The organism is Rhizobium favelukesii (assembly GCF_000577275.2).
GTDB classification, from domain to species: Bacteria; Pseudomonadota; Alphaproteobacteria; order Rhizobiales; family Rhizobiaceae; genus Rhizobium; species Rhizobium favelukesii.
The window spans coordinates 1,352,885-1,465,169 of the sequence record NZ_HG916852.1; the positions used below are offsets into that span (position 1 = coordinate 1,352,885).

General features: G+C 60.2%; 107 protein-coding genes and 3 pseudogenes (2 of these 110 cut by a window edge). 50 read left to right on the forward strand and 60 right to left on the reverse strand.

Translation table 11 applies throughout. The annotated features are described in order from the left end of the window. Window positions 1-1,164 carry the 5' portion of a LysM peptidoglycan-binding domain-containing protein gene (locus tag LPU83_RS45055; RefSeq protein WP_024316442.1) on the reverse strand. 837 nt of this gene lie to the left of the window's left edge, so the window shows 1,164 of its 2,001 coding nt (coding positions 1-1,164); it begins with the start codon at window positions 1,162-1,164; its stop codon lies beyond the left edge, outside the window. A gap of 155 nt (window positions 1,165-1,319) precedes the next feature. Here LPU83_RS45055 and LPU83_RS45060 point away from each other — a divergent pair, with 155 nt between their 5' ends. Beyond that, window positions 1,320-1,946, forward strand: coding sequence for an LOG family protein (locus LPU83_RS45060; RefSeq protein ID WP_024316443.1), 627 nt, complete (start codon window positions 1,320-1,322; stop codon window positions 1,944-1,946). 69 nt (window positions 1,947-2,015) lie between these two features. Here LPU83_RS45060 and rarD read toward each other — a convergent pair whose 3' ends face one another. Further along, complete coding sequence (gene rarD / locus LPU83_RS45065; RefSeq protein ID WP_024316444.1) at window positions 2,016-2,930, reverse strand: EamA family transporter RarD; 915 nt, start codon at window positions 2,928-2,930, stop codon at window positions 2,016-2,018. Window positions 2,931-3,010: 80 nt separating this feature from the next. Here rarD and LPU83_RS45070 point away from each other — a divergent pair, with 80 nt between their 5' ends. Further along, entirely contained in the window at window positions 3,011-3,904 is an 894-nt protein-coding gene (locus tag LPU83_RS45070) for a protein-L-isoaspartate O-methyltransferase family protein (RefSeq protein WP_037070216.1), read from the forward strand. 3 nt (window positions 3,905-3,907) lie between these two features. On the opposite strand, the gene cimA is transcribed toward LPU83_RS45070, so the two are convergent. The 6 genes and pseudogenes from cimA to cysS form a co-directional block, all read right to left on the reverse strand. Then, window positions 3,908-5,524 (reverse strand): citramalate synthase, encoded by a 1,617-nt coding sequence (cimA, locus tag LPU83_RS45075; RefSeq protein WP_024316446.1) that lies wholly within the window; start codon window positions 5,522-5,524, stop codon window positions 3,908-3,910. Between the two features lie 29 nt (window positions 5,525-5,553). Further along, window positions 5,554-6,514 (reverse strand): annotated as a pseudogene (gene pip / locus LPU83_RS45080) (prolyl aminopeptidase). Continuing rightward, a complete protein-coding gene (locus tag LPU83_RS45085; RefSeq protein ID WP_024316447.1) occupies window positions 6,511-6,987 on the reverse strand; it encodes a GFA family protein in 477 nt (158 codons plus the stop codon). The pseudogene pip and the gene LPU83_RS45085 overlap by 4 nt, the downstream one beginning before the upstream one ends. Continuing rightward, window positions 6,984-7,472, reverse strand: coding sequence for a GFA family protein (locus LPU83_RS45090; RefSeq protein WP_024316448.1), 489 nt, complete (start codon window positions 7,470-7,472; stop codon window positions 6,984-6,986). Before LPU83_RS45090 ends, LPU83_RS45085 begins: the two co-directional genes overlap by 4 nt. Next, on the reverse strand, window positions 7,469-7,945 hold the full coding sequence (locus LPU83_RS45095) for a GFA family protein (RefSeq protein ID WP_024316449.1): 477 nt from the start codon (window positions 7,943-7,945) through the stop codon (window positions 7,469-7,471). Before LPU83_RS45095 ends, LPU83_RS45090 begins: the two co-directional genes overlap by 4 nt. Continuing rightward, window positions 7,942-9,333 (reverse strand): cysteine--tRNA ligase, encoded by a 1,392-nt coding sequence (gene cysS, locus LPU83_RS45100; RefSeq protein WP_024316450.1) that lies wholly within the window; start codon window positions 9,331-9,333, stop codon window positions 7,942-7,944. The genes LPU83_RS45095 and cysS overlap by 4 nt, the downstream gene beginning before the upstream one ends. A 309-nt stretch (window positions 9,334-9,642) precedes the next feature. Here cysS and LPU83_RS45105 point away from each other — a divergent pair, with 309 nt between their 5' ends. After that, the gene (locus LPU83_RS45105; protein WP_024316451.1) at window positions 9,643-10,389 is read left to right on the forward strand and encodes a glycoside hydrolase family 25 protein; all 747 of its coding nucleotides are present in this window, start codon (window positions 9,643-9,645) and stop codon (window positions 10,387-10,389) included. Window positions 10,390-10,397: 8 nt separating this feature from the next. Here LPU83_RS45105 and LPU83_RS45110 read toward each other — a convergent pair whose 3' ends face one another. The 4 genes from LPU83_RS45110 to radA form a co-directional block, all read right to left on the reverse strand. Further along, window positions 10,398-11,138, reverse strand: a complete 741-nt coding sequence (locus tag LPU83_RS45110) for an SDR family NAD(P)-dependent oxidoreductase (protein WP_024316452.1) — start codon at window positions 11,136-11,138, stop codon at window positions 10,398-10,400. A gap of 78 nt (window positions 11,139-11,216) precedes the next feature. Continuing rightward, window positions 11,217-12,707 carry an amidophosphoribosyltransferase gene (gene purF / locus LPU83_RS45115; protein ID WP_024316453.1) on the reverse strand — a complete coding sequence of 497 codons (1,491 nt, stop codon included), beginning with the start codon at window positions 12,705-12,707 and terminating at the stop codon, window positions 11,217-11,219. A 172-nt stretch (window positions 12,708-12,879) separates the two neighbouring features. After that, window positions 12,880-13,506 (reverse strand): CvpA family protein, encoded by a 627-nt coding sequence (locus LPU83_RS45120; protein ID WP_024316454.1) that lies wholly within the window; start codon window positions 13,504-13,506, stop codon window positions 12,880-12,882. A 93-nt stretch (window positions 13,507-13,599) separates the two neighbouring features. Then, window positions 13,600-15,003 carry a DNA repair protein RadA gene (gene radA, locus LPU83_RS45125; protein WP_024316455.1) on the reverse strand — a complete coding sequence of 468 codons (1,404 nt, stop codon included), beginning with the start codon at window positions 15,001-15,003 and terminating at the stop codon, window positions 13,600-13,602. Window positions 15,004-15,154: 151 nt separating this feature from the next. Between radA and LPU83_RS45130 the strand changes: the two genes are divergently transcribed. Beyond that, entirely contained in the window at window positions 15,155-15,790 is a 636-nt protein-coding gene (locus tag LPU83_RS45130) for a LysE family translocator (RefSeq protein WP_024316456.1), read from the forward strand. Between the two features lie 5 nt (window positions 15,791-15,795). Here LPU83_RS45130 and alr read toward each other — a convergent pair whose 3' ends face one another. Continuing rightward, window positions 15,796-16,962 (reverse strand): alanine racemase, encoded by a 1,167-nt coding sequence (gene alr, locus LPU83_RS45135; protein ID WP_024316457.1) that lies wholly within the window; start codon window positions 16,960-16,962, stop codon window positions 15,796-15,798. Window positions 16,963-17,140: 178 nt separating this feature from the next. Here alr and LPU83_RS45140 point away from each other — a divergent pair, with 178 nt between their 5' ends. The 3 genes from LPU83_RS45140 (at window position 17,141) to LPU83_RS45150 (ending at window position 19,038) form a co-directional block, all read left to right on the forward strand. Then, window positions 17,141-17,962: an AraC family transcriptional regulator gene (locus LPU83_RS45140; RefSeq protein ID WP_024316458.1), complete on the forward strand. Its 822-nt coding sequence runs from the start codon at window positions 17,141-17,143 to the stop codon at window positions 17,960-17,962. Window positions 17,963-18,034: 72 nt separating this feature from the next. Continuing rightward, a complete protein-coding gene (locus tag LPU83_RS45145; RefSeq protein ID WP_024316459.1) occupies window positions 18,035-18,739 on the forward strand; it encodes an AzlC family ABC transporter permease in 705 nt (234 codons plus the stop codon). Further along, window positions 18,736-19,038 (forward strand): AzlD family protein, encoded by a 303-nt coding sequence (locus LPU83_RS45150; protein ID WP_024316460.1) that lies wholly within the window; start codon window positions 18,736-18,738, stop codon window positions 19,036-19,038. Before LPU83_RS45145 ends, LPU83_RS45150 begins: the two co-directional genes overlap by 4 nt. 31 nt (window positions 19,039-19,069) lie before the next feature. Here LPU83_RS45150 and LPU83_RS45155 read toward each other — a convergent pair whose 3' ends face one another. Beyond that, a complete protein-coding gene (locus tag LPU83_RS45155) occupies window positions 19,070-20,566 on the reverse strand; it encodes a replicative DNA helicase (RefSeq protein WP_024316461.1) in 1,497 nt (498 codons plus the stop codon). Between the two features lie 341 nt (window positions 20,567-20,907). Between LPU83_RS45155 and LPU83_RS45160 the strand changes: the two genes are divergently transcribed. The 3 genes from LPU83_RS45160 to LPU83_RS45170 are packed head-to-tail and all read left to right on the forward strand — an operon-like array spanning window position 20,908 to window position 24,124. After that, window positions 20,908-21,351, forward strand: coding sequence for a MarR family winged helix-turn-helix transcriptional regulator (locus tag LPU83_RS45160; RefSeq protein ID WP_024316462.1), 444 nt, complete (start codon window positions 20,908-20,910; stop codon window positions 21,349-21,351). Window positions 21,352-21,361: 10 nt separating this feature from the next. Next, window positions 21,362-23,044 (forward strand): MFS transporter, encoded by a 1,683-nt coding sequence (locus LPU83_RS45165; RefSeq protein WP_024316463.1) that lies wholly within the window; start codon window positions 21,362-21,364, stop codon window positions 23,042-23,044. A 15-nt stretch (window positions 23,045-23,059) separates the two neighbouring features. Beyond that, window positions 23,060-24,124, forward strand: coding sequence for an HlyD family secretion protein (locus LPU83_RS45170; RefSeq protein WP_024316464.1), 1,065 nt, complete (start codon window positions 23,060-23,062; stop codon window positions 24,122-24,124). A 59-nt stretch (window positions 24,125-24,183) separates the two neighbouring features. On the opposite strand, the gene rplI is transcribed toward LPU83_RS45170, so the two are convergent. The 6 genes from rplI to LPU83_RS45200 all read right to left on the reverse strand — a co-directional run bounded on the left by rplI (window position 24,184) and on the right by LPU83_RS45200 (window position 29,916). After that, complete coding sequence (gene rplI, locus LPU83_RS45175) at window positions 24,184-24,759, reverse strand: 50S ribosomal protein L9 (RefSeq protein WP_024316465.1); 576 nt, start codon at window positions 24,757-24,759, stop codon at window positions 24,184-24,186. 21 nt (window positions 24,760-24,780) lie between these two features. Beyond that, entirely contained in the window at window positions 24,781-25,764 is a 984-nt protein-coding gene (locus LPU83_RS45180; protein WP_024316466.1) for a YybS family protein, read from the reverse strand. A gap of 156 nt (window positions 25,765-25,920) precedes the next feature. Next, window positions 25,921-26,169 (reverse strand): 30S ribosomal protein S18, encoded by a 249-nt coding sequence (gene rpsR, locus LPU83_RS45185; protein WP_004680498.1) that lies wholly within the window; start codon window positions 26,167-26,169, stop codon window positions 25,921-25,923. A gap of 12 nt (window positions 26,170-26,181) precedes the next feature. Then, entirely contained in the window at window positions 26,182-26,646 is a 465-nt protein-coding gene (gene rpsF / locus LPU83_RS45190; protein ID WP_024316467.1) for a 30S ribosomal protein S6, read from the reverse strand. Window positions 26,647-26,901: 255 nt separating this feature from the next. After that, the gene (locus LPU83_RS45195) at window positions 26,902-28,677 is read right to left on the reverse strand and encodes an adenylate/guanylate cyclase domain-containing protein (protein WP_024316468.1); all 1,776 of its coding nucleotides are present in this window, start codon (window positions 28,675-28,677) and stop codon (window positions 26,902-26,904) included. Between the two features lie 195 nt (window positions 28,678-28,872). Then, window positions 28,873-29,916: an aldo/keto reductase gene (locus LPU83_RS45200; protein WP_024316469.1), complete on the reverse strand. Its 1,044-nt coding sequence runs from the start codon at window positions 29,914-29,916 to the stop codon at window positions 28,873-28,875. A 206-nt stretch (window positions 29,917-30,122) separates the two neighbouring features. Between LPU83_RS45200 and fabD the strand changes: the two genes are divergently transcribed. The 7 genes from fabD to gmk all read left to right on the forward strand — a co-directional run bounded on the left by fabD (window position 30,123) and on the right by gmk (window position 36,641). After that, window positions 30,123-31,067: an ACP S-malonyltransferase gene (gene fabD, locus LPU83_RS45205; RefSeq protein ID WP_024316470.1), complete on the forward strand. Its 945-nt coding sequence runs from the start codon at window positions 30,123-30,125 to the stop codon at window positions 31,065-31,067. Window positions 31,068-31,096: 29 nt separating this feature from the next. Continuing rightward, entirely contained in the window at window positions 31,097-31,834 is a 738-nt protein-coding gene (fabG, locus tag LPU83_RS45210; RefSeq protein WP_024316471.1) for a 3-oxoacyl-[acyl-carrier-protein] reductase, read from the forward strand. A 290-nt stretch (window positions 31,835-32,124) separates the two neighbouring features. Then, window positions 32,125-32,361 carry an acyl carrier protein gene (locus tag LPU83_RS45215; protein ID WP_003547058.1) on the forward strand — a complete coding sequence of 79 codons (237 nt, stop codon included), beginning with the start codon at window positions 32,125-32,127 and terminating at the stop codon, window positions 32,359-32,361. Between the two features lie 94 nt (window positions 32,362-32,455). Then, complete coding sequence (gene fabF / locus LPU83_RS45220) at window positions 32,456-33,718, forward strand: beta-ketoacyl-ACP synthase II (RefSeq protein ID WP_037070218.1); 1,263 nt, start codon at window positions 32,456-32,458, stop codon at window positions 33,716-33,718. Window positions 33,719-33,835: 117 nt separating this feature from the next. Next, a complete protein-coding gene (mltG, locus tag LPU83_RS45225; protein ID WP_024316473.1) occupies window positions 33,836-35,071 on the forward strand; it encodes an endolytic transglycosylase MltG in 1,236 nt (411 codons plus the stop codon). Window positions 35,072-35,086: 15 nt separating this feature from the next. Next, a complete protein-coding gene (locus tag LPU83_RS45230; RefSeq protein ID WP_024316474.1) occupies window positions 35,087-35,974 on the forward strand; it encodes a YicC/YloC family endoribonuclease in 888 nt (295 codons plus the stop codon). Between the two features lie 4 nt (window positions 35,975-35,978). Then, on the forward strand, window positions 35,979-36,641 hold the full coding sequence (gmk, locus tag LPU83_RS45235) for a guanylate kinase (RefSeq protein WP_024316475.1): 663 nt from the start codon (window positions 35,979-35,981) through the stop codon (window positions 36,639-36,641). On the opposite strand, the gene rsmA is transcribed toward gmk, so the two are convergent. The 7 genes and pseudogenes from rsmA to LPU83_RS45270 form a co-directional block, all read right to left on the reverse strand. After that, window positions 36,638-37,465 carry a 16S rRNA (adenine(1518)-N(6)/adenine(1519)-N(6))-dimethyltransferase RsmA gene (gene rsmA / locus LPU83_RS45240; RefSeq protein WP_024316476.1) on the reverse strand — a complete coding sequence of 276 codons (828 nt, stop codon included), beginning with the start codon at window positions 37,463-37,465 and terminating at the stop codon, window positions 36,638-36,640. The genes gmk and rsmA overlap by 4 nt on opposite strands. Next, window positions 37,465-38,490 (reverse strand): 4-hydroxythreonine-4-phosphate dehydrogenase PdxA, encoded by a 1,026-nt coding sequence (gene pdxA, locus LPU83_RS45245; protein WP_037069214.1) that lies wholly within the window; start codon window positions 38,488-38,490, stop codon window positions 37,465-37,467. Before pdxA ends, rsmA begins: the two co-directional genes overlap by 1 nt. Window positions 38,491-38,495: 5 nt before the next feature. Beyond that, a complete protein-coding gene (locus LPU83_RS45250; protein ID WP_024316478.1) occupies window positions 38,496-39,446 on the reverse strand; it encodes a SurA N-terminal domain-containing protein in 951 nt (316 codons plus the stop codon). 187 nt (window positions 39,447-39,633) lie between these two features. After that, entirely contained in the window at window positions 39,634-41,991 is a 2,358-nt protein-coding gene (locus LPU83_RS45255) for an LPS-assembly protein LptD (protein WP_024316479.1), read from the reverse strand. Further along, window positions 41,991-43,079 (reverse strand): LPS export ABC transporter permease LptG, encoded by a 1,089-nt coding sequence (gene lptG / locus LPU83_RS45260; protein WP_024316480.1) that lies wholly within the window; start codon window positions 43,077-43,079, stop codon window positions 41,991-41,993. The genes LPU83_RS45255 and lptG overlap by 1 nt, the downstream gene beginning before the upstream one ends. Then, window positions 43,076-44,254: an LPS export ABC transporter permease LptF gene (gene lptF / locus LPU83_RS45265; protein WP_024316481.1), complete on the reverse strand. Its 1,179-nt coding sequence runs from the start codon at window positions 44,252-44,254 to the stop codon at window positions 43,076-43,078. The genes lptG and lptF overlap by 4 nt, the downstream gene beginning before the upstream one ends. Window positions 44,255-44,355: 101 nt before the next feature. Next, window positions 44,356-45,139, reverse strand: a pseudogene (locus LPU83_RS45270) (phosphatase PAP2 family protein). 175 nt (window positions 45,140-45,314) lie between these two features. On the opposite strand from LPU83_RS45270, the gene LPU83_RS45275 reads away from it, so the two are divergent. Both LPU83_RS45275 and LPU83_RS45280 read left to right on the forward strand, forming a co-directional pair. After that, complete coding sequence (locus LPU83_RS45275; protein ID WP_024316483.1) at window positions 45,315-46,808, forward strand: leucyl aminopeptidase; 1,494 nt, start codon at window positions 45,315-45,317, stop codon at window positions 46,806-46,808. Then, window positions 46,805-47,254 (forward strand): DNA polymerase III subunit chi, encoded by a 450-nt coding sequence (locus LPU83_RS45280; protein ID WP_024316484.1) that lies wholly within the window; start codon window positions 46,805-46,807, stop codon window positions 47,252-47,254. Before LPU83_RS45275 ends, LPU83_RS45280 begins: the two co-directional genes overlap by 4 nt. A 3-nt stretch (window positions 47,255-47,257) precedes the next feature. Here the strand turns inward: LPU83_RS45280 and LPU83_RS45285 are convergent, their stop codons facing one another. The 5 genes from LPU83_RS45285 to LPU83_RS45305 form a co-directional block, all read right to left on the reverse strand. Beyond that, window positions 47,258-47,806, reverse strand: coding sequence for a GrpB family protein (locus LPU83_RS45285; RefSeq protein ID WP_024316485.1), 549 nt, complete (start codon window positions 47,804-47,806; stop codon window positions 47,258-47,260). Window positions 47,807-47,867: 61 nt separating this feature from the next. Beyond that, on the reverse strand, window positions 47,868-48,794 hold the full coding sequence (locus LPU83_RS45290) for a Gfo/Idh/MocA family protein (protein WP_024316486.1): 927 nt from the start codon (window positions 48,792-48,794) through the stop codon (window positions 47,868-47,870). Window positions 48,795-48,891: 97 nt separating this feature from the next. Next, window positions 48,892-49,728: a polysaccharide deacetylase family protein gene (locus LPU83_RS45295; protein ID WP_024316487.1), complete on the reverse strand. Its 837-nt coding sequence runs from the start codon at window positions 49,726-49,728 to the stop codon at window positions 48,892-48,894. A 128-nt stretch (window positions 49,729-49,856) separates the two neighbouring features. Beyond that, window positions 49,857-51,740 (reverse strand): ABC-F family ATP-binding cassette domain-containing protein, encoded by a 1,884-nt coding sequence (locus LPU83_RS45300; RefSeq protein WP_024316488.1) that lies wholly within the window; start codon window positions 51,738-51,740, stop codon window positions 49,857-49,859. Between the two features lie 272 nt (window positions 51,741-52,012). After that, window positions 52,013-53,062, reverse strand: coding sequence for a GGDEF domain-containing protein (locus tag LPU83_RS45305; RefSeq protein ID WP_024316490.1), 1,050 nt, complete (start codon window positions 53,060-53,062; stop codon window positions 52,013-52,015). Between the two features lie 362 nt (window positions 53,063-53,424). Here LPU83_RS45305 and ndk point away from each other — a divergent pair, with 362 nt between their 5' ends. After that, a complete protein-coding gene (gene ndk / locus LPU83_RS45310) occupies window positions 53,425-53,847 on the forward strand; it encodes a nucleoside-diphosphate kinase (RefSeq protein ID WP_024316491.1) in 423 nt (140 codons plus the stop codon). A 69-nt stretch (window positions 53,848-53,916) separates the two neighbouring features. Here the strand turns inward: ndk and LPU83_RS45315 are convergent, their stop codons facing one another. Both LPU83_RS45315 and LPU83_RS45320 read right to left on the reverse strand, forming a co-directional pair. Next, window positions 53,917-54,420 carry a lipoprotein gene (locus LPU83_RS45315; protein ID WP_024316492.1) on the reverse strand — a complete coding sequence of 168 codons (504 nt, stop codon included), beginning with the start codon at window positions 54,418-54,420 and terminating at the stop codon, window positions 53,917-53,919. Continuing rightward, window positions 54,417-54,968, reverse strand: a complete 552-nt coding sequence (locus tag LPU83_RS45320) for a CGNR zinc finger domain-containing protein (protein ID WP_024316493.1) — start codon at window positions 54,966-54,968, stop codon at window positions 54,417-54,419. The genes LPU83_RS45315 and LPU83_RS45320 overlap by 4 nt, the downstream gene beginning before the upstream one ends. Window positions 54,969-55,031: 63 nt before the next feature. Between LPU83_RS45320 and LPU83_RS45325 the strand changes: the two genes are divergently transcribed. Next, window positions 55,032-55,928 carry a branched-chain amino acid ABC transporter permease gene (locus tag LPU83_RS45325; protein WP_024316494.1) on the forward strand — a complete coding sequence of 299 codons (897 nt, stop codon included), beginning with the start codon at window positions 55,032-55,034 and terminating at the stop codon, window positions 55,926-55,928. On the opposite strand, the gene LPU83_RS45330 is transcribed toward LPU83_RS45325, so the two are convergent. The 5 genes from LPU83_RS45330 to LPU83_RS45350 all read right to left on the reverse strand — a co-directional run bounded on the left by LPU83_RS45330 (window position 55,929) and on the right by LPU83_RS45350 (window position 60,153). Further along, a complete protein-coding gene (locus LPU83_RS45330) occupies window positions 55,929-56,396 on the reverse strand; it encodes a molybdenum cofactor biosynthesis protein MoaE (RefSeq protein WP_024316495.1) in 468 nt (155 codons plus the stop codon). 1 nt (window position 56,397) lies between these two features. Continuing rightward, the gene (moaD, locus tag LPU83_RS45335) at window positions 56,398-56,652 is read right to left on the reverse strand and encodes a molybdopterin converting factor subunit 1 (RefSeq protein ID WP_024316496.1); all 255 of its coding nucleotides are present in this window, start codon (window positions 56,650-56,652) and stop codon (window positions 56,398-56,400) included. Then, window positions 56,649-57,239: a CDP-diacylglycerol--glycerol-3-phosphate 3-phosphatidyltransferase gene (pgsA, locus tag LPU83_RS45340; RefSeq protein ID WP_024316497.1), complete on the reverse strand. Its 591-nt coding sequence runs from the start codon at window positions 57,237-57,239 to the stop codon at window positions 56,649-56,651. Before pgsA ends, moaD begins: the two co-directional genes overlap by 4 nt. 110 nt (window positions 57,240-57,349) lie before the next feature. Then, entirely contained in the window at window positions 57,350-59,389 is a 2,040-nt protein-coding gene (gene uvrC / locus LPU83_RS45345) for an excinuclease ABC subunit UvrC (protein WP_024316498.1), read from the reverse strand. Beyond that, window positions 59,386-60,153: an SDR family oxidoreductase gene (locus LPU83_RS45350; protein WP_024316499.1), complete on the reverse strand. Its 768-nt coding sequence runs from the start codon at window positions 60,151-60,153 to the stop codon at window positions 59,386-59,388. Before LPU83_RS45350 ends, uvrC begins: the two co-directional genes overlap by 4 nt. 362 nt (window positions 60,154-60,515) lie before the next feature. Between LPU83_RS45350 and LPU83_RS45355 the strand changes: the two genes are divergently transcribed. Together LPU83_RS45355 and LPU83_RS45360 are read left to right on the forward strand one after the other, a co-directional pair. Further along, entirely contained in the window at window positions 60,516-61,151 is a 636-nt protein-coding gene (locus LPU83_RS45355; RefSeq protein ID WP_024316500.1) for an outer membrane protein, read from the forward strand. An 82-nt stretch (window positions 61,152-61,233) separates the two neighbouring features. After that, window positions 61,234-62,571 carry an IS4 family transposase gene (locus LPU83_RS45360; RefSeq protein ID WP_197901934.1) on the forward strand — a complete coding sequence of 446 codons (1,338 nt, stop codon included), beginning with the start codon at window positions 61,234-61,236 and terminating at the stop codon, window positions 62,569-62,571. Between the two features lie 47 nt (window positions 62,572-62,618). On the opposite strand, the gene LPU83_RS45365 is transcribed toward LPU83_RS45360, so the two are convergent. Beyond that, window positions 62,619-63,461, reverse strand: a complete 843-nt coding sequence (locus LPU83_RS45365) for an oxidoreductase (protein WP_024318607.1) — start codon at window positions 63,459-63,461, stop codon at window positions 62,619-62,621. A gap of 113 nt (window positions 63,462-63,574) precedes the next feature. On the opposite strand from LPU83_RS45365, the gene LPU83_RS45370 reads away from it, so the two are divergent. Then, a complete protein-coding gene (locus LPU83_RS45370) occupies window positions 63,575-64,480 on the forward strand; it encodes a LysR family transcriptional regulator (protein ID WP_024318606.1) in 906 nt (301 codons plus the stop codon). Here the strand turns inward: LPU83_RS45370 and LPU83_RS45375 are convergent. Together LPU83_RS45375 and LPU83_RS45380 are read right to left on the reverse strand one after the other, a co-directional pair. Beyond that, window positions 64,471-65,067, reverse strand: coding sequence for a glutathione S-transferase (locus LPU83_RS45375; RefSeq protein WP_024318605.1), 597 nt, complete (start codon window positions 65,065-65,067; stop codon window positions 64,471-64,473). The genes LPU83_RS45370 and LPU83_RS45375 overlap by 10 nt on opposite strands. A 58-nt stretch (window positions 65,068-65,125) precedes the next feature. Continuing rightward, window positions 65,126-65,995 (reverse strand): 23S rRNA (adenine(2030)-N(6))-methyltransferase RlmJ, encoded by an 870-nt coding sequence (locus tag LPU83_RS45380; RefSeq protein ID WP_024318604.1) that lies wholly within the window; start codon window positions 65,993-65,995, stop codon window positions 65,126-65,128. A gap of 83 nt (window positions 65,996-66,078) precedes the next feature. On the opposite strand from LPU83_RS45380, the gene LPU83_RS45385 reads away from it, so the two are divergent. Further along, on the forward strand, window positions 66,079-68,217 hold the full coding sequence (locus LPU83_RS45385; protein ID WP_037069218.1) for a molybdopterin-containing oxidoreductase family protein: 2,139 nt from the start codon (window positions 66,079-66,081) through the stop codon (window positions 68,215-68,217). Continuing rightward, complete coding sequence (locus LPU83_RS45390) at window positions 68,214-68,807, forward strand: NUDIX domain-containing protein (protein WP_024318602.1); 594 nt, start codon at window positions 68,214-68,216, stop codon at window positions 68,805-68,807. The genes LPU83_RS45385 and LPU83_RS45390 overlap by 4 nt, the downstream gene beginning before the upstream one ends. Here LPU83_RS45390 and LPU83_RS45395 read toward each other — a convergent pair. Further along, window positions 68,804-69,205, reverse strand: coding sequence for a type II toxin-antitoxin system VapC family toxin (locus LPU83_RS45395; RefSeq protein ID WP_024318601.1), 402 nt, complete (start codon window positions 69,203-69,205; stop codon window positions 68,804-68,806). The genes LPU83_RS45390 and LPU83_RS45395 overlap by 4 nt on opposite strands. A gap of 380 nt (window positions 69,206-69,585) precedes the next feature. Between LPU83_RS45395 and LPU83_RS45400 the strand changes: the two genes are divergently transcribed. Further along, window positions 69,586-70,749: an alpha-D-ribose 1-methylphosphonate 5-triphosphate diphosphatase gene (locus LPU83_RS45400; RefSeq protein ID WP_024318600.1), complete on the forward strand. Its 1,164-nt coding sequence runs from the start codon at window positions 69,586-69,588 to the stop codon at window positions 70,747-70,749. A gap of 3 nt (window positions 70,750-70,752) precedes the next feature. On the opposite strand, the gene purN is transcribed toward LPU83_RS45400, so the two are convergent. Both purN and purM read right to left on the reverse strand, forming a co-directional pair. Then, window positions 70,753-71,427 carry a phosphoribosylglycinamide formyltransferase gene (gene purN, locus LPU83_RS45405; protein WP_024318599.1) on the reverse strand — a complete coding sequence of 225 codons (675 nt, stop codon included), beginning with the start codon at window positions 71,425-71,427 and terminating at the stop codon, window positions 70,753-70,755. Beyond that, window positions 71,424-72,497 carry a phosphoribosylformylglycinamidine cyclo-ligase gene (gene purM, locus LPU83_RS45410; protein ID WP_024318598.1) on the reverse strand — a complete coding sequence of 358 codons (1,074 nt, stop codon included), beginning with the start codon at window positions 72,495-72,497 and terminating at the stop codon, window positions 71,424-71,426. Before purM ends, purN begins: the two co-directional genes overlap by 4 nt. A 245-nt stretch (window positions 72,498-72,742) precedes the next feature. Between purM and LPU83_RS45415 the strand changes: the two genes are divergently transcribed. The 5 genes from LPU83_RS45415 (at window position 72,743) to LPU83_RS45435 (ending at window position 79,437) form a co-directional block, all read left to right on the forward strand. Beyond that, window positions 72,743-73,864, forward strand: a complete 1,122-nt coding sequence (locus LPU83_RS45415; protein ID WP_024318597.1) for an AI-2E family transporter — start codon at window positions 72,743-72,745, stop codon at window positions 73,862-73,864. Next, window positions 73,861-74,574: a DnaA regulatory inactivator HdaA gene (gene hdaA / locus LPU83_RS45420; protein ID WP_024318596.1), complete on the forward strand. Its 714-nt coding sequence runs from the start codon at window positions 73,861-73,863 to the stop codon at window positions 74,572-74,574. Before LPU83_RS45415 ends, hdaA begins: the two co-directional genes overlap by 4 nt. Window positions 74,575-74,638: 64 nt before the next feature. Next, entirely contained in the window at window positions 74,639-76,843 is a 2,205-nt protein-coding gene (locus LPU83_RS45425) for an RNA degradosome polyphosphate kinase (protein WP_024318595.1), read from the forward strand. Window positions 76,844-76,855: 12 nt separating this feature from the next. Then, the gene (ppx, locus tag LPU83_RS45430; RefSeq protein ID WP_024318594.1) at window positions 76,856-78,379 is read left to right on the forward strand and encodes an exopolyphosphatase; all 1,524 of its coding nucleotides are present in this window, start codon (window positions 76,856-76,858) and stop codon (window positions 78,377-78,379) included. Between the two features lie 74 nt (window positions 78,380-78,453). Continuing rightward, a complete protein-coding gene (locus tag LPU83_RS45435; RefSeq protein WP_024316628.1) occupies window positions 78,454-79,437 on the forward strand; it encodes a DMT family transporter in 984 nt (327 codons plus the stop codon). 5 nt (window positions 79,438-79,442) lie between these two features. Here the strand turns inward: LPU83_RS45435 and LPU83_RS74035 are convergent. Together LPU83_RS74035 and LPU83_RS45445 are read right to left on the reverse strand one after the other, a co-directional pair. Then, window positions 79,443-79,668, reverse strand: a pseudogene (locus LPU83_RS74035) (IS5/IS1182 family transposase); the annotation flags it as partial. A 391-nt stretch (window positions 79,669-80,059) separates the two neighbouring features. Continuing rightward, complete coding sequence (locus tag LPU83_RS45445; RefSeq protein WP_024316627.1) at window positions 80,060-80,497, reverse strand: VOC family protein; 438 nt, start codon at window positions 80,495-80,497, stop codon at window positions 80,060-80,062. A gap of 378 nt (window positions 80,498-80,875) precedes the next feature. Here LPU83_RS45445 and LPU83_RS45450 point away from each other — a divergent pair. Then, window positions 80,876-81,936 (forward strand): IS630 family transposase gene (locus LPU83_RS45450; protein WP_112334070.1). Its coding sequence is split into 2 segments (ribosomal slippage): window positions 80,876-81,368 and window positions 81,368-81,936, totalling 1,062 coding nucleotides; the frame shifts between segments, so codons are not numbered across the junction. 16 nt (window positions 81,937-81,952) lie between these two features. Here LPU83_RS45450 and LPU83_RS45455 read toward each other — a convergent pair. The 4 genes from LPU83_RS45455 to LPU83_RS45470 form a co-directional block, all read right to left on the reverse strand. Next, complete coding sequence (locus LPU83_RS45455) at window positions 81,953-83,311, reverse strand: esterase-like activity of phytase family protein (protein ID WP_024316626.1); 1,359 nt, start codon at window positions 83,309-83,311, stop codon at window positions 81,953-81,955. A 45-nt stretch (window positions 83,312-83,356) separates the two neighbouring features. Beyond that, the gene (locus tag LPU83_RS45460; RefSeq protein ID WP_024316625.1) at window positions 83,357-84,424 is read right to left on the reverse strand and encodes an adenylate/guanylate cyclase domain-containing protein; all 1,068 of its coding nucleotides are present in this window, start codon (window positions 84,422-84,424) and stop codon (window positions 83,357-83,359) included. Between the two features lie 147 nt (window positions 84,425-84,571). Continuing rightward, on the reverse strand, window positions 84,572-85,717 hold the full coding sequence (gene rnd / locus LPU83_RS45465; RefSeq protein WP_024316624.1) for a ribonuclease D: 1,146 nt from the start codon (window positions 85,715-85,717) through the stop codon (window positions 84,572-84,574). 83 nt (window positions 85,718-85,800) lie between these two features. Beyond that, window positions 85,801-87,192: a multicopper oxidase family protein gene (locus LPU83_RS45470; protein ID WP_024316623.1), complete on the reverse strand. Its 1,392-nt coding sequence runs from the start codon at window positions 87,190-87,192 to the stop codon at window positions 85,801-85,803. A gap of 271 nt (window positions 87,193-87,463) precedes the next feature. On the opposite strand from LPU83_RS45470, the gene aspS reads away from it, so the two are divergent. Next, window positions 87,464-89,254 carry an aspartate--tRNA ligase gene (aspS, locus tag LPU83_RS45475; protein WP_024316622.1) on the forward strand — a complete coding sequence of 597 codons (1,791 nt, stop codon included), beginning with the start codon at window positions 87,464-87,466 and terminating at the stop codon, window positions 89,252-89,254. 178 nt (window positions 89,255-89,432) lie between these two features. Here the strand turns inward: aspS and LPU83_RS45480 are convergent, their stop codons facing one another. Next, on the reverse strand, window positions 89,433-90,620 hold the full coding sequence (locus LPU83_RS45480) for a hypothetical protein (RefSeq protein WP_024316621.1): 1,188 nt from the start codon (window positions 90,618-90,620) through the stop codon (window positions 89,433-89,435). Between the two features lie 236 nt (window positions 90,621-90,856). On the opposite strand from LPU83_RS45480, the gene parC reads away from it, so the two are divergent. Both parC and LPU83_RS45490 read left to right on the forward strand, forming a co-directional pair. After that, window positions 90,857-93,112, forward strand: a complete 2,256-nt coding sequence (gene parC, locus LPU83_RS45485) for a DNA topoisomerase IV subunit A (protein WP_024316620.1) — start codon at window positions 90,857-90,859, stop codon at window positions 93,110-93,112. Window positions 93,113-93,267: 155 nt separating this feature from the next. Then, on the forward strand, window positions 93,268-93,777 hold the full coding sequence (locus LPU83_RS45490; protein WP_024316619.1) for an SRPBCC family protein: 510 nt from the start codon (window positions 93,268-93,270) through the stop codon (window positions 93,775-93,777). Here LPU83_RS45490 and LPU83_RS45495 read toward each other — a convergent pair. The 4 genes from LPU83_RS45495 to hemB all read right to left on the reverse strand — a co-directional run bounded on the left by LPU83_RS45495 (window position 93,716) and on the right by hemB (window position 97,098). Continuing rightward, the gene (locus LPU83_RS45495; protein WP_024316618.1) at window positions 93,716-94,603 is read right to left on the reverse strand and encodes a DMT family transporter; all 888 of its coding nucleotides are present in this window, start codon (window positions 94,601-94,603) and stop codon (window positions 93,716-93,718) included. The genes LPU83_RS45490 and LPU83_RS45495 overlap by 62 nt on opposite strands. Continuing rightward, window positions 94,604-95,380 carry an arginyltransferase gene (locus tag LPU83_RS45500; RefSeq protein WP_024316617.1) on the reverse strand — a complete coding sequence of 259 codons (777 nt, stop codon included), beginning with the start codon at window positions 95,378-95,380 and terminating at the stop codon, window positions 94,604-94,606. 171 nt (window positions 95,381-95,551) lie between these two features. Next, window positions 95,552-96,010 carry an RDD family protein gene (locus tag LPU83_RS45505; RefSeq protein WP_024316616.1) on the reverse strand — a complete coding sequence of 153 codons (459 nt, stop codon included), beginning with the start codon at window positions 96,008-96,010 and terminating at the stop codon, window positions 95,552-95,554. A gap of 74 nt (window positions 96,011-96,084) precedes the next feature. Continuing rightward, complete coding sequence (gene hemB / locus LPU83_RS45510) at window positions 96,085-97,098, reverse strand: porphobilinogen synthase (protein ID WP_024316615.1); 1,014 nt, start codon at window positions 97,096-97,098, stop codon at window positions 96,085-96,087. 133 nt (window positions 97,099-97,231) lie between these two features. On the opposite strand from hemB, the gene LPU83_RS45515 reads away from it, so the two are divergent. The 8 genes from LPU83_RS45515 to LPU83_RS45550 all read left to right on the forward strand — a co-directional run bounded on the left by LPU83_RS45515 (window position 97,232) and on the right by LPU83_RS45550 (window position 104,766). Further along, window positions 97,232-97,669 (forward strand): DUF6163 family protein, encoded by a 438-nt coding sequence (locus tag LPU83_RS45515; protein ID WP_024316614.1) that lies wholly within the window; start codon window positions 97,232-97,234, stop codon window positions 97,667-97,669. A 129-nt stretch (window positions 97,670-97,798) separates the two neighbouring features. After that, window positions 97,799-98,314: a transcriptional regulator LdtR gene (ldtR, locus tag LPU83_RS45520; RefSeq protein ID WP_007801049.1), complete on the forward strand. Its 516-nt coding sequence runs from the start codon at window positions 97,799-97,801 to the stop codon at window positions 98,312-98,314. A gap of 186 nt (window positions 98,315-98,500) precedes the next feature. After that, window positions 98,501-99,346 (forward strand): hypothetical protein, encoded by an 846-nt coding sequence (locus LPU83_RS45525; RefSeq protein ID WP_024316613.1) that lies wholly within the window; start codon window positions 98,501-98,503, stop codon window positions 99,344-99,346. 383 nt (window positions 99,347-99,729) lie between these two features. Next, on the forward strand, window positions 99,730-101,034 hold the full coding sequence (locus LPU83_RS45530; protein WP_024316612.1) for a L,D-transpeptidase family protein: 1,305 nt from the start codon (window positions 99,730-99,732) through the stop codon (window positions 101,032-101,034). A gap of 214 nt (window positions 101,035-101,248) precedes the next feature. Continuing rightward, complete coding sequence (gene glyA, locus LPU83_RS45535) at window positions 101,249-102,547, forward strand: serine hydroxymethyltransferase (RefSeq protein WP_024316611.1); 1,299 nt, start codon at window positions 101,249-101,251, stop codon at window positions 102,545-102,547. A gap of 9 nt (window positions 102,548-102,556) precedes the next feature. Next, on the forward strand, window positions 102,557-103,033 hold the full coding sequence (nrdR, locus tag LPU83_RS45540) for a transcriptional regulator NrdR (RefSeq protein ID WP_007531462.1): 477 nt from the start codon (window positions 102,557-102,559) through the stop codon (window positions 103,031-103,033). 3 nt (window positions 103,034-103,036) lie between these two features. Beyond that, entirely contained in the window at window positions 103,037-104,146 is a 1,110-nt protein-coding gene (gene ribD, locus LPU83_RS45545; RefSeq protein WP_024316610.1) for a bifunctional diaminohydroxyphosphoribosylaminopyrimidine deaminase/5-amino-6-(5-phosphoribosylamino)uracil reductase RibD, read from the forward strand. Then, a complete protein-coding gene (locus LPU83_RS45550) occupies window positions 104,146-104,766 on the forward strand; it encodes a riboflavin synthase (RefSeq protein WP_024316609.1) in 621 nt (206 codons plus the stop codon). The genes ribD and LPU83_RS45550 overlap by 1 nt, the downstream gene beginning before the upstream one ends. Here the strand turns inward: LPU83_RS45550 and LPU83_RS45555 are convergent. The 3 genes from LPU83_RS45555 to LPU83_RS45565 form a co-directional block, all read right to left on the reverse strand. Further along, on the reverse strand, window positions 104,729-105,265 hold the full coding sequence (locus LPU83_RS45555) for a GNAT family N-acetyltransferase (protein WP_024316608.1): 537 nt from the start codon (window positions 105,263-105,265) through the stop codon (window positions 104,729-104,731). The two genes, LPU83_RS45550 and LPU83_RS45555, sit on opposite strands and share 38 nt — an antisense overlap. Window positions 105,266-105,290: 25 nt before the next feature. Further along, window positions 105,291-105,794 carry a cupin domain-containing protein gene (locus LPU83_RS45560; protein WP_024316607.1) on the reverse strand — a complete coding sequence of 168 codons (504 nt, stop codon included), beginning with the start codon at window positions 105,792-105,794 and terminating at the stop codon, window positions 105,291-105,293. 98 nt (window positions 105,795-105,892) lie between these two features. Beyond that, on the reverse strand, window positions 105,893-106,243 hold the full coding sequence (locus tag LPU83_RS45565) for a hypothetical protein (RefSeq protein ID WP_024316606.1): 351 nt from the start codon (window positions 106,241-106,243) through the stop codon (window positions 105,893-105,895). A gap of 335 nt (window positions 106,244-106,578) precedes the next feature. Here LPU83_RS45565 and LPU83_RS45570 point away from each other — a divergent pair, with 335 nt between their 5' ends. From LPU83_RS45570 to LPU83_RS45580, 3 genes are all read left to right on the forward strand, one after another. Then, window positions 106,579-107,034 carry a 6,7-dimethyl-8-ribityllumazine synthase gene (locus LPU83_RS45570; RefSeq protein ID WP_024316605.1) on the forward strand — a complete coding sequence of 152 codons (456 nt, stop codon included), beginning with the start codon at window positions 106,579-106,581 and terminating at the stop codon, window positions 107,032-107,034. Window positions 107,035-107,037: 3 nt separating this feature from the next. Then, window positions 107,038-107,520, forward strand: a complete 483-nt coding sequence (gene nusB, locus LPU83_RS45575) for a transcription antitermination factor NusB (protein ID WP_024316604.1) — start codon at window positions 107,038-107,040, stop codon at window positions 107,518-107,520. A 207-nt stretch (window positions 107,521-107,727) separates the two neighbouring features. Next, a complete protein-coding gene (locus LPU83_RS45580) occupies window positions 107,728-109,863 on the forward strand; it encodes a sodium-translocating pyrophosphatase (RefSeq protein ID WP_024316603.1) in 2,136 nt (711 codons plus the stop codon). Between the two features lie 73 nt (window positions 109,864-109,936). Here LPU83_RS45580 and LPU83_RS45585 read toward each other — a convergent pair whose 3' ends face one another. After that, entirely contained in the window at window positions 109,937-110,473 is a 537-nt protein-coding gene (locus LPU83_RS45585; protein ID WP_024316602.1) for an outer membrane protein assembly factor BamE, read from the reverse strand. 179 nt (window positions 110,474-110,652) lie between these two features. Between LPU83_RS45585 and LPU83_RS45590 the strand changes: the two genes are divergently transcribed. The 3 genes from LPU83_RS45590 to plsX all read left to right on the forward strand — a co-directional run. Then, the gene (locus LPU83_RS45590; protein ID WP_176703600.1) at window positions 110,653-111,243 is read left to right on the forward strand and encodes a ubiquinol-cytochrome C chaperone family protein; all 591 of its coding nucleotides are present in this window, start codon (window positions 110,653-110,655) and stop codon (window positions 111,241-111,243) included. Between the two features lie 10 nt (window positions 111,244-111,253). Continuing rightward, window positions 111,254-111,808: a YceD family protein gene (locus LPU83_RS45595; RefSeq protein WP_024316600.1), complete on the forward strand. Its 555-nt coding sequence runs from the start codon at window positions 111,254-111,256 to the stop codon at window positions 111,806-111,808. A 103-nt stretch (window positions 111,809-111,911) separates the two neighbouring features. Further along, window positions 111,912-112,285, forward strand: partial view of a phosphate acyltransferase PlsX gene (plsX, locus tag LPU83_RS45600; protein WP_024316599.1) — the start only. The gene runs 673 nt beyond the window's last position; the window shows 374 of its 1,047 coding nt (coding positions 1-374); it begins with the start codon at window positions 111,912-111,914; its stop codon lies beyond the right edge, outside the window.

The window sequence follows — 112,285 nt, forward strand, 5'->3', positions numbered from 1 at the left end:
ACCGGCTTTCGCCTTGCCGATCAGCTTGTCATCCGCATAGGCGACGACGTTTGCCGAAGGCTTCGCCGCGCCTGCGACAAAGATCTTGTCGCCTTCGATCTCGACGGCGCTGACCATAACGTCGGCAGCCGTAGCTGTGCCTGGCTGCGTGCCAGAGGCTGCGGGCACGTTCGCCACATCCGTCGAGCCCGGCGTGACTTGGGCTGCAGGCTGATCAGACGGAGCGATGCCGCCATTGGAGGCAACCTGGGCGTCCGGCTTGGGCGCCGTGATGATGCGACTTGCGGTGCCGGACTTGGAAACCATAGCCAGCAGTTCGGAGCTCTTGCCATCTTTGGGAACGGATACGGTCGCGACTTCTTCCGATGTCGAGGTCTTGCCATCCTTGCCGGTGGCGCGCAGGACGAGCTGGTGATTACCGGCGGCAAGCGGGTTTTCGAGCACGGCAGCAAAGTCGCCGGTCGGACCGACGTCGGTCGTGGTCACGACCTTATCGCCGTCCATGATTTCAAGCTTGCTGTTCGGCTCGGCCGAGCCGGCAATGACCGTGGACCCGTCCGGTTCGACGCGTAGCACATCGAATGTCGGGAGCTTGCTGGCGCTGTCTGCCGGGGCAACCGCGGACGGCTCGCTTGCGGGCGCGCCGGCTTCCCTGGAGCCTGTCAGCGCCGCTTCAGCCATCGCAATCGCCGCTGTCGCATCGGCAGTGGTTTCCGGCAGAGCCTTGATGATGGTCAGTGCCTTCGCTGCGCCATCCTTGGCTTTGGAGGCGGCGGCGGCCGTGACCGGGTTCGTGCCATCAGGGATCGCAAGGTCTGCAAGTGCCTGCAGCGAGGTCGTCGCCTTCGACTTGGCCGCTTCGAAAACTTCCTGGGTCGGGCCCTTGCCGTCGGCAAAGAGCGCCTTAAGTTGCGAAATGGATTGGCCTGCCTCCGAAGCAAGGCGCCCGACTGTCTGGGTCGTCGCGGCATCGTCCGGCGCTGCGGGGCGCGATGTCTTCGCGGATTCGGTGACCGTCTTCTTCACTTCGGAGCCGGCCTGGTTGATTGCGTCACCAACTTTCGCGGCGTCTCCGCCGATGCGGGGCATGACGAAAAAGACCATCAACAGAATTGCGACTACAAGCACTGCAAGGGCCAGCAAGCCGGCACGGTTTCTCATCATCACGTCTCCCCAGGCGGCAATCTTGCCGGACTTCCTAAAATTGCTAGCGATTCCCGCTGCTTTGCACAAGCAGTCAAAGTAGCCAGGCAAATGTAGGACGCAGGTTTTCCGTCATTTTTCTTGACTGGAGCCATAGAGAATAGTTGTTTGCCCTTATGACAGATCAATCTCATTCCATTCGCTCCATCTGTGTTTACTGTGGCTCGCGACCGGGCAGCGATCCTCGCCACATGGCGGCCGGTCGTGCGCTGGGTAAGGAAATCGCCGAATATGGCCTGCGCCTCATCTATGGTGGAGGCACCAAGGGCATCATGGGGGCTGTGGCGAGCGGCGTGCTTTCGAACGGTGGTCAGGTAACCGGCATCATCCCCGAGTTCCTGATCGACATGGAGGCTACGCGCCATTCCCTCGGCCAGCTCAATGAACTGATTGTAACGCCTGATATGCATACGCGCAAACATGCGATGTTCGAGCGCTCCGACGCCTTCGTAGCGCTGCCGGGCGGCATCGGTACGCTGGAGGAAATCGTCGAGATCATGACCTGGGCGCAGCTCGGCCGTCACGAGAAGCCGATGGTGTTTGCCAACGTCGGCGGCTTTTGGGATCCGATGATGGAGCTCATGCGCCACATGACAGACGAGGGTTTCGTCCATACGGCCCATCGCGTTCAGCCGCTCGTCATAGACGACATATCCGAAATCATCCCCGGCATCATGGCACAGGCGGCCGAGATCGCATCCCTGGACCGCGAGGGTGAGGATGAGGTGATCTCGAAGATGTAACGCGTTCCAAGATCAGGATGACTTTAGGCCCGATGGGCCTGAAATCTAAATGCTGCCCCGGCTCCTGCTCTAGCGCTCGCGGCTCCCCTTGAGCGTCGCCCAGCTGTAGAGGAACAAGCCCGCCCAGATCAGCGGGAAGGCGATCATGCGCGCCGTGCCGAGCGGCTCGTGGAACACGAAGATCGCGATGAGGAAGATCATCGTCGGCGCGATGTACTGCATGATGCCGATGGTCGAAAGCCTGAGCAGCTTGGCGCCATTGGCATAGATCATCAGCGGTACGGCGGTGACGATGCCGCAGCCGAGCAACAGGGCGGTATCGGCCCAGCCGGTGCGATAGAAGTGTCCTTCGCCGCTGCCGAGCTCCAGATAGAGAACGTAGAACAGGGCCGGGACGCTGAGGATCAGCACCTCCAGGAAGAAACCCTGGTTCGGACCGAGCGGCAGCGTCTTGCGAAACAGCGCATAAAGACCCCAGGAAATCGTCAGCGTCAGCGACACCCACGGCAAGCCGCCGCTATCAAGCGCCAGCACGACGACCGCGAGGCCAGCCAACGCAATCGCTGCGATTTGCACAGGTTGCAGTCGCTCTTTCAATACCACGGCGCCGAGGAAGATGCTGAACAGCGGATTGATGAAATAGCCGAGCGCCGCGTCGATCGCGTGGCCGCTGCCGATCGCCCAGACATAGGTGCCCCAATTGACAGTGATCAGGGCAGCGGTGAGTGCGGCCATGGCCAGCATCCGCGGTGATCTCAAGGCTGTGTGGATATCTTGCGTGCGGCCGAGGACGACGAGCACCAGCCCTGCCAAGGGCAAGGACCAGAGGATGCGATGAGCGATGACCTCCGCCGGCGAAATATGAGCGACGGCCTTCATGTAGATCGGCAAGAAGCCCCACAGAAGATACGCCGTCAGCGCAAAGGCGAAGCCACGTGGACTGTCTTCGTTCTTGACGATCGGAGCGCTTGCATTGGCGGACATCGAGTGTTTCCATATTTGTTCTTGTTATGGATCCGCTTAACGCAACGGACGTGAATAGGCCAATTCATTTCGGTGAATGGATGCCGGCCATCGCGAGGGTGAAGACCATGGACGAAGAGGCTCTTGCGAACTGCCGAAGGGCGTTTGCCGCGCAGGTGCTTTCGAAGGAGGGCGTGCAAAGCGACGACGCGCTGTTGCGCGCCTTCGCGACGGTGCCGCGCGAGCGGTTCCTGGGGCCGCCGCCGTGGAAGACGGCGAGTTGGTGCGGCTATGTCGATGTTCCCTCGGGGGATCCCTCTGTCGTCTACCAGGATGCCCTGTTTGCGCTTCAGCATGAGCGGCATGTCAACAACGGTAGCCCGAGCTTGCATGCCAGGGGCATCCATAAGCTGGCGCTGCGCCGTGGGGAAACGGTCTGCCATGTCGGCGCCGGCAGTGGCTACTACACGGCGATCATGTCTCTGCTGGTTGGCGGCGATGGCCACGTCACTGCCGTCGAATTCAATGAGGAGCTGGCGAGGCGCGCAGAGGATAATTTGCGGGCCTATCCGAACGTTCGTGTCGTCCGTGGCAACGGGGTCGAATGGCCGCGCGAGCTGACCGATGCCGTCTATGTGAATTTTGCCGTCCATTTTCCGGCCGAACCCTGGGTGGAGCGGTTGAGTGTCGGCGGTCGACTGATCATGCCGCTGGGCGTCCCTGACGTCGATGCGGCAGGCCCGACCGGGCTTGCTTCCTACGCTGGCTTCTTCCTGTTTTGCCGCGAAGAACATGGCTACGCAGCCGAGTATCTTGCCCCGGTCTCGTTTGTCTGGGCGGAGGCCGTGGCGGGTGGGTTCGACAGCTACAGGCGGCTCGAAGCCGCCTTCAGCAGAGGCGGTATGCAGCATGTCCGCGCCCTGCGCTGGAAGACCGCACGGCAGGGCAAGGAGTGGTATTCGGAGGCGGATTGGGGCCTCGTATTCGGTATGTGAAGCCTATTCGGCGGCGATCTTGCCGGCCAGTTGCCGGTTCTTCATCAGCTTGTAGATCACCGAGTCCATCAGTGCCTGGAACGATGCGTCGATGATGTTCTCGGACACGCCGACCGTCCACCAGCGAACCCCGTCGCTATCGGTGGATTCGATGAGAACGCGAGTAATGGCCTCGGTGCCGCCATTGAGGATACGGACCTTGAAGTCGGCCAGAACCAGATCATCGATCTCGTGCTGATATTTGCCGAAGTCCTTGCGCAGCGCAAGGTCGAGCGCGTTGACCGGACCGTCGCCTTCCGCGACGGACATGATCGTCTGCCCGTCGATGACGATCTTCACGACGGCTTCCGAGACGATTTTCACGCGGCCATGGGAATCGAAGCGGCGCTCGACCATGATGCGGAAGCCCTCGACAGAGAAGAATTCCGGGATCGTGCCGAGGGTCCGCCGAGCAAGCAGCTCGAAGCTGGCATCGGCGCCCTCATAGGCATAGCCCGACGCTTCACGCTCCTTGACCAGCGCGATCAAGCGGTCGAGCTTCGGGTCGTCCTTGCCGACCTCGATGCCGCGGCGCTTTAGCGCGTTGATGAAGTTCGCCTTGCCACCCTGGTCTGAGACCATGACCTTGCGGAAATTACCGACGCTTTCAGGCGTCACATGCTCGTAAGTGCGCGGATCCTTGAGCAAAGCCGAAGCATGAATGCCAGCCTTTGTCGCAAAGGCAGACGCGCCGACATAAGGCATCTGATGATCGGGCGAGCGGTTCAACAGCTCGTCGAAAGCGTGCGAGAGTCGTGTGAGATTCAACAATCGCTCGGTGTCGATCGAGGTTTCGAACCGGGATGAATATGTTTCCTTCAGCGCCAGCGTCGGGATGAGGGTCACGAGGTTGGCATTGCCGCAGCGCTCGCCGATGCCGTTCAGCGTGCCCTGGATCTGTCGCACACCCGCTTCCACGGCGGCAAGCGAATTGGCGACCGCCTGACCGGTGTCGTTGTGCGCGTGGATGCCAAGCCAGTGACCGGGAACGCCCGCCGCAATAACCGCGTAGACGATATTGCGGATTTCTGGCGGTTGCGTGCCGCCATTGGTGTCGCAGAGCACGACCCAGCGTGCGCCGGATTCATAGGCGGTCTTGGCGCAGGCGATAGCATAGGCGGGGTTTGCCTTATAACCGTCGAAGAAATGTTCGCAGTCGACCAATGCCTCCTTGCCCGCGGCGACGGCGGCCTTGACGCTCTCAGCGATGCTTTCGAGGTTTTCCTCGTTGGTGCAGCCAAGCGCCACCTTCACGTGATAGTCCCAGCTCTTGGCGACAAAACAGATCGCGTCGCTCTCGGCCTGCAGGAGGCTAGCCAGGCCCGGGTCGTTGGAGGCTGAAATGCCGGCTCGCTTCGTCATTCCGAAGGCGACGAAGCGAGCTTGCGTCGTGCGCTTCTCGCTGAAGAAGGCAGTATCCGTCGGATTGGCGCCAGGATAGCCGCCTTCCACGTAGTCAAGGCCGAACTCATCAAGCATGCTTGCGATCGCAATCTTGTCCTCGACGGAGAAGTCGATGCCGGGCGTCTGCTGCCCGTCGCGGAGCGTCGTGTCGAAGAGGTAGATCTTTTTGCGTGTCATGATGGTGGTCCTGTCGGCCTTGTGGCTCGCTATTGCTTTCCGGCGAACTTGTCCGTAGCGCGGATCAGCTTGTCGAGGATGCCTGGTTCCGAATAGGCGTGTCCGGCGCCTTCGATCAGATGGAACTCTGCCCTTGGCCATGCCTTATGCAATAGCCAGGCATACTTTGCCGGGCAGGGCATGTCGTAGCGGCCGTGCACGGATGACGCCGGGAACGTCCTTCAGCTTATAAGCATCGCGCAGCAACTGTCCTTCGTCCATCCAGCCCGCATTGACGAAGAAGTGGTTCTCGATGCGCGCGAAAGCATAGGCGAAGTCGGCCTCCTCGAACTTGCCGCTGGTCGACTTTTCCGGCAGCAGCGTGATCGTCTCGCCTTCCCAGATGCTCCAGGCTTTGGCAGCCTCTAGGGCAACGGCCCGGTCCGCGCCGGTAAGGCGGCGATTGTAAGCATGCATCATTTCATGGCGCTCTTCCGACGGGATCGGTGCAATGAAGCGCTCCCATTTGTCGGGGAACATTTCCGACACGCCGAACTGATAATACCAGTCGAGCTCGGCCTTGGTGAGCGTATAGATGCCGCGCACGATCAGCTCGGAAACACGCTCCGGATGCTTCTCGGCATAAGCGAGCGCCAGCGTCGAGCCCCACGAGCCACCGAAGACTTGCCACTTCTCGACGCCTGCCATCTCACGCAGCCGCTCGATGTCGGCGACAAGGTGCCAGGTCGTGTTGGCATTGAGATCGGCGTGCGGCGTGGACTTGCCGCAACCACGCTGGTCGAACAGCAATACGTCGTACAGCGCAGGGTCGAAGAGGCGGCGGTGGCTCGGCGAAAAGCCGCCGCCGGGCCCGCCGTGCAGGAAGATCGCCGGCTTTGCACCCGGCGTGCCCGAACGCTCCCAATAGATCTTATGGCCGTCGCCGACGCCGAGGTGGCCGGAGGCATAGGGTTCGATCTCGGGGTAGAGGGTACGGAGCACTTCAGTCATATTTTGACGCCTTCGGCTGGCCAGATTGCAGTATCGTGATCGGGATGCTGGAAGGAAATGATTGCCTCCTGCTGCGCGTAGTAATCCGGGTCCTTGTGAATGGGCTGGTCGAAGATCGTCTCGACCCAGGGGATGCGGGCGTCGTAGTTGACCTGAATTTGCGGCGACAGATCGCTGCGGTCGTCGAATGTTCCGATCGCCAGCTCGAGGCCGCCCGGGTGGCGGTAGGTCATCGGCGTGCCGCAATTTTTGCAGAAGCCGCGCTCGATATTGACGGAGGACTGGAAATAGCTGGGCGCGCCGCGCGTCCACGCCATGCCTTCGTCAGGCGCCGTGACCAGGGCGGAGAAGAACCCGCCGAACTGCTTCTGGCACATACGGCAATGGCAGATCGAGGGACGGCCAAGCTTGCCGCTGATGCGGAATCTAACTGCGCCGCATTGACAGCCGCCGGTTCGAATGGGTTCGCTCATTGTGACGCTCCGGTTGGCCAATGGGCCGTGTCGTGATCGGGATGCTGGTGATTGCTCGCGGCAATGGCGTTGTCGCGATCGGGCGTTTCGGGTTCCGGCTCGACGGGCAGGGCATCGAGCTCGTGAAACCAGCTCATCCTGCGTCCGGTGTTCGATTGCATCACCGGCTTGACGCTATCGGGATCGTCCAACGAGCCGAGCGCGATGTTGATGAAGTCGGCATCCGGAACATCGTAGAAAAGCGGCGTCCCGCAGTCCGCGCAAAAGCCGCGCCGTACGATACCGGAAGAGTGGAACCATTTGGGCTCGCCGCGCGTCAGTGCGAAATCTGTTCGCTTCGCCGCAGCCAGCGGCATGAAGTAGTTTCCGGCCGCCTTCTGGCACATGCGGCAGTGGCAAAGGTGCGGATAGCCGAGTTCGCCGACGGCCCGGTAGCGAACCGCGCCGCACTGGCAACCTCCGCTCAGAGCCGCTGCGGGTGTCATGGATGTCTCTCCTCAGGCCACGTCGTCGTGTCATGGTCCGGATGCTGGTAGGATACGATGTCGAGCACGAAGGGAGCAGCCTCGGCATCGTCTTCCGTCTCTCGGGCGGGCAACTCATGCAGATGGTCGACGAAGCCGATCTTGCCTTCCGTGCCGAACTGGATGACTGGCGCAAGGGCGGACGGATCATCGAAGGCGCCTGCCGCGACCGCCATGCCATCCGGCGCCTCGTAAGTCAGCGGCGTGCCGCAATCGGCGCAGAAGCCGCGCTCGACCATGTTGGACGAACGAAAGCGCTTGCGCTCGCCGCGCGTCCATTCGAACTCGGCGCCACGCACGGAGACCAGCGGTGCGTAATAGGCACCGAACGCCTTCTGACACATGCGGCAATGACAGATGGACGTCTCCTTCAAGGTGCCGCGAACGCGAAAACGGATCGCCCCGCACTGGCACCCACCGGTATAGGTGGTCATCTCTTCACCTCCCACTTAGTCACCCGTTCGCCGGTGGCCGGATCCTTGCCGTCCTTCAGCTGGATGCCTTCGGCAAGCAGGGTGTCGCGTATTGTGTCGGCCTCGGGGAAGTTCTTCGCCTTGAGCAATTCGAGCCGCGCCTTCACGCGTCGGTCGATTTCGATGGCGACCGCTTCGTCGATTTCTGCCTTCTCAGGCAGGACACCGAGCAGGATCGCGCTGGCGGCAAATGTTGCGTGATCGCCGGACTGGGCAAGCGCATGCAACGCTTGAACGGCCGCCACCGTGTTGAGGTCGTCGGCCAAAGCGCTGAGGACAGCGGCGTCGGGCTGCGCGCCCGCTGCGTCCGCTGCCGGCCACTTGGCGAGCACCCGTTCGGCCTCCTCCAGCCGCTTGACCGAAAAGTCGATCGGCTCGCGGTAGTGGGTCATCAGCATGGCAAGACGCAGGACTTCGCCGGGCCACTGCCGGCCGCCGAACTTCTCGGTGTGTAGCAACTCGTAGATAGTGACGAAATTGCCTTCCGACTTCGACATCTTGCGGCCCTCGACCTGCAGGAAGCCGTTGTGCATCCAGACGTTTGCCATGACCTTGGTGCCATGGGCGCAACGCGACTGGGCGATCTCGTTCTCATGGTGGGGGAAGATCAGGTCGAGACCGCCGCCGTGAATGTCGAAGACCTCGCCCAGATAGCGTTCGCTCATGGCCGAGCATTCGATATGCCAGCCCGGGCGACCGCGCCCCCAAGGGCTTTCCCAGCCGGGTTCGTTGTCGCTCGAAAGCTTCCAGAGGACGAAGTCGCCCGGGTTTTTCTTGTGCGCTTCGACCGCGACGCGCGCGCCTGCCTGCTGTTCCTCGAGGTTGCGCCTGGAAAGCGCGCCGTAATCTGTCATGGATTTCGTATTGAACAGCACTTCGCCCTCCGCCTGATAGGCGTGGCTCTTGGCAATCAGCTTCTCAATGATCGCGATCATCTGGGCAATGTTGTCGGTCGCCCGCGGCTGGATCGTCGGATCAAGGCAGCCGAGGGCCTTGGCGTCTTCGAGATATTGCGTCTCGGTTCTTTCGGTGACCAAGCGGATCGCCTCGTTCAGCGGCAAGCCGGGGTGGTCGCGCAGAGCCCGCGCATTGATCTTGTCATCGACGTCGGTGATGTTGCGCGCATAGGTGACATGTTCGGCGCCATAGACATGGTTCAGCAGCCGAAACAGCACGTCGAAGATGATGGCGGGACGCGCGTTGCCGATATGGGCGTAGTCATAAACAGTCGGGCCGCAAACATACATGCGCACGTTCTGCGAATCGATCGGCGCGAAGGCTGCCTTGTCGCGCGTCAGCGTGTTGTAAAGCTTCAGTTCCGGCTTCTTAGTGTCTGGCGCGCCGGCCATATCTACTCTCCCAAATGCAATGATCCGAAAAATTCTACCACCGGCGGGCCGGGGCGTTTCTCATCTTGGACTTTTCAGGAGACGAAAACGGCCAGGCCAGCGAGCGCGCTAGCGAATAATCTTCCGGCAGATAATGCAGACAACCGTTTTCATGGCGGGTTTTATGGCGCGGGAACCGGGTTTGGTCAAGGGGGTGAGAAGCGGCCCGGCCGACGCCCGAAGCGTAAGCCCGGGGCCTGGCGTGCCTCCCGCATCGCAGGGCAACAAAATTCTGTTACAACCGGCCAAAGAAAGCGAAAGAGCCCTGGTGTGAAAAGCCTCTGTCGAACAATCCTCGGACTGGTGATTCTGGCTGTCGCGGTCGCATCGTATCTGGCATACGATCGTGCGATGGCACCGTTCACTCCTCCGACGCTTGCGGACTATCCCATACAGGGCATCGACATCAGCCACCATCAGGGCGCCGTAGATTGGCGAGCCTTGGCACGGCAGCCGAACGTTCGCTTCGCGATCATGAAGGCGACCGAGGGCGGGGATCACCGCGACACGCGCTTTGCCGAAAACTGGAAGGCTGCGAAAGATGCCGGCATCGTGCCCGGCGCCTATCACTTCTTCACATTCTGCCGCCCCGGCCGTGAACAGGCCCGTAATCTAATGGCGACTGTGCCTGTCGAAGCGGACGCGTTGCCGATCGCGATCGACCTCGAATTCACCGGCAACTGTGGCAAGGTGCCGACGCTCGATGAACTGGTTGCGGAAATCAACGCATTCCTGGACGAACTGAACGGCGCTTATCCCGGCCGGCCGATCTTCTATCTGAACCAGCAATTCTTCGATCAATACCTGAAGGGAAACGAGGCACGGTTCCCCGATCACTATCTATGGCTGCGCAGCATCGGGCAGGAGCCACGGCAGAACGACTGCCGCGACTGGTCAATCTGGCAGTTCGCCGATAACGGCACGCTGAACGGCATTCAGGGACCAGTGGACCTCAACGCGCTATGTCCCTCGGAAACAGGCTTCGCTCACCTGTTGGCGGCCGCTCCGTCAAGTTGATTGTTGCCTTACTCCGGCAGGCGGTAGTCGACGAGCTTGTTTTCGCGAACGATGAAGAGCTTGCCGGTCTCGGTCACGTCGGGGCCGACCAGCGGCAGGATCGCCTTGGCGACCTCGGAGGGATGCGGCAACGTGTCTGGATTTTCGCCCGGAACGGCCTGCGCGCGCATGGCGGTGCGGGTGGCGCCAGGATCGACACTGGTGATGCGAAGCGGCGTGCGCTGCGTTTCTCCGGCCCAGGTACGGGCAAGCGCTTCGACGGCAGCCTTGGACGCGGAGTAGGGACCCCAGAAAGGACGGCACTTGTGCGCAGCGCCGGATGAGAGAATGGCGGCGCGGCCGGCCTCCGAGCGCGAAAGCAGCGGATCGACCGAACGGATCAGTCGCCACGTCGCCGTGACGTTGATGTTCATCACCTTCTCGAAGGTCTTTGCCTCGATATGCCCGATCGGCGAAATCACGCCGAGTACGCCCGCATTGGCGACCAGGATGTCGAGTTTGCCCCAGCGCTCGAAGATCGAGGCGCCGAGCGCATCGATCGCGTTCATGTCGGCCAGGTCGAAGGGGACAAGGGTGGCCGAGCCGCCAACGGACTTGATCGCATCGTCGAGATCCTCGAGGCCGCCGACCGTGCGAGCACAGGCAATCACATGGGCGCCGGCTTTTGCCAGTTCAAGTGCCGTGAAATAACCGATGCCGCGGGATGCGCCGGTGACGAGCGCGATCTTGCCTTCAAGGTTGATAGTCATTGTGCCCCGGTCCTGCGTCGCTGAAAAATCAAGGGGCGCAATAAGCGCCCCCTCATGAAATGTCAAAGCCAATGCCTGTCAGCCATTGGTCGCGAGCAGGGAAACCTTGCGGCCCATCGTTTCGCCGTCCTTGTCGAGAAGGCGAGTCGGATAGTCGCCGGTGAAGTAGTGGTCGGTGAACTGCGGGCGGGCGTTGTTACGGTCCTCGCCGCCGACGGCGCGATAAAGGCCGTTGATCGACAAGAACTGCAGGGAGTCGGCGCCGATATATTTGCACATGGCCTCGAGACTGTCGTACTGGTTGGCCAGCAGCTTCTCGCGGTCCGGCGTGTCGATGCCGTAGAAGTCAGGATAATAGATCATCGGGCTGGCGACGCGCAAATGCACTTCCTTGGCGCCGGCATCGCGGATCATCTGCACGATCTTCAGCGAGGTGGTGCCGCGCACGACCGAATCGTCGACGAGCACGACGCGCTTGCCCTCGATCATCGCCCGGTTGGCGGAGTGCTTCAGTTTGACGCCGAAGGCGCGGATCTGCTGCGTCGGTTCGATGAAGGTGCGACCGACATAATGGTTGCGGATGATGCCGTATTCGAAGGGAATGCCGCTTTCCTGAGCGTAGCCGAGCGCTGCCGGTGTGCCGCCGTCCGGTACGGGAACGACGACATCAGCCGCAACAGGCGCTTCCTTGGCAAGGTTGACGCCCATGTTCTTGCGCGCGACATAGACGCTGCGACCGCCGACGACAGAGTCCGGACGAGCGAAATAGACATATTCGAACAGGCAGAGGCGCTCCGGCTGGCCGTTGCCGGCCTTGCGGGCGTCGATCGAGATCGAGCCGTCCGGCTGGATTTCGCAGATGATGACTTCGCCGTTCTCGACGTCGCGGACGAACTTGGCGCCGATGATGTCAAGCGCGCAGGTCTCCGAGCAGAAGATCGGCTTGCCGTCGAGCTCACCCATGACGAGCGGACGGATGCCGGTGGGATCGCGCGCTGCAATCAGCTTCGTGCGCGTCATGGCGAGCATCGAATAGCCGCCTTCCATCTGGCGGATCGCGTCGATGAAGCGGTCAGCCGTGGAGCTGTAGCGTGAGCGGGCGATGAGGTGGAGAACGACTTCCGTATCGGAGGTCGACTGACAGATGGCGCCACCGGCGATCAGCTGGCGGCGAAGGGTGAGCCCGTTCGTGAAGTTGCCGTTGTGGGCGATGGCGATGCCGCCGACTTCGAGTTCCGCAAAGAGCGGCTGCACGTTGCGGAGCGCCACTTCGCCGGTCGTTGAATAGCGATTGTGGCCGATCGAGATGTTGCCGGGCAGGCGGGCGAGGGTGGTCGGGTTCGTGTAATGATCGCCGACGAGGCCCATATGCCGTTCGGAGTGGAAGCGCAAACCATCGAAGGAGACGATACCGGCCGCTTCCTGCCCGCGATGCTGAAGGGCGTGAAGGCCGAGCGCCGTCAACGTTGACGCATCGTCATGGCCAAGAATGCCGAAGACGCCGCATTCTTCGTGGAGCGTATCTCCATCGAATTCATCATTGAGCGTCAAGGAATGAGACTGGTTCATCGATGCGGGCCTTTGCTCTCACAAGAATGGATCGGCTTTTCCATAGCATGACGCCGTTATCATGCGTTTTAAACGGCTGAGGCCCGGCGGAGCGGATGCCCGGCCGGACCTTTATTCACGTTTCGCTCAAATGGCAATTGCCAGGTGGCGGGTCAAGCTGTTGAACACTGCGTCAATTCGACGGCTGTTGTGCACCATTCGCAGGGGCGGGCGCTGCATCTTCGGCTGGCGCCTGATCGGATGCCGGCGCATTGCCACTCTCAGTATTGCCGCCCTGCGGCTGAATTTTGTCCATCACGCTCGCCCGCACCATCTGCGCGAACTCGGCCGGCAGTACGGACTGCAACTTGACGACCATCGAGTCCAGGAACGGTTTCGACTTGGCGTTGTTCACCCAGGCCGGGCGGTGATCCGCGTCCACGAGCCAGTTCCAGAAAGCGACGGCGACGACGAGAAGAAGTATGCCCCTAGCCGCGCCGAAGAGAAAGCCCAAAGTGCGGTCCAGCGCGCCGATCCGGCTGTCGATGATGAAGTCAGCGATCTTCATGGTAATGAAGGAAATCACGATCAGCGCGATCAGGAACACGACCGCGGCCGAACCGACGATCGCGATGCGGTCGTCATCCGTGTACTTCCTCGCGTAGGGAACGAGGTAGGGATAGAAATAGTATGCGGCGGCTGCAGAGCCGCCCCAGCTTGCGATCGAAAGAACTTCGCGGGAGAAGCCGCGCACCATTGCAAGTACGGCGGAGAAAAGAACGACGCCGATGACAATACCGTCGAAAATCGTAATGGGCATATAAATTCAACTCCAGGACCGCCGTTTATCTACGGCTTGGTCGCGCCTCATTGCGTGCTTCCTATAACATCACCGATGCTGGCGATGAAAGGATCAAACCTCTTCTTCCACACGTCGCAGTGCGCCTTTCGACCCGGCAATACGTGCAACCAGGTCCGGCAGGCTTTCAATCTCACTCCAGCGACCGCCGGAACCCTTCGGCAGGTCAGCTGACGCCGAGGGAAGCAGCGCGGCAGAAAAGCCCAGCTTCTCGGCTTCTTTGAGGCGCTGGGACGTATGTGAAACCGGCCGGACGGCGCCCGACAGGCTGACTTCGCCGAAATAGACACAATTGGCCGGGAGGGCAATACCGGCAAGCGAGGAAACCAGGGCCGAGGCGACGGCGAGATCGGCGGCCGGCTCGGAGATGCGGTAGCCGCCTGCGATGTTGAGATAGACGTCGTGCTGGCCTAGTCGCACGCCGCAATGGGCCTCGAGTACGGCAAGGATCATCGACAGACGCGCCGAATCCCAGCCGACGACGGCGCGGCGGGGGGTGCCGAGCGACGTCGGGGCAACGAGCGCCTGCACTTCCACAAGGATTGGACGCGTGCCCTCCATGCCGGCAAAGACGGCTGCTCCCGGCGATTTCTCGTTGCGCTCGCCAAGGAAGAGTTCAGAGGGATTGGCGACCTCGCGCAGTCCCTTGTCTGACATTTCGAAGACGCCGATCTCGTCCGTCGGTCCAAAGCGGTTCTTGACCGTGCGCAGGATACGGTAGTGATGGCCGCGATCGCCTTCGAAGTAGAGAACGGCATCAACCATGTGCTCGACGACACGGGGGCCTGCGATCTGCCCGTCCTTGGTGACGTGGCCGACGAGAACCATCGCCGCGCCGGTCTGCTTGGCGAAGCGGATCATCGACTGAACGCCGGTGCGCACCTGCGTCACCGTTCCAGGCGCGGATTCAGCCAGTTCGCTCCAAAGCGTCTGGATGGAGTCGATGATCACAAGATCGGGCCGCTTGCCTTCCGCAACCGTCGCCAGAATGTCCTCGACATTGGTTTCGGCAGCCAGCAGGACATCGGTGTCGGCCGCCTGCAGGCGCTGCGCCCGCAACCGTACCTGGGCTACCGCCTCTTCACCCGAAACATAGATGATCCGATGGCCGCGACGGGAAAGCGCTGCCGCCCCCTGCATCAGCAGCGTCGACTTGCCGATACCAGGATCGCCACCGATCAGCACGGCCGAACCGCGCACGAAGCCGCCGCCGAGCGCCCGGTCGAGTTCCGAGATGCCGGTGTTGATGCGCGGCGCTTCTTCAATCTCGCCAGAGAGTGCCGTCAATGCCACCGGGCGGCCTTTCTTCGGCGTCTTGGTCGGCCCACCGCCGATGCCGCCCATCGGGTCTTCTTCGACGATTGTATTCCACTCGCCGCAGTTATCACACTTGCCCGCCCAGCGGTTATGGACCGCACCGCAGCTCTGGCAGATGAATTGTGTCCTGGCCTTCGCCATCAATCATGCTTTCGGTTGGATGGCCGCCAGCGCGTCGCATCGAATCACTTTGATTGCTCAAATAATCATTCGCGGCACCGATCAAAACTAATGATTTCCCTATCAGGGGCTCTGGTGGCACTTGTTCTCCACTGTCTTGGAGGCCACGACGATGCTGGACTATTCCCTCGCGCACTGGATCGCGTTTTTGACCGCGGCAGTCCTGCTCAACCTGTCACCGGGTCCCGACATGGCCTTCATTCTCGGCCACACCCTCAAAAGCGGGACAAGGACCGGCTTTGCCGCACTCTTCGGCATCTGGACCGGCGCCAGCCTGCATGTGGCCATGGCGGCATTCGGTCTCTCCGCGATCCTCGCCGCCTCTGCGCTGGCCTTTTCGATCGTGAAATGGGTCGGTGCAATCTACCTCATCTGGCTCGGCATTCAGGCCCTGCGCTCGAAAGGCGATGGCGGTCTGGTCAATGCGGCGAAGGACGTCCTGCCCTGGAGCCGCGTCTACAGACAGGGCATCCTGGTTTCGCTTCTGAACCCGAAAGTCGCGATCTTCTTCCTCGCCTTCCTGCCGCAATTCGTGGTCGACGCCGCCGGACCGACCTGGCTGCAGCTGGCGGTCCATGGCGTGCTCATCATCGCCGTTGCCGCCTTCATCGAGCCGCCGCTTATTCTGGCGGGAGGCCGCCTTGCCGATCTCATCAAGCGCAAGAGAAGCATCGGCCTCTGGCTCGACCGCGGTCTTGGCGCGCTGCTGCTGGCGCTCGGCGTGCGACTGGCCCTGACGACGCGCTGAGGTCCTTAGTCTTCCTCATGCAGGTAGCGCCGCTCGTGGCGTAGGCCGATGCTGGTCAGGATCTCATAGCCGATCGTGCCGGCCGAGCGCGCGACGTCGTCGACGAGCACGTTCTTCCCGAACAGTTCCACGTAATCGCCTGCACGCACTGCGTTTTCGGGAAGATCCGTAACGTCGAAAATGGTCAGGTCCATGCTGATGCGCCCCGCAACCGGGACCTTCCGCCCGGCCACGAAGCCCTGTCCTCCCCGCGGCACGGTCTGACGCAGCGGCACGCCAGCGCTCGACTGGCTGCGCAGGTACCCGTCGGCATAGCCGGCCGACACGATGGCGAGCCTGCTGTCGCGGGTCAGTCGCGTGGCGCGGCCATAGCCGACGGATTCGCCCTCTTTCACCGTGCGAACCTGAATGATCCGCGCCTCGGCGCTCACCACCGGCCGCATCGGGTTCACCATGTCGTTGACGGATTCGCCGCCGTAGAGCGCAATACCGGGACGCGTGAGATCAAAGTGATAGTCGCTGCCGAGGAAGATGCCAGCCGACGCTGCAAGGCTTGAATCGATACCTTCATAGGCGGCGCTAACCTGTCGAAATGATTCAAGCTGTTGCCGGTTCATCTCCGACGAATGGTCGTCGCTGCAGGCCAGATGACTCATGACGAGCACCGGCGCAAAACTTGCCGGGCGCGAAACGTCGTCGGCAAGCGCGATCGCCTCGTCCATGGAAAGGCCCAGCCTGTTGAAGCCCGTATCGACATTGAGCGCGCAGGGGTAATCGCCGTATTCGGCAAGAACCGCCATCCAGAAGGCGAGTTGCTCTTCCGACGAGATCACCGGCACGAGGTCGTTTTCGAAGAGCCGCCGCTCAGTGCCGGGCCAGATGCCGGAGAGGACGAAAATGCGTGCGTCCGGCGCGTAGGGCCGCAGCGTCACGCCTTCATCGACGGTGGCCACGAAGAAATCACGTGCGCCGGCCATGTAGAGCGCTTCGCCGGAGTCTTCGATGCCGGTGCCATAGGCGTCCGCCTTCACGACCGCGGCGGCCCGCGCCTTTGCCGAGCGTCGCGCCATGTCCTTCCAGTTTTCCGTCAACGCCGTCAGATCGACGGTCAGGCGCAGGCCGGCGGAATCGAATGGATCTTCGTCTTCGAAACTATCAATAAAATCAGTCATGGTACTTCACAAAAGTGGGAGGGTGCTTGTCGCATGGCAGTCTAGAGATCAATACGGCAAAGTGAAAGCAAGCCAAGGAGATATCGATCTTGCGATCACTTTTGTTCAAGACGCAGGCGCGCGCCTGAAGTAGTTTGGTTCGATGGAGAATGTATCGCAAAAAGAGGCGGCCGACGCGATGCCGCTCGCAGGCATCGAACGGGCGCGCTTCTGGCGTGACCGGCGATTCCGCAACATGGAATGCCTGAGCGCAAGCTTCCTGACGCATGAGTATGCGCCTCATGCCCACGACACCTTCTCGATTGGCGCGATCGAAAGCGGCACGCAGATCGCAACGATGAAGGGCGTCCGGGAGGAGACCGGCGCAGGCGATCTCTATCTCATCGACCCAGGCGTCGTGCATGACGGCGTTCCGGGCGGCGAGGGGTATCGCTATCGAATGATCTATCCCGATGCCAAACTCTTCGTCGACATCCTCGAAGACGTGACCGGCAGGGCTTTCAACGGCACGCCGTCCTTCCCGAAGGAGCTTCTCAACGATCCCGAGATGGCGGCTGCCTTCCATTCCGCTCATCGCGTGCTGGAGAGCGGTGCGGGAGCACTGGAATCGGAGGAGGGGATGTTTCGCGTGCTCGCGGCGATCTTCCAGCGTTACGGCAGCACGATCGTCGTGCCGGTGGATACGAAGGAGCGTAGCGCGGTTGGCCGCGCTCGCGATTATCTGACCGATAATTTCGACAGCGACATCGGGCTTGATGAATTGGCTGAAGTCGCGGCTTTGAGCCGCGCGCATCTCATCCGGGCGTTCCGGCGCGAGTATCACATCACCCCGCATGCCTTTCTGACCGACGAGCGGGTGCGCGAGGCGCGCAAGCTATTGCGGGCAGGGCAGGCGCCTGCCGACGTGGCGATCCAGTGTGGCTTCGCCGACCAGGCGCATTTCACCCGCCACTTCAAAGCGCGTACCGGCGTCACGCCGGGACAGTATCGCGCGGGGTGATCACTTTCGTTCAAGACGGTCGCCGTGCAGCGGCTTAACACCCTCCGAGCTTTAGCAGTTCTGGAGGATTCAATGCCTACGCAAAGGCGACCGATCGGCGATTTTCTTGCCGGAGCGAGAGCAATCCTGCCTCTCGTCGTCGCCGTCATTCCGATCGGTCTCGTCTTCGGCGCAGTGTCGGCCACGAAAGGCCTGTCTCCTCTTGAGGCGACCCTGATGAGTGCACTGGTCTTTGCCGGTGGCTCGCAATTCGTTGCCATGGATCTCTGGACGCACCCGGCAAGCTGGGCGGGCATCGGCTTTGCCGCGCTGCTCGTCAATATCCGCCACGTCCTGATGAGCGCGTCCCTCGGCACGAAGATGCAATCGTTCTCGGGCGTGCGGAAATATGCGGCCATGCTGTTCCTGGCCGATGAGATATGGGCGATCGCCGAATTCCGAGCAGGCGTGGCGCGGCTGACGCCTTCGTGGTTTGCCGGCATCGCCATGCCGTTCTATGTGGCTTGGGTCGGCGCCACGCTGATGGGCGCCTCGCTCGGCGCCTTCTTCGGCGATCCGGCTGCCCTCGGGCTCGACTTCGCCTTTCCGGCGGTTTTCGTGGTGCTGGTGATGGGATTCTGGAAGGGGCGCGAGACGGGATCGGTGCTGGCTGCGAGCGCTCTGGCGGCCGTTCTCGTTCACCAGTTCGTGCCTGGCGTCTGGTACATCGCCGCCGGCGCGCTCGCCGGACTTGCCGCGGCGCTGTGGACGGGCAAGGCGAAGGCGGTCACGGCATGACCCTGGAGATAAACACGCTTCTTGCGATCCTCGCCATGGCTGCTGCAACGGTGCTGACACGGATGAGCGGCCTGCTTCTCATTCGCCATGTCGAGATGACCGAGCAGACCCGAACGGCCATCGAGGCTATCCCGCCGGCGGTCCTAATGGCGGTGATCGCACCCACTGCCTTTGCGACAGGCTGGGCCGAAACGGCTGCCTGCCTCGTGACGGCGCTCGCAGCGCGCCGCCTGCCGATGCTTGCAAGTGTTGCCGTCGGCGTGGCAACCGTTGCCGTCCTGCGAGCTGCCGGCCTGTAGATCGAATGGCGCACTGACGAGAAAGAACTCGTCAGTGCTCTTCGTATTGGATGAAGGAGGGATCGGCGAGATCCGCAAAGCGCGTGAACTCAGACTGGAAGGCAAGCTTCACCGTGCCGGTCGGTCCGTGGCGCTGCTTGGCAATGATGACGTCGGCGGTGCCCTTTACCTTGTCGAACAGGGCTTCCCATTCCGGGTACTTCGGATCGGCGATATCGCGCGGTTCACTGTTCTTGACGTAATATTCCTCGCGGAACACGAACAGCACCACGTCGGCGTCCTGCTCGATCGAGCCCGATTCACGAAGGTCGGAAAGCTGTGGGCGCTTGTCGTCGCGGCTTTCCACCTGACGCGACAGCTGGGAAAGCGCGATGATCGGAACGTTCAGTTCCTTGCCGAGCGCCTTCAGGCCGGTGGTGATCTGGGTGATTTCCTGCACGCGGTTTTCGCCAGACTTGCCCGAGCCTGTCATCAGCTGAATATAGTCCACCACCAGGCAATCGAGGCCGCGCTGGCGCTTCAATCGGCGGGCGCGAGCAGAAAGCTGGGCGATCGAGATACCACCTGTCTGGTCGATATAGAGCGGCACCTTCTGCATCATCATCGAGCAGGCGACGAGCTTTTCGAAGTCGGCATCGTTGATGTCGCCGCGGCGGATCTTCGAGGACGAGACTTCCGTCTGTTCGGAGATGATACGCGTGGCGAGCTGTTCGGACGACATTTCGAGCGAGTAGAAGCCGACGACGCCGCCGTTCTTCGCCTTCATGCTGCCGTCCGCCTGCACTTCGCCCTCATAGGCGGCGGCGATGTTGTAGGCGATGTTGGTTGCAAGCGAGGTCTTGCCCATGCCGGGACGTCCGGCAAGTACGATCAAGTCGGAGCGCTGCAGGCCGCCCATCTTCGAGTCGAGCGAGTGGATGCCGGTGGAAATGCCGGAAAGGCCACCGTCGCGTTCCTTGGCCACGGCCGCCATGTCGATCGCCAGCGCGACCGCGTCGTTGAACGCCTGGAAACCGCCGTCGTAGCGACCGTTTTCGGCGAGTTCGAACAGACGGCGCTCAGTGTCCTCGATCTGTGTCTGCGGCGGCATGTCCAGCGGTGCATCATAAGCGATGTTGACGACGTCTTCACCGATTGTGATGAGTGCGCGGCGGAGCGCCAGATCATAGATCGCCCGACCGTAGTCTTCGGCGTTGATGATGGTCACGGCTTCGCGGGCGAGCCGAGCGAGGTATTCGGAGACCGTCATGTCGCCGACCTTTTCCTCAGCCTTGAGGAAGGTCTTGATCGTCACCGGATTGGCGATCTTGCCCATACGGATGATGTCGCCCGCGACTTCGAAGATCTTGCGGTGCAGCGGTTCGTAGAGATGGATCGGCTTCAGGAAGTCCGACACCCGGTAGTAGGCGTCGTTGTTCATCAGGATCGCGCCGAGAAGCGCCTGTTCGGCTTCGATATTGTTGGGGGCTTCCCGATAGTGCTGCTCCGCTGGAGCAACGGCGGCAATCTTTCGAGCGACGTCGTTCATCTTGATCCGTTCTGTCTTCTTCAGCTTCGGGTGTGGCGCGCGCAAGCGACAAAATCAAGCGCGGAAGCGAGAAGGCTTGTGTGCCGCCGTCGATACAGAAGGCCTTTGCCCGTTGTTCGACTTCTCCACAGCCGTACTTGCGGTCAGTGCAAAAATACCGAAAGTGTCACCTGCAGAACACGGCCAGAAACGACTCACTTCCATTGTGTCTTGCGTGGTAGTCTAAGCCCGTCGGGGGAGACTTGCATCCAAACAGAGGCTGACGGCTCTTGAAAAAGACCGGAAAACAATATAGGTAGTAAAGATATAATTAGCATGCTAACGAAATAGGACTGAAATATATGGGAAATCCCGTTCTCGGGCGCGAGCTTATCGAAGACCTTGCCGCTTTCAATCGCAAGCTCAGAGCCGTCTTCGACAAGATAGTGCGGGAGCGCAACATGACGTTGCCGCGCGCCCGTGTCTTCTTCACGCTCAACAAAAAGGACGGAATCAACCAGCGTGAACTTGCCGAACGGCTGGAGCTGGAGACGCCAACGCTCGTCAGAATTCTAGATGCGATGGAAGGGCAAGGTTTCGTCCAGCGGCGTGTGGCCGGCTCCGATCGTCGCGCCAAGGAAATCTATATCACCGACACCGGCAAGGTCGTGGCCGGCGAGATTGATGACATCGCCGTGAAAGTGCGCGCACAGGTCATCGCCGGTATTCCCGAAAATGATCTGAAGACTACTTTGGAAGTGATCCGGGCCATGCAAGCCAACCTGCAGGGCATTCGCGGAATTTGAGGTCCTGCCGATGAGCCTCGCCGAGACCGCCAACGACAATGTGGCGCCACGGCCCGCCGAAGAGGCGAAGCCGGACACGCAACAGACGCCGTCGCCGCCACCGGCGGCGGGCGTGCCGATGCCGGTCTGGAAAATGCCGCTCTACATGGCGGCGTCGGTCCTGCTTTTTCTGACCCAGGGCCTCGGCATGAACCTGCTGACCGCCAACATCTATCAGCTGCAGGGCTCGTTTTCCGCGACCACCACTGAAGTCTCCTGGCTCTCGGCGGCCTATATGGCACCTTATGCCAGCATGTCGATTGCCCTCTTCAAGATCCGTACACAATACGGTCTTCGCCGTTTCGCTGAACTCGGCATTATCTGTTTCGTCGTTGCGGCGGTGCTCAATCTCCTTGTCACGGACCTGCATTCCGCGATCGTCGTGCGCACCCTGAGCGGCATGGCCGCCGCGCCGCTCTCGACGCTCGGCTTTCTATACATGCTGGAGCCTTTCCCTCAGGAAAAAAAGCTCTCGCTCGGGATTAGCCTCGCCCTGATGTGCACGCTGTTTGCGTCGCCCGTCGCGCGCATCGTCTCGCCATCGCTGCTTCAGTTCGGCGGGTACGAGGCGCTCTACATGTTCGAGATGGGGCTCGCCCTGATCGTTTTTCCGATCATCTATTTGCTGCCGCTCACGGCACCGCCTCGGGCCAATGTCATCCAGCTGCATGACATTCTGAGCTATCTATTGCTCGCTGTCGGCTTCGGCTGCCTGGCTGTCGTGCTGACGCTCGGCCGACTTTATTGGTGGTTCGAGGCGCCCTGGATCGGCGTTCTGTTGGCCATATCGGTCGGCTCCATCGCTTTGATGCTGGTGATCGAATTGCCGCGCAACAGTCCCCTGATCGATTTCCGCTGGCTGTTTTCGGGGGCCAATATGCGCATGGCGGGCGTCCTGCTGCTCTTCCGTTTCGTTTCTTCCGAGCAATCGTCCTCCGCTGCCAGCTTCTACCAGCAGTTGGGATTGTTGAACGACCAGACCGTAACGCTCTATGCGGTCATCCTCCTTGCTTCCCTGGCTGGCGGGCTTTTCTGTGCATTTCTGATGACGACGCGTTACGTTGAGACCGCCCACGTATTTGCACTCGCTCTCATCGCAGGCGGCGCCTTTCTGGACAGCCAGTCGACGAGCCTGACCAGACCGCCTCAGATGTATCTGAGCCAGGCGATGGTCGCCACCGGTGCAGCGATGTTCCTGCCGCCGGTCATGGCGAAGGGCTTCAAGGCCGCGATCTCCCGCGGCATGCCGTATATCGTCAACTTCCTTGTGATCTTCGTCTTCACTCAGAGCATTGGCTCGCTGTTTGCCTCGGCGATGCTCGGAACGTTCGTGACCATCCGGGAGAAGTTCCACTCGAACGTGCTCGTCGAGCACATCCTGCTGCAGGATCCGATCGTGGCGCAGCGCATCTCACAGCTGAGCGCGGCATACGGCAAGGTGCTTGGCGACAAGATGCTGCTCAACGCTGAAGGTCTGGTGCTGCTCGCCCAGCAGGTCAGCCGCGAGGCCTATATTCTCGCATACAACGACACCTTCCTCGTCATCGGCTACTCCTCTGTCTTTGGCCTGATCGTCATTCTTTTCCATCAAGCGTGGCGCCGGCTGGCCCGGGCCAGGACAAGCCAGCCCGATGCAACCCCCGCTCCATCGTGATCTCAGGGTCCCAACATGTTGAAGCTCCTTCGGTCCCCCTCGACCGTCATCGCAGTGCTCGCCGGCATCGCCGGCGTCTTCCTCGTTCTCTATGCATGGCGCCTGCCGCCGTTCGTCACGTCAGTAGAGACGACCGACAATGCTTATGTTCGAGGCTATGTCACGATCATGAGCCCGCAGGTGAGCGGCTATGTCGTCGATGTTCCCGTGAAGGACTATCAGCAGGTCAAACAGGGCGATACGCTTGCCCAGATCGACGACCGCATCTACGCCCAGAGGCTTGCCCAGGCGCGTGCGGCGCTCGACGGGCAGAAGGCGTCGCTGGAGAATTCGCGCCAGTCGGAACTCTCGGCAAAGGCGAGCATCGCCTCCAGCCAGGCGCAGATCGATAGCGCGAATGCATCGCTGACGCGTGCGCAGCAGGCCTGGGATCGCGTCAGCAATCTCAGCAACCGCGGCATTGCATCGCAAAGTGAGACTGAAGCCGCGCAGGCGACACTTGACCAGGCCAAGGCTGCGCTGAACCAGGCAAAGGCCGCGCTGGAAGTTTCCGAGCAAAACCTTGCAACGATCATCGTCAATCGCTCGCTGCTGGAAGCCAATGTTTCAAGCGCGGAAGCCGCGGTGCACCTCGCGGAAATAGACCTGCAGAACACCAAGATCGTCGCGCCGCGCGACGGTCATCTCGGCGAAGTCGGCGTACGCGTCGGGCAGTATGCGACGGCGGGAACACAGCTCATGGCTGTTGTGCCGGAGGATGTTTGGGTCGTCGCGAATTTCAAGGAGACACAGCTCTATGGCATGCAGGTCGGGCAGCCGGTGACCATCACGGTCGATGCGCTTGGCAAGCAGCGCCTGAAGGGATTCATCGAGCGCTTCTCGCCCGCCGCCGGGTCGGAATTCGCGGTCATCAAGGCGGACAATGCGACGGGCAATTTCGTGAAGATCGCGCAGCGTGTCGGTGTGCGCATCGGCTTCGATGCCGACCAGCCGGCGGTAAAGGATCTGGGCCCCGGGCTCTCGGTCGTCGTCGACGTCGACAAGAACGCTCCGCCGCAGCAGAACACAGCCGCCAAATAAGCAGAAAGCCCGGCACCGGCCGGGCTTTCCTAGATTTCCAGAGAGGATCTCTCCGAAAATTAAGCTTCGTCGCCTTCGAGGTCAGCTTCCGGATCGAAGAAGTCTTCCGGACGAAGAGCGTCTTCGTCAACGCCGTAGATGGCGTCAACGGAGGTGAGGGTTTCACCCTTGGACTGACGGCCAGCTTCCTCAGCCGAACGAGCAACGTTGAGCTCGACGTGGATTTCGACTTCAGCGTGGAGCTGCAGCTCAACCTTGTGCAGGCCGATCGACTTTATCGGGGTGTTCAGATGAACCTGGTTGCGGCCGATGTTGAAGCCTTCTGCAGCGAGAATTTCAACGACGTCGCGAGCAGCGACCGAGCCGTACATCTGGCCGGTTTCGCCAGCCGAGCGGACGACGATGAACGACTTGCCGTCGAGGGCGTCAGCAACCTTCTGTGCTTCCGACTTGCGCTCGAGGTTACGAGCTTCGAGCGTTGAACGCTCGGATTCGAAACGCTTCTTGTTGGCTTCGTTGGCGCGAAGCGCCTTGCCGAGCGGCAGGAGGTAGTTGCGAGCGAAGCCGTCGCGAACCTTTACGGTTTCGCCCATCTGGCCGAGCCTGGAGATGCGTTCAAGAAGAATGACTTCCATGTTCGTGTTCCTTTCGTGTCTCTAGATTTTCGTGTCTGTCTGTTTGGGGGCATCGACATCCTTGTGCGGGGTCAGTGCGATGGCCTTGCGGGTATCGCTCAAGCCCACCACGAGGATGAAAAAGGCTGGCACCATCAGGATGAGCGATGCCAGGTAGCAGAGGATGAGCGCCGGCAGGCGCCAATCCCTGCCGCGCGTGCGGAAGTGCAGCGCGGCGAAGCCGGAAAGCAGGAAGCCGGCGCCGAAGGTGCCGACGACGGTTGCTCCGATCATGGCCGGCATGCCACCGAAGAAGGTGGCGGCAAGACCGACGAGAAAAACGAAGATCGAATTGCGGTTCATGCGCAGCGCCGAGGGGATATCCTCGCGTGGACGCAGGCCGCGGCCGGATGCGCTGACGATCCGGGTCGCGATGTAATAGGCGGCAAACAGCATCACCACCCACATGCCGCCCTGAATGGCGGGCAGCATGAGCAGAACGAGGGATTTGGTCTGCGCCGTTACCGCCGGATCGGGCGAAAACTCGGGCTGCTGCTGTGCAAGCGAGCCGAACATCACGTCCACGAGCCGATCGATGAGATCTGGGCCGTAGCCGATCATCAGTCCGACGACGATGACGGCGATCGTCACCAGGCCGCAGAGGTGCAGCAGAATGTCCGAAAGCGGATACCAGGCTATCAGATGATCGGGACCGCCGAGTTCGGAGGCCGGGCGGGCAAGGTTTGCAAGGTGGCTGAGCCAGCCGGCCGGCAGCAGCGTGACCAGCGTCATCATCAGCGCGAAGGACGGCGAGATGGCGATCGCGCCAACTGTAGCCGCGGTGACGATGGCAGAGATGGCCGCCATGTTGCCCCAGCCGAGGCCGACAAGAAGAATGGGAAGTGCGGATGCAGCATAGAGAACGGCACTGAACGACGGCTGCATGCTGGCGCCAAGCACCAGAAGTGCGGCGGTCAATCCGGCGAGCGCGCCGATGCCTAGCGTTTTTGCGTTCAGTTGCTTCACGGTCGCTGTCCTGCTTCATCGAGCAGTTAGAGGGACTTTCCTGAATCGGTTTCAGAAAGGCCTCAACATGGGTTTTAAGAGTTCCGATCCGCGCCCATCGCGAAAGGGAGAAGGGAAGGCATCGCTGCCTTCCCTCGATTTGGTCTCGTCAGCTAACTAAGCGACGACATACGGCAGCAGGCCGAGGAAACGAGCACGCTTGATCGCCTGAGCGAGTTCGCGCTGCTTCTTCTGCGAAACAGCCGTGATACGGGAAGGAACGATCTTGCCGCGCTCGGAAATGTAGCGCTGCAGGAGACGGACGTCCTTGTAGTCGATGCGCGGAGCGTTTGCGCCGGAGAACGGGCACGTCTTGCGACGACGATGGAACGGGCGACGGACCGGAGCGGAGGAAGCTTCAGACATTCTTAGATCTCCTTATGCACGGTCTTCGCGCGGACGGCGCGGACGATCTTCACGGTCACCGAAGCCACCTTCACGCGGCGGGCGAGGACCACGGTCGCCGAAGCCGCCTTCACGCGGGCCACGGGCGCCATCACGCGGGCCGCGGTCGTCGCGGTCGCGCTTCTGCATCATGGCAGACGGGCCTTCTTCGTGCTTTTCAACTGCGATCGTCATATAGCGCAGGACATCTTCGCTGATGCGCATCTGGCGTTCCATTTCCTGGACGGCAGCTGCCGGTGCATCGATGTCCATCAGGGCGTAGTGTGCCTTGCGGTTCTTCTTGATGCGGTAGGTGAGGGACTTGAGGCCCCAGTTCTCGATGCGCCCGACCTTGCCGCCGTTAGCTTCGATCACACCCTTGTACTGTTCTACGAGGGCATCGACCTGCTGAGCGGAAATATCCTGTCGGGCAAGGAATACATGTTCATAAAGAGCCATGACAGCTTTGCCTTTCTTGCGTTGGTTCAACCCGATATTCGGCGGCTAAGCCTCAACGACTGCTCCTGACAGGCGGCAAGCGCCAAGCAAGAAAAGCGTTCCGAGACGGTCGAGAGCGGAGACACGGGAGGCTGGAACGCTTCCGTTCCGACGATTCTCTTGCGAAAACCGGCCCTCCGTTCAGCCACCAGCCAGAAGACCGGGTTTGCGAACAGGGCGCCTTATACGGATTTTTGGCGGAAACGCAAGGGACAGTCAGCAATGTTGTCGCTGCGCGCTCAACGACGGAAGCCCCGCCTTGCGCAGGCCGTCGACAAAATGGTCGTAGTGGCTGGGGGCGACATAAGGTGTCAGGATCTTCCAGTAATGCTCGAGATCGGCTGGCACGCTTGTCAAGATTTCCGGGATCAGCCTCTGCGCTTCCTCCTGGCGTCCGAGCTGCCCCAGGCTGGCAAGAAGCACAACGCGATTGAAATAGGCGCGGCGGAGCGAAAGACCTCGCTCGGAGTAATGCACAGCCTCTTCGTAGTTGCCCAAGTGATAGTGCGACAGCGCAATGCGGTCGAGAATGAGATAGGCCAGCGGATCGTGCGGGCTTAGCCTCGTGGCCATATAAAGGGGGTCTAGAGCTTCGACAAAGTGACCGTTGAATATCCGCGCCCAGCCGAGAGCCATATGCGCGAGGGCAAAATTGGGATTGAGGTCGATCGCCTGCTGGGCGGCCTCAATCGCCGCCGGCGCGTTATGGGCTACGAAATGCGCAAGGCACATCGCGTAGTGCGAGTAGGGGTCACGCGGGTCGAGCGTGACGGCGCGCTCCGCCTCTATTCGCAGTTCGGTGCTGTCCCTGTCCACGTCGTCGCTGAAACCATGGAAGCATCGGGCGTAGAGTGAGCGGGCAAGCATCATATGGGCGCGTGCGAAATCGGGATCGAGCTCGATCGCGCGGCGGTGCCAGGCAATGGCTTCGATGAAATGCTCGACGGTATCCTGCGCGTTATGGAGCCAGGTGCCGCGCATATGGCTCTCATAAGCGTCGAGATTGTCCGTTGTCCTTATCAGCGCACGCCGGCTTTCACCAATGAGGATTTCCGGCTCGATTGCGCCGACGACATTCTGGGTCAGTTCGTCCTGAATGGCGAAGATATCGGATATTTCCCTGTCGTAGCGCTGCGCCCACAGGTGAACGCCGCTTTCGGCCTCGATCAGCTGCCCGGTGACACGGACGCGCGTCCCGGACCTGCGGACACTTCCCTCGACGAGGTAGCGGACGCCGAGATCACGTCCGATCTGCTTGACGTCGACGGCGCGCCCCTTATAGGCGAACGATGAGTTTTGGGCGATGACGAAAAACCAGCGGTAGAGCGAGAGCGCCGTGATGATGTCCTCGGTCAGGCCATCGGCAAAGAACTCCTGCTCCGGGTCGTCAGACATGTTGACGAAAGGCAGCACGGCGATTGAGGGCTTGTCCGGAAGTCTGAGCGGTCCACCGAGCGCGCCCGTTTCCACCGGGTCTTCCCGGCCCCAATGGACCCGATGCACTGGCACCGGGCGAGGAATGTTCTTCAGCGTGCGGTCGCCCATCGGCACGAGGGGAAAGTCCAGCTTTCCCTCGATCTGCTCGCGCAACCCGCCGGAAATGCAGATTCCGGAAGGCAGCGCTACCTCCTGCAGACGGGCTGCAACGTTCACTCCGTCGCCAAGCAGGTTCTCCCCGGAGACGACGACATCGCCGAGATTGAGCCCGAGACGGAATTCCATCCGCCGGTCCGGCGGCAGGTCGGCGTTGCGTCGATGAAGCGCGCGCTGGATCGCGACCGCAGCGCGAACGCCTTGTACGGCGCTTGGGAATTCCGCAACGACGCTGTCTCCGGCGCTGCCGAAGACCCGTCCTCCATGCTCTCGTACGAAATCGCCGATCGTAGCGGTGTAGATGCTCAGCGTCGCAAGCGCATCTTCCTCGTTGGCTGCAACGAGGCGGCTGTAGCCGGCAACGTCGCCGGCAAGGATGACTGCGAGCTTCCGTTCCACGGTATAAGCGCTCCTGTGGCGCTGCCAGAGCCTTATAAACCTAGCTGAAATGCGCAAAACGGAGAAGCAGAAATTGATGGCCGGGCGAAGTCACCGAAACTTGTCGTTGCAAGTGCCGGCGAAAGCCGCACGGCTTCCATGCGGAGTAACGATCTGGCCAGGGAAGGCCAGATCGTTGTGCGTCGTCTGACAGCCCTAGATCGGCATCGGGTACTGGCGGTGAACTTGCTCGATTTCAGCCAAAACCTCGTGTGACAGCTTGAGGCTGACCGAACTTATGTCCGTATCGAGTTGCTTCATCGTCGTCGCGCCGATAATCACGGATGCCATGAAGCGGCGGCTCAGGCAGAATGCGAGCGCCATCGCACAAGGGTCGAGCCCGTGCCGTGCAGCGATATCGAGATAGGCCTTCGTCGGCGCTTCCTGCAAGGGCTGCAAACGGCCGCCGATGTCGCCGTTGATCGATCCGCGCGAGCCCTCCGGCTTGGCCCCGTCGACATATTTACCGCTGAGGATGCCGCCGGCGAGGGGAGAGTAGGCGAGCAGACCGACGTCCTCATGATGCGACAACTCCGCCAGATCGAGATCGTAATGGCGGTAGAGCAGATTGTACTCGTTCTGGATCGTCGCGACGCGCGGCAGATCGAGCTGTTGGGAAAGCGATAGATATTTTTGCGTGCCCCAGGTCGTCTCGTTGGAGAGACCGAAGGCGCGCACCTTGCCCTCCTTCACCAGTTCGCCCATTGTCTCGAGGATTTCGATGACATTGGCGAGCGCCTTCGCGCGGTCCTGCTTGAAGGGATCGTAGTGCCAAGCCTGGCGGAAATGGAAATGCCCACGGCTCGGCCAGTGAATCTGGTAGAGGTCGATGTAGTCCGTCTTCAGCCGCTTCAGGCTCGCCTCGATCGCCAAGCGAATGTTGTTGGCATCGGCGCCGTCGCCGTCGCGAATATAGGAGCGGCCGGGACCCGCGACCTTGGTGGCCAGTACGATATCCTTGCGCTTGCCAGTCTTCTGGAACCAGCCGCCGATATATTCTTCCGTCAGCCCCTGCGTCTCCACCGAAACCGGTGTGGTTGGATAAAGCTCGGCCGTGTCGAAGAAGTTGACGCCTTTCTCGACGGAATAGTCCATCTGCCCATGCGCCTCGGCCTCCGTGTTTTGCGTGCCCCAGGTCATGGTGCCGAGGCAGATTTCGGACACGGAAATATCCGTGCGGCCAAGTTCCTTGTATTTCATCTGAAAGCCTTGAAGGTGATCTGGAAAAGAAAAGGTCTGGAAGGACGGCGCAAATCTAGACCGGAATTGTGCAAGCGCAAGAGGCAAAACCTGGCTTTCTCGCCGCCGCAAAAGCCTTGGAACGCGGGCGTCCGGCACTTGACTCTCTGACAAAGAATGTCAATTGGAGGCAAAACACTCAAAGGCCCATATAAAAGGGACGCAGGATGACCATCGCTTTCACATTTCCGGGGCAGGGCAGCCAGGCTGTCGGCATGGGCAAGGATCTTGCCGAGAATTTCGCCGAGGCACGCGCCGTCTTCCAAGACGTCGACGAAGCTCTGGGCGAGAAGCTCTCCGAGACCATGTTCAACGGTCCGGAGGACACGCTGACGCTGACCGCCAATGCACAGCCGGCGCTGATGGCGGTCTCGATGGCCGTCATTCGCGTCCTGGAAGCCAAGGGTGTCGATCTGGAGGCGAAGGTCTCCTACGTCGCCGGCCATTCGCTCGGCGAATACTCCGCGCTTTGCGCCGCCGGTACCTTCTCGCTTGCAGATACCGCGCGCCTGCTGCGCATTCGCGGCAATGCCATGCAGGCTGCCGTACCGGTTGGCGTTGGCGCGATGGCTGCCATCATTGGCCTCGAACATGCCGATGTCGTCGCCCTGTGCGAAGAGGCTTCGGCCGTCGGCTCCTGCCAGGTTGCCAACGACAATGGCGGCGGCCAGATCGTCATTTCAGGCGAGAAGGCAGCCGTCGAGAAGGGCGCCGCGATTGCGAGCCAAAAGGGTGCGAAGCGCGCAATCCTGCTCCCGGTCTCCGCTCCTTTCCATTCTTCGCTGATGGCGCCCGCTGCTGAAGCAATGCGTGAAGCGCTGGCGGGTGTGAAGAAGTCGAACCCGGTCGTGCCCTTGATCGCCAACGTGCGTGCCGCACCGGTGACCGACGCCGACGAGATTGCCAGGCTGCTCGTCGAGCAAGTCACGGGCCAGGTCCGCTGGCGCGAGACGGTTGAATGGTTCGCGGCCAATGGCGCTACGACGCTTTATGAGATTGGCTCAGGCAAGGTCCTGACTGGCCTCGCACGCCGCATCGACAAGACCGTGAACGGCATTGCCGTCAATACGCCTGCCGATATCGATGCGGCCGTTGCCGCTCTGATGGCATGATTGATTTAACGATTACAAGGAACGCTTCCATGCTCGATCTTTCCGGCCGCAAGGCTCTCGTTACCGGCGCATCCGGCGGCATTGGCGAGGAAATCGCCCGCATCCTTCACAAACAGGGCGCCATCGTCGGCCTGCACGGAACGCGTGTCGAGAAGCTCGAGGCGCTGGCGAATGATCTCGGCGATCGCGTCAAGATCTTTCCGGCGAACCTTGCAGACCGCGACGAAGTCAAAGCACTCGGAGTCAAAGCCGAGGCCGATCTCGAAGGCCTCGACATCCTCGTCAACAACGCCGGCATCACCAAGGATGGCCTGTTTGTTCGTATGAGCGATGAAGACTGGGATAACGTCATCGAAGTGAACCTGACGGCGATGTTCCGCCTGACGCGCGAGCTGACGCATCCGATGATGCGGCGCCGTTATGGCCGCATCATCAACATCACCTCGGTCGTTGGCGTTACCGGCAACCCAGGTCAGGCGAACTACTGCGCCTCCAAGGCAGGCATGATCGGCTTCACCAAGTCGCTGGCTCAGGAGATTGCAACCCGCAACGTCACTGTCAACTGCGTGGCGCCGGGCTTCATCGAGTCCGCCATGACCGGCAAGCTGAACGACAAGCAGAAGGAAGCGATCATGGGAGCGATCCCGATGAAGCGCATGGGCACGGGCGCCGAAGTTGCCTCCGCCGTCGCCTATCTCGCCTCGTCGGAAGCTGCGTATATGACTGGCCAGACGCTGCACGTAAACGGCGGCATGGCCATGATCTGAAACGGGAAACTGCCTTCCGGGCAGATTTTCCCCGCAATAGCGTGTTGACCAACCCGATGGGGTTGATTTTCTGGCTTTGCGGCAGACTTAAACCGTGTTAAGCGGGCCATGACTGTGAACAGTCTCCCGAGAAAGCAGACGGACCGGCGGGCTTTTGTGCAGGCCTGGGACATTTCTGGTAGCCGGGGTCAAAGAGTTTGCCGAGGTGGCTTCAAGGGGCGCCGCAGGCTGAAACAGGGTAGGGATGTCACAAGGCATTCTGATCAGGACATAAGGTCGAGGAAACCGACATGAGCGATATCGCAGAACGCGTAAAGAAAATTGTTATTGATCATCTTGGCGTCGATGCCGACAAGGTTGTCGAAAGCGCCAGCTTTATCGACGATCTGGGCGCAGACTCGCTCGATACCGTCGAACTGGTCATGGCGTTCGAAGAAGAATTCGGCGTTGAGATTCCGGATGACGCTGCTGACTCGATCCTGACGGTCGGCGATGCCGTAAAGTTTATCGAAAAGGCTCAGGCTTAATCCTGAGCATTTGAGAAAGAGGGCGGACCCGGAGTCCGCCCTTTTTATTTCTGGCATGGTTCTCCAAGAACATAAAAGGCGGGGAATGCAGTCGATGAGACGGGTCGTTATAACAGGTACCGGTATGGTATCGCCCTTGGGATGCGGAGCGGAAGTGACGTGGTCCCGCTTGCTTGCGGGTCACAACGGCGCCCGCCTGGTCACTGAATTCGAAATCGACGACCTCCCCGCAAAGATCGCCTGCCGCATTCCGGTTGGTGACGGCAGCGACGGCACCTTCAATGTCGACGACTGGATGGAGCCCAAGGAACAGCGCAAGGTCGATCCCTTCATCATCTACGGCATGGCAGCCGCCGACATGGCGCTGAACGATGCGAACTGGCATCCGCAGACGGACGAAGAGCAGGTCTCGACGGGCGTGCTGATCGGCTCCGGCATTGGTGGCATCGAAGGTATTGTCGAAGCCGGCTATACGCTGCGCGACAAGGGCCCGCGCCGTATTTCTCCATTCTTCATTCCCGGCCGTCTGATCAACCTCGTATCCGGCCAGGTATCGATCCGTCACAAGCTGCGTGGGCCGAACCACTCGGTGGTCACGGCATGCTCGACCGGCGCGCACGCGATCGGCGACGCAGCCCGTCTCATCGCATTCGGCGATGCCGACGTCATGGTCGCGGGGGGCACGGAGTCCCCCGTCAGCCGCATCTCGCTGGCCGGCTTCGCCGCCTGCAAGGCGCTGTCCACCCAGCATAACGACAATCCGACCAAGGCATCGCGTCCATACGATAAGGACCGCGACGGCTTCGTCATGGGTGAGGGCGCCGGCATCGTCGTTCTCGAAGAACTGGAACACGCCCAGGCGCGTGGCGCCAAGATCTATGCCGAGGTCGTGGGCTATGGTCTTTCCGGTGACGCCTATCACATCACCGCCCCGTCAGAGGACGGCGAAGGCGCGCAGCGTTGCATGACGATGGCGTTGAAGCGCGCCGGCTTGACGCCCGCGGATATCGACTACATCAACGCGCATGGCACATCGACGATGGCCGATACGATCGAACTCGGTGCCGTCGAGCGCCTGGTCGGCAATGCGGCCTCCAAGATCTCGATGTCGTCGACGAAGTCTGCGACGGGCCACCTGCTCGGTGCGGCCGGTGCGATCGAGGCGATCTTTGCAACGCTTGCCATTCGCGATAACGTTGCGCCTCCGACGCTCAATCTCGACAATCCTGAGCGCGAGAGCGCAATCGATCTCGTTCCGCACAAGGCGCGCCAGCGGGAAATCAACGTCGCGCTGTCGAATTCTTTCGGATTCGGCGGTACGAATGCATCGTTGGTGCTGCGCCGCTACGTCGCTTGAGTGCAGGCGTTGACGTCCTGACGGTGGGGCTGCACCACGCGCGGCGTGGCCCTACCTGCATTTTGCCGCATTGCTTAGCAAGAAGCGGGACTTGAGGCCAAGTTTAGAGGATTGCCGGTGAGCGATACGAACCACAGCAACGGGACGATCGGCGAGGAAAGCCAGCAGACGCAGAGCGGGCCGATTATTCCCAAGTCGCCGAGCGAGGCGCTTCGGCCGGAACGAGTTCCCGAGCCGCCGAAGCGCTCGAAGAAGGCGCGCAGCCAGGTTATCATTTTCCTGAACTTCGTGATGACGCTTGTCGTGCTCGGCTGCGCAGCCGCCGTCTTCCTTTTCTATTACGCGATCTCGTCCTACCAGAATCCCGGTCCCCTGGAGACAAATACGAATTTCATCGTACGAAGCGGCGCCGGCGTTGCTGAGATCGCCGCAAGCCTCGAACGCAACAACATCGTGTCGGACGCACGTATCTTCCGTTATCTCACCACGACGCATCTTGATGACGGCGAGAGCCTCAAGGCGGGCGAGTACGAAATCAAGGCGCATGCTTCCATGAACGACATCATGGAACTGCTGAAATCCGGAAAGTCGATCCTGTATTCCGTCGCGTTTCCGGAAGGCCTCACAGTCCGCCAGATGTTCAATCGTCTGAACGAGGATAGCGTGCTGGAAGGCGACCTGCCGACCGTCGTGCCTGCCGAAGGAAGCCTGCGTCCGGATACCTACAAGTTCTCGCGCGGCACGAAGCGGGCCGAGATCATCGAGCAGATGGCTGCGGCACAGCAGAAGCTTGTCGACCAGGTTTGGGACAAGCGCGACCCGTCGCTGCAGCTCAAGTCAAAGGGCGAACTGATCATCCTTGCTTCGATCGTCGAAAAGGAGACCGGCGTTCCGGACGAGCGCGCCCATGTGGCTTCCGTCTTTCTCAACCGGCTGGACAAGGGGATGCGCCTCCAGTCCGATCCGACGATCATTTACGGGCTGTTCGGCGGCGATGGAAAACCGGCGGATCGCCCGATCTATCAATCAGACCTCAAGAAGGAAACGCCCTTCAACACTTATGTAGTCAAGGGCCTTCCCCCGACGCCGATCGCCAATCCGGGCCGAGACGCGCTGGAGGCTGTCGCCAATCCCTGGAAGACGCAGGATCTCTATTTCGTTGCCGATGGTTCCGGCGGGCATGTCTTCGCAACGACGCTCGAGGAACACAATGCCAACGTCAAACGCTGGCGTCAGCTGGAAGCGGCCAAGGGTGCCGATCCCAATATTGTCGTTGACGGACAGCCTGAAAGCCAGACGCAGTCGGATGCGCCTGCCGCGCCGGCTGCCCAGAAGAAAAAGAAAACGAACTGATTTTCGGAGGCTTGCATGGCTTTGCAGTCCATGACCGGTTTTGCACGGTGTGAGGGCACGAGTGGCCGCTGGCGCTGGGCGTGGGAACTGCGGTCGGTCAACGGCAAGGGCCTGGATCTGCGCTTGCGGCTCCCGCCGGGGCTGGAGCGCATGGAGAATGATGTTCGCCGCCTTGCCGGCGAGCGCTTCAGCCGCGGCAATATGCAGGCGTCGCTTTCCGTCTCTGCCGGCGTGAGCCGCATTGAAACCGTCCTCAATCAGGAAGCGCTCTCCGCCGTGCTCGCCTTGCGTGACCAGCTTGGCGGCATCATCGATCCCGCGCCATTGCAGTTGGATACTTTGCTCGCCATCCGCGGCATCATCGAATTCCGTGAGACCGAAGACGGCGACGAAGCGATCGCAGCGCGCGATTCCGACATTGTCGAAGGCCTGATCACGGCCCTTGCCGACTTGCGTCAGATGCGCGAACTGGAGGGTGCCGCATTGTCGCGTGTCCTTCTGGACCATATCGCCACGATCGAAGGATTGACGCAGACCATCGACCGTGACCCCTCCCGCTCTCCGCAAGAGATTGCTGGCCGACTGGCTGCGCAAGTCGCCTTGCTGATGGATGGTTCGGGAAAGCTGGATCGCGACAGGCTGCATGCGGAAGCCGCGTTGTTGGCCACCAGGGCGGATCTTCGCGAAGAGATCGACCGCCTGAAGGCGCATGTGGTTGCCGCCCGCGACCTGCTCAGCAAGGGTGGTCCCGCCGGGCGGAAGCTCGATTTCCTTGCACAGGAATTTAACCGCGAATCGAATACCATCTGCTCGAAGTCGAATGTCGCTGCGGTCACGGCCGCCGGCATCGAGCTGAAAGTCGCTATCGACCAGTTCCGCGAGCAGGTCCAGAATCTGGAGTAGACCAATGAAACCGGCGAAAACCGCGCCCATCCCGATAGCCCGCCGCGGTCTCATGCTTGTCATCTCGTCGCCATCGGGCGCCGGGAAGTCGACGATCGCTCGCACCCTGCTGGAAACGGACAAGCAGATCGGTTTGTCCGTCAGCGTGACCACGCGCCAGCGCCGGCCAAGCGAGATTGAGGGCATCCACTACCATTTTAAGTCGGTCCGCGAATTCGAACGGCTGCGCGATGCCGACGAATTGCTGGAGTGGGCCGAGGTGCACGGCAATTTCTATGGCACGCCGCGGGAGCCCGTTGAGCAGGCGATGGCAGACGGCCGTGACATGCTGTTCGATATTGATTGGCAGGGCGCACAGCAGCTTCAGGACAAGATGTCCGCCGATGTCGTGTCCATCTTTGTTCTGCCGCCGACGATGACGGAGCTTCAGTCCCGCCTGCATCGCCGGGCCGAGGACACGGAGGAGGTGATCGCGACGCGTCTCGCCAATTCGCGCTCGGAGATCGGGCATTGGCGGGAGTACGACTACGTCATTATCAATGACGATTTGAACACTGCTTTCGAGGCGGTGCAATCGATCGTTCGTTCCGAACGGCTACGCCGCGACCGGCGCCACGGCATGTTTGATTTCGTCACAAAGCTGCTTGAGGAAACGCCGGCTCTTTAAAGGCTGTTGGCAAGCAGGCAGAACTCGGCGACCGACAGCGTCTCGGCCCGCCGTTGCGGGTCAATGCCCACCTTGTTGAGCAAGGCCTCGCCGCCGAGGGGCTTGAGGCTCTGGCGCAGCATCTTGCGACGCTGGCCGAAGGCCGCGTGGGTGACCTTTTCCAGATCAGCGACAGAGCAGGGGATCGGGTTCTCGTTCGGGGTCAGATGAACGACCGTCGACGTCACTTTCGGTGGCGGTGTGAAGGCCTGCGGCGATACATCAAACGCCATATGCGCCTTCGTGCGCCATCCGCAAAGCACGCCAAGACGTCCATAGTGATCATCCTCTTCGGTCGCGACGATGCGCTCGCCGACTTCTTTCTGGAACATCAGCGTCAGCGATTGCCAGAAGGGAGGCCACTGTTTCGGCAGGATCCAATTGACCAGAAGCTGCGTGCCCACATTGTAGGGCAGGTTAGCGATGATCTTCACCGGACCTTCTGGTGGCAGAGCTTCGAAGTCCGTCTTCAATGCGTCGCCTTCGATCACCTCAAGCCGTCCTGGATAGTGGGCAGCAATTTCGGCGAGGGCCGGTAGGCAGCGAGAATCGCGCTCGACGGCGATCACTTTCTTTGCGCCGAGCGCCAGAATGGCGCGCGTCAGGCCGCCCGGGCCCGGGCCTACTTCGAAAACCGTGACGTCTTCCAGCGAGCCGGCCGTTCGCGCAACCTTTTGCGTCAGGTTGAGATCGAGCAGAAAATTCTGGCCGAGCGCCTTCCGTGCATCAAGGCCATGACGTTGAATGACATCGCGAAGGGGCGGCAGCCCATCCAAGGCAGCCATCAAAGGCGCCCTTCCACAGTGCGTCCAAGGTGGCCGGCGAGCTTCAGGGCTGCGACGAGGCTGCCTTCACGTGCAAGTCCCTTGCCGGCAATGCCGAAGGCGGTACCATGATCGGGCGAGGTGCGCACGAAGGGCAAGCCAAGGGTGACGTTGACAGAATCGTCGAAGCCAAGCGCCTTGGCCGGTATCAGCGCCTGGTCGTGGTACATGCAGATTGCGACGTCGTAACGCGCCCGGGCCTCGTCGTGAAACATGGTGTCGGCGGGCAGGGGCCCGATCGCATTGATGCCTTCGGACCTAAGGAACTGGATGGCCGGCTTAATGATCGCCTCATCCTCCTTGCCGATCGTGCCGTCTTCGCCAGCGTGCGGATTGAGACCGGCTATCGCGAGCCGCGGCTGCTCGATCCCGAAGCGACGCCTAAGGTCGGCATCAGCGATCCGGCAGGTCTCGACGATGAGTTCCGCCGTCAGCGCCTGAGGCACGTCCTTGAGGGGAATATGGATTGTGACCGGAATGGTGCGCAGCTTTGGACCGGCGAGCATCATCACCGGCATAGCTGCTTGTCCCGTCGCTCGGGCGGCGAGATCTGCCAGAAATTCGGTGTGTCCCGGGAAGGGGAAGCCGGACTCGTAAAGCACCGACTTGGCGATTGGATTGGTGACGACGCCAAGGGCTTCACCTGAAATCGTCAGCGAGACGGCTGTTTCGATCGCAGCGATCGTGGCCTTCGCTGTTGCGACGTGGGGCTCGCCCGCCACAACCCCGATGCCTGCAGCTATGGGAAGCACGGGGAGGGCATCGGCAAAGACGTCATTGGCGTTGGCACAATCGGTCTCGCGAATGGCAACCGTCAGGCCCAGCAGCTTGGCACGCAACGCCAGCACATCAGGGTCGCCAATGAACACGAACGGAGGGAGCCCGAGCTCCCTGCGCCGCATCCAAGCCAGCAATGTGATGTCGGGGCCGACACCGGCCGGATCGCCCTGGCTCAGCGCGAGTGGGCGCGAGAACGAAATCGCCATCTTGCTCAGGGGCGCATGATCTGCGCCTTCTTGCGCAGCTCTTCGAGATATTTCTGGGCGTTGGGGTTTTCAGGAGGTGCGTTCTTGCCTGCCTTCGCCTTGTCGAGGTCTTCCTGGCGGAACACCATTTCCGCTGCCTGGTCGTCGGACACCTGACGCTGGCTGCATATGGCTATATATTCCACACCCCTGTCGGTCACGCGCGTCGCCGTCGTGTTGCCCTTTGCCTGTTCGACGAGCGGCTTCCACTCTGCCGGAAGTTCGGGAGCCATAACGCGGCCGAGGTCGCGTACCGATACGTCGCGCATCGTTGCGGCAAACACCTTAGCCTGCTCGCAACCTGGATACTTCGACCGCGATGCCTCGGCTTCGCTCTTGCGCTTGCCGACGATGCCCTTCTTGCTGGCGGGGACGACGAAGATCATCTGCTGCAAAATATATTCCGTGGTTTCCGGCTTCTGCTTGTTCTCCATCATGCGGGCAACAAGGTCGGAATTCGACATATGGGCGCTCGAGCCGTAGCGCGCATTGACGAGGCGCGGCCAGCTCATCTGCACGGCAATGAAAGCCTTGAAATGAGCGACACCGACGCCGGCGCGTTCGAGAATCTGCGTCATCTGATCGGTCGTCAGCTTGTTGCCGCTCGCAAACCGCGCGAACGATGCATCGACGTCGTCCTTGGAAACCGACATGCGCACGCGCGCGATTTCCTGCTGCTTCAGTGCTTGGTCGACCAGCTGTTCTTCGGCGGCCTTCGCATCAGCCTTCTGGTGCTGCAGCCGGAGGAATGCCTGGCGCTTGGCGACATCACCGCTGGTTATGGCCGTGCCGTTGACGACCACTCTGACTTCGCTTGCTGCAAAAACTGATCCCGTCTGCGGTGAGGCAAACGCTGCCAACATTGCGAAAGCCGCGCCGGCAATCATTGTTTTGACGGTTCTTTTGGCGCCAATCATCTATCGACCCTTCCCATTGACGCCGCGCATTCACGTCGCGGCGCGCATACCTTCTCGAGACAAACGGGCGTTGCCGCTGTAAATTGAAAACTTAGCATATGCCCTAGATATCAACTGGCGACAATGTCCTGCATAGTCTTACGGCGAAAGAAAGGCCCTTTCTTCCGCCGTACTGCTGAACTCTCCATCAATTCTGGTAGATGGTCGTGTTGGTATCCACCGCGCCGCCGAGGTTGATATCGCCCAGCGTGCGGAAGGTCAACCTGGCGCCAATACTCCAGTCGCTGGCGGTTTCGGCGCTGGTATCACGCTTTTCGCTATATGCGATCGTAAAGATCGTGCATTCGTCCTCATAGGTCAGGCCGAATGTTTTCCTCACGATGGTGTTGTCCTGAAGATCCCAGGCTACGCCGCCAAATACCGACCAATAATCCTTGAACTTAACAGTTCCCTTGGCCTGGATCTCATCGTTGTCCTCCGCAAAGCCATACGCCGGCTGCGCTGAGACATGCGTGTAGATCAGCTGGCTTTGGAGGTTGTCGTTCTGGAAGCCGGCTGTCAAATCGCCGCGACGGAAACCGAGGTTCTTTTCGTCAAGCCGATAGGAGGCCGCGAGGGCGATGCCCTGCGGCGTTTCAATGCCGCCGAGACCGACGAAGTCGGACACGTCGCTCTCCAGACCAGAGTCCGCGCCGACATTCACCAGATCAGCTGTGTCGAAGGAATTCTGGCCGCCGAGCTGGTAGGACTGGCCGAATATGCCGTGCAGCTTGTAACCATTGTCGAACGTGCCAGTGTACTGGAAGCCGACGTTGGCGCGCGTGCCACCCTCGATGCGGTCGTAACCGGCGAACTTGTCACGTTCGAAAAGACTGGTCGCGTCGAACACAAAGCTCTGCGCGTCCTCGTTCGGAAGACCGCCGGCAAGGCGTTCGTCGGGCCGCGCATAGATTTGAACGATGGGTTCGAACAGGTGCGTGCTGTTTGCGGTCGTGCCAAGGATGGGATAGCGCATTTCCAACCCGGCGGTAAACATCGAACGCGTCGCCGCATTGCTGTCGTCGTAGTTGCCGTCATAGACAAACGTGCCAGAGGTCGGCGGAGGTGTCATGTTCAACGCCAAGGCGTCACCGCGCGCAGCGAGCAACGGCGTGATCAGGAAACCCTCAGGCGTCACAAACGTCCGCTTCCATTCCAGTTCGCCCGTCAGACGGGACGTCTGGCCGTCAAGACCACGGAACCGGTCGAATCCTGCGACGCTGTAGAAGTCGTCGTGAGTGCGCGACAGGTTCGTGAAGTTGATATCGGCAGAAAGTTCGCCTCCGGCGAGCGGCTGCGGCGCCACGAAGTGATAGTCCATCACCGGATAGACGATTGCCTGTTGCCTCTCGGCGACGTCGTTTGTATCGGCGTTCTGCACGTCGAAATAGAACGAGCGCAGATCGAAGTAATTCCGCTTGCCGAGACCGGTTAGGTAGACCTGGTTTGTCTTTGTCGAGTAGTCCAGTCCTTTCAGACTATAGGTACGAGAGAAGTTGTTGTCGCTCTGCGCCATGACGTCCCAGCCGAACGCCCAGCGAGGGTTGATCTGGAAATCTCCCTTCGACGCGACAACGCCGCGGAGGTCATTTTCGGCATCACTTGTGCCGGCCGTGAAGGTCTCCGGGCTGAGCTGATTGATACCAGCCATGCGCAACGTGTGCGTGCCGTTTTCAAATCTCTGACGATATTCTGCGTCGAGCAGAAAGCCTTGCGTCGTATAACCTGTGCCCGTGACCGTTAGGTCGCTGCTCGGCGAAATAACGTAGTAATACGGGACGGACAGGCCGAAGCCGAGATTTTGAGCGGTGACAAAACTAGGAAACAGGAAGCCGGACTTCCGCTTCACGGTGTTGTCGGGAACTTCGATCCACGGAACGTAGGCAAGCGGATGACCAAGGAGCTCAAAGCGCGCCTTTTCGAGGCGAATCGTATGCTTGACGCCGTCCTGGATGACCCGTTCAGCCTTGACCTGCCAGAAGGGAGGCCGTTCCGGTTTCTCGGCGCAAGGCAAACACGCAGTATAGACGCCCTTGTTCAGGATCATTTGCGTGCCGCCAACACGCTCACCGGTTTCGGCAACCAGGCGCGTATTGTCGGCGGTTTCGATTCTGAGCGCGTTTACGAAGCCGTTTCCAAAGTCGTCGGTGACGTCAAGCTTGTCGGCGTACATGCGATTGCCGTCGGGGCCAACGAGCTCGACGTTGCCAAGCGCCATCAGGCGCCCGGTCTGCTGATTATACTCGACGCGCTGCGACACCATCTTGTAGCCGGCGTAGTTGATCTGCACGCCGCCAATGGCCGAAACGATCTGCGCGTCCTTGTTATAGACGAGCTCGTTTGCCGACAGAATCAGCTTCTCGTCGCCAGATACGGTCGGCTTCATATTTTGCAGGGCATCCTGTGCGAAGGCAGCAGGAAGGCCGTTGGAATAGGTAGACAGAGCCGCGCCTACGAACAGGGCAACCAACTGTTTACTAAGAGTCTTGCGGTCGCCTGCCGCCACTAGCCATCCTCCTGATGAAGCAGAATTGTTGCACCCAAAGCCAAGGCAACGGTGACCGGAATCCACGTCGCCACGAAAGGCGGGACAACCCCACTGCTTCCGAATGCTTTTACAAGCACGGTGACCACATAAAGCACGAAGCCTGACAGGATTCCACCCAGAATCACCGACCTCGATTGGTTGAACCGGCTAAATTTTAGAGACACTGTTGCAGCAATGAGAGTCATGGCAACAAGCAGCAGTGGCTGGGACAACAATGAATGAAATTGCGTCTCGAGAGCCTTGGTCGGAATCCCAAAGGATTTCGCTGCGTCAATTCGGCTCGAAAGATCAAAAAATCCAATAGTTTCAGGGGCTGTCAGCCTTTGCTGGACGAAATCCTGTTTCAAATTGGTGCGGACTCGCACCTCATCCTTGCGTGCCGCGACTTCGCCCGGACGGCGCTCGACAACATTCTTAAGAAGCCAGTAACCATCTTCCAATTTTGCCGACGCGGCGTCCTGCCTCAGGATGATGTGGTCGGTCGAATCGAAATGCACAAATACCGCATCCATAAGCAGCGTGCCGTTCTCCAGAACCGTATGCGCTCCTATGATGGCATCGTCCCCGCTGCTGATCTGGCGAAGCCACGGAACCTGCGGCGCGGCATTCGTCGCCGAGCCTTCTCCGCGCCAGTTGCTCTCGACGATGGCGGCCTGACGTTGCCCCCATGCTGCCAGCGGATTGAGGACAGTCATGACGAGGACGCCGAGCAAAAATGCGCCGGCAAGAAAGGGCGACATAAACTGCCAAACCGAGATGCCGGCAGCGCGCGTCACGACCAATTCGTATTTTCTGTTGAGGCCGATCAAAACCGTCATGCCCACAAAGAGGGCAATGAAGGGAACGGTCTGCTGCATAATGAGCGGCAGGCGCACGGCCGTCATCACGAGGCCGCCTGTCACGGTGTAGCCGGGAAGACCGGAGAGGCGGCCAGCCGTCTCGCTGAAATCTACGAGGTAGACGATGCCGATCACGCCGAGAAAGAACCACATTGTGGTCAGCAGATAACGACGGAAGAAATAGCGGCCGAGCGTCCCGAAGATCATGCGCTACCTCCCGCGGAGGGACCTGCCGACCGCCCGAAGCGTCGCAACAGTCTTTGCCAAGCTGCGGCGATGTGGTCGCTCATTGCGGACACGACCGACAGACGCTTGTGATGCGACAGAGACGCGATTGCGAGGAGGCTGGCGATCACGGGAATCGCATAGAGGACACCAATATACTCGGGATCAGTATCGATCTGATTAGCGGCGTAGAATGACGCCCAACGAATCGCGAATGCAAAGATGAGCGCCGCCACCATCGGATGCAGCCGCGCTTCGCGATGGGAGCGCGCATCACCGGCAATCGCCAGCGAAATCAGCGCAAACACCATCGGCAGAACCCAATCCGTCAGACGGCGGTGCAATTCGGCACGATAACTGCCGGGCTTGGCGATGTAGTCCTTGTCGTTCGGATCCGGATTGAGCAAAAACGGAAGCTCGCGGTCGGATGCTCGAAGCGTTGCCTGACCGCGGTTCTGCGTCAGATCGGACAGGTCGAAGGAGTAGGAATCGAAGCGAATGACGGAGACTTCGCCGGTCTGCGTTTTGCGGTGAACCTCGCCATCATGCATGATGAGCGACGTGCCCTTCTCGTCAACGGCGCCTTCCCGTGCGTAGTAGATGAGCTCGAACGCAGGGTCACGCTCGTCGACGACGAACAAGCCCTTAAGCACACGCCCCGCCAGCCGCTCCGATATCTGCACATAAAGACCGGTATCGATGCGGCGGAAGTTCTTCTCCTCAATAACTGTGGAGAGCAGATCCGCGTAAGCCGCAGCCACCATCTGGCGAACGCCGGTCTTGGCCTTCGGCTCGACGACGTTGTCCACCAGAAAGGAAAAGACGCTGATAACCGCGGCGAGGATAAGAATCGGGCGCAGGATGATGCCGCGCTTGGCACCGGCCGCATCGATGACGGTCAGCTCCGAATCGTTGTTCATCGTCGTCAGCGTCTGCGTGACACCAATGACAATTGCGAACGGCAGCACGATCGGAATGATCGATGGAAGGATCAACGTCGCCAGCTTGGCAAACGACCCCATCGACTGGCCGCTGTCGGTTACCAGATTGACGCGCTGCAGAACCTGAGTCGTCCAAATGATCGCGAGCACCGGCAACAGGGCAACGAGAAACATCTGGCCAACACGCCGGAGTATATATGTTTCAAGCAGTTTCATTCATGCCCTTGAACGCCATTTGCGAACCGATGCCGCTATGCAGCGAAATCCATCTACGCTCTTTGGTTCGCTTTTGCGACAAGCCAGCGTCGAAAATTCATTCAAATTTCAGATTTTTTTTTGCCCTGTGGCGAATCGGTGAGAGCAAGTAGACCTGCGAAGATAACAATGGACGAAAGCCATCCGAGGATCACGTCGGAAAGATAGTGCGCGCCGAAAGCAACCCGCATGGCGGGTGCCAGAAACGAGACCGCGGCAAGGGGGAGGGCAAGGGCGGAACGCGCTGGCTGCGGTATCAGGAAAATGAGACAGAAGACCCAGCCGGCGCCTGCCGCTTCGCCGGAAACGAAGGAGCAGTTCGACATGCATTTTCCGGCCATGGAGCCTGCCTGTACGAAGTCGAGGTAGCCGCCGAAATCGAGCGTCTGCCAAGGCCGCGGTCTGCCCCCAGTGTGCCTTGAGGAGGAAATTCACCAGGATCACCGGGCCGATGATTAACGAGGCGAGAGCGACCTTGAATGTGCGGGCGCGCGCGACATTGAAGGTGGCTCCACAGTGCCAATAGCACGCCGCTAGTTTCCACAGCATCATGGGGGCGATGAGATACGGCAGCCGAAAAAAGAGAATTCGCAGCAGCCCGAGGTAGGTTTCTTGCCGGTAGGGAAAATACCCGCAGGCTCCGCCAACAGTGGCTGCGGCCTTGCAGGCTTCCTGCACAAAAAAATGTTTAGATGCGTAGATATCGATCTGGGGAAAGGCATTGAACAGCAGAAGCAGCAGCCACCAGAGACAGAGCAGGCCGATAAATGCACGGGCGGGAGCGTCGTTCGATGCAGCAAAACGCCAAGTTGCTCGTGCCCTCGATAATCCTAATGTCGAAATCACCATGCAATTCCTGTGGACTCAATTCCACCAGAGGAATATGCGCCAATGATGACATCCCTTTAACGAGTTCGCGGCTAGTCAAGCAGCCACATCGTCGGGCCAAAGACTTGTCTTCGGGGGTGAAACCCGAAATGATCGGGTGGAGCGGATTTAGGAAAATCCCACTGGAGAAGATATGTCAGCCAAGTTCGATATTTCATTTGAGACGTCCGCCGATATCGTCGGTGGCTACGCGATTCTGCTCCAGGCAGGCGGAGCGGATCTTGCCGCCGGAGCCAAGGTCGCTGACCCCGCTGGCGTGATCGCCAGAGCCGCAAAGATCGCCGGCTTCTCCGCCAAGCCGACGACCGTATTGGATCTCGTTGCTCCCGAAGGTTCAGCTGCCGAGCGGCTTATTGTTGTCGGCCTCGGCAAGCCGGAGGAACTGACCGCTCACGATTGGCTGAAGGCCGGTGGTGTCGCTGCGTCCAAGATCAAGAAGGCCGAAAAGGTCGCGATCTTCGTCGATGCGCCGGGTGCCGGCGTTGGCGCCAAAGAGGCGGCGGATTTTGCGCTTGGAATGCTATTGCGTGCCTACAGCTTCGACACTTACAAGACCAAAAAGAAGGACGAGGACGGCAATAACCGGAATGGACGGGTGGCGGTGACGATCGTTATCGCCAATGCGACCGATGCCGCCGAGGCCTTCAGGGTCTCCGAAGCTGTCGCCGCAGGGGTCAATCTGGCCCGCGATCTCGTGAATGAGCCGCCGAATGTTCTGGGTCCTGTGGAGTTCGCAGCCAAGGCAAGCGACCTGGAAAAGCTCGGCGTTGAGGTTGAAATCCTCACCGAGAAGGAGATGCAGAAGCTTGGTATGGGTGCGCTGCTAGGCGTGGCGCAAGGCTCCGTCAGGCCTCCGCGACTGGCCGTCATGCAGTGGAAAGGCGGCAAGAGCGGTGAAAGCCCGATCGCCTTCATTGGCAAGGGCGTCGTTTTTGACACCGGTGGCATCTCGATCAAGCCCGCGGCCGGCATGGAGGAAATGAAAGGCGACATGGGTGGCGCTGCGGCCGTCACCGGCCTGATGCATGTCCTCGCGGCGCGCAAGGCGGCCGTGAACGCCGTGGGCATCATCGGCCTCGTCGAGAACATGCCCGACGGAAACGCCCAGCGCCCCGGCGACATCGTCACCTCGATGTCTGGCCAGACGATCGAGGTCATCAATACCGATGCCGAGGGCCGGCTCGTGCTCTGTGATGCGCTCTGGTATTGCAACGACCGCTTCAAGCCCAAATTCATGATCAATTTGGCAACCTTGACGGGCGCGATTCTTGTTGCGCTCGGCAACGTCCATGCCGGTTTGTTCTCGAATGATGACGAGCTCTCAGAGCAACTGACTGCGGCTGGGCTGACGACGAGCGAGAAGCTCTGGCGCATGCCGCTCGGTAAAGAATATGACAAGCTGATCGACAGCAAGTTCGCCGACATGAAGAACACGGGCGGCCGCCATGCGGGCTCGATCACTGCGGCTCATTTCCTGAAACGGTTTGTGCAGGACACGCCTTGGGCGCACCTCGACATCGCGGGAACAGCAATGGGCTCACCGCAGGACGAGATCAATCAGTCCTGGGGTTCCGGCTACGGTGTGCGCCTGCTTGATGAGCTGGTGCGTGCCAACTACGAGTCATGACGGAAGTCCTGTTCTATCATCTGACGGAATCCAAGCTGGAGGACGCCCTTCCGCCGCTGCTCGAAAAAAGCCTCGAGCGAGGCTGGCGGGTTGCCGTGCAGGTGAAGGATGCGGCGCGGCGCGACCTGCTCGATCAGCATCTCTGGACATTTCGGGAGGATAGCTTCCTGCCGCATGGCACGGACGAGGGGGACTTCGCGGTAAATCAGCCGGTTCTCCTCACCGTTTCCGAAGCGAATGCCAACGCCGCGACAGTTCGGTTTATCGTCGATGCCGCAGAGCCACCGCCGGTCGAAACCTATCAGCGGATCGTTTTCATGTTCGATGGCTACGACCAGGAGCAGCTGGAAGGTGCCCGCGCGCAATGGAGGAAGCTGAAAGGTGAGGGGCACAGCCTGACATACTGGCAGCAAACACCCGAGGGGCGATGGGAGAAGAAGGCTTGAACTTTACTGGCCCAGGCCGGAAGCTATCACGACCTCATCGATGAAAGCCTGCTTTGCCCTGGTATATTGCGCGCGGCTTTCTGCATGCTCACCGGCCAATCCAACCTTCAGTTGCTCGTAGGCACGTGCGAGCCGTGTATCGCCGCGCAGCGCGTCGCGAAAGGCGATCATCCGCTTCCAGTTGTCGCCGCGATACTCCACGACATGGACCAGATGGGTGCGGCTTTCATTTTTGATGCCGCGACCGAAAATATGGTCATCAGGAACGATGTCGCCACCGGCATAGTCATAGCCGATTGCTTCCATGGCGCCGATGCAGCACAAGCCATCGTCCAAATGTTTGACACCGACAAGTATGTCGATGATCGGCTTCGCCTTGATGCCAGGAATGGCGGTGCTGCCGACGTGCTGAATACCGATCGCGATGTCCCCGAGCGCCTGTCGGATGGCGTGTGCCTCGTTGGCATAGGCTTGTTGCCACAGGGTATTGGGTTCGGCGAGAGAAACCGTCATGTTCTTCAAGCCAAGACCGTAAGACGCATCGTCTCGCATGCCGAACCTCCGTGACAGACCGTGAGCCCTTCACAATATTAGGAGGTTCGGCACGTTTCTATCAATCGTGAAACGCGTCGACGAATTTGCGCTTGCCGAGCATGAAGGCATCGGCAACATGGCGAAGAGGCGCGAGATCGACGTCGGATTTGCCGGCTTTGACGATTTCGGCGAAGCGACGGTAGAGCGCGGGGTATTCCTCTTCCGGCGCCGAGAATTTCAGTTCGCCATTGATCGACAGCTTGGATCCGCCTTCAGTAAGCTGCACATGGCCGGCTTCGGTTTCCGCGAGGATGTCCCAGCTCTGCTTGCCCGTCTGTCGCCAGTCGAACTCGGCATGAACAGGCAGGTCGTCAGCGTTCTTGAAATGCAGATCGGCAGCAATCGGCGCGTCGCGATTTTCCGGAAATTCGAGCGTTGCGCCCGTCAGGAAGATTGCTTTTGGCAGAATGTGAGTGACGATTGAAAGGGCGTTGATTCCCGGGTCGAAAACGCCAAGGCCACCGGCCTGCCAGATCCAGTCCTGGTTCGGATGCCAATGGCGAACGTCTTCCTTCCAGATGACGTGAACGCTCTTGATCGTCGTCGACGCGAGGAAGGACTTCGTGGCTTCGACGGCCGCTGCATAGCGCGAATGCCAGCTCGCAAACAGCGAAACGCCCTTGCTTGCAGCGAGACTTTCAAGATCGGCCACTTCGCTCAGCGTAGCGCCCGGAGGCTTTTCGAGGAAGACGTGCTTGCCGGCAGAAAGTGCCTTGTGGGCGGCTTCGTAGCGATACTGCGGCGGCATGCAGAGCGAAACGGCATCGACCGCCGGTACTGCATCGAGCATTGCATCGATCGTGGTGAAGCTCTGGATGCCTTCGACAGTGCCGTGACGGCTCGCCGTTGCAATGAGCTTGAAGTCGGGATTCTTGGCGATCGAGGGAAGGTGCTGGTCGCGGACGATCTTGCCGACGCCGACGATGGCGAGGTTGATAGGTGACATGCTGGTGGCTCGCGTTCGGTGTTTCGCTCAAAAGTATGATTTATTTTGCGCCTGTTTTAGCAGAAAGAAACCGGCGGGCAAGCGTCGATCGGCCCCATCAGAGAGACGCCATCTCGGCGGGCGCTGTCGGCTTCTCGAACTGCACCGTTACGACCTTATACCCCTCGGCCTCGAGCGTTGAAAGAAGCGTCGGCAGCATTGTCGCGGTGCGATTGTGGATGTCGTGCATGAGAATGATGCCGCGGCCGCGCCTGTGCAGCAGGTCCATCGTCCGCTTGCTTATGGCCGCAGGCGATGTGTTGAGGTAGTCCTTGCTGTCCACATCCACATCCATCACGACCATGTCGCGCATTGCAACGGCGGCGCGAAGCTTGTGGCTGTCGGCAAGGTATGGAAAGCGAAAAAAGTTGACGTCGACACCGGTCGCGTTGGTGACGGCTGCCGCGCCGCGCGTGATCTCATTCATCGCCATGTCGAAGGCCAGCGTCGCCAGATTGTCGTGCCGGTAAGTGTGGCTGCCGATCGCGTTGCCTTCCATGGCGACCTTGCGAGCAAGCTCCGGATGCAGTTCCGCCAATTCGCCGACCATCATGAAAGCGCCCTTGACGCCAAACTGGTCCAGTGTCGCGAGCACGCGGTCCGTCCGGCCAGGAATGGGGCCGTCATCGAAGCTGAGGATGACCTCCTTGTCGTGCAAGTGCAGGTCGTGAATGGAAGCGACCGTCAATGTTCGGCCGGCGAGGTGATGGGGGCGGGTGTCGTGAGACATTTGGGGTAGACGACCTTCCGTTTCCGCTATCTGGCTGCCTTGCTGTGCGACGATGGAGGAGGTCTTGATCGTGGTGTCTGGCGCAGGCGCAGGCCGCTTGGTGGTTTGGCAGCCGGCCAGGGCCACGCTCAAGATGAGACTGGAAAGGAAGGCGAAGCGATGCATGAAAAGGGCTCAACAAATCAGTCATGAATGTTGAGACAACCTTGATGATTATGGTTAACGATCGGTTTCGATCGCCCCGAGATTGCCGAATAGTGCTTCATCCGACAAGCTTCCGCCGCCGGCTGTGCCTATCCCGCCATGGCTTCTTCGTATTCCGACGAAAGCTCCAGCCACTGCTCTTCAGCAGCCGCGAGCTTTGCGGCGGCTTCGCCGCGCTGCTTGGCTTTTTCGGCAGCCTTCGCGGGCGCCTTTTCATAGAGCAGCGGATCTGCAAGTTCTGCATCAAGCGCCTGAATCAGTGTCTCCAGCTTGCCGGTCAAGGATTCAATTTCGTTGATCTTTTTCTTGAGCGGCGCAAGCGACGCGCGTTTCTCGGCATTCAGCTTGCGCTGGTCCGCCTTCGAGGCGAACTCTTCAGCGAGTTGAGGCTTTTCATCTTTCTTTTTGCCCGACGCGACAACGAGGTCGCGATACTCGTCCATATCGCCTTCGAAAGTCGTCACGGTACCATTGTTGACGAGCCACAATCGATCGACCGTCGCCTCGATGAGATGGCGATCGTGCGAGATCAGGATGACGGCACCCTCGTAGTCATTGAGCGCTTCGATGAGTGCCCGCCGGCTGTCGATGTCGAGGTGGTTTGTGGGCTCGTCGAGAATCAGCAAATTCGGCGCGTGGAAGGCAGCGAGACCCATCAGCAAGCGGGCCTTCTCGCCACCGGAGAGATCCTTTGCCGCGGTGGACATCTTTTCGGTTGCAAGGCCCATCTGGGCGACGCGCGCTCGCACCTTCGCTTCCGGCGCGTCCGGCATCAAGCTGCGCACATGCTCGACGGGTGACTGGTCGGGGATCAGATCCTCGAGTTGATGCTGCGCGAAGAAGCCGATCTTCAGGTTCGGCGCGAGCTTGACTTCTCCCGTCTCTGCTGACAGGCGACCGGAAATGAATTTCGCGAACGTGGATTTGCCGTTGCCGTTAGAGCCCAGCAGTGCGATGCGATCGTCGTTGTCGATGCGCAGGTTCAGGCCTCTCAAGATCGGCTTGCCGGGCTCATAGCCGACCGCGCCGCCGCTGATGGCAACGATCGGGGAGGCCGGCTGCCTTTCCGGCTCCGGGAAGGTGATCGGCTGGACGTGATCCTCGATGACGGCGGCCACCGTGCCCATGCGCTCCAGCGCCTTGACGCGGCTCTGCGCCTGGCGCGCCTTTGAAGCCTTTGCCTTGAAGCGGTCGATGAAACTCTGCAAGTGTTTGCGCGCAACCTCGTTCTTTGCCCGTGCCTTGGTCTGCAACTCGTCAGCTTCGGCCTTTTGCCGTTCGAACTGGTCGTATCCGCCGCGATAGAAGGTGAGCTTCTTCTGGTCGAGATGAACGATCGAGTTGACGGCGTTGTTCAGCAGGTCCCGGTCGTGGCTGATGATGATGACCGTATGCGGATAACGGCGCACATAGTCCTCGAGCCACAACGTGCCTTCGAGGTCGAGATAGTTGGTCGGTTCGTCGAGGAGCAGCAGGTCGGGCTCGGAGAATAGGACGGCCGCGAGGGCGACGCGCATCCGCCAGCCGCCCGAGAAGGACGAGGCCGATCGCGACTGCGCTTCCTGATCGAAGCCGAGGCCCGCGAGGATGCTGGCGGCACGCGCTTCCGCTGAATGCGCGTCGATATCGACCAGTCGCATCTGGATTTCGGCGATGCGGTGCGGATCTGTGGCATTTTCCGCCTCCACCAGCAACGCCGAGCGCTCCTTGTCGGCTGCCAGTACGATTTCAATCAGCGCGTCTTCCGTTCCCGGTGCTTCCTGCGCCACCTGACCGATGCGAGCATTTTTCGGGATCGATATCGAACCGCTTTCCGAAGCCAAATCGCCGGTGATGACCCGAAAAAGCGTGGACTTGCCCGCACCATTGCGGCCAACCAGTCCGGCCTTTGCGCCGGCCGGCAACGAAACGCTGGCGTGATCGAGAAGCAGGCGGCCGGCAACACGTGCGGAAATATCGGAAATCGTGATCATGCGCCGGGTTTTGGCGGAACTCTTGGCCGAAGGCAAGGGCGCGGCGAAGCCGGATGGCACGATATGGCGGAAAGTTACATCGCTACCGCAACCCTTTATCGCTTGGCGCGTGCTGAAGTTAATTGCGCTCTATGATTGCTTCGGCGATAAGCATCGTGCGATGCCCGCACGGATTGAAGGATAGGCATTTATGTCCCGCGACGCCGATATTCTCGTGGCGTCGCGAGTTGAAGGCGCAGTACTTGGGGCGGATGAAAGCCTGAGCCTGGCGCTCAGCGCCCGAAGGCTTGCACGGGCTGGCGCCGGTTTGATTGGGCCGCGTGCAGTGCGACGCGCGCATTCGCCTGCAGCTGCGATGCCGTCGCTGCGTCAGCGCTCAATGCAATCCCGAGCGAAATCGTGAGCTTGGCAGGCGCGGTGTTGTCAGAGGTCGCAAAAGCCAGGTGATCTTCCACGGAGGCGCGCAGCCGGTCGGCAATCGCCAGGGCCTCCTGCATGCCGACATTGGCAAACAGAAATGCGAATTCATCGCCATCAGTCCGCGCAACAAGATCGTTTTTCTTGATCGACTTGCGAAAGAGATCCGCAAGTTTCTTCAGCAACCGGGTGCCGACCTGCGTGCCGTAGCGGGTACTGAGTGCCTTGAAGTCGTCGACATCGACCATGATCAGGGCATTGCCGGAGGCGCCTTCCTCGCGATCATAGAGATCTGCGATTGCCTTGTTGAGCGCGATGCGGTTGGGAATCCCGGTGAGCTTGTCGGTGGCCGACGCGGAATGAGCGGCTGCAATGCCAAGCTCAATTGTTTCCAGGCGCTCGACGTCGCTCCTCAGCCGGGCCTCGATATCCTTTTCCGAAGCCAACACGGTGGAGAGAGAGGTCGATAGATACTCCATCTCGCTCATGAACGAGCCGAGGCTCTGGTCCAGATTGCCCGCGATGGATTGCAATGCTGTTTCTGCAGCGCGCACGAATGCCTGCTTTTGGCGAAGGCTTTCCGAAAGTCGCTCCGCTGCCTCCCGCAGCATCTTGCTAGTTTCGCCATGAGAGACTTCGCTGGCGAGACCGCAATGGCTGACAAGCCGGTACCTCAGGCCCAGCTCGTCGAGAGAAGCTTGCCGCGGGCTTGGGCCGAGCGCCGCGATATCCTGCGCCAGGCCGGCGTTCTGGCCGATGATCGCCTCGTGCAAAAGCTCATAGTTGCGAGGCAGGCCGGCGATCGTGAGCCTTGCCATATGCTGCGCGATCCGCTGGATATCCGTCGGGGCAGCCGGACGTGGTGCGGCTTCGCGTTGTACCTGTGAGTTCGGCGCAGTTCGCATGACGATCCCCTCGTTCCGACGCTATGGCCGGCGTTTGGTTCTCTATGCAACTATCGCGCTTAAGATAGCTTAAATTCTGCGCTTGTAGTTGAAGTCGCGGCGCGAAACAGTGAAATGCAGTTAATGCATAGTATCCATTGCGCATTTACTGTCGCGAAAAGCAGCGGAACGTGATCGAGACGAATGCGATGCCCTCCGGTGGGAAGGTCGTCGTCTGGACAGCAGACCTGCGCGCATCTGCTCTGCGGCAACAGGCAATCGTTTCGTGACAGCGGCGTGAAATTGCCGATGCCCACTTGTTTTCGGGCTATCAGGCGGGTAAACACCGCCCACTTTTCCCACGGAATAAAGGATTTTGACCAATGGCGATTGAACGCACCTTCTCGATGATCAAGCCGGACGCAACGAAGCGCAACCTGACGGGCGCTATCACCAAGATTCTCGAAGACGCCGGCCTGCGCGTCGTCGCTTCCAAGCGCGTCTGGATGAGCAAGCGCGAAGCCGAAGGCTTCTACGCCGTTCACAAGGATCGCCCGTTCTTCGGTGAACTCGTTGAAACCATGACCTCCGGCCCGACGATCGTCCAGGTTCTGGAAGGCGAAAACGCGATCCTCAAGAACCGCGAAGTCATGGGTGCGACCAACCCGGCCAACGCTGACGAAGGCACGATCCGCAAGACACACGCCCTGTCGATCGGCGAAAACTCGGTTCACGGCTCAGACGGCCCGGAAACCGCTGCTCAGGAAATCAAGTACTGGTTCTCCGACACAGAAATCGTCGGCTGAGACAGGCTCTCAGGGAATCCGCTGAAGGTATTGAATTGACTCTGAAAGCCGGGGCTCTGCTCCGGCTTTTTACGTTGAAGGGCAGGTCGCGGCGGAATCGTAATCCACAGTGCCGTCCGGTTTGAAGACCTCAGGATTCTTTGTATACAGCGGACCAACGACCAGCGGCTTGCCGGGCATGACAGACTGGTCAAGGCTCGAAATCACCTCGGTCTTCAGGCTTTGTAATGTCTCTCCCTTGGCGTCGACAAGACGAACGCTCACGGCGTAAGGCTTGTCCTTCTTGACGCAATGAATTGCAGGGCTCTGAAGCGTGATCTTGTCCCAGAACGGGTAGATCTTTTCATTCGTCACTAACACGTCGCCGCCCGCAGGGTTCTCGAATTCCGCGATGGCGACAGTGCCTTCCGGGATAGGGGCCTTCTTGTTCAGCGTCACGACATAGGTCGCGATCGCGATCCGGTAGTTGAAAACGAAGACGCGTCCGCTGACCTCGACAAACTTGTCGGTCTCTCGCTGGCATCCGGTCAGCACTGCACTTGCAAGCAGCACGGCCATCGATATCGCTTTCATGGCGCTTCCTCCTCTTTCCTCCGGCGATAATGCCGGTTCGCCTTGGCGCGATTGCCGCACACCGCCATGTCGCACCAGGCGCGACTTCTGTTCTTGCTGCGGTCGATGAAGAGCCAGCCGCAATTGCGGCAGACCTTCATACGTTCGGGGTCAGGCATCGCGATGAGCCGTAACACGGAATGCGCGGTTGCTACGTCGAGGCCGTTTGCTCCATTGGCACCATGCAGCGTGCGGGCCAGCGCCCCCAGAAGGTCGGCGAGCAGCTGATCGTCATTATCGCCTGAAACGCGAGCCCGGAAATACCTGTCCGTCGCCTCGCGCAACTCCAGGAAGTTCCCTTTGTTATCTGGCGCCGGAGCAACCATGTCACCGAAGATCGCCCGCTCCGCGCAGAACTCCGCTGCAGCCTGCGGAAAGGTTTCCAGTTGGGCGGGTGCTTCGAAGCGGTCGATCCGTCGCGTCTCGTCATGCCTCAGGACGACGCTGTTGGCGACATCCAGTGCCAATGCGCTTCCGGAAAAGCGGTGTGGGGTCCAGGAGAAGCTCATGATGAAAATATAACTGGTAAAATACGTTTTGCTAGTTATGATTTCTGCAATCGGGAGTTCTTTATGGCCTATCTGCTGCAGCAATTGGCGAACGCCGTCCCTGTGGCTGCACTCTACGCCGCGCTTGCGTTCGGCTACGCCATCGCCTTTGGGGTCACCAAGCGCGCCGATATCACCTATGGGGCGATCTTCGCCTTCTCGGGTCAGATTTTGCTGCTCTTCACCGATCTAGGCTACAACAGGCTCTGGCTGATCCTGCCGGCCGCGCTGGCACTGGGGGCTCTGTTTTCGGTTATCTATTCGATGCTGGCGGCAATCTGGATCGGGCGCTCCATCATGCTGCCGCTGGTGCGCCAGTCGTCGAATACTGTGATCGTGGCGGCGCTCGGCATCACCATCGTCCTCATGGAAACGGCCAGGCTTGCATCCGACACGAAAAGCCTGTGGCTTTCGCCTTTCCTGAACAGCGCCGTGGTATTCTGGAGCGACGGGGCGTTCAAGGTGACGCTCACGGAGATCCAACTCATCAATACCGGATTGATGTGTGCCATGATGGCGCTCGGCGTTGTCATCATGAGGGGCACGTCCTGGGGGCGTCTGTGGCGCGCGGTTACCGACGATCCCCTGGCAGCAGAACTCTGCGGCACCAGCGCCGATCGCGTGTTCCTCATCGCCTACGCGTCGGCAGGCTTGATCGCCACGGCATGTGGCATCCTCGCCACCTTCTACTACGGCACGATGGATTTCGGCGCCGGCCTGATGTTCGGCCTCAAGGTTTTGATGGTCGCAGCTGTCGGCGGATATTCGGACCCGTTGAAGTCGGCCGCCGGCGCCGCCGGTCTCGGTGTCGCGGAGACGATGTGGAGCGCCTACGGCCCCTATCTCTGGCGCGACCTGGTGGTCTTCTCGCTACTTGTGCTTCTTCTCGTTCTCAGCAGGAGGGAGCGGGCCATACCCTGACTATTTCCACTTGTCGCGTGCAGCGTCATCCGCGTCCCGGGCCGCAACCCATTCGCCCGTGGAGCCATCCTTGCCGTGCTCCTTCTTCCAGAAAGGAGCGGCTGTCTTCAGATAGTCCATTACGAAATTCGCACCGTCGAATGCAGCCTGCCTGTGCGGCGCCGCGGCGATGACAAGCACGATATTCTTTCGCGCGGCGATCTTGCCGTAGCGGTGGATGGCTGTCAGGCCGAGGAGCCCGAAACGTTCGATCGCAAGGCCTGCAATCCGTGTCATCTCCGCTTCGGCCATCCCCGGATAATGTTCGAGTTCAAGTGCTGCAAGCCTTCCGCCCTCGTCACGGCACAAGCCTGAGAACGTGACGATCGCGCCAACACCGTCGGTGCCTGTGCTGAGCCGGTCGACTTCCGCCTGCAGGTCGAAGTCCTCGCGCTGGACGCGGATATGCGGCTGGACCTTGCTGCTCACGTCAGCCTCCGGTCATCGGCGGGAAAATACCGATCTCCCTGGCGTTGCCGATCGGCTCGTCGTGGTCGACGTGCTCCTGGTCGATCGCGACGCGAATGACATCGGGAAACTGAAGCGCGGTCTCATATTCCTCGCCCATCGTCTTCAAATAATTCAGAAGATCAGTGACGGTGACGACGGAAGCGGGCAGGGCGATGTCTTCTTCAGCCTTACCGATCCGCTCGCGCACCCAGGCGAAATAGACGAGCTTTGTCATTCTTCATCATCCACGATGTGCTTCAGGCCGGCCCGGAAATAGTCGTAGCCAGTGTAGATCGTCAGAATCGCTGCGATCCAGAGAAGACCGATGCCTGTCTTCGTCGTATAAGGGAACACTTCGTCGCCAGCAGGGCCAGCGAGCAGGAAGGCGATCGCGACCAGCTGCACCGTGGTCTTCCACTTGGCAATCCGGGTCACGGGCACGCTGACCTTGAGGGCCGCCAGATATTCGCGCAGTCCCGAAACCAGGATCTCGCGGCAGAGAATGGTGATCGCCGCCCAGATGGACCAGCCGGCAATCGTCTGGTCCGCTGCGACCAGCAGCAGAATGGACGCAACCAGCAGCTTGTCGGCGATCGGATCGAGCATCCGGCCGATGTTCGATGTCTGATTCCAGATGCGGGCGAGATAGCCGTCGAGAAAGTCGGTAATCGACGCGATGACGAAGATCCACAGCGCCACCCATCGGGCCGTGTTGCTGATCGCCAGCTTTCCTTCGAGAAAGAAGCACAGCACGATCAGCGGCACTGCCAGAATGCGGCCGTAGGTCAGCAGGTTCGGTATATTATATGCGCGCGATGCCATGAAACATATCTCTGAAGTGATGTGCCCGTAGATGACGGCTTTGACCGCAAAGCGTCAACATTCTTTCTGTTTTTTCGCTGCCTTTGCGTGGAATTTGCGACCGCCTCCACCTATTTCGCTGCGTCGTCGTGAAAATGGTTGTAAACTTGCTTGGCGACGGTCTCCGAAATACCCTCGACGGCCATCAGGTCGGAAAGGGCGGCGCGGGAGACCGCCTTGGCGGTTCCGAAATGCTGCAGCAAAGCGCGCTTGCGCGACGGCCCGATCCCGCCGATCTCGTCGAGCGGATTCTTGACCATCTCCTTCTTACGCCGGGCGCGATGCGAGCCGATGGCGAAGCGGTGCGCTTCGTCGCGCATGCGCTGAATGAAATAGAGGACGGGGTCGCGTGGCGGCAAGGTGAAGCTCTCGCGTCCCGGCGGGAAGAAACGCTCGCGCCCGGCGTCTCGGTCGACGCCCTTGGCCACGCCGATGGCGATCACGCTGTCGGTAATCCCCAATTCCTCGAGGATGGCGCGCACGGCGGTCATCTGTCCCTGTCCGCCGTCGATCAGGATCACATCAGGCCAAGCGGGGAAGGGCATATCGGCTGCATCCGCCGGCGATGCCGGCTGGCTGCGGTCAGGAATTCCCTCTTCCTTGAGTAGCCGGGAAAAGCGGCGCGTCATCACCTCGCGCATCATGCCGAAGTCGTCGCCCGGCGTGATGTCGGTCGATTTGATGTTGAACTTTCGGTACTGGTTCTTCACGAAGCCTTCCGGCCCCGCGACGACCATGCCGCCGACGGCATTGGTGCCCATGATGTGGGAGTTGTCGTAGATCTCGACGCGCTGGGGCACATAGGGGAGCCGGAACGTCTCCTTGAAACCCTCGAGCAGGCGAGACTGCGAGGCCGTTTCAGCGAGCTTCCGGCCGTGCGCCTCGCGTGCGTTGGCGATCACGTGCTCGACCAGATCACGCTTCTCTCCGCGCTGTGGCACGAGGATGGACACCTTGTGTCCGGCTTTTTCGCCGAGTGCGGCCGCAAGCAGTTCGATCTCTTCTATGGTCTCCGAAAGCAGGATCTGCTTCGGCACCGGCTTGTCGTCGTAGAACTGGGCCAGGAAGGCGTTCAGCACCTCGGCAGCCGACAGCTGCGGGTCGGCCTTCAGGAAATAGGCGCGGTTACCCCAGTTCTGTCCGGTGCGGAAGAAGAACACCTGGATGCAGGAGATGCCGCCTTCATGATGGATCGCGAAGACATCCGCCTCTTCCACGCCTGCCGGATTGATGCCCTGGTGGCTGGAAACATGCGAGAGCGAGGCCAAACGGTCACGGTAGACGGCGGCGCGTTCGAAGTCGAGATCGTCCGCCGCGAGGTTCATCGCCTGCGCCATATGTTCCTTGACCTTCTGGCTCTTGCCGGAAAGGAAGTCCTTGGCCTCCTGAACGAGCTCGGCGTATCCCTCGTCGCTGACCTCATGCGTGCACGGGCCGGAACAGCGCTTGATCTGATAGAGAAGACAGGGGCGGGTGCGTGTTTCGAAGACGCTGTCGGTACAGGTCCGAATGAGGAAGGCGCGCTGCAACGAGTTGATCGTACGTCCGACGGCGCCGGCTGACGCAAAGGGCCCGAAATAGTCGCCCTTGCGGGCACGGGCGCCACGGTGCTTGAAGATCGCCGGGGCGCGATGATCACCCGTGATCAGGATGTAGGGAAACGACTTGTCGTCGCGCAGCAGCACATTAAAGCGTGGCCGCAAACGTTTGATCAGATTCGCTTCCAAGAGCAGCGCTTCGGTCTCGGTGCGCGTCGTCACGAACTCCATGTTCGCCGTCAGTCGCACCATCTGAGCGATGCGGTTCGAGTGCACGCGGCCGAGCGCGTAGTTGCTGACGCGCTTCTTGAGACTGCGGGCCTTTCCGACGTAAAGAACGTCGCCGGCCTCGTTGAACATGCGGTAGACGCCCGGGCTGTTCGGCAGCCGTTTGACGAATTCGGCAATCAGTTCGGCACCGACGAGGCCGGTTTCGTTGACCCCGCCTTCATTCCAATCGATCGCAGCCGAAATCGGCGCAGCGGAGGCCTCGCTCTCCACGTCGATATCGTCGTCGCTTTCGTCCGTTTCGTCGTAAAGAACGCCGCCGTCGGGCAGCTTTCTTGAATTCATTCCATAATCTCCGCCACATCGGGCGTCTGCCAGGCAAGATGCTGGCCGCCGTCGAGGGCAATCATTTGACCGGTGATCGAGGGCATTTCGTAGAGGAAGCGAATCGTTTTGCCGAATTCCTCGAGCTTTGGCCCTCGCTTGAGGATAAGCGCGGAAACCTGCGCTTGGAAGTCTTCTTGCGACTGCCGCTCGCTCGGCATCGATGGACCGGGGCCGATAGCGTTGACGCGGATGCGCGGCGCGAGCGCCTGCGCCATGGTCTGTGTCGCCGTCCACAGGGCCGATTTCGATAATGTATAGGAATAGAAGCTCGGTCGTAGCGCCCAGACGCGCTGGTCGATGACGTTGACGACCAGCCCATCCGTCTGTTCGGGCAGCTGCGCCGCAAAGTTCGCCGAGAGAATCGAGGGCGCTCGGACATGGACGGCGAAATGCTCGTCCCAGGCCTTGGCATCGATATGGCGGACGGAATCTTCGTGGAAAACGGAGGCGTTATTGACGAGCAGATCGATCGGTCCAAGCGTCTCTGAGACCTTCCTTATCAGATCGCTTGTCTCGTCAATTTTCTCGAGGTCCGCTTGCACGGCGACCGCCCGAGAACCGCTTCGCCGCAGTTCCGCCGCGAAATTCTCGGCTGCGTCAATCGAACGACTGGCGTGGATCGCGACCGAAAAGCCATTCGCGGCCAGATCCTCGACTATCGCCCTGCCTATTCTTTTGGCCGCCCCGGTCACGAGTGCCGTCCGAAGTCTTTTCTCGTTCAAAATCATGCCTTTTCGCCACGAAACTCTGTTCGCTGCTTATATAGGCTGCAGCGAAGGGCAGATAAATAGGTGTTTTGATTGCGATGCGTTGGGAATTATTGTATGTATTATTTAAGAATATAATTTCATAAAATAAGTATTCATGATTTAACCATTCATTATGGTTAACAAATATTCTGTTGCTGCAAAGCAACATCGAATTTCAGCCATTCAGGCGCCACAATCAAATCACAATTTGGCTCTTTCAAATCCTCAATTGGGCATCAATTTCCCTTCCGAACCGCAAGGGACATTTGTAATAGCCCGCGAATGCTTCGCTGTAAGACAGTTGACGAAGGACGCGGGTCTGAAAGGAGACGAGTATGCGTACATTTATTGCTAGCCTGTTGGTTTCGACCGTTGCCCTTGGCGGGTTTTCCGCCGCTTATGCAGCTGATGCCGTTGACCAGATCCCGGAAGCTCCGGTTGCACAGAATGAACCGGTAACACCGGCAGGCAACTGGCAGGGCTTCTACCTCGGTGGCGCCGGCACCTACAACCTCGGTGGCTTCGGCGACAAGTACAACGCGCGTGCTCTCGGCGGTCAGATCTATTCCGGTTACAACTGGCAGGCTGGCCAGATCGTTTACGGTGCCGAAGCCGACATCGGCTATTCCGGTGCTGACGGCGCTGCCGGCGGCGGCGAGGGCAAGAACGAAGTCAACGGCTCGATTCGCGGCCGTATCGGCTACGATCTGAACCCGTTCCTGCTGTATGGTACAGCGGGTCTTGCCGCCACCAAGAACAAGTTCAGCAACGCCGCCGGCTCTGACACTGACACGTCGCTCGGTTACACGGTTGGCGCGGGTGCAGAAACCTTCGTGACCAACAACATCACGGCGCGTGTCGAGTACCGTTACACCAACTACGCTGACAGCGACTTCAACGTCGGTGGCGCGAACATTTCGCGCGGTTACGACGAACACAGCGTCAAGGTCGGTATCGGCGTCAAGTTCTAAGCCGAACATCGAATACGAAAAGCCGGGCTCTAGCCCTAATGCAGTTCACTTAGTGAGCTGCGGGCAAGTTTGATGGTTCAGGATGGGGATTCGTTTTCCCATCCTGTTTTTGTTTGTGATGTCACGCACCCTTGGACATTCGGCCGAATTATCGGCTCTTTCGCAGGCGATCGACCCGGACTGGATCGCTCAGGCTCTCGCCACGACAGGCAAGGCGAGCATCCGCAAGCGCAAGCTGCCAGCCGAGCAGGTCGTCTGGCTGGTGATTGCGTTGGCCCTTTATCGTCATCAGTCGATCCCGGAGGTGGTGGCCCATCTTGATCTGGTTTTGCCCGATGAGGTCAACGCGGATATTGCCAAGAGCGCGTTGACACAGGCACGGCAGCGCTTGGGTCAGGCACCGTTGGCGCAGTTGTTTGCAATGAGTGCATCATGCTGGGATGAACGCCACCAATCCGGGCGTGCCTGGCGGGGTCTTTGTCGTTATGCCGTGGACGGCAGCACGCTGCGGACGTCCGACAGCCCGGAGAACCGGGCGCATTTTGGAGCGCAGGCCTACGCGTCTGGCGTTGTCGCAAGCTATCCGCAATTGCGGCTGCTGACGCTGACGGCGCTGGCGACGCATCTGGTGCGTGATGCGGTGTTCGGAGCCTATGGCACAAACGAGATGCTCTATGCCAAAAGCCTGCTCGACCGGGTTCCGGACCATTCGCTGACGGTCTTCGACAAGGGCTTCTTCAGTGCCAGCCTTCTCTTGCAATTGCAGACGAAGGGACATGAGCGTCACTGGCTGATTCCGGCCAAAGCCAACAGCACATGGGAACGACTGGATCCGCACCCCACCGATTATCGGGTGCGCATGAAGGTCTCGCCCCAGGCGCGGCAGGCAGAACCGGACTTGCCGGCCTTCTGGGAGGTCAGGGCCATCGAGACGACCACCAGCCATGGCAAAAAGCGCATATTGTTGACATCGCTGATGGACAGACAAACTTATCCGGCAAGCGAAATCGTCCATCAGTATGAAGAGCGATGGCGCATCGAGACAAGTTATCGCGAACTCAAGCAGGAGCTTCTCGGTAGCGAACTGACCCTGCGAAGCGGCACGCCGGAGACTGTCTATCAGGAGGTCTGGGGCGCGTTGCTGGCCTACAATCTGGTGCGGCTCGAAATGGCAGAGGTCGCGACCGAAGCCCAAGTCGAGCCAACCCGACTAAGCTTTATCACAGCCCTGCATTACCTGCGTCACGAATGGGGATGGATGGCGATCGAAGCACCCGGCAAAATCCCCGCCCACCTCACCAGATTGAGAAACAGATTGGCAGACTTGCTGCTGACAGAAAAACGGGGGCGATCATGCCCCCGTGTCGTCAAAAAACTGCCTGCCAGATACCCGATAAGAGCCGTAAGCAAACCTAAGTGAACTGCATTACGGCCCCGCCGGGCTTTTTTTGTTTGTCAGATGAACCCTCAAGCGTCCTGCTTTGGGAAGTCAGTCGAAACTGCAAGCTCACGCCATGCGGCGAGTTCCTTCGCGACATGTTCGTTCTTCGCTTCGATCACCGCCACGGTATCGCTGCCGAACGGCATTCGCAGCGGCGGGTTTTGCGAATGTGCCAGTGTGACCATTGCCTTCGCAAGGCGAGCAGGGTCGCCGGGCTGCTGGTGGTTATGGCCGGCAGCGAATTCGCGCATCGCGCCGACAGGCGTTTCCCGGTAGTCAGCGATCGAACTCGGGCTGACGGCGAGAGAGCTCTCGTCCAGGAAGTCGGTGCGGAAGAAGCCGGGCTCGACGATCGTCACCTTGATGCCCAGCGGGGCCACTTCAGCTGCCAGCGCCTCAGACAGGCCCTCGACTGCGAACTTGGTCGAGCAATAGATCCCCCAACCAGCATGGGACTCGTAGCCGCCGATGGACGAGATGTTGAGCACGTGCCCGGAGCGCTGGCGACGCATGTGCGGCAGCACCGCGCGGGTAACCTTCAAGAGGCCAAACACGTTCGTGGCGTAGAGCTTCCCGATCTCTTCCGTGGTCGCTTCTTCCACGGCACCAAGCAGGCCGAATCCGGCATTGTTGAGCAGCACGTCGATCCGGCCGAAGCGCTTGAAGGCCGCTTCCGCTGCCTTGTGCGCAGAGGCTTCATCGGTCACATCCAATGATACGGCGAGCAGATTGCGATGATTGCCGAACTTCTCCTCAAGGCCCCTCGGGTTGCGCGCCGTCGCGACGACGGCGTCGCCTGCATCGAGGGCCTCTTGGGCGATGAGGGCGCCGAAACCACGCGATGCCCCTGTGATGAACCAAACACGCATGACGATCTCCTTTGTCCGTTGCGCTGCGATTTGCCTGCGCAGTGAAGGTAGCGTATTGGCATAGTTGAGAGAATCTACGCTGTGTTTAACGACTTACTGAGAAAAATTCATCAATGAAGCGTGTGCGCTCCACCGATCTGGCGATCTTCCTCGCGATCGCAAATCACCGAAGCTTCCGGAAGGCATCCGTCGAACTGGGTGTCACAGCCTCCGCCCTCAGCCATGCATTAAGGGCGATCGAAGAGCGGCTGGAGGTTCGCCTGGTCAACCGGACGACCCGCGGGGTGGCCTTGACCGAGGCCGGCGAGCGGCTGTTCGACCGCATCCGCCCGGCATTCCTCGACATCGACGCGGCACTTGAAGACCTCAACAGCTTTCGCGGCCAACCGTATGGCAAGCTGCGCATCAATGCGGCGCGAGCTTCCACCAGGCTTGTTCTGTTGCCCATCGTTTCCCGCTTCCTGAAGGCCTATCCCTCCGTCGAGGTCGAGATCGTCATCGACGACGCGCTCGTCGACATGGTGTCATCGGGCTTCGACGCCGGTGTAAGGTTTGGTGAAAGCGTAGCCGCCGATATGATCGCCGTGCCGATCGGTCCGCGCCATCGTTTCGCGGTGGTTGCTGCGCCAAGCTATTTCGAGAACAGGGGCAAGCCGGTGACGCCGCATGACCTGCGCGATCACGAATGCATACGCTACCGCTTTGCCGCAGGCGCGTTCTATCGATGGGAGTTCGAACGCGGCGGGATCGAACTGGAGATCGAGGTTGCAGGCTCTCTGACGTTGGGCGATCAGGACATCATCCTAGATGCCGTGCTGCACGGTTGCGGTCTCGGATATCTTTTTGAGGAGCAGGTCCAAAGGGCGGTGGCCGATGGCAGGCTGATACCCGTGTTGGAAGACTGGTGCCCCTTCTATCCGGGCTTTTTCCTCTATTATCCGAGCCGCCGGCAGTTGCCGACGGCGCTGCGCGCCTTCGTGGATTTCGTGAAGGTCGACAGAGCCCCGGCTCAGGTTTGAGGCTTCAATTCGTTGTAGGCGGCGAATTTCTTTTCGAATTCGCGGCGCCAGCCGATGAGTTCTGAATGGTCGGTTTCCCACTGTCCCTCGAAACGCAGATCGAGGTAACCGAGCGTCGCTGCGAGCGCGAAGTGGCCGCCGTGCAGCCGCCTGCCGATGTTCGGCAGGTGCACGCTGAGATGGTTCAGGCCACTGACTGCCTTCTTCCACTGGCGGTCGATCCAGGGTTGGTGCACCTTTTCTTCGTCACGGAAGCGTCGCTCGTAGACGATTGCCAGCAGGCAATCGCAAATGCCGTCGCATAGCGCCTCGAGGATTTCCGCCTCCGTCCGTTTGCCGTTCTTGGAGGGGTAGAGCTTCTTGCCTTTCAGCCGGTCGAAATAGTGCATGATGGCGACGCTGTCGAAGATCGACAGCCCGTCGTCGGTCAGCAGCGTCGGGATTTTGCCGAGCGGATTGTTATCGACCAGGAGTGCCGGACCGGCGTTGGTATCCACCCGGATTTCAATGGCATCGAGTTCCAGGTAGCGCGCGGCCATACGTACCTTGCTGGAATAGGGAGACGTCGGTGCGCAAAGGATCTTCATGGTCGCTTTTCCATATGGTGATGTTTCGGCGCGACTATTTCGCGCCGGCAAGAGTCGGTCAACCATCCTTTGCCGCCTTGCTTTCGCCGCGTAGCCAGAACGCGCGATGCGAGGCGTATCGGTCCTGTGCGAGGTGGTCCTTGAGCACAGGAAGCAACACGTGCAGTTCGTCCTTCAGTGTAAACGGCGGATTGACGACGATCAGTCCGGAGCCGGTCAGCCCTGTGATGCCGCGATCGCTGCGCACGCTGAGTTCGGCGCAGAGCATCTTCGAAATATCGAGGGCCTGTAGTGCCTCATGGAATTCCTTGATCGGCGCGCCCTTCTTCAGCGGATACCAAAGGCAATAGGTGCCGCCGGGGAAACGGCGGTAGGCCTTCGCCAAACCATCCACCAGCCGTTCGTATTCGCCGTCCTCCTCGAAAGGCGGATCGACGAGAACGATGCCGCGCTTTTCCTTCGGCGGCAGATGCGCGCCGAGCGACAGCCAGCCGTCAAGCTCGGTGATGCGTGCATGATGATCGCCCTCGAAGAGCCGATGCAGCCGCGCGAAATCCTCGGGATGCAGCTCCATGGCGGAAAGCCTGTCCTGCGGGCGAAACAGCATGCGCGAAAGCTTCGGAGAGCCAGGATAGAAGCGGATGCCGTCCTCCGGGTTCAACTCGCGGACGGCGGAAAGGTAAGGCTCCAGCAGTTCCGCGACCTGCGGAGCGAGGCCCGCCTCCAGGAGCTTGCCGATGCCATCGCGCCATTCGCCGGTCTTTTGGGCCTCCTCGGACGACAAATCGTAAAGCCCGATACCCGCATGGGTATCGAGCACGCGGAAGGCCGCGTCCTTTTTCTGAAGGTAGCGGATCAGCCGCGCCAGAACGGCGTGTTTGAGCACATCGGCAAAATTGCCCGCGTGGTAGATGTGGCGGTAGTTCATTTTCGCTGATGCCCGTGATGAATTCGCCTGATCGGCGTCATTTGTGGCTTTTGGCCGGTTGCCGGTTCGAATATAGAAAACCTATGAATATTGCGACCCCCATTCACGCCAAATCCGCCAAGTCGAACGTCAGGCTCGGTCACACCGCCTGTCCGCACGACTGTCCCTCCACCTGCGCGCTGGAGGTGGAAATCAACCAGGACGGTCGCATCGGTCGTGTGCGCGGCGCAAACGACCATAGCTACACCTCAGGCGTCATCTGCGCGAAGGTTGCACGCTATGCCGAGCGTCTCTATCATCCCGACCGGCTGATGCACCCACTGCGCCGAACGGGCGCCAAGGGGGCAGGGCAGTGGCAGCAGATCTCCTGGGACGATGCGCTGGACGAAATCGCCGAAGCGTTCGTCAAAGCCGAAGCCAGGGACGGCAGCGAGGCGATCTGGCCCTATTACTACGCCGGCACGATGGGCTGGGTGCAGCGCGACTCGATCGATCGCCTGCGTCACGCCAAGCGCTACTCGGGTTTCTTCTCGTCGATCTGCACCAATCCGGCCTGGACCGGCTTCACCATGGCGACGGGGACACTGCGCGGACCTGATCCCCGCGAGATGGGCCGCACCGATTGCGTCGTGATCTGGGGCACAAACGCAGTGTCCACGCAGGTCAACGTGATGACCCACGCCATCAAGTCCCGCAAGGAGCGCGGCGCCAAGATCGTTGCCATCGATATCTACGACAATCCGACGATGAAGCAGGCCGACATGGCGCTGATCGTCAAGCCGGGCACGGACGCGGCACTTGCCTGTGCGGCAATGCATGTCGCCTTCCGCGACGGCTACGCAGATCGCGACTACATGGCCAAATATGCCGACGATCCAGGCGGCCTGGAAACGCATCTGAAAACCAAGACGCCGGAATGGGCTGCCGCCATCACTGGTCTGTCCGTCGATGAGATCGAGGCCTTCGCACGGCTTTTAGGCACGACGAAGAAGACCTATTTCCGTCTTGGCTATGGCTTTACCCGCCAGCGCAACGGCGCGGTCGCCATGCACGCAGCCGCCTCCATCGCCACCGTCCTGGGCTCCTGGCAATATGAGGGCGGCGGGGCCTTCCATTCGAACAGCGATATCTTCCGCATGAACAATGCGGAATTGACTGGCAAGTCGATGATGGATGCCGATATCCGCATGATCGACCAGTCGCAGATCGGCCGTGCACTGACCGGCGATGCGGTGGCGCTGCGCCAGCGCGGACCCGTAACAGCCATGCTGATCCAGAACACCAACCCTGTGAACATCGCCCCCGAGCAGCGGCTGGTGAAGCGCGGCTTTGCCCGCGACGATCTCTTCGTCGCGGTGCACGAGCAGTTCATGACGGAAACGGCCGAGATGGCCGATATCGTCATCCCGGCGACGATGTTCGTCGAGCATGACGACATCTATCGCGCCGGCGGCCAGAACCACATCCTCCTCGGTCCCAAGTTGGTCGAGCCGCCGCCGAGCGTGCGAACGAACCTGTTCGTGATCGAGGAGTTGGCAAAGCGTCTCGGCGTCGACGACCGCCCCGGCTTTGGCTTCACCGCACGCGACATGGTCGATCGGGTTCTCGAAGCCAGCAACCTGCCAGGCTACGATCATTTCCTCGAGCACAAATGGTTCGATCGCCAGCCAGCTTTCGAGGACTCGCACTTCCTCAACGGCTTCGCACATCCGGATGGTAAATTCCATTTCCGGCCCGACTGGGTCAACGGTCCCGCACCGAACAAGCCGCCGGCTGCCGTTGGTGCGCTCGGCCCGCACGAGCAACTGCCGCCGTTCCCGGATCAGGTGGACGTCATCGAAGTGGCGGATGTCGAGCATCCGTTCCGCCTGGCGACGTCGCCGGCGCGCAACTTCCTGAATTCGAGCTTCTCCGAGACAAAGACTTCGCGCCAGAAGGAAGGACGACCGGAGCTGATGATGAATCCGGCTGACGCTGCCGCGGGCGCCATCGAGCATGGCGACCTGGTGCGGATCGGTAACAGCCGCGGCGACCTGCGCATCCACGTGCGCATCACCGACGAGGTTAAGCCGGGCGTACTGATCGCCGAAGGCCTCTGGCCGAATAAGGCGCATGTCGACGGCGAAGGCGTCAACGTGCTGACCGGAGCCGATCCTGTCGCGCCATATGGCGGTGCGGCGATTCACGACAACAAGGTCTGGCTTCGCAGGGATGCCGCATGACGAAGTTCGAAAAGGCAAAAGTCGAGATCGTCGACGAAAAGACGCTCTCGAACGGTTGGACACGCCTCAGCGGCTACCAGATCGACTACACGGATTCCGACGGCGAGACCCATAGGCTGAAGCGCGAGGTCTACCATCGCACGCCGGCAGCGACGATCCTGCTCTACGATCCCAAGCGGGGCACGGTCGTCCTGGTCCGGCAGTTCCGGCTGCCGGTCTACCTTCACGATGAGCCGGCGTGGATCATCGAGACGCCGGCGGGGCTGCTCGACGGCGACGAGCCAGAGACCGCGATTCGCCGGGAAGCCATGGAAGAGACCGGCTTCCGCGTCCGCGACGTGCGCTTTCTCTTCAAGGCTTACAGCTCGCCGGGCTCGAGCATGGAACTGCTGCATTTTTTCGCCGCATCGATCGATACGACCGATCGCGTATCGAACGGCGGTGGGCTTGCCGCGGAGCATGAGGATATCGAAGTTCTGCAAGTGCCGCTCGGCAAGGCGATAGCGATGGTCGAGCAGGGCGAGATCGCCGACGCAAAGACGATCATACTGCTGCAGTGGGCGATGTTAAACCGCGAGTTGTTGAGCTAAAGCGAAATCGGCCGCAAATGTTCCGCGTCGGCATCTAGCTTTGGCTTCGCGTCGATTGTTGCGGGTACAGCCTGTTTCAAAGCATGAGCAAGATAGGCGGCATCATAGCCTGACAATTGATGTTTTCTCGCGAGCCTAATGATTGTTTGGTGATCATCGTCGAACATTGTTCGCAGGGGCAAGCTTTCCAGGCGCACAAGACAGGCCAGAATATCCTCGCTGCCGATCCGGCGTTTGCGCTCTGCTACCAACAGAATATTGCGCATTTCATGCCAAAAGAGATCCGGCACAACGGCGTCATCGATCTCCAGGAGAGACAGCGCCGCTTCCGCCTCGACATTTTCCTCGTCCGGTAGCAGCCATGCAGCAGCGATGGACGCGTCGACGACAAACGGCATCAGCGCCGCCCTTCGAGGCGCCATCGCTGAATTTCCGCCGCGCTCGCCTTGGCGCGCTCGGCGCGCTCGATACGAAGGAGGCGGATGGCCTGGGCGCGCTCATTGCGGTCATCGATCTTGCTCAGCCGGCCACAGGAACGCTGCCGCGCGAAATCTCAATCTCCTGGCCGCCTCGACTTGGGTTAGGAGTTCCGACAGGCGCGTTTTCGCCTCTGCAACTTTAACTTTGATTGGCATTTTCTGATCCCTTAGACTTCGCAGGTTGGTTCTAGGTGTGAAGTTGGTCAACCACATGACCAACTTGTCTTTGCGTTCACACCGATGTCATGAATCAGCGCTATGCGCTCCGCCTGTCATAGTCACCCTCCCGGAGAAGACCCATGTGGCTCAGCAACTTTACTCTTGTCCTTCCAGACGAGATCGTCAGCCACGGCTCGGTGCGCGTCGAGGACGGTGTGATTGCCGAAGTTCGGCCGGAGCTGGTCGCCAACGCCGCTATCGATGGCGGCGGACGTCTGTTGATGCCGGGCTTTGTCGATCTTCACGGCGACATGGTGGAGCGCGAAATTGCGCCGCGCCCGAATGCGCCGATGCCGATCGATTTCAGCATTCATGAACTGGACAAGAAGCTTGCTGCGGCAGGCGTCACGACGGCCTTTGCGGCGGTCTCCTTCGCGACAGAGAGCGTTTATGGGCATGTCCGCTCGCTCGAGACCACCTCGGCCGTCATCGAGGGCATCAATCGGCTCAAGGACAACCTGCTGATCGATCACCGTGTTCATGCGCGCTACGAGATCACCAATCTCGGCGCCGCGCCGGCGCTGGAGAAGTTGCTCGATTCCAGTCATGTAGACATGGTTTCGCTGACCGACCACACGCCGGGGCAGGGGCAGTACAACAACATCGAAAGCTACATCCTGAGCATTGCCGAACGCCGCGCCATTTCCGAGGAGATGGCCGCCGAGATGGTCACGAAGCGCATCGAGATGCGCAGCAATCCGGACATCGAGATCAAGCTGAAGCAAGTCGTCGATCTTGCCTTGAGACACAAGCTGTCGCTCGCCTCCCACGATGACGACAGCGCCGAGAAGGTCGCGCAGATGCACGATCTCGGCGTCACGATCAGCGAATTTCCGGTGACGCTTCCCGCGGCTGAAGAGGCGCGTCGTCGTGGTCTATGGACGCTGATGGGTGCACCGAATGCCCTGCGCGGACAATCGATGTCCGGCAATCTCAGCGCACTGGACGCCGCAGCCGCCGGCTTGCTGACGGCTATCGCCGCCGATTACCATCCCGCCGCCTTCGTGCCTGGCATCTTCAAGATCGCCGATCGCACGAGCCTGCCCTATGCCGTCGCCATGGCGACGCGCAATGCGGCACGTTCGGCCGGTCTTCTGGATCGTGGCGAGATTACCGTCGGGCAGCAGGCGGATCTCGTGGTTGTCGAGGCTGGTGACGTGCACCGCATCCGCGCCACATTCCGCAGGGGCCGTTTCGTCTACAGCGATGGCACGCTGCACCAACTGCGGGCGCTTGCTGCCTGAGGCTCAGGCACCCTCGCCAATGAGCGAGATAACGCTGCTGCGTTCCGCCGGCGCTGTGGCAGCGTCGGTGCTGACGGCCTTGCCGCCTTCCATCTTCACCTTGCTCTCGGCCAAGAGCCGCAGCGCTTGCGGGTAGAGCTGGTGCTCGACGGTGAGCACGCGCGCTGCCAGACTTTCGGCACTGTCGCCTGAAAGGATCGGCACGGCGGCCTGGCCGATAACCGGTCCCTCATCCATGCCTTCGGTGACGAAGTGCACGGTGCAGCCGGCGATCCGCATACCGGCATCGATTGCCCGCTGATGGGTATGCAGGCCGGGGAAGAGCGGAAGCAGCGACGGGTGGATGTTGATCATCCGGCCCTCGTAACGCTGGATGAATACGCCGCTCAGCAGCCGCATGTATCCGGCAAGGCAGAGGATGTCGGGAGACAGCCGATCGAGCGCGGCAAAGATCGCCTCCTCGTGCGCTTCCTTGCTGGCGTAGTCCTTGCGCACGAAGGCGAATGACGGGATGCCCTCGGCCGCCGCCTTGGCAAGCCCGCCGGCATCGGCCTTGTCGGAGATGACGCCGACGATTTCTGCCGGATAGTCGGCAGCCTTGGCAGCGGCGACGAGCGCCATCATGTTGGAACCGCCGCCGGAGATGAAGACGACGGCGCGTTTGCGCGGCGTCGTCATATGGCGAGCGTACCCTGGTAGAGCGTGCCGGCCGCACCCTCGGCACGGGTGATCATGCGGCCCAGCTTCACGACCGTCTCGCCTTCGGCTTCGAGGGCGGCGACAACGGTTGCGACGTTCTCAGCGGAAACGACCGCGATCATGCCGATCCCGCAGTTGAAGGTGCGCAGCATTTCGTTGGCCTCGACGCCGCCTGTCTTGGCGAGCCAGGAGAAGACCGGCGGAACCTTGACGGCCGCCAGATCGATCTCGGCTGCGAGGTGCTTCGGCAGGACACGCGGGATATTCTCCGGGAAGCCGCCGCCTGTGATGTGCGCCAGTGCCTTGATGGCTTTCGTTTCGCGGATCGCCTTCAGGAGTGGCTTCACATAGATGCGCGTCGGCGTCAGCAGCGCTTCGCCGAGGCTCTTGTCGTCTGCGAACGGAGCCGGCGCATCGAAGGCGAGGCCCGATATCCCGACGATCTTGCGCACAAGCGAAAAACCGTTGGAGTGAACGCCCGAGGAAGCGAGGCCGAGGATCACGTCGCCTTCGGCAATGTCGCCGGAGGGCAGCAGTTGGCCGCGCTCGGCTGCACCGACGGCAAAGCCTGCAAGATCGTAGTCGCCGGAAGAATACATGCCCGGCATTTCAGCCGTCTCGCCGCCGATCAGCGCGCAGCCTGCGTCGCGGCAGCCAGCAGCAATGCCTTCGACGATCGCCGCGCCCTGGTCGGGGTCAAGCTTGCCCGTGGCAAAATAATCAAGGAAGAACAGCGGCTCGGCGCCCTGGACGACCAGATCGTTGACGCACATTGCGACGAGGTCGATGCCGACGGTGTCGTGATAATCGGCGTCGATCGCGATCTTCAGCTTGGTGCCGACGCCGTCATTGGCGGCAACGAGAACCGGATCCGTGAACCCTGCTGCCTTGAGGTCGAACAGGCCGCCGAAGCCGCCGATCTCGCCGTCTGCGCCCGGGCGGCGCGTCGAGCGCACGGCGGGCTTGATCTTCTCCACCAGAAGGTTTCCTGCATCGATGTCGACGCCTGCGTCGCTATAGGTCAGGCCGTTTTTTCCAGACTGGCTCATGCTGCTCTCCGATGGCTGTCTTCGGGCGGGAAATGTCACCGCCTCAATATGCGGGTCGCAATTGCATGACAGGGGCGTTTATGCAAGGGATTGCATGGCGAAAGCCCCAATTTCCCGCTCTTTTGACGCAGGTCATCTGGATTCTTAGCGGTGGGGTTGACCATTCTCTCACCCACATCCTATGTGCTCGAAGGTTGCATCGAGATGATGCGAAAAATCGAGACGGCCGATCAGCGGGGAATGTGATGCCACAGCAGATTAGCGGGGCAGGTCTGAAGCGCCAAGTCATCTTCTGGCTGGCCGTGCTCGCCTTCTTTATCGCCTTCCTTTTTGTCTTCAGCTCGATCCTGCTGCCATTCCTCGCGGGGATGGCGCTGGCCTATTTCCTCGATCCCATTGCTGACAGATTGGAGCGCCTCGGTCTTAGCCGCTTGATGGCAACGATCGTCATCTTGATCGCCTTCGTCGTCGTCATCGTCCTGGCCTTGATGATCCTGATACCGGTTTTGGCGAGCCAGTTCAGCGATTTTGCCGGTCGCCTGCCGGGCTACATCGATCAGTTGCAGACATTCGTTACAAAGTCGCAGAATTCCCTCATGCCGGACTGGCTGAGGAACCAACTTGGCACGATCAAGAGCAATTTCTCTGAAATCCTCTCACAAGGATTCGGGCTACTGACAGGGCTTTTCGGTCAGGTCTGGAGCTCCGGCCTTGCCGTCGTCAACGTGATCTCGCTGATGATCGTCACGCCCGTTGTGGCGTTCTACATGCTGCTTGATTGGGACCGCATGATCGCCAAGGTCGATCAGTACATTCCGCGCGACTACGTGGCCAATGTCCACCAGATCATGCGCGAAATCGATCAGGCCATTGCCGGCTTCATCCGGGGGCAGGGTTCGCTCTGCCTCATCTTGGGCATCTGGTATGCCGTTGGCCTGTCGCTGGTCGGCTTGAACTTCGGTCTGCTGATCGGTCTGTTCGCGGGCATGATAAGCTTCATTCCCTATGTGGGCTCGCTGGTGGGTCTCGTTCTTGCCGTCGGCGTTGCCATCGTCCAGTTCTGGCCCGACTACATCTGGGTCGGCGCGGTGCTCGCCGTCTTCTTCAGCGGTCAGTTCATGGAGGGCAACATCCTGCAGCCGAAGCTGGTGGGACACAGCGTCGGGCTGCATCCTGTTTGGTTGATGTTTGCGCTCTTTGCCTTCGGCGCGTTGTTCGGCTTTGTTGGTCTGCTGGTTGCGGTGCCGGCGGCTGCCGCGGTCGGCGTGCTTGTCCGTTTTGCGCTTTCACGCTACCTTGAGAGCGATCTCTATGCCGGCGGGTCGAAGAATGGCCAGGTCGGCAAGACAAAAGCTGACCCCAAATGACTGATGTGAAAAACGCTGGTCCAAGGCGCAATGCCGTCGAACAGCTTCCCTTGGCATTTTCGCACGATGCTGCAACGGGGCGTGACGACCTGTTGATCTCCGCACGGCTCGCAGCGGCCGTGTCGATCGTCGATGCCTGGCCGCATTGGCCTTCGCGCGTCGTCATCCTCGCCGGGCCTGTCGGCTCCGGAAAATCGCATCTGGCGAACATCTGGAAAGATCATAGCGGCGCCGTCGCAATCTATCCGAAGGCGGGCGCCAACGCGGCGGTCGATGCCGCCAATGGTCCGGTGCTGTTCGAGGATGTCGACCGGCGTGGCTTCGACGACAACGAACTTTTCCATGTGATCAACAGCGTGCGGGAAAACGGTCACAGTCTTCTGATGACAAGCCGCCTATGGCCGATGTCCTGGCCGGTAGAACTGCCGGATCTGCGCTCGCGCCTGAAGGCGGCGACGGTCGTCGAGATCGGCGAGCCGGACGAGGAACTGCTGTCAAAGGTCATTGTGAAGCTGTTTGCAGACCGCCAGATTTATATTGATGACAAACTGGTGCTCTATATCGTTAATCGGATGGAACGGTCGCTGAATGCGGCCCAGACGATCGTTGACAGGCTGGACCGGCTTGCCCTCTCTCGGGGCACGAAGCTTACCCGAACTCTTGCCGCTGAAGTATTGAATGAATTGGGTAATTCTGAACCGTCAGATTGACTGTCACAGATCCGTCGTGAAACTGATATAATTCGCTTGGCGAATGAAACGGGACAATCAGACCATGGATAGCGCAGTCGCGGAGCATCACGAACCTACTCCGGAAACCAAGGAGACTGTGCCATCGCTGGAAGAACTGCTCGCCAGCCCCGAGCGCTTCATCAACCGCGAGTTCTCATGGTTGCAGTTCAATCGCCGTGTTCTCGAGGAAACGCTGAACACCGAGCATCCGCTGCTTGAGCGAGTCCGTTTCCTGTCGATCTCTGCGGCAAACCTCGACGAATTCTTCATGGTGCGCGTTGCCGGGCTTGAGGGGCAGGTGCGCCAGAACATCGTTGTGCGCACGCCCGACGGCAAGACGCCTGCCGAGCAACTCGACGCCATCCTCCAGGAGATCGACAATCTGCAGATGGAGCAGCAGGCATCGCTTGCCGTTCTCCAGCAGTATCTCGCCAAGGAAGATATCCTGATCGTCCGTCCCGGGGCACTGAGCGAGCCCGATCGCGCGTGGCTGGCGACGGAATTCGAACAAGCGATCTTCCCGGTGTTGACGCCGCTGTCGATCGACCCGGCGCACCCGTTCCCCTTCATTCCGAACCTCGGCTTCTCGATCGGTCTGCAGCTCGTCAGCAAGAACGGCCGCGATCCGATGACGGCGCTGCTGCGCCTGCCGCCGGCGCTCGACCGCTTCGTGCGCCTGCCGGACGATCGCAACACGATCCGCTACATCACCCTTGAGGATGTTACCAACGTCTTCATTCACCGCCTCTATCCCGGCTACGAGGTGCAGGGCTCAGGTACGTTCCGGATCATCCGCGACAGCGATATCGAAGTCGAGGAAGAAGCCGAAGACCTCGTGCGCTTTTTCGAAACCGCGCTGAAGCGCCGCCGCCGCGGATCGGTGATTCGCATCGAGACCGATTCCGAGATGCCGGCGTCGTTGCGCCAGTTCGTCGTTCAGGCCCTCAGCGTTCCGGAAAATCGAGTCGCGGTCCTGCCAGGCCTGCTGGCGTTGAACACGCTATCCGAAATCACCAAGGCGCCGCGTGAGGATCTTCGATTTCCGTCCTACAATGCGCGATTTCCCGAACGTGTCCGAGAGCACGCCGGCGACTGCTTCGCTGCCATCCGCGAAAAGGACATGGTGGTTCACCATCCCTACGAATCGTTCGACGTGGTGGTCCAGTTTCTGCTCCAGGCTGCACGTGATCCTGACGTCCTGGCGATAAAACAGACCCTCTACCGCACGTCGAACGACAGCCCGATCGTCCGTGCGCTGATCGACGCGGCCGAATCCGGCAAGTCCGTTACGGCCTTGGTGGAGCTGAAAGCCCGCTTTGACGAAGAGGCCAATATCCGCTGGGCGCGCGACCTGGAGCGCGCTGGCGTACAGGTCGTCTTCGGCTTCATCGAGTTGAAAACACACGCCAAGATGTCGCTGGTCGTCCGCCGCGAAGAGGGTAAGCTTCGCAGCTACTGCCATCTCGGCACCGGTAACTATCATCCGGTCACCGCGAAGATCTATACCGACCTGTCGTTCTTCACCTGCAATCCGGTGATCGCGCACGACATGGCAAATATCTTCAACTTCATCACTGGCTACGGCGAGCCGGAAGAGAGCATGAAACTGGCGGTTTCTCCGTACACGCTGCGCTCGCGCATCGTTCGCCACATCGAGGAAGAAATCAAGCACGCCAAGAACGGCGCGCCGGCGGCGATCTGGATGAAGATGAATTCGCTCGTCGACCCCGAGATCATCGACGCGCTTTACACGGCAAGCCGCGCCGGCGTCGAGATTGATCTTGTCATTCGAGGCATCTGCTGCCTGCGCCCACAAGTGCCCGGCCTGTCGGAAAATATCCGGGTGAAGTCGATCGTCGGACGCTTCCTGGAGCACAGCCGCATCTTCTGCTTCGGCAATGGTCACGGGCTGCCATCCGACAAGGCGCTGGTTTATATCGGCTCGGCGGACATGATGCCGCGCAACCTCGATCGCCGTGTCGAAACGCTCGTCCCACTGACCAATCCGACGGTTCACGAGCAGGTTCTCTCACAGATTATGCTCGGCAATATCATTGACAATCAGCAAAGCTACGAGATATTGCCCGACGGTACGTCCAGGCGCATGGAAGTGCGCAAGGGCGAAGAGCCGTTCAACGCGCAGCAGTATTTCATGACCAACCCCAGCCTGTCCGGCCGTGGCGAAGCCTTGAAATCCAGTGCGCCCAAGCTGATCGCCGGCCTGCTTTCCGGCCGAAACAACAAGTAATATTGGACCTGCATGGTTGAATCAGAAGCCCAGGGGCGCCTTCCAGGGATAGCCCCGGTCTCCGTGGTCGATATCGGGTCGAACTCGATCCGTGTGGTCATCTATGAAGGCATGTCCCGCTCGCCGACGATCCTTTTCAACGAAAAGGTGCTCTGTGGTCTCGGCCGAGGAATCGCACTGACCGGCAAGATGGATGAGGCGAGCGTCGGGCGGGCACTGGCTGCCTTGCATCGGTTCAAGGCATTATCCGATCAGGCGCGCGCTGCCACCATGTTCGTGCTGGCGACTGCGGCTGCCCGCGAAGCATCGAACGGACCGGATTTTATCCACAAAGCGGAAACAATCCTTCAGCGTAAGGTCCGCGTTCTTTCCGGTGAAGAAGAGGCGAAGTTCTCCGCCCTCGGCATTGTCAGCGGCTTCTATGAGCCGGACGGTATTGCTGGAGACCTGGGCGGCGGTTCACTCGAACTCATTGACATCAAGGGCAAGGAAATCGGCAAGGGGGTCACCTTGCCGCTCGGTGGCCTTCGCCTGTCGGAATATGCAGGCGGCTCGCTGGAGAAGGCCCGAACCTTTGCTCGCAAGCATGTGAGAACAAGTTCCAAACTGCTGGCGAAGGGAAATGGGCGCACCTTCTATGCGGTCGGGGGCACTTGGCGAAATATTGCCAAACTGCATATGGAGATGACGCAGTATCCGCTGCACATGATGCAGGGCTACGAGGTTTCGCTCGAGGCGATGATTCAATTCCTCGATCAGGTGGAGATTGCCAAGGACTCGAAGGATCCTGCGTGGATGGCGGTCTCCAAGCATCGCCGCGCGCTGCTTCCGTTCGGTGCGGTTGCCATGAAGGAAGTCCTGAGCGCGATGAAGCCCTCTGTTATCTCGTTCTCGGGGCAGGGCGTGCGCGAAGGCTACCTCTATTCATTGCTTTCCGAGAGCGAGCGCCGCAGCGATCCGCTGCTGGCCGCGGCTGGCGAACTCGCCATTTTGCGCGCGCGTTCGCCGGAACACGCCAGAGAGCTGGCGGACTGGACAGGCCGCATGATGCCCTATTTCGGCATCGCCGAGACGGAGGAGGAGGCGCGCTATCGCCAGGCGGCGTGCCTGCTTGCCGACATCAGCTGGCGCGCGCATCCCGATTACCGTGGCCTGCAGGCGCTGAACATCATTGCTCACTCGTCCTTTGTCGGCATCAGCCACCCCGGCCGCGCCTTCATTGCGCTGACGAACTACTACAGGTTCGAAGGGCCGTATGACGACGGTGCGACGGGTCCTCTCGCCACCATCGCCACGCCGCGATTTATCGAGCGCGCCAAGCTGCTCGGCGGCATGCTGCGTGTCGTCTATCTCTTTTCGGCATCCATGCCCGGCGTCGTGCGCAATCTCACCTTCCAGAAATCGTCCAAACCCGATCTTGACTTGGAGTTCGTGGTTCCGGCGGAATATCACGACTTTGCCGGCGAGCGCCTCGAAGGCCGCTTGCAACAGCTTTCCAAGCTGACCAACAAGCGCTTGGCCTTCCGCTTCGAATAGCGTTCGGTTCCTAACAAGCCCAGTGCTGCCGCCGTCATCTGTGCAGCTCACGGGAACTGTGGCATAACTGAGCCATGGCGATACATGTCTTGGCGGTCCATCGCGACACAGTCGGGACGGAACAGGCGGCGGGCAATTCGCTTGCCGCCGCCTATTCCGTGGGGGTTGTCTGCTGGCTGCTGTCAGCCGGCGTCTATATCGCCGCGAAATGGGTCTCTTCCGAGATGCCGCCCTGGGCGCTCTGCTTCTGGCGAGTGCTGATCGCCTGGGCGATCCTGATGCCGATCGTGCGTCGGCATTTCGGCGATATGGTCGCCCTGGTGCGGGCTCGCCCCCTCGAACTGCTTGCCATCGGCGGCATGGGACTCGCGATCTGCCAGGGCATGATCTTTGTCGGCCTCGAGCATGCCGACGCCACCACCGCCGGCATTATCATCGCCCTGATCCCGATCATCACCATGATCCTTGCCCGTTTGATTCTGGCTGAGTCGATGGGAGGCTGGCAGGTAATCGGATCGATCTTGGCCTTTCTCGGGATCGTGGTCATCATCCTCAAGGGCAGCCCGGCCGCGCTGATGCGTCTCGACTTCAATCCCGGCGAACTGTGGATCGTCGCCGGCGCATTTTGTTTCAGCGTCTATACCGTCCTGCTCCGCCGGGCGAAATTCGATGTGAATCGTCTTGCACTCCTGGTGCTGCTTCTCGGCGCGGCGGTGCTGACGGCGCTGCCCTTCTATCTCTTTGAGCTTCTCTCTGACGAACGCTCGACGCTCAACAGCAGCGGGCTCGTCGCGCTCGCCTACGTCGCGATCCCCGGCGGAGCGGTTATGTATTACCTCTTCAATCGGAGCATCGAGGCTCTGGGCGCGGCGCGGGCGGGCGTGCTCCTCTACATCCAGACGATCTTCATAGCTGTGCTCGCCTATCTGATCCTCGGCGAGCAGTTGCAACCCTATCACCTCGAAGGTGCCGCGCTCATCGTCGCCGGCCTGCTTCTCATCATCCTGCTGAAGCCCAAGGCCAAGGCGGAGGCGGCAACGGCCGAAGAGTCCGTTTGAGAACGTCAGTGGCTGATACGTCGCAGCGGAAGACCGCCCATGGCGAGTGATCATGGCTCCTGACACGTCGATTCGGGCCTCGTGGTTGCGGACAAGGCGCCGCCATCGTGTCATCCAGCCGAAGGTCGGCCGACGACCGGGCGTCGCGGCAACCATTAAACCCAGGCTGCCTTCGATGCGTCGGACGACTTCGATGACGAAATCAAGATAGGCGGCCTTGTCCAGGAGCTTGCCCGTGCCAGATATCGGATGCCATTCGACACCTCGCGCAAATCAACGCCCCGGCGACAGCCGGTCTTCCGGGGCTTTGGCAGACGCCGTTCAACTTGCTATTCCTCGTCTGTCAGATCCGTGGGGTAACGGCGGGTCTTCTTCTCGATGGCGGCCATCCGGGCCCGATCCGCTGCTGTCACATCAGAAGCTTGAATCATGGACCGCCTCAAACCGCCGCCCCGTGTTCTAACGGTCTCTTGGGCTGCTGACAGCAGCTTTCACGGGCGACAGGCTTGACGACCTAATCGTGCCTCACGAGAACGCGGCCGACCGTGGACGGAGCGGCGGGTCGGGTTCGGACGCGCTCGCTGACGGTGGTCACTCTTTGCCGTTCGTCTTCGTATTGCGTTCAGTTGAGTTCTTGGGCTAGTCCGATGAGAAGCCCTTCAGGCCCACGGATGTAGCAGAGCCGATACGCGTCTTTATACTGGACTACTTCGCCTACGAGCTGCGCGCCGCGCGCGCGGAGCCTTTCAAGCGTCTCGTCGATGTCGTCCACGGCGAACATGGCGCGGAGGTAGCCTAGGGCGTTGACCGGGGCGTTCCGGTGATCTGCGACGACAGGCGGCGTGAGGAAGCGGGAGAGCTCGAGCCGGCTGTGGCCGTCCGGTGTGCGCATCATGGCAATCTCGACACGCTGATCGCAAAGTCCAGTGACACGTCCGGCCCATTCTCCTTCGATCGTGGCCCGCCCTTCGAGCTCGAGGCCGAGTTCGCGAAAGAAATCAATCGTCCCTCCGAGGTCTTCGACGACGATTCCTACGTTGTCCATCCGTTTGAGCGCCATGTTTCCAATCTCCAATGTGTCGGTCAATCTACAAGGTGTTCGCCTCGTCTAACAAAGGACGGTTGAGGTGCCCCAACACCGACAGCCATCCCAGTTCGCTGTTTTTTTACATCAGAAGCTTGAATATGGACCGCCTCAAACCGCCACCCCGTTTTCAAACGGTCTCTAGGGGCGAGGGTGATCGAGGCCGATGGCAGTCGAACCGCACTCCACGAAACGGCTCCTGACATTTGCTTATCCAGCAAAAAGCCCCGCTCGTGCGAACGGGGCCTTCCTTTTGAAAAGTGCAGACTTATACCAGCGAGCGCAGAGTGCGACTCACTTGGGATTCCCGAATCGGTGAAAATCTGAATCCATGGGGCAAACGGGAGGTTTGCAATGGGTTCGGCGATTGCATTGCGCGATGATTTTGATGGTCCTGCTCTGCGGCAGTTCGCGAAAGGGACCAAGGATGCCGCTCAAGCGCGGCGGCTTCTGGCGTTGGCGGAAATTTATGACGGCGGCTCGCGTACAGATGCGGCCCGGATCGGGGGCGTGACCTTGCAGATTGTTCGCGACTGGGTCGTTCGTTTCAATGAGCACGGGTCGGCCGGGCTCCTCAACGGCAAGGCTCCCGGCAATCGGCCCAAGCTGAATGATGATCAGCGCCAGGCCTTGGCCAAGATTGTAGAGCGTGGTCCGATCCCGGCTATCCACGGTGTCGTTCGGTGGCGGCGCAAGGATCTGGTCCAATGGATCTTCCAGGAATTCCGGATCTCGATGGACGAGACCACGGTTGGTCGCGAATTGAAGGCTCTCGGCTTTGCCAAGCTGTCTGCCCGGCCGCGCCACTACGCCCAGAATGAACCCGAAGTGGACGCTTTTAAAAAGAGTTCCCTGCCGCATTGGCAGCCATCAGAAGCAGCCTCCCGAAGAATACCGAGATCGAACTCTGGTGGGCCGACGAGGCGCGCATAGGTCAGAAAAACAAGATCACCCGCCGATGGGCTCGCCGTGGCACCCGACCTTCAGCGCCGCTGGATCAACGGACGATGTGGGCGTACATCTTCGGTGCCATCTGCCCCAAGAAAGGTAAGGGCGCGGGCCTCGTATTGCCCTATTGCGATACCGACGCCATGAATCAACATCTGCTGGAAATCAGCCAGGCAGTCGATGACGGCGCTCACGCGGTCCTCATCCTCGATCAAGCCGGATGGCACGTCACGCCGAAGCTCAGCGTCCCTGACAACATCACATTGCTGTTCTTGCCGCCGCGTTCGCCTGAATTGAACCCTGTCGAAAACGTCTGGCAATTTATGAGGGACAACTGGCTGTCGAACCGCATCTTCACAGACTACGAGGACATCGTCGCTCACTGCTGTGTCGCCTGGAACAAACTCGTCGCGCAACCCTGGAAGATAATGTCCATTGGACTGCGCGAGTGGGCGCATCGGTTTTGATCAATGCATGTTGGTATTACTTCGCGTTCAGGAGTTCGCTGACCTCAAGTAAGCTGAATTCGTTGTTGTCGGCCTTGTCGACAGCGCGACCTGCCGAGAAGGGCAGGTTGTTGTCGTTGCCGACGACGATGTGCGTGGCATCGACGCGGTCGACATTCTCGATTGTTACGAACGGCATGTCGTAGTTGCCATCCTTGCTGCCGGCCTTCTTCTTGTTGTCAGGATCCTGGATGTTCAGCAGGTCAATGTAGCCGATCTTGCGAACTGATTTGCCGACGTTGGCGTCGTTGAACTCGATCTTGTAGATGCGCTTGAGTTCGGCCGGGGCCTCGAAGCAATCCGGCTTCGGCTGCTTGGGATCGGCGCAGGCCTTGTCCTTCGTGCCGGCGCCGTTGTCGCGTTCGATGACGAGTGCGGTGATGTCGTCGAGCATGTTGAAGTCGCCGATCGAAACACCCTTTTCCTCGAACGGATAGAACCAGGTGCGGCCCGTCCAGTTCTTGGATGCGGTGTCAAACTCGATGACGCGGATGGCGGTATGGCCGTCAACCGATTCCATCTTGCCGTCGTCCTGGTAGATTGCGCCTTCGAGAAGGCCGTAGAGCTTGCTGCGATCCTTCGACATGGCAACACCTTCGAAGCCACCCGAGCGCTTCAGGTTGAAGACCGGCGCCTTAGCGGTCGGGTTTGCCTGGACGGAAAGAACCGGATTATCGGGGGACATGACCGGCTTGCCGTCGACCGTGGTCGAGATGACGTCGGTCAGGCGGCCTTCAGTATCGAACTTAAGGAGGTAGGGTCCGAATTCTTCGCCGATCCAGAAACCGTCTGCGACAGGCTGCACGGCTTCGATGTCGAAATCCGCGCCAGTGAGATAGCGCTTCTCGGCGCCTTCAAGTACGATCGGGAAAGGTGCCTTCTTGTCGGGGTCGGAAAGGAAGAGGTTCTTGACGACCTCAACCTTGCCGGTTTGCCAATCGAACTTCACCTGGTGCAGGAAGAGCATCGCGTCGCTGGAGTTCGCCTTCGAGCCGAAGCCGTTGTCGGAGAGCGTCCAGAACGTGCCGTCAGGCATGGTCTTGATGCCGGAGAAGCCCTGGATCGGCTGACCGTCGAAGGGAAGCTTCAGATCGGTGACGCGAACCCCGTCCTTGCCGGGAACGCTGCCGAGCGCCTCGGTGCGCTTGCGCTCAGCGGTGGTGAATTTGCCGGAATGCTTGAGGAATTCCGGCGTATCGTCCGGAGCCGCGACGAGCGTGTTGGCCGGCAGAATGGCTTGGCCTGCGAGCTTGGCTGGAAATTCCTGCTGGTCGGCTGCAGCCGGGCAGGCGATCAAAAGAACAAATGAAACGGAAGCAAGAAGAGTATTTTTCATCGAAACCCCCAAGGATTGGAATGCGGGTCTCGATTAGCAAGGCTTTCATGTCGGCGCGTTGACGCTTGCGTGAAGCTTTGGTGACGCTTTGCGGTTGTCTGCCTTGGCGAGCGCGATGACGCCGAGGGTTTGGCCGCGGCCTTTGACGGCGTGGCTTCCAAGATCCTCCGCCGATACCGCCTCCGGCATCTTGATCCGCTGCGCGAGGTCGGATGAGATGAGAACCGATCGGTTCAACGTCTTGCAGAGCGATTCTAGCCGGGACGCAGTGTTCACCGTGTCACCGAAATAGGTGATCTTGTGATGGTCGACGCCGATTTCGGCCGTGATCACGGTGCCTCCGTGCAAAGCGGCGCGCAGGCGGGGGACCTGGCCATATGTCTTCAACCAGCTCTCGGCGTCCGCCTCTATCTCGCTGATGATATCGAAGATGCAGTTCACGCATCGCGCGAATTTGATCCCGCGCTCCAACGGCCAGCTGATGATCGCGGCGTCTCCGACATAGTCATCGATAGTGCCTTTGTATTTCCGCACCGGCTCGGCGAAGGCAGCAAACAGCGAGCTCAGCATCTGCTGTGCCCGAAGGTCACCATGCTTCTCGGCAAAGGCCGTCGAATCCACGAGGTCGATGAACAGGAAGACGCGTTCCTCGCTGATTGGCTTCCGGTATCGGCTGAACAGCATGCTCATGAAGATGTCGCGGCCCAGCAATTCGCGGATGCGCAGCACGAAGATAATGAGCGCGCACACGGCGAGTGCATAGAGGAAGGCATCGAAAGGCAGAACGACAGCCTCCACCCATGATGCAGGATGAATAGCGCCGAGCCACCACATGGCGAGGCCAGCAATCGCAAATCCGACGCTCATCAGAATTTCGTAGACGAAGATCTCGGCGAGAAAGAACGTCACCGTCGGCAATGCCTGCATGCGCCGGTAAAGGCCGCGCAGGATCACCTTTCGTTCGAAGGCAATGATCGGCATGCCGATGAACAGCGCAAAGGTTGCTCCGACGACGGGATGCCCTCCATAGAACCGCATGTCATAGAGAACGCCACTCGCGGCTATGACAAGCGCAATCAACAGCCAGTTCTGGACTGGAGATATTTCCCTCATGTAGTCCTTTTCGCGGTGCCGCGTCGTCGCGGATACCTAGGGCATATAGGAAACGTCGGGTGTTTCCGAAAGGCACGCTCGGTTGGTTTCCTTGATCGAATCGATCTGGAAATGACTATGAGCGCAAAAAAGTCCGCTTGATGGCGCCTAGAGCGCCACCGCCTCCACCCTCTTGCCGACGAAGCGAAGAGCGACCTGGCCGTGGATGAGCTGCAGCGCCGGCTCGCCGAAAAGCTCCCGCCGCCAGCCATGGAGCGCCGCGACCTCGGCGTTCTCGCCTTCCGCCGCGATCTTGTCGAGATCCTCGCTGTTGGCGATCACCTTCGGTGCGACGCCGTGTTTTTCCGAGATCAGCTTCAACAGGACCTTCAGCAGTTCGGCGGCGGCTGCTGCGCCTTCGGGCGGCTGCGTCTGTCGTGGTGCATGCGGCATCTCGGCCTTCGGCAATGCAAGCGCTGCATTGACGGCTTCGACGACCGCGCCACCGGTGGCGGATCGCTCCCAACCCTTCGGGATCGTGCGCAGGCGACCGAGCGCCTCAGCGTCCTTCGGCTGCTGCTGGGCGATTTCGTAGATCGCGTCGTCCTTCAGCACCCGCGACCGAGGGACGTTGCGCGAGCGGGCCTCGCGCTCGCGCCAGGCAGCGACATACTTCAGGATGGCAAGCTCCTGCGGCTTGCGCAGGCGCATTTTCAGCCGCTGCCAGGCATCGTCCGGATGCATGTCGTAGGTCTCGCGGGCCTCGAGGATATCCATCTCCTCCCGAAGCCAGGACGAGCGACCTTCCCGTTCCAGCTCGGCTTTGAGATAGAGGTAGACGTCGCGCAGATGCGTCACGTCGGCAAGAGCGTAGTCCAACTGCTTTTCCGAAAGCGGCCGGCGGCTCCAGTCGGTGAAGCGCGAGGATTTGTCGATCTGAACGCCCTTGGTGCGGCTGACGAGCTGGTCATAGGAGACGGAGTCTCCGAAACCGCAAACCATCGCAGCAACCTGCGTGTCGAAGATCGGATGCGGGATGAGACCGCCGCGGTTGTAGATGATCTCGATATCCTGGCGCGCGGCATGGAAGACCTTCAGCACGGCAGGATTGGCCATCAACTCGAAGAACGGCGTGAGGTCGAGACCCTTCGCCAACGGATCGACCAGCACTTCCGTCGTCGGGCTTGCCATCTGGATTAAGCAGAGTTCCGGCCAGAACGTGGTCTCTCGGAGAAACTCGGTGTCGATGGTAATGAATTCTGACTTGGCCAGCTCTTTGCAGGCCGCCTCCAAATCGGCGGTTGTTTCGATCATCTCAATTCATTCGCAGGATAGACATAGTTGAACCTTCCTTCTCCTTTCGGCCGGATATGTCAACTAGAACCCGCAAAGACCTGTCAAACAACTCTAACATAACTGGTCATGCCGGTCTTTTGATGCTCGATGATGTGGCAGTGCAGCAGCCAATCGCCCGGACTGTCGGCAACGAAGGCGAGCTGCACCTTTTCGTCCGGTTGGACGAGATAGGTGTCGCTGATGAGTGGCATGACATTGCGCGTCGATGACGACAGCACGGTAAAGCTCATGCCGTGCAGGTGGATGGGATGGGTATGTGGCGTCAGGTTCTCGAGCTGCAGGATGTAGCTCTTGCCGAGCTTCAGTTCCGCCAGTGGCGCCGTCGGGTCAGGTGTGTCGCCTGGCCACGGCACCTTGTTGATGGCCCAGAAGCTGTAGCCCAGCGTGCCGCAGATGCTGTCGGCAGGCGCGCTTTCGGCCGTGGCGCTGAGAATGAGCGGAATCTTTTGTGCCGAGGACAGATCGGCCTTAGCGACGGGGTTTTCGCCGAGCGTGGCAAGATCGCCGACATGGCGCTTCAACGATGTTGCGACAGCCCTAAGCTTGGCGATCGTCTTCGGCGTCGTGCCCCTGATGTCTTCGAGTGTCGCAATGGCGCCCTCGCTGTCCGGCATCCGCACGGCGAGATCGAGGCGCTGGCCGGGGCCGATCAGCAGCAGATCGAGCGGAAAGCGTTTCGGTACGGGATTGCCGTCGATCGCAATCACGGTCGCCTCGGCACCTTCCATCTTCAGCGAGAAGATGCGGGTGACGTCGGTCACGGCAATCCGTAGCCGGATGAGACCGCCGGCCGGCGCATCATATTGCGGCTCCTGGTGCCAGTTGGCCGTCCTGACCGTTCCGTAGGTGCCGGTCTTTGCCGCGTCGCGCGGGCGGAAGGCCGCAATGAATTGGCCGTCGCCGCCGAGGCGCCAGTCGCGCAGATTGAGCACCACTTCGGCATCGAATGTCGGGTCAGCCGGATCCTCGACCACGAGGACACCCGTCATGCCGTGGCCCATCTGCGTCAGCGTGTTGCAATGCGGGTGATACCAGAAGGTGCCGGCGTCCGGCGGCGTGAAGGCGTAGTCGAAACTGTCGCCGGTATAGACGTAGGGCTGCGTCATGAACGGCACGCCGTCCATCTTGTTGGCGATTCTCAAACCGTGCCAGTGGATCGTCGTCGGCTCGTCGAGCGCGTTCGTCAGCCGAGCCGCGTAGGGCTTGCCCTTCGTCATCCGCAGCACTGGTGGCATGCCGCCGTCACCCCAGGTCATGATGTCGTTCGTGACACCGGCATCGGTAATACTGGCCGTCGTCTTCACCGCTTTCAGGATCTGCGGCTCTGGCGCTGCTTCCGCCAGCCCGAATTTTCCCGCTATGCCAACACCCACGCCGTAGGCTCCTGCGACGCTAGAGGCTTTCAGGAGATTGCGGCGAGTGAGGAGGGGCATGTCGAGGCTCCGCGAGAACGATATCGTTCCTCTTTAAAGTTGACCGGGAGCTTCAGCAATATGGCGCGGGATTGCCAAACTGCCGCATGGCCGTTTGCGATCCCGCGGTTGCACCGCTGCCATAAACCGCTCTCAAAGCGCAGGCTTGGTGCTCCAACCCTTGACAAATCAGACCGTCCATGCGCTTTTCCGCCCGATTTTCTTGTCGGCGCGGGAGAGCCATTGGAGCCCCTTGCCGCCGTCTTTAAGCCAAATACTGGGAATTGAGATGATGCATCGTTACCGCAGCCACACATGTGCAGCCCTCCGCAAGTCGGATGTCGGCGCCAATGTCCGGATTTCCGGCTGGGTCCACCGTGTTCGTGACCATGGCGGCGTTCTCTTTATTGACCTGCGCGACCACTACGGCATCACCCAGGTCGTCGCCGATCCGGATTCGCCCGCCTTCAAGCAGGCTGAACTGGTTCGCGGCGAGTGGGTCATCCGCATCGACGGCCTCGTCAAGGCTCGTACAGAAGACACCGTCAACAAGAACATGGCGACCGGCGAGATCGAACTTTACGCGCAGGAGATCGAAGTGCTCTCCGCTGCCAAGGAATTGCCGCTGCCGGTCTTCGGCGAACCTGACTATCCGGAAGACGTGCGCCTGAAGTACCGCTTCCTCGATCTGCGCCGCGAGACGCTGCACAAGAACATTGTCAAGCGCACGCAGGTCATTTCAGCCATGCGCCGCGAGATGGGCAATATCGGCTTCACCGAATACACGACACCCATCCTGACGGCCTCTTCGCCGGAAGGCGCACGCGACTTCCTCGTGCCGAGCCGGATTCATCCCGGCACGTTCTACGCGCTGCCGCAGGCGCCGCAGCAGTACAAGCAACTGCTGATGGTCGCCGGTTTCGACCGCTACTTCCAGATCGCGCCGTGCTTCCGCGACGAAGACCCGCGCGCCGACCGCCTGCCGGGCGAATTCTACCAGCTCGACCTCGAAATGAGCTTCGTCGAGCAGGAAGATGTCTGGAACACGATGGAGCCGGTCATTCGCGACATCTTCGTCGAGTTCGCAGACGGCAAGCCGGTGACGGAAACGTTCCCGCGCATTCCTTATGAGACCGCGATGCGCAAGTACGGCTCCGACAAGCCGGATCTCCGCAACCCGATCGAGATGCAGGCCGTCACCGAGCACTTTGATGGCTCCGGCTTCAAGGTCTTCGCCAACATGATTGCCTCGAACCCGAAGGTCGAGGTCTGGGCTATTCCGGCCAAGACCGGCGGCTCCCGCGCCTTCTGCGACCGCATGAACGCCTGGGCGCAGAGCCAGGGTCAGCCGGGCCTCGGCTACATCTTCTGGCGCAAGGAAGGGGAGAAGCTCGAAGGCGCCGGTCCGCTCGCCAAGAACATCGGTGAGGATCGCACCGACGCGATCCGCACCCAACTCGGCCTTGATGACGGTGACGCCTGCTTCTTCGTCGCTGGCGACCCCGCGAAGTTCTACAAGTTCGCCGGGGAAGCCCGCACCAGGGCTGGTGAGGAACTGAACCTCGTCGATCGCGATCGCTTCGAATGCTGCTGGATCGTCGATTTCCCGTTCTACGAATGGTTGGAAGAGGAAAAGAAGATCGACTTCGCCCACAATCCGTTCTCGATGCCGCAGGGCGGCATGGAAGCACTCAGCGGTGCCGATCCGTTGTCGATCAAGGCTTTCCAATACGACATGGTCTGCAACGGCTTCGAGATCGCTTCGGGATCGATCCGTAACCAGCTGCCGGAAGTCATGGTCAAGGCCTTTGAATTGACCGGTAAGTCGCAGGCGGAAGTCGAGGAGCAGTTCGGTGGCCTCTACCGTGCCTTCCAGTACGGCGCCCCACCGCATGGCGGCATGGCCTTCGGCATCGATCGTATCGTCATGCTGCTCGTTGGCGCCAAGAACCTGCGCGAAATCTCGCTGTTCCCGATGAACCAGCAGGCGCAGGATCTGCTCATGGGCGCTCCGACTCCGGCGACGCCGACGCAGCTGCGCGAACTGGCGATCCGCCCGATTCCGCCGGTCAAGAAGGACTGAGCAGATCTGTTTGAACACAAAAAGCCGGCGACCGATTTCGCCGGCTTTTTTGTTTCTAGGGCCGATCAGATCGCAGCGTAGATCGCCTCGCATCCAGGCGCGTGACGGTCGGCTCGCAAAATACAAGAAGCCCGGCGGGCAATTGCGCGCCGGGTTTCAAATACTCAAGCTCGGCACATCAATCGTTGGCCGAAACCTTCACGCCGAGAACCTGCGGCAGCGTGTTCGGTGCGCCCATCGCGGCCCCCATGATCATCGGGAACGGTACGGGCTTTGCTGGAGCAGCGGCAAGCGTCAAGTTCTTCGGGTCGTCGAGGAAGGTGTTGACGGCCGCCGACACGGCGTTCTGTAGCTCCGGAATGTTGAGCTGCGCCAGCATGATCGGCGTCATCGCCTTCAGCGAATCCGCCATCTGCTGGCCGGAGATGTTCTGCTGGCTGCCGGCGTAATCGAGCGCGCGCTTGGTAATGGAGGCGTCGTCGAAGCGGATCTGGGCGCTTTCAAACGACAGCTGCTGCATCAGTCCGAGCATCGAGAGGCCGAGAGCCTGCTGCGCTTCTTCCTTGTTCTGGTTCGCTTCGGCCTGCTTGGCGGCTTCCTGCAGCGACTTTATGAAGGGCATGGTGTAGCCGGAGATTTTGAAGGCGAGGTTCAGCTTGCCGATGTTGTTGAAGTCGAACGCGAATTCGGAAACGTCGATCGTGCCGGGTGTCAGTTCCCAAGCGCCCTTCATGGTGATGTCGCCTTGGATGTGCTGCAGCGCCAGCTTGTCGATCGCTTCCTTGCTCTGAGCGTCGCTTGCCTTGCTGAGATCGGCCTTCAGGCCCTTGAAGGCACCATCGAAATCGAAGCCGGACTCGTCTTCGCGAAGCGTCAGGTTGACGTCGCTTTCGGTGATCGAGAACAGCTCGGCGCCGTTCTGGACGACCTTCACCGGGCCGCTGTGGGCGTTCTCGTAGAGCAGCATGGCGTCGAGCCCTTCGCCCTTCGGATCGGCAGGGATCGAAATGCCGTTAAGCGTCAGATCGGATGCCGTGAAGGTGGCGCCTTCGCTCGTGGCGCTGATGTTCGGGAAGGACGCTTCCTCGACATAATAGCCGCCGTCGTCGTCTGCCTCGACGCCCGTCATGGTGATGTCGCCGATCGACACCGCTTCGCCGCTGTTTGCCTTGAAGCTCGCCTTCTTCAGCGTCACTGTCGTGCCGTCGACATTGACACTATCGGCAACGATCGTGCCGCCCTGCTGGCTATAGGCCGCGTTGATCTTCTTCAGCAGATCCTGGCCATCGAGAGCGAAGGCGGAGCCGGCGAGAGAAAGAAAGGCAACGCCCGAAAGCATCAGCCGTGTCGTCCGGTAAAAAGTCATCTGGGGTCCCCTAGTGGCGGTTCGTAGCGACGGCTCAATTCGTGGCCGATCTACTGTGGTTCAATCGCGGTTTATATTTGCGGATTTCTAAATTTGTGTTGAAGGGAAAACGAAACAACGACCAAATTCAGGCAAAGTGTCGCGGCGCATTGTTTTCCTGTCCTTCGAAGACTTCATCCACAGCCGGAATGCCCGGATTCCTTGCTCAAAAGGGTCATCTCGGCTAGTCAGGACATATGGGACAAGAGATTTTGCCGCCCTCTGGCGGAGACGACGATAGTATCCTTCCGGTCGATCTGAAGGCGGCGCTCGAAGAGCGATACCTTGCCTATGCGCTATCGACCATCATGCACCGCGCGCTCCCGGACGTGCGTGATGGCTTGAAGCCGGTGCACCGCCGTATCATTCACGCCATGAGCGAAATGGGCATTCGGCCCAATTCCGCCTTCAAGAAGTGCGCCCGTATCGTCGGCGACGTCATCGGTAAGTTCCATCCGCATGGCGACCAGTCGGTTTACGATGCGCTGGTGCGCCTCGCGCAGGATTTCTCGCAGCGCTATCCCGTCGTCGACGGGCAGGGCAACTTCGGCAACATCGACGGCGACAGTGCTGCCGCCTATCGATATACCGAAGCGCGCATGACCGAGGTCGCGGGTCTGCTGCTCGATGGCATCGAACAGGATGCGGTCGATTTCCGGCTAACCTACAACGAGGAAGACGAGGAGCCGGTCGTTCTGCCGGGCGCCTTCCCGAACCTGCTTGCGAACGGTTCGTCCGGTATTGCGGTCGGCATGGCAACGTCGATTCCCTCGCACAATGTCCACGAGCTATGTGATGCCGCGCTTCACCTCATCAAGCACCCCGACGCTACGGTGGAGAAACTGGTCGAGTTCATTCCCGGTCCGGACTTCCCGACTGGCGGCATTATCATCGACGGCCGTGAAAGCATCATCGAGGCCTACAAGACCGGCCGTGGCGGTTTCCGCACACGCGCCAAGTGGGAGATCGAGGATCTCGGCCGCGGCGGCTACCAGATCATCGTCACCGAAATCCCGTTTCAAGTGCAAAAGTCCCGCCTGATCGAAAAGATCGCCGAACTGCTGCTGGCGCGCAAGCTGCCCTTGCTCGAGGACATCCGGGACGAATCCGCTGAAGACGTTCGTGTCGTGCTGGTGCCGAAGAACCGCACAGTCGACCCGACGATCCTTATGGAATCCATGTTCAAGCTAACGGAGCTGGAAAGCCGCTTCCCGCTGAACATGAACGTTCTTTCGATGGGGCGCATCCCGCGCGTCATGGCTCTGAATGAGGTGCTGAAGGAATGGCTCGACCATCGGCGCGACGTGCTGCAGCGCCGCTCGCGCTTCCGTCTGGCCGCCATTGACCGGCGCCTAGAAATCCTCGGCGGCTTGCTGATCGCTTACCTAAATATCGATGAAGTCATCCGCATCATCCGCGAAGAGGACGAGCCGAAACCGGTGATGATCGCGCGCTGGTCGCTCACCGACAATCAGGTCGAAGCGATCCTGAACATGCGATTGCGCTCGTTGCGCAAGCTCGAGGAGTTCGAGATCCGCACGGAGTTCGACGAACTCACCAAGGAGAAGGGCGAGATCGAGGCCCTGCTGGCATCGGACGAAAAGCAGTGGCAGACGGTCGCCTGGGAAATCGGCGAGGTGAAGAAGAAGTTCGCGAAAGCAACCGAGCTCGGCCGCCGCCGCACCCAGTTCGCCGAGGCGCCCGAGGCCGACGAGCAGGCCATCCAGCAGGCGATGATCGAGAAAGAACCGATCACCGTCGTCGTCTCCGAAAAGGGTTGGATCCGCGCACTGAAGGGGCACATCTCCGACACCGCGACCTTGACCTTCAAGGAAGGCGACGCGCTGAAGGTTGCCTTCCCGGCGCAGACGACCGACAAGATCCTCATCATCACGACAGGTGGCAAGGCCTTCACCCTCGGCGGCGACAAGCTGCCTGGCGGTCGAGGCCACGGCGAACCACTGCGCATCATGATCGACATGGAAAACGATCAGGACGTCCTGACCGCCTTTGTGCACGATCCGGCCCGCAAGCAGATGATCGTCTCGACGGCCGGCAACGGCTTCGTCGTTGCCGAAGCCGACATGGTGGCCAATACCCGCAAGGGCAAGCAGATCATGAACGTCTCCATGCCTGATGAGACGAAGCTGATCGTTCCCGTCAGCGGCGACCATGTCGCCGTCGTCGGCGAGAACCGCAAGCTGCTCGCCTTCCCACTGGCGCAGGTGCCGGAAATGGGTCGCGGCAAGGGCGTTCGCCTGCAGCGCTACAAGGATGGCGGCATCTCGGACGTGCGCTGCTTCGCGATCGCTGACGGGCTCGTCTGGGAAGACAGCGCCGGCCGCACCTTCACCAAGAACAAGGACGAGCTTGCCGAATGGCTCGCTGATCGCGCGACAGCCGGCCGCACCGTTCCGAAGGGCTTCCCGCGCAGCGGCAAGTTTGCCGGCTAAGACAAAAAATATTGGCCTCGCTCTTGGCGAGCGAGGCAACTCCTCTACCTCTGTCCTGTAATCACAACATGGACAGACATCATTCCGCAGGCGGACGGAATGATCGAATGTGGCGCTTCAGGGAAAACGTCATGTCCGATCACGGAGGAATGTTGATGAGTGCTTGCAATACCATCACCTTGAACGTTGCGCATAGTTTCAATGCCTCGCCCTGCGCTGTCTATGACGCATGGCTGAACCCGCAAATCGCAAAACGATTCCTCTTCGCGAGCGACGAAGGCCGCGTTATCCGCGCCGATATCGATCCGAAGGTGGGCGGCCATTTTCTCGTCATCGACCGGCGTCCGACAGGTGACGCGGTCCATTACGGCGTGTTTCTGGAATTGCGCCGGCCGCGGCGAATGGTCTTCTGCTTCTCGGCAGCGGAGCATGACCACAACGCAGATCGAATCCAGATCGACATCGAACCACTGGCCGAAGGCACGCGGTTGACACTCTCACACGAAATGTGCGCCGAATGGGGGCAGTTCGAGGAGCAGACGCGACAGGGCTGGGTTCATGTGATGCAAGGGCTTGAACGCGAGCTCGAGGCGATGCAGGTGGTCAATGCGCCAGAGATTGTCGCGCAAGCCGCCTCCGAACCATCCAAAGCGAGTGCGCCATAATCGCAAAGACCAGGATCGCGCCGCCGATGAGCGTCATCGTCGGGGGCGTTTCCGCGAAGACCAGCCAGATCCAGATCGGAGCCAGAATGGTTTCGAGCAGATAGAACATGCCGACTTCGGGCGCTGATAGATAGCGTGGTCCCGTGGCGAGGCACCAAAAGGCAACCGGCATCAGAAGTGCGCCATTGAGGATGATCCAGGCCGGATGTTCTATGGCGAGCCCGCTCGGCAATGCCTTGGCAAAGCCGAGGATGGCGGGCAGGGCGGCGGCAAGCAGGGGCACGAAGCCCATGTCCCGGCGTGATGCCCGGCCGACCGTAATTGCCGATGCAAGGATAAAGGCGCTGAGCAGCGCCATGGCATCACCAAAGACATGGCCGCCGGCCAATCCATCATGCACGATCAAGCCAACACCGAACACCATCACCGCCATGGTGACGAGCGTGGATACCGAAGGGCGTTCCTTGAGGAACACCCATGATAGAAGCGCTCCGAACATCGGATTGAACGCGACGATGAAGACCACATTGGCTGTTGCCGTATTGAAGACGGCAAGCAGGAAGGTCAGCGTCGAACAGCCATAGAGCAGTCCCGCCGCAAGGCTGTGCCTGCCGGGCACGAGCACCGGCCACGTGCCTTTGACGTAGCTGGTAAGGCAGATCACCAGCACCGCGACGGCAACCGTCGTGAGGCTGCGCATGCCGAGGATCGACCACATGTCTCCGTGTGCAAGGCGTACCAGCGGAATATCCATGGAAAGGGCCAGACCGCCGATCGCCGTCAGCAGCAGACCCTTCCGATGATCGGAGAGGGCAGGGAGGGGCATTTAGTAGCGTGTGCTTTCGGGCATTGTGGAGGGATCGAAACGTTCCCAGCCGCGCGAAGTCAGGTGCTCCTGTGGCTGGAAGCGAGTCTTGTAGTCCATTTTCCGCGACCCTTGAACCCAGTAGCCCAGGTAGACATGCGGAAGACCCAAAGCCTTTGTGCGCTTGATGTGATCAAGAATCATAAACGTACCAAGGGAGCGTCGATCCATGTCAGGATTGAAGTAGGAATAGACCATGGACAGGCCATCGCTCATCGTATCTGTGAGAGCGGCGGCCAGCAGCTCACCCGTCGGGCGCTCTTCGAGGCCAGCGCCTTCCTTTCGAAGCCGATACTCGATGATCTTGGTGTTCACATGTGTATCCTCGACCATGATGGCGTAGTCGAGCACGGTCATGTCGGACATTCCGCCCTGTTGGTGGCGAAAGTCGAGATAGCGTCGGAATAGCGAGTATTGCTCGCTGGAGGGCTGAGCGGGGAATTCGGTGGAGATGATATCGGCATTCGTCGCCAACACCCGCTTCATTGATTTCGTCGGCAGGAACTCCTGCGCGAGGATACGGACGGAAATGCAGGCACGGCAGGCCTCGCAGGCCGGTCGATAGGCAATGTTCTGCGACCGGCGAAAGCCGCCTTGTGTCAGGATATCGTTCATCTCCGCTGCGCGGGGGCCGACGAGATGTGTAAAGACCTTGCGTTCCATCTCGTGGGCCAGATAGGGGCACGCAGCCGGAGCAGTCAGATAAAACTGCGGTGATGGCGTCGTCTGCGTATTCATCTGTTGCGGAGATTTCCTTCGGTTCGTTGCTTGTCTGACAGGATGACTTAAGAATAGAAAACGTCAACCGGTCTCCTGCCCCTTGTCGCGCGTTATACTTTTGGATATGGCGCCGAAAGGCTCCCGGCAAAGGCCAGGAGCAGCGTTTATTTTAGCTTGTAGCGGGCCTGATCAGGCGGTGCGTACCGTGACGGTGCCCACCAGAAAATCGTGGATCAACCGGCTGCGCTCGGTGAATAGGCCGACCAGCAAGATCAGCGGCGTCAGAACGGAGTTCAGGATCCAGAAAAGCGCCAGGTGAACGATGGCGGTCAGAAAGTCCATCCGCTGCCCATCGACACGCACGATCGCAATCCCCATTGCGCGCATGCCCAGAGAGGCTTGATTGGGGCCGCCCACCGTAAAACCGAAATAGAGGCCCGCGACGATCAGGAACAGCGCCGGATAAAGAAAGAATCCCAGCCCCAGTGTGACGATCGACAAGAAGAAAAGCACGACCGCTGCCGGGATGCAGAGCAGCAGGACGATCACGTAGTCGAGGATGAATGCGAAGACACGACGGCTCAGCGTGCCGCTATAGGCGCGCCAGTCGTCCGGTGCAGCATAAAGCGGGTTGGGAGTGAGCGTCATCGTTGCGGTCTCCTTTCGAGAAAACGATGCCGCTGATATGGTATCGCTTCCTGGAAATGCAATATTGGGCGCAATCAGCGCTTGGTGAGGATCCTGGCCACCTCGACCGCAAAATAGGTGAGGATGCCATCGCAGCCCGCACGCTTGAATGACAGCAGGGTCTCCAGCATCGCGCGCTCGCCGTCGATCCAGCCATTCATCGCGGCAGCCTTGATCTGTGTGTACTCACCGGAAACCTGATAGGCGAAGGTCGGCAGACCGAAGGCCTCCTTCATGCGCCAGCAGATGTCGAGATAGGGAAGTCCTGGCTTGACCATCAGCATGTCGGCACCTTCCTCCACGTCAAGCGCGGCGTCGCGGATCGCTTCGGTGCCGTTTGCCGGATCGATGTAGTAGGTCTTCTTGTCGCCCTTGAGCAGTCCACCGGTCGAGATCGCCTCGCGGTAGGGGCCGTAGAAAGCTGAGGCGAATTTCGTGGCATAGCTCATGATGCCGACGTTCTGATGCCCTGCGGCATCGAGCGCGCGGCGGATGGCTCCGATTCTGCCGTCCATCATCTCCGAGGGGGAAATGATGTCCGATCCGGCATCGGCCTGCATCACAGCTGCGCGCGCGACCTGATCGACCGTCTCGTCGTTGACGATCTCGCCCTGTCGCAGGATCCCGTCATGGCCATGGCTCGTGAAAGGATCGAGCGCCACATCGGTGATGACGCCGATGCCGGGCACCGCTTTCTTGATCGCGGTCGTTGCCTGGTTGATCAGGTTGTTGGCTTCGAGACTGTTCGAGCCGGTTTCGTCGCGCAGTTCCATCTCGATATTGGGGAAGGTCGCGATCGCCGGGATGCCGAGGTCAGCCGCTTCTTTCGTGGCTTCGACGAGCTTGTCAACACTCATGCGGTTGACGCCGGGCATCGCCGGTATCGGCTCGACGATGCCGGTGCCCGGCACGACGAAAACCGGCCAGATGAGATCGTCGACCGTCAGGCGGTTTTCCCGCACGAGGCGGCGCGTCCAATCCGCCTTGCGGTTGCGGCGCATGCGCCGATGGCCGGTGATTTCATCGACGAGGTGGGTCTTGTCCTGCATGGTCGTTCCAGCTTTTGCCATTCCAATTGTCGAACCGCTCATTATCATGGCGTCGCCGAAATCCAAACCGGACGATTGGCCGCAATCGATGAGGCGCTGGCGAAGTCGCAACCACAACCCTATTGTTTGAGACATGGACGCTGATTCTCCGACGATACCGAAACGGACGCTGACCAGCGTTCTCTTCATCCTGTTCCTGCGGCTTGTCGCCATTTCCTGCTTCTGGTTCGGATTGCAGTATTGGGCGATGCTTGTCGGCTATTCGCTTGTGGGGGCAGGGCGCTTCGATCTGCTCAGCCTTCCCTGGAAGGTCGCAAGCACCTGCCTTGCCGTTCTCTTCCCTGTCGCGTCTCTCGGGCTGTGGCTTGCCGTGTCCTGGGGACCGGTTATCTGGGTGCTCGCGGCAGGCGGACAGATCATCATGTACGGCTTCATGCCGGAGATTTTCGGGGGCAATCGGCTGATCGTTCTGCTGCATTTTGCGGTAGCCCTGGTCTACCTGGGATTCCGCGCCGCGCTCTGGTACGAGAAGCGCAAGCGGCGCCAGCAGGTAAGCGTTGATTTACCCTGATACAACGTGGGTTTCCGGTAAGGCACTGTTAAGCCTGCGGTTTAAGTAGAATTTTATTTGTATTCGATAGGGTCTGTCTCAAGGCGGGAAGAAAACCAACACCGCCAAACAAACAGTGAGGCAGTCATCATGAACACGAAAATCAAGCCGCAGGCGGTATCGAACTTCCGTGACCAGCAGGAACAGGGCATCCGTGATCTTTACATGGAATCCCTTCATCTTGTTGAACGTCTTCACCGCCGTCTGCTCGACGTCATCAAGGATGAGTTCGACCGTCAGGGTCGCAGCGACGTCAACGCCGTCCAGGCGCTTCTTCTCTTCAATATCGGCAACTCCGAGCTGACCGCCGGCGAACTTCGCTCTCGCGGTTACTATCTCGGCTCCAACGTCTCCTACAACGTCAAGAAGCTGGTCGACCTCGGCTTTATCAACCATCAGCGCTCGCGCATCGACCGTCGCTCGGTCCGCATCAGCCTGACGGAAACGGGCCAGGACATCGCCGAAACCGTCGCCAAGCTCTATGAACGCCATATCGGCTCGATCGACAAGGTCGGCGGCATCGGCACCGACGAATTCACGCAGATGAACAAGCTGCTCACCCGTCTGGACCGCTTCTGGAACGACCAGATCCTCTATCGCCTGTAACCTTTTAAGCCAACTTCCCTGCTGGCTTAATGGACCTCCAAGGCACGAAAGGGCGCAACGGTATTCCGTGGCGCTCTTTTCGCCGTTTGCTGCGCCTCGTTGCGGGGGCTACATATTTGGTCGCCGACTTGATAATGACGTCCGCACGAGTCTAGGGTTTTTCGCGTGAGCCAGGAGTTGCAGGTCATGACGTCAGCTGTATTGGCTGCAAGTGGTGGGGTGAAGCAGGTCATCTGCATAAGCTGGGGAACCAAGTACGGCGCCCCCTTCATCAACCGCCTCTACGCCATGGTGAAGCGCAACATTACGCCGCCCTTCACTTTCACTTGCTTTACCGACGACCGCGCCGGCTTGAATCCAGAAATCCTATGCGAAGACCTGCCGCCGCTGGATGTCGAGAACATGCCGGTGAGGACGAAGGGCATCTGGCCCAAGGGGCGGCTTTGGGGTCCGAAGCTTGGAAATTTGAGCGGCCCGGTCCTGTTCCTGGACCTCGATCTGGTGATTGTCGGCTCTCTCGACTCGTTCTTCGAGGTTGGCGAACCGGATGACGTCATCCTGTCGCGCAACCAGACGACGCCGTTCGAACGCCTCGGGCAGACCTCTCTCTTCCGCTTCCCGGTCGGCAAGCTTGTTCCGTTGCAGGAGACGTTCCGCGCCGATCCGCAGGGCGTGGCTGACAAGTACGAATTCGAACAGCGCTTCGTGACACGAAATGCGCCCGGTGGCGCGACGTTCTTTCCCCGCCGCTGGGTCCTGCACTTCAGGCAGGATTGTCGCTGGCCTTTCCCTTTGAATTATTTCCTGACACCGCGCCTTCCCGCGAACGCCCGGGTGATCCTCTTTCCACGCGATTTTCATCCGCAGTTCGCGGTCGAAGGGCGCTTCGGTCTGAAGGGGCGTGCCGCGCCGCCGCTTGATCACATCTCGCATATGTTCGATCCGGAGCGGCGGAGGAACAAGTCGCTGTTTCGTTATCTGCGCCATTATATCCGCCCAACCCCGTGGGTGGCCGACCACTGGCGCGAGTAATCCGGACCGCGTCGGCGATTTCGTGACATCTTTGCAACGCATGGCAGGCAAGCATAATCGCCTGTATTCAAGCCGTTTTTTAGCCGCTATTAACCGCCACATTCTGTGGATCGGTATGGTTTTTCGCGCATCGCCCGCCACCGACGGTTGAGCGTGGTGCAGGGCGACACGAATTGGCCATATTAGCATGTCAGCGGAAATACACGGCAAATGGCGCTTCCCCAATTGAGGTCCGATAACCTCGCGCTCCCTGCTTGCAATCATGTGATCGCCGGCAGAGAGATTGTGCGATGCGCCGTGGCGACGGGTTGATAGAGATTTGCGTTCTCGCAGGGATAGCGAAGGCCGCCGGTCTCTCAAGGGCAATTTAGTGGTTGGGATGAATGTCGAAGAAAATCGGAACTGAAGCTTTCTCTCGTCGCGCGTTTCTGACGTCTGCGGCAATGGTCGGCGCGGGCGCTCTGGCAGCCCCCGCATTCGCGCAATCGGCCATCGATTCGCTCATCAATGCTCCGCAGCGGGGCGATTGGGACGACCAGTTCGATGCGAAGGCCGCATCCCGCACGGCGACAGCCGTCGTTTCGAACACGCCGATTCTCGGGCCGCAGTCGGTGCCGAGCATCCAGCAGGCGATCGCCCAGTATCAGCAGATCGCTTCCGCGGGCGGCTGGCCGGAAGTGAGCCCAAGCCAGCAGCGTCTGCAGATCGGTGTGAATGATCCGGCCGTCCAGAGCCTTCGTCAGCGCCTGATTATCACCGGCGACCTGCCACGCGAAGCGGGCATTTCCAGCGCATTCGACTCCTATGTCGACGGCGCCGTCAAGCGCTTCCAGGCGCGCCACGGGCTTCCGGCTGACGGTGTCATCGGCGAGTTCACCTTGAAGGCCATGAACATTCCGGCTGACGTTCGCCTGCAGCAACTGAACACAAACCTCATCCGCATTCAGACGTTCCCGGAAGAACTGGGACGCCGCCATGTGATGGTCAACATTCCGGCGGCTTATGTCGAGGCAGTTGAAGACGGCAGCGTTGCCACGCGCCATGCAGCCGTCGTCGGCCGCATCAGCCGTCCCACGCATCTCGTCAACTCGAAGATCTACGAGGTCATCCTCAATCCGTACTGGACGGCACCGCGGTCGATCGTCGAAAAGGATATCGTGCCGCTGATGCGCAAGGATCCGACCTACCTCGAGAAGAATGCCATTCGCCTGATTGACGGCAAGGGCAATGAGGTGGCGCCGGAAACGGTCGACTGGAATGCCGAGAAGGCGCCAAACCTGATGTTCCGTCAGGACCCAGGCAAGACCAACGCGATGGCCTCCACGAAGATCAATTTCTACAACAAGAACGGCGAGTACATGCATGACACGCCGCAGCAGGGCCTTTTCAACAAGCTCATGCGCTTTGAGTCATCCGGCTGTGTCCGCGTTCAGAATGTTCGCGACCTGACGACGTGGTTGCTTCGCGAGACCTCGCCGTGGTCGCGTCAGCAGATGGAGCAGGTCATCACGACCCGCGTCAACACGCCGATCAAACTCGCTGAAGAAGTGCCGGTTTACTTCGTTTACATCTCAGCCTGGGGCATGCCCGATGGCGTCGTGCAGTTCCGCGACGATATCTACCAGCTCGATGGCAATGCCGAACTCGCGCTCGACACGACGGCGGGCACCGAGCAGCCGGTTCAGTAGCGTCATGCATTTGAATTGGGAAACCGCGCTGGGAGGCGCGGTTTTTTGTGTTTCCGTCCCTCTGCCGGATTCCTGTGATCAGCACAGTGAGGTAGAGGTGAGCTAGGCGCGGTATTTGTTGCGCGTAGATTGCCTAGCAAATGTCGTTCTTCGTATTGCCCTTGACAGGGCGGGACGCTAATACCTTCGCGCATTCCAGTTGAGGAGCCCGCCCATGACAAATGCTTCTACCCAGACCTTCTTCAATCGTTCGCTTGCCGATACCGATCCGGACATCTTCGGCGCGATCGAAAAGGAGCTCGGCCGCCAGCGGCATGAGATCGAGCTCATCGCCTCGGAAAACATCGTTTCTCGTGCGGTGCTGGAAGCCCAGGGCTCCATCATGACGAACAAGTATGCCGAGGGATATCCGGGCAAGCGCTATTACGGCGGCTGCCAGTTCGTCGACATCGCCGAAGAACTGGCGATCGAACGCGCCAAGAAGCTCTTCGGCGTCAACTTCGCCAACGTTCAACCGAACTCGGGTTCGCAGATGAACCAGGCCGTGTTCCTCGCGTTGCTGCAGCCGGGCGACACCTTCATGGGCCTCGACCTCAACTCGGGCGGTCACCTGACGCATGGCTCGCCGGTCAACATGTCCGGCAAGTGGTTCAACGTCGTCTCCTACGGCGTCCGCGAAGGCGACAACCTGCTCGACATGGACGAGGTCGCCCGCAAGGCGGAAGAGCACAAGCCGAAGCTCATCATCGCCGGCGGGACTGCTTATTCCCGTATCTGGGACTGGAAGCGCTTCCGCGAGATCGCTGACTCCGTTGGCGCGTACCTCATGGTTGATATGGCTCACATCGCTGGTCTGGTTGCAGGTGGCCAGCATCCGTCGCCGTTCCCGCATTGCCACGTTGCCACGACCACGACCCACAAGTCGCTGCGCGGCCCGCGCGGTGGTGTGATCCTGACCAACGACGAGGATCTGGCGAAGAAGTTCAACTCGGCCGTTTTCCCGGGTCTCCAGGGCGGTCCGCTGATGCACATCATCGCAGCCAAGGCCGTTGCCTTCGGCGAAGCGCTTCAGCCTGAGTTCAAGGACTATGCGGCCCAGATCGTCAAGAATGCCAAGGCGCTTGCCGAAACGCTGATCGCCGGTGGCCTCGACGTCGTCTCCGGCGGCACCGACAACCACCTGATGCTCGTCGACCTTCGCAAGAAGAATGCGACCGGCAAGCGGGCGGAAGCAGCGCTTGGCCGCGCCTACATCACCTGCAACAAGAACGGCATTCCGTTCGATCCTGAAAAGCCCTTCGTTACCTCGGGCGTGCGTCTCGGCGCACCGGCCGGCACGACGCGCGGCTTCAAGGAAGCGGAATTCAAGGAAATCGGCAACCTCATCGTCGAGGTTCTCGATGGCCTGAAGGTCGCCAACTCCGACGAAGGCAACGCCGCCGTCGAAGCTGCAGTACGTGGCAAGGTGATGAACCTCACCAACCGCTTCCCAATGTACGACTACATCGGCTAAGGATAGCGCATGCGCTGCCCATTCTGCGGATCGGAAGACACACAGGTCAAGGATTCACGCCCGGCGGAGGACAACACGTCCATCCGCCGGAGGCGTATCTGTCCCGACTGCGGCGGTCGCTTCACGACCTTTGAACGCGTGCAGTTGCGGGAGCTGATGGTGTCGAAGAAGACCGGCCGCAAGGTGCCGTTCGATCGCGACAAGTTGGTGCGTTCTTTCGAGATCGCGTTGCGCAAACGCCCGGTCGACCGCGACCGCATCGAGCGCGCGGTCTCCGGTATAGTTCGACGGCTCGAAAGCTCCGGCGAAGTCGAGATCAGCTCCGAGCAGATCGGCCTGCAGGTGCTCGAGGCGCTAAAAAGCCTCGATGATGTCGGCTTCGTTCGCTACGCCTCGGTCTACCGGGATTTCTCGCACGCCGAGGATTTCGAGAAAGTCATTTCCGAGATCAACGCCAAGATCGCTCGCGATCCCCTGGACAACTAGCCCATGAGCGCTTCGGAAGACGACGCGCGTTTCATGCAAGAGGCGATCCGCCTGGGTCTCCTGCATCTCGGCCAGACATTCACCAATCCTTCGGTCGGCTGCGCCATCGTGCTTGACGGGCAGATCGTCGGCCGTGGAGTAACGGCAGTTGGCGGGCGACCTCATGCCGAGCCGCAGGCATTGGCCGAAGCCGGAAAACTGGCGCGGGGCGCCACTGCCTACGTGACGCTGGAACCCTGCTCGCATTACGGCAAGACGCCGCCCTGCGCCGAGGCGCTGATTGCCTATGGCGTCGGTCGCGTCGTCATCAGCGTGACCGATCCGGACCCGCGTGTTTCGGGTAGGGGTATTGCCAGGTTGCGCGATGCCGGGATCGAGGTCGAGTCCGGGATTCTCGAAGTTGAAGGCAAGCGCTCGCTCGCTGCCTATCTCACGCGGCAGACGAAGAACCGGCCCTATGTGACTCTCAAGCTTGCGGTTTCCGCTGATGGCATGATCGGGAAAAAGGGCGAGGGGCAGATCGCAATCACCGGTCCTGCCGCACGCGCCGAGGTCCAGAAGCTGCGCGCTGAAACCGATGCGATTCTGGTTGGGATCGGCACGGCTATCGCCGACGATCCCTTGCTGACGGTTCGCACGCCTGGCCTTGAGACGCGATCGCCGATCCGCGTCGTGCTGGACGAAAATCTGTCCTTGCCGCTGGACAGCAGGCTGGTGACCACCGCAAGGGAGGTGCCGGTCATCGTCGTCGCAACCGAGCCGCCCCGCTTCGACAACAGCGAGGACGAGGCTTTCCTCGCACGTCGCGCAGCGCTGGATCGGGCAGGCGTCGAAATCGTCCAATGCAATCCCAACCGTCCGGACGAGCTGCTGCCCGCGCTCGCATCGCGCGGCATTTCCTCGCTTGTCGTAGAAGGTGGCGCGCGGACGGCGAAGCTCTTCCTTGATGCCGGATACGTCGATCGCATTCTCTTCTACCAGGGACCGGTCGTGATCGGGCAGGACGGTATTGAATCGCCGGTGACGACGACCGATATGCCATCGGGCTTCCTGCACAAGGGCACCTTCATGTTTGGCGACGATCGCCTGGACGAGTACGAAAGAGAGCTTTGATGTTTACCGGAATTGTTACCGACGTCGGCACGATCGAATCCGTTTCGCCGTTGAAGGAAGGCATCAAGCTGCGTGTCGCCACTGCCTATGATCCGGCGACGATCGACATGGGCGCCTCGATCTCCCACTCCGGCATCTGCCTGACGGTGACCGGCTTGCCTAGCGACGGCAGCAACGGGCGCTGGTTCGAGGTTGAAGCCTGGGAGGAAGCGCTGCGTCTGACGACCATCGGGACGTGGAAGGAAGGAAGCCGCATCAATCTCGAGCGCTCTCTGAAGATCGGCGATGAGCTCGGCGGTCACATCGTTTCCGGGCATGTCGACGGCAAGGCCGAGATCCTCTCCGTCACCGAAGAGGGCGATGCGACGCGCTTTCGCCTGCGGGCGCCCGAGCATCTCGCCAAGTTCGTCGCACCCAAAGGCTCTATAGCCCTCGACGGCACATCGCTCACCGTCAACGCGGTTGATGGGGCCGATTTCGACGTGCTGCTGATCCGTCATACGCTCGAGGTTACGACCTGGGGCGAGCGCAAGGCCGGAGATTTCGTCAATTTCGAAGTCGACACCATGGCGCGGTACGCCGCTAGGCTGGCTGAGTTCCCGACCGCGAAAGCAGAATGACCTCTCCATTGTAGTTGCATCGCTGGATTTCGCGGAAGCCGAGCTTACGTGCGAGGCGCAGCGAAGCGTCGTTTCCCGGGTCGATGATGCAGGTCATGGGTTTGGAGGGGAAGCGTTTTTCTGCCCAGGCGATCAGCGCGGTTAGCGCTTCGCAGGCGTAACCGCGGCCTTGCGCGAAGGGCATGAGCCCCCAACCGGTTTCCAAGGTGCCTTCCGTGGAGACCGGATGCATGTCCCGCTTCATGTCAAGAAAGCCTGCTTCTCCGATGAAGCGTCCTGACTGCTTTTCCTCGATCGCCAGAAACCCGAAACCCATGTGATGCCACATGCCTGCGACGCGAAGCAAGCGTGCCCAGGCCTGTTCGCGGGTGGAGGGCACACCCCCGATGAAGCGCACCACCGCTTCGTCGCTCCACATCGTCTGGTAGTCCTCAAAATCGTCAACGGTATGCGGCCGCAGCAGCAACCGCTCGGTCTCGATGGTCAAAATGCTGGTCATTTCGAAATGCTCTCCTGAATGGGCGTCATGCACCGGGTTCCCCATCCCAATAATCCAGGTTGCTGCTTTCGCTGCCGATGAAGCGAAAGCGGTTCGTTTGCGCTCCGTCGCGATTGGTCTTGGCAAGAAATTTGCCGGAATCCGGATATTCGACAATCTCGGTCTTCGCCATTGTCGAGATGCCGATGTAAATGAGAGGCGTCGAACCTGTGTTGATGATCTGGTGGGCGGTCTCTTGTCCTCCGGCTGGAGCACCAAGCGTGTCGCCCTTCCGGATTGGATAGCGGTCAGGACCGAAGCGATACTCGCCGGTGCCTTCAATAACGAAGAACAGTTCATCCTCCACATGATGGTTGTGGAACGGACAGCTCGATTTGCCGGGCGGCACTTCATTGTAGCTTATGCCAAGACCGGCGAGGCCGAGAAGCGACCCGAACGAGACATCTGCGCTCTCGTACAGATCTCCTTGCTTCCAGTGCTCAAGCTTCACATCGGCGACGTTGATCACTGGCTTCGATATGCTGGGCATTTGCTCCTCCTGTTTCCGGGGAGGAGGCACCATCCTGTGGGAAAATACAACCGCAAAGCATAATATCGGGCGACAGCCTTCCGCTGCCGCCCTTGCTTTTATCGATAGTAGACGGTGATACCGCCATCGGCGGCCTGGTCGGCATTGACGATGTTTCCCAACAAGACGCCTCTGGCGTTGAGTTGATGCACAAGTGGCTTGTTGACGGCAATGGCGGCGCGGATCATTTGGATGTCGTTCAGGCTGCGTGCGGCAAACGACTTGGGGTCACCGATATTTCCCGAGCCGCCGTGATCGTACACCTGCCGAACATCGAGATTGCCGCCTCTAAAGCTGCGCAGCGTTAATTCGATGCCCGACGGGGTATTCATATCGAGGCTTTCCGCACGGTCGGCGTCTGCGAAGGCGAGAGTGGCGACTGCGGAGGCGATGGCGGCAACGCGATTCATGGGAGTATCCTTTCATCTGCTCTGACGATCGGTTGTCGGCAGTGGATCGTCAGCGTTACACAGGTGAAATTGGTGTCGGGATGATCCGCCTTCAACTGATAAGTATCTGGGATTTAGTTACAAATTGTTCATGCGGTTCGCCCTTCATTTGCCATCTTCGAGGCGCCGGGAAGCTGTCGCGGCAAGGCGATGCGAGGATTGTCCGCCACGCCCTTGCCGTGATTCCAAGATTTCGCATCCAATCCATGTTCGGAATTTGCTTGCCATTCGGGTCGTGGCGTGTTTTGACCGCGGCCTGCCGAATGGCGAAGTCCTCTAGCTACCCAAGGTGAAGCATGGCGCGAGAAACCGCTCCCCACATTCTGATCGTTGAAGCACGCTTCTACGACGACATGGCCGATGCCTTGCTTGAAGGCGCGACTTTCGCGTTGAAAGAGGCCGGCGCGACCTATGAGGTAGTCACCGTTCCCGGCGCTCTCGAGATTCCGGCGGCGATTGCCATGGCGCTCGACGGAGCAGATAATGACGGTACGCAGTACGACGGGTACGTCGCCCTTGGCATGGTTATCCGTGGCGAGACGTATCATTTCGACATCGTGTCGAATGAATCCTCGCGTGCGCTGATGGATCTGGCAGTGAGCGAGTCCATTGCCATTGGCAATGGTATTCTGACGGTGGAAAATGACGATCAGGCATGGGCCCGTGCCCGCCGTTCGGACAAGGACAAGGGCGGTTTTGCCGCCCGCGCAGCTCTCACGATGATCGAGCTGAAGAAGAGATTGGGTGCATAACGAATGAGCAACGAAAACTCGGAGCGTCCCGTCAAGACCGCGAACCAGCGAGGCGCTGCGCGCCTGGCTGCCGTTCAGGCGCTCTACCAGATGGATATTGGCGGCACCGGCGTCCTGGAAATCGTCGCCGAGTATGAGGCGCATCGCCTCGGCCAGGAACTCGACGGCGAGACCTATCTGAAGGCCGACCCCTCCTGGTTCCGCTCCATCGTCTCCGGTGTCGTGCGAGAACAGCGTCGACTCGATCCGCTGATCGCGTCCGCCCTTCAAGACGACTGGGCTCTGTCGCGTCTCGATAGCACGGTTCGCGCGATCCTGCGTGCCGGCGTGTTCGAGATCCTCGATCGCAAGGATGTTCCCGTTGCGGTCATCGTAACGGAATACGTCGAGATCGCCCAGGCCTTCTTTAGCGAAGATGAGCCGAAGCTCGTTAACGCGGTGCTTGACCGCATCGCGAAGCAGGTTCGCGGCGAAGCCAAGAAGTAGCGTTCTGCCGGGGCCGTGGCCCCGACCTCCAGAAACTCCCGGTTCCCATTGTGCTGCAAGGGCTTTTGGCGTTTGCGGGCTTGACGCGCCGTTTTCCTCCACGCAATCTCCTCGCGGCGTTGCAGCATTTCTGTGGGAGGAAATCGAGTCGGCGTATTCGCAGCCGGAGAGGGAGTGAACTCCGGCTCTTTTGGAGGAAAGAGCGAAATGAGCATTCTTTTATGGGTAATAGCATGCGGTCTGCTCTCGGTGGTCTATGCCATCTGGGCGACCCGGTCGGTGCTTGCCGCCGATCAGGGCAACAAGCGCATGCAGGAAATTGCAGGCTATATTCGTGAAGGTGCGCAGGCCTACCTGACGCGCCAGTATAAGACTATCGCAATCGTCGGCATCGTCGTTTTCATTGCAGCCTGGCTGCTGCTCTCCGGCATCGCTGCAATCGGCTTCCTCATTGGCGCGGTTCTTTCGGGCGCCGCGGGCTTCATCGGCATGCACGTCTCGGTGCGCGCCAACGTGCGCACGGCCCAGGCAGCGTCTCAAAGCTTGTCGGCGGGACTTGAGATCGCGTTCAAGTCGGGCGCGATCACCGGGCTTCTGGTCGCTGGTCTCGCCTTGCTCGGCGTGTCCGTCTACTACTACGTCCTGACCGTCATTCTTGGGCACGAGGGAAGCTCCCGCGAGGTCATCGATTCACTCGTCGCGCTTGGTTTCGGTGCGTCGCTGATTTCGATCTTCGCCCGTCTGGGCGGCGGCATCTTCACCAAGGGCGCCGACGTCGGCGGCGACCTTGTCGGCAAGGTTGAAGCGGGCATCCCGGAAGACGATCCGCGCAACCCTGCCACGATCGCTGATAACGTCGGCGACAACGTTGGCGATTGCGCAGGCATGGCTGCGGACCTCTTCGAAACTTACGCCGTATCCGTCGTTGCAACGATGGTTCTCGCAGCGATCTTCTTCGCCGGCGCGCCTATCCTGCAATCGGCAATGGTCTATCCGCTTGCCATCTGCGGCGCCTGCATCATCACCTCGATCATAGGCACCTTCTTCGTCAAGCTCGGCAGCAACGGGTCGATTATGGGCGCCCTATATAAGGGCCTGGTCGTGACCGGCCTGCTGTCAATCGTCGGTCTCGGCGCTGCGACGTCCCTGACCATCGGGTGGGGAAGCGTCGGAACCGTCGAAGGCCGTGACATCACCGGCACACACCTGTTTCTCTGCGGTATCGTCGGTCTGATCGTGACAGCGCTGATCGTCGTCATTACCGAGTACTATACAGGCACCAACAAGCGCCCGGTCAACTCGATCGCCCAGGCGTCGGTGACCGGTCATGGAACCAACGTCATCCAGGGGCTGGCAGTTTCGCTCGAGTCGACGGCGTTGCCGGCCATTGTCATCATCGGCGGCATCCTTGCCACCTATCAGTTGGGTGGTCTTTTCGGTACCGGCATTGCGGTTACCGCGATGCTCGGCATTGCCGGCATGATCGTTGCTCTGGATGCCTTCGGTCCAGTAACGGACAATGCCGGTGGTATTGCCGAGATGTCCCATCTGCCGCCTGAAGTTCGCAAGTCGACCGACGCGCTTGATGCCGTGGGAAACACGACGAAGGCGGTCACCAAAGGGTACGCGATTGGCTCGGCGGGCCTCGGAGCACTCGTGCTCTTTGCTGCCTATTCGTACGATCTCAAATATTTCGCGGCGAACGGGGACAAGTACCCTTACTTTGCGGGAATTGGTGAGATCTCGTTCGACCTCTCGAATCCCTACGTAGTGGCGGGGCTGATCTTTGGTGGTCTGATTCCGTATCTCTTCGGCGGCATTGCCATGACTGCCGTCGGTCGTGCGGCTGGCGCGATCGTCGAGGAGGTTCGCCGCCAGTTCAAGGAGAAGCCGGGCATCATGCAGGGGACGGAGCGGCCGGACTATGGCAGGGCCGTCGACTTGCTGACGAAGGCAGCCATTCGCGAAATGATCATACCGTCCTTGCTGCCGGTGTTGGCGCCGATCGTCGTGTACTTCGGCGTTCTTGCCATCTCCGGATCGAAGGCTTCGGCCTTTGCGGCGCTGGGCGCATCCTTGCTCGGCGTGATCATCAACGGTCTCTTCGTCGCCATCTCGATGACATCGGGCGGCGGCGCCTGGGATAACGCCAAGAAATCCTTCGAGGACGGCTTCGTCGACAAGGACGGCGTTCGCCACATGAAGGGATCAGATGCGCACAAGGCCTCGGTGACTGGCGACACTGTCGGCGACCCCTACAAGGACACGGCCGGTCCGGCCGTCAATCCGGCGATCAAGATCACCAACATCGTCGCGCTTCTTCTTCTTGCCGTTCTGGCCTGAGGCTAACCGCGAACACTAAAAACCCGCCGTCTCACACCAGACGGCGGGTTTTTCTTTGAGAATTCTACCCGCGTTAGCGCAAGCTGGCCGGGTTCTGCGGCGAGGCCGGCTGAGAGGTGCCGCCCCCGAAGAGGCCCTTGGCAGCGTTCGCGGCACTGCCGCCAGACAGAAGCTGCTGCAGGAAGGTGAAGTCCTTTCCGCCTGTCGGGGTGACGCGGGTAATCGTATCGAAAACCTTGCCGTCCTTGAGGGTGTAGTTCGCGCGACGCGTAACGATGCCGTCCTTGTCGAAATAGATCGCCAGAACGCTCTGGTCGACGACCTTCAGTTTCTGGAAGGCCATGGAGCGCTCGCGGCGCTGTGAGATGTAATAGAAGACTTCACCATCGAACGTCGCCGTCGTTGACGGCGTGCCCAGGGATAGGAGAACCTGCTCGCGGCTCGATCCTTCCGGGACAAGGTTCAACGATTGCTCGTCGGCGACATACCCGCCATTAAGCACGGTTCCTGTCTGGCAGCCCGAAAGTCCGGCGGAGGCGATCATGATGGCAATGGCGGCATTGCTGAGGAATTTTTTGTCAGACTTGAAATACCGTTTCGTCAACGACATCTACTCCCTAAAATTATGAATAGCAGCCACCGGCCTCAGATCGCTGATGCAAAACCATTGTGGCCATTCCGGGGTCAGACCTCCCGTTGGCTCGTGCGGACAGATGGGGTGCTGTCCCGAAAGTGGCCACCTTCGGCATTGCAATTCGCGCCTGCTTCGGTAAACCAGCTTTCGAAATCATGCAACAAGGCCGGACGCCGCTTGGCGTCAAGAATGAGGTCTTTCCGGAAAAAACGATGATCTTCGGGCTCTTTGGCAAGAAAAACAACAATCAGGCAATCGTTGATCGGCAATATCAGGCATTAACGTCGGCGGCGCGGATGCCCGAACTCTACGAGCGCTTGAATGTCCCGGATACGGTCATGGGGCGCTTCGAAATGCTCTCGGCGGTGATGATCCTCTTCTTCCGGCGCACGCGAACGTCCGGGACAAGCGGTCAGGAAATCGCACAGGAAATCGTCGACGCCTTCTTCGAGGATATCGACTACTCCATCCGGGAACTGGGGATCGGCGACAACACCGTTCCGAAGCGCATGAAGAAGCTGGCCGGCATGTTCTATGGCCGTCTTGAGGCCTACTCCAAGGCGATGGACATCAGGGATGCCGAAGGGCTTGCTACCGCACTCGTTCGGAACATTCATCCCAAGGCGAATGAGCCGGTCGATATGGGCGGTCTCGCGAGCTGGATGTTTGCGGCTGAGGATTATCTTTTGTCTCAGTCGGAAGACGTCATCGCGACCGGCTCGGCGACGCTCCCGAAGGTTGCCTGAGGAGAAGACGATGAAGAACAAGAGAGATGACGTGCCATTCTCCTACCTCGTAAATGTCGGTCATATATCGGCCAATCCTGTCGAGGTGCATCTGGAGGCCGATAAGCGGGAGTTGGCGGCGCTCGCTGAGCGTTGGAATGTCCTTTCGGTCGACAGCCTCAAAGCCGAACTCCAGATCGCTCGGTGGAAGCGCGACGGCATCCGTCTGAAGGGCAGAGTTCAAGCAAATATTGTCCAATCCTGCGTCGTCACCCTCGATCCGGTCCCATCCGCGATCGACGAGACCTTCGAGCAGATCTTCGTGCCTGAAAATTCGAAGCTTGCACGCCGACCAGCCAACGATGCGGGCGAAATGGTGCTCGATCCCGACGGTCCGGACCTTCCTGAAAGCTTTACCGGCGATACGATCGACGCAGGTGAGGTGGTCACGGAATTTGCAGCGCTTGCGATCGATCCCTATCCGCGCAAGCCCGGTGTGGAGTTCGGCGGTCACACAGAAGACACCGGAGAGATCGATAAAAAGCCGTCCGCCTTCGCCGTGTTGAAGGATTGGAAAAAGGACTGAACCCCGTTGGGGATTTGACACAATTCAGTTGTAAGCGACGGGAAAACCGGTATTTTGGCCGAAATTTCGCCCGCCGGAGGCGAAAAATAAGGATCAGGGACGCGTGATCAGAATTTCTATCGACCTCATGGGTGGCGACTTTGGTCCCCAGGTTGTCATCCCCGGCGCTGCCAAGGCACTGGAAAGACATCCCGATATTTGCTTCGTGATGTATGGTTTGAAGGAACAGTGCGAGCCGGTTCTCGACAGGTTTCCGAAGCTCAAGGAAAAGAGCGTTTTCCACGATTGCGAACTCGCCGTCCGCATGGATGAGAAGCCGAGCCAGGCGCTTCGCCGCGGTCGCTATGTCTCCACCATGTGGCGGACGATCGAAGCGGTGAAGACGAAGGAAGCCGACGTTGCCATATCTGCTGGCAACACCGGCGCCCTCATGGCGATGGCCAAGTTCTGTTTGCGGACGATGGCCAATATCGAGCG

Excerpts from the sequence above, each read along its gene's own strand:
- LPU83_RS45060 (WP_024316443.1), top strand. The coding sequence starts at position 1,320 with ATGACAGATCAATCTCATTCCATTCGCTCCATCTGTGTTTACTGTGGC.
- rarD (WP_024316444.1), bottom strand. The coding sequence starts at position 2,930 with ATGTCCGCCAATGCAAGCGCTCCGATCGTCAAGAACGAAGACAGTCCA.
- LPU83_RS45070 (WP_037070216.1), top strand. The coding sequence starts at position 3,011 with ATGCCGGCCATCGCGAGGGTGAAGACCATGGACGAAGAGGCTCTTGCG.
- cimA (WP_024316446.1), bottom strand. The coding sequence starts at position 5,524 with ATGACACGCAAAAAGATCTACCTCTTCGACACGACGCTCCGCGACGGG.
- LPU83_RS45085 (WP_024316447.1), bottom strand. The coding sequence starts at position 6,987 with ATGAGCGAACCCATTCGAACCGGCGGCTGTCAATGCGGCGCAGTTAGA.
- LPU83_RS45090 (WP_024316448.1), bottom strand. The coding sequence starts at position 7,472 with ATGACACCCGCAGCGGCTCTGAGCGGAGGTTGCCAGTGCGGCGCGGTT.
- LPU83_RS45095 (WP_024316449.1), bottom strand. The coding sequence starts at position 7,945 with ATGACCACCTATACCGGTGGGTGCCAGTGCGGGGCGATCCGTTTTCGC.
- cysS (WP_024316450.1), bottom strand. The coding sequence starts at position 9,333 with ATGGCCGGCGCGCCAGACACTAAGAAGCCGGAACTGAAGCTTTACAAC.
- LPU83_RS45110 (WP_024316452.1), bottom strand. The coding sequence starts at position 11,138 with ATGACTATCAACCTTGAAGGCAAGATCGCGCTCGTCACCGGCGCATCC.
- purF (WP_024316453.1), bottom strand. The coding sequence starts at position 12,707 with ATGAACCAGTCTCATTCCTTGACGCTCAATGATGAATTCGATGGAGAT.
- LPU83_RS45120 (WP_024316454.1), bottom strand. The coding sequence starts at position 13,506 with ATGCCCATTACGATTTTCGACGGTATTGTCATCGGCGTCGTTCTTTTC.
- radA (WP_024316455.1), bottom strand. The coding sequence starts at position 15,003 with ATGGCGAAGGCCAGGACACAATTCATCTGCCAGAGCTGCGGTGCGGTC.
- LPU83_RS45130 (WP_024316456.1), top strand. The coding sequence starts at position 15,155 with ATGCTGGACTATTCCCTCGCGCACTGGATCGCGTTTTTGACCGCGGCA.
- alr (WP_024316457.1), bottom strand. The coding sequence starts at position 16,962 with ATGACTGATTTTATTGATAGTTTCGAAGACGAAGATCCATTCGATTCC.
- LPU83_RS45140 (WP_024316458.1), top strand. The coding sequence starts at position 17,141 with ATGCCGCTCGCAGGCATCGAACGGGCGCGCTTCTGGCGTGACCGGCGA.
- LPU83_RS45145 (WP_024316459.1), top strand. The coding sequence starts at position 18,035 with ATGCCTACGCAAAGGCGACCGATCGGCGATTTTCTTGCCGGAGCGAGA.
- LPU83_RS45150 (WP_024316460.1), top strand. The coding sequence starts at position 18,736 with ATGACCCTGGAGATAAACACGCTTCTTGCGATCCTCGCCATGGCTGCT.
- LPU83_RS45155 (WP_024316461.1), bottom strand. The coding sequence starts at position 20,566 with ATGAACGACGTCGCTCGAAAGATTGCCGCCGTTGCTCCAGCGGAGCAG.
- LPU83_RS45160 (WP_024316462.1), top strand. The coding sequence starts at position 20,908 with ATGGGAAATCCCGTTCTCGGGCGCGAGCTTATCGAAGACCTTGCCGCT.
- LPU83_RS45165 (WP_024316463.1), top strand. The coding sequence starts at position 21,362 with ATGAGCCTCGCCGAGACCGCCAACGACAATGTGGCGCCACGGCCCGCC.
- LPU83_RS45170 (WP_024316464.1), top strand. The coding sequence starts at position 23,060 with ATGTTGAAGCTCCTTCGGTCCCCCTCGACCGTCATCGCAGTGCTCGCC.
- rplI (WP_024316465.1), bottom strand. The coding sequence starts at position 24,759 with ATGGAAGTCATTCTTCTTGAACGCATCTCCAGGCTCGGCCAGATGGGC.
- rpsR (WP_004680498.1), bottom strand. The coding sequence starts at position 26,169 with ATGTCTGAAGCTTCCTCCGCTCCGGTCCGTCGCCCGTTCCATCGTCGT.
- rpsF (WP_024316467.1), bottom strand. The coding sequence starts at position 26,646 with ATGGCTCTTTATGAACATGTATTCCTTGCCCGACAGGATATTTCCGCT.
- LPU83_RS45200 (WP_024316469.1), bottom strand. The coding sequence starts at position 29,916 with ATGAAATACAAGGAACTTGGCCGCACGGATATTTCCGTGTCCGAAATC.
- fabD (WP_024316470.1), top strand. The coding sequence starts at position 30,123 with ATGACCATCGCTTTCACATTTCCGGGGCAGGGCAGCCAGGCTGTCGGC.
- fabG (WP_024316471.1), top strand. The coding sequence starts at position 31,097 with ATGCTCGATCTTTCCGGCCGCAAGGCTCTCGTTACCGGCGCATCCGGC.
- LPU83_RS45215 (WP_003547058.1), top strand. The coding sequence starts at position 32,125 with ATGAGCGATATCGCAGAACGCGTAAAGAAAATTGTTATTGATCATCTT.
- fabF (WP_037070218.1), top strand. The coding sequence starts at position 32,456 with ATGAGACGGGTCGTTATAACAGGTACCGGTATGGTATCGCCCTTGGGA.
- LPU83_RS45230 (WP_024316474.1), top strand. The coding sequence starts at position 35,087 with ATGGCTTTGCAGTCCATGACCGGTTTTGCACGGTGTGAGGGCACGAGT.
- gmk (WP_024316475.1), top strand. The coding sequence starts at position 35,979 with ATGAAACCGGCGAAAACCGCGCCCATCCCGATAGCCCGCCGCGGTCTC.
- rsmA (WP_024316476.1), bottom strand. The coding sequence starts at position 37,465 with ATGGCTGCCTTGGATGGGCTGCCGCCCCTTCGCGATGTCATTCAACGT.
- pdxA (WP_037069214.1), bottom strand. The coding sequence starts at position 38,490 with ATGGCGATTTCGTTCTCGCGCCCACTCGCGCTGAGCCAGGGCGATCCG.
- LPU83_RS45250 (WP_024316478.1), bottom strand. The coding sequence starts at position 39,446 with ATGATTGGCGCCAAAAGAACCGTCAAAACAATGATTGCCGGCGCGGCT.
- lptG (WP_024316480.1), bottom strand. The coding sequence starts at position 43,079 with ATGATCTTCGGGACGCTCGGCCGCTATTTCTTCCGTCGTTATCTGCTG.
- lptF (WP_024316481.1), bottom strand. The coding sequence starts at position 44,254 with ATGAAACTGCTTGAAACATATATACTCCGGCGTGTTGGCCAGATGTTT.
- LPU83_RS45275 (WP_024316483.1), top strand. The coding sequence starts at position 45,315 with ATGTCAGCCAAGTTCGATATTTCATTTGAGACGTCCGCCGATATCGTC.
- LPU83_RS45280 (WP_024316484.1), top strand. The coding sequence starts at position 46,805 with ATGACGGAAGTCCTGTTCTATCATCTGACGGAATCCAAGCTGGAGGAC.
- LPU83_RS45285 (WP_024316485.1), bottom strand. The coding sequence starts at position 47,806 with ATGCGAGACGATGCGTCTTACGGTCTTGGCTTGAAGAACATGACGGTT.
- LPU83_RS45290 (WP_024316486.1), bottom strand. The coding sequence starts at position 48,794 with ATGTCACCTATCAACCTCGCCATCGTCGGCGTCGGCAAGATCGTCCGC.
- LPU83_RS45295 (WP_024316487.1), bottom strand. The coding sequence starts at position 49,728 with ATGCATCGCTTCGCCTTCCTTTCCAGTCTCATCTTGAGCGTGGCCCTG.
- LPU83_RS45300 (WP_024316488.1), bottom strand. The coding sequence starts at position 51,740 with ATGATCACGATTTCCGATATTTCCGCACGTGTTGCCGGCCGCCTGCTT.
- LPU83_RS45305 (WP_024316490.1), bottom strand. The coding sequence starts at position 53,062 with ATGCGAACTGCGCCGAACTCACAGGTACAACGCGAAGCCGCACCACGT.
- ndk (WP_024316491.1), top strand. The coding sequence starts at position 53,425 with ATGGCGATTGAACGCACCTTCTCGATGATCAAGCCGGACGCAACGAAG.
- LPU83_RS45315 (WP_024316492.1), bottom strand. The coding sequence starts at position 54,420 with ATGAAAGCGATATCGATGGCCGTGCTGCTTGCAAGTGCAGTGCTGACC.
- LPU83_RS45320 (WP_024316493.1), bottom strand. The coding sequence starts at position 54,968 with ATGAGCTTCTCCTGGACCCCACACCGCTTTTCCGGAAGCGCATTGGCA.
- LPU83_RS45325 (WP_024316494.1), top strand. The coding sequence starts at position 55,032 with ATGGCCTATCTGCTGCAGCAATTGGCGAACGCCGTCCCTGTGGCTGCA.
- moaD (WP_024316496.1), bottom strand. The coding sequence starts at position 56,652 with ATGACAAAGCTCGTCTATTTCGCCTGGGTGCGCGAGCGGATCGGTAAG.
- pgsA (WP_024316497.1), bottom strand. The coding sequence starts at position 57,239 with ATGGCATCGCGCGCATATAATATACCGAACCTGCTGACCTACGGCCGC.
- uvrC (WP_024316498.1), bottom strand. The coding sequence starts at position 59,389 with ATGAATTCAAGAAAGCTGCCCGACGGCGGCGTTCTTTACGACGAAACG.
- LPU83_RS45355 (WP_024316500.1), top strand. The coding sequence starts at position 60,516 with ATGCGTACATTTATTGCTAGCCTGTTGGTTTCGACCGTTGCCCTTGGC.
- LPU83_RS45360 (WP_197901934.1), top strand. The coding sequence starts at position 61,234 with ATGGGGATTCGTTTTCCCATCCTGTTTTTGTTTGTGATGTCACGCACC.
- LPU83_RS45365 (WP_024318607.1), bottom strand. The coding sequence starts at position 63,461 with ATGCGTGTTTGGTTCATCACAGGGGCATCGCGTGGTTTCGGCGCCCTC.
- LPU83_RS45370 (WP_024318606.1), top strand. The coding sequence starts at position 63,575 with ATGAAGCGTGTGCGCTCCACCGATCTGGCGATCTTCCTCGCGATCGCA.
- LPU83_RS45375 (WP_024318605.1), bottom strand. The coding sequence starts at position 65,067 with ATGAAGATCCTTTGCGCACCGACGTCTCCCTATTCCAGCAAGGTACGT.
- LPU83_RS45380 (WP_024318604.1), bottom strand. The coding sequence starts at position 65,995 with ATGAACTACCGCCACATCTACCACGCGGGCAATTTTGCCGATGTGCTC.
- LPU83_RS45385 (WP_037069218.1), top strand. The coding sequence starts at position 66,079 with ATGAATATTGCGACCCCCATTCACGCCAAATCCGCCAAGTCGAACGTC.
- LPU83_RS45390 (WP_024318602.1), top strand. The coding sequence starts at position 68,214 with ATGACGAAGTTCGAAAAGGCAAAAGTCGAGATCGTCGACGAAAAGACG.
- LPU83_RS45395 (WP_024318601.1), bottom strand. The coding sequence starts at position 69,205 with ATGCCGTTTGTCGTCGACGCGTCCATCGCTGCTGCATGGCTGCTACCG.
- LPU83_RS45400 (WP_024318600.1), top strand. The coding sequence starts at position 69,586 with ATGTGGCTCAGCAACTTTACTCTTGTCCTTCCAGACGAGATCGTCAGC.
- purN (WP_024318599.1), bottom strand. The coding sequence starts at position 71,427 with ATGACGACGCCGCGCAAACGCGCCGTCGTCTTCATCTCCGGCGGCGGT.
- purM (WP_024318598.1), bottom strand. The coding sequence starts at position 72,497 with ATGAGCCAGTCTGGAAAAAACGGCCTGACCTATAGCGACGCAGGCGTC.
- LPU83_RS45415 (WP_024318597.1), top strand. The coding sequence starts at position 72,743 with ATGCCACAGCAGATTAGCGGGGCAGGTCTGAAGCGCCAAGTCATCTTC.
- hdaA (WP_024318596.1), top strand. The coding sequence starts at position 73,861 with ATGACTGATGTGAAAAACGCTGGTCCAAGGCGCAATGCCGTCGAACAG.
- LPU83_RS45425 (WP_024318595.1), top strand. The coding sequence starts at position 74,639 with ATGGATAGCGCAGTCGCGGAGCATCACGAACCTACTCCGGAAACCAAG.
- ppx (WP_024318594.1), top strand. The coding sequence starts at position 76,856 with ATGGTTGAATCAGAAGCCCAGGGGCGCCTTCCAGGGATAGCCCCGGTC.
- LPU83_RS45435 (WP_024316628.1), top strand. The coding sequence starts at position 78,454 with ATGGCGATACATGTCTTGGCGGTCCATCGCGACACAGTCGGGACGGAA.
- LPU83_RS45445 (WP_024316627.1), bottom strand. The coding sequence starts at position 80,497 with ATGGCGCTCAAACGGATGGACAACGTAGGAATCGTCGTCGAAGACCTC.
- LPU83_RS45455 (WP_024316626.1), bottom strand. The coding sequence starts at position 83,311 with ATGAAAAATACTCTTCTTGCTTCCGTTTCATTTGTTCTTTTGATCGCC.
- LPU83_RS45460 (WP_024316625.1), bottom strand. The coding sequence starts at position 84,424 with ATGAGGGAAATATCTCCAGTCCAGAACTGGCTGTTGATTGCGCTTGTC.
- rnd (WP_024316624.1), bottom strand. The coding sequence starts at position 85,717 with ATGATCGAAACAACCGCCGATTTGGAGGCGGCCTGCAAAGAGCTGGCC.
- LPU83_RS45470 (WP_024316623.1), bottom strand. The coding sequence starts at position 87,192 with ATGCCCCTCCTCACTCGCCGCAATCTCCTGAAAGCCTCTAGCGTCGCA.
- aspS (WP_024316622.1), top strand. The coding sequence starts at position 87,464 with ATGCATCGTTACCGCAGCCACACATGTGCAGCCCTCCGCAAGTCGGAT.
- LPU83_RS45480 (WP_024316621.1), bottom strand. The coding sequence starts at position 90,620 with ATGACTTTTTACCGGACGACACGGCTGATGCTTTCGGGCGTTGCCTTT.
- parC (WP_024316620.1), top strand. The coding sequence starts at position 90,857 with ATGGGACAAGAGATTTTGCCGCCCTCTGGCGGAGACGACGATAGTATC.
- LPU83_RS45490 (WP_024316619.1), top strand. The coding sequence starts at position 93,268 with ATGAGTGCTTGCAATACCATCACCTTGAACGTTGCGCATAGTTTCAAT.
- LPU83_RS45495 (WP_024316618.1), bottom strand. The coding sequence starts at position 94,603 with ATGCCCCTCCCTGCCCTCTCCGATCATCGGAAGGGTCTGCTGCTGACG.
- LPU83_RS45500 (WP_024316617.1), bottom strand. The coding sequence starts at position 95,380 with ATGAATACGCAGACGACGCCATCACCGCAGTTTTATCTGACTGCTCCG.
- LPU83_RS45505 (WP_024316616.1), bottom strand. The coding sequence starts at position 96,010 with ATGACGCTCACTCCCAACCCGCTTTATGCTGCACCGGACGACTGGCGC.
- hemB (WP_024316615.1), bottom strand. The coding sequence starts at position 97,098 with ATGCAGGACAAGACCCACCTCGTCGATGAAATCACCGGCCATCGGCGC.
- LPU83_RS45515 (WP_024316614.1), top strand. The coding sequence starts at position 97,232 with ATGGACGCTGATTCTCCGACGATACCGAAACGGACGCTGACCAGCGTT.
- ldtR (WP_007801049.1), top strand. The coding sequence starts at position 97,799 with ATGAACACGAAAATCAAGCCGCAGGCGGTATCGAACTTCCGTGACCAG.
- LPU83_RS45525 (WP_024316613.1), top strand. The coding sequence starts at position 98,501 with ATGACGTCAGCTGTATTGGCTGCAAGTGGTGGGGTGAAGCAGGTCATC.
- LPU83_RS45530 (WP_024316612.1), top strand. The coding sequence starts at position 99,730 with ATGTCGAAGAAAATCGGAACTGAAGCTTTCTCTCGTCGCGCGTTTCTG.
- glyA (WP_024316611.1), top strand. The coding sequence starts at position 101,249 with ATGACAAATGCTTCTACCCAGACCTTCTTCAATCGTTCGCTTGCCGAT.
- nrdR (WP_007531462.1), top strand. The coding sequence starts at position 102,557 with ATGCGCTGCCCATTCTGCGGATCGGAAGACACACAGGTCAAGGATTCA.
- ribD (WP_024316610.1), top strand. The coding sequence starts at position 103,037 with ATGAGCGCTTCGGAAGACGACGCGCGTTTCATGCAAGAGGCGATCCGC.
- LPU83_RS45550 (WP_024316609.1), top strand. The coding sequence starts at position 104,146 with ATGTTTACCGGAATTGTTACCGACGTCGGCACGATCGAATCCGTTTCG.
- LPU83_RS45555 (WP_024316608.1), bottom strand. The coding sequence starts at position 105,265 with ATGACCAGCATTTTGACCATCGAGACCGAGCGGTTGCTGCTGCGGCCG.
- LPU83_RS45560 (WP_024316607.1), bottom strand. The coding sequence starts at position 105,794 with ATGCCCAGCATATCGAAGCCAGTGATCAACGTCGCCGATGTGAAGCTT.
- LPU83_RS45565 (WP_024316606.1), bottom strand. The coding sequence starts at position 106,243 with ATGAATCGCGTTGCCGCCATCGCCTCCGCAGTCGCCACTCTCGCCTTC.
- LPU83_RS45570 (WP_024316605.1), top strand. The coding sequence starts at position 106,579 with ATGGCGCGAGAAACCGCTCCCCACATTCTGATCGTTGAAGCACGCTTC.
- nusB (WP_024316604.1), top strand. The coding sequence starts at position 107,038 with ATGAGCAACGAAAACTCGGAGCGTCCCGTCAAGACCGCGAACCAGCGA.
- LPU83_RS45580 (WP_024316603.1), top strand. The coding sequence starts at position 107,728 with ATGAGCATTCTTTTATGGGTAATAGCATGCGGTCTGCTCTCGGTGGTC.
- LPU83_RS45585 (WP_024316602.1), bottom strand. The coding sequence starts at position 110,473 with ATGTCGTTGACGAAACGGTATTTCAAGTCTGACAAAAAATTCCTCAGC.
- LPU83_RS45590 (WP_176703600.1), top strand. The coding sequence starts at position 110,653 with ATGCAACAAGGCCGGACGCCGCTTGGCGTCAAGAATGAGGTCTTTCCG.
- LPU83_RS45595 (WP_024316600.1), top strand. The coding sequence starts at position 111,254 with ATGAAGAACAAGAGAGATGACGTGCCATTCTCCTACCTCGTAAATGTC.